Annotated in this window: 103 protein-coding genes and 1 tRNA gene (2 of these 104 only partly in view); 46 read left to right on the forward strand and 58 right to left on the reverse strand. The window is 68.3% G+C overall.

The features are described from left to right. Positions 1-22 carry the end of a pirin family protein gene (locus tag KEC55_RS13520; RefSeq protein WP_282505844.1) on the forward strand. It extends 860 nt beyond the left edge of the window, so 22 of the gene's 882 nt are visible here — the last part of the coding sequence; its start codon lies beyond the left edge, outside the window; the stop codon is at positions 20-22. 52 nt (positions 23-74) lie between these two features. Further along, entirely contained in the window at positions 75-923 is an 849-nt protein-coding gene (gene trxA, locus KEC55_RS13525) for a thioredoxin (protein WP_176051650.1), read from the forward strand. 103 nt (positions 924-1,026) lie between these two features. Here the strand turns inward: trxA and tcdA are convergent, their stop codons facing one another. After that, the gene (gene tcdA / locus KEC55_RS13530) at positions 1,027-1,884 is read right to left on the reverse strand and encodes a tRNA cyclic N6-threonylcarbamoyladenosine(37) synthase TcdA (protein ID WP_282505845.1); all 858 of its coding nucleotides are present in this window, start codon (positions 1,882-1,884) and stop codon (positions 1,027-1,029) included. A gap of 128 nt (positions 1,885-2,012) precedes the next feature. Here tcdA and pdxH point away from each other — a divergent pair, with 128 nt between their 5' ends. The 3 genes from pdxH (at position 2,013) to KEC55_RS13545 (ending at position 5,324) form a co-directional block, all read left to right on the forward strand. Further along, on the forward strand, positions 2,013-2,657 hold the full coding sequence (gene pdxH / locus KEC55_RS13535) for a pyridoxamine 5'-phosphate oxidase (protein ID WP_176051648.1): 645 nt from the start codon (positions 2,013-2,015) through the stop codon (positions 2,655-2,657). A gap of 121 nt (positions 2,658-2,778) precedes the next feature. Then, positions 2,779-3,999 (forward strand): SAM-dependent methyltransferase, encoded by a 1,221-nt coding sequence (locus KEC55_RS13540; RefSeq protein WP_282505846.1) that lies wholly within the window; start codon positions 2,779-2,781, stop codon positions 3,997-3,999. Positions 4,000-4,022: 23 nt separating this feature from the next. Continuing rightward, positions 4,023-5,324 carry a DUF72 domain-containing protein gene (locus KEC55_RS13545; protein ID WP_282505847.1) on the forward strand — a complete coding sequence of 434 codons (1,302 nt, stop codon included), beginning with the start codon at positions 4,023-4,025 and terminating at the stop codon, positions 5,322-5,324. Positions 5,325-5,358: 34 nt separating this feature from the next. Here the strand turns inward: KEC55_RS13545 and msrA are convergent, their stop codons facing one another. Beyond that, on the reverse strand, positions 5,359-5,919 hold the full coding sequence (gene msrA, locus KEC55_RS13550) for a peptide-methionine (S)-S-oxide reductase MsrA (protein ID WP_282505848.1): 561 nt from the start codon (positions 5,917-5,919) through the stop codon (positions 5,359-5,361). 588 nt (positions 5,920-6,507) lie between these two features. Between msrA and KEC55_RS13555 the strand changes: the two genes are divergently transcribed. From KEC55_RS13555 to KEC55_RS13565, 3 genes are all read left to right on the forward strand, one after another. Continuing rightward, the gene (locus tag KEC55_RS13555; protein ID WP_282505849.1) at positions 6,508-7,914 is read left to right on the forward strand and encodes a selenium-binding protein SBP56-related protein; all 1,407 of its coding nucleotides are present in this window, start codon (positions 6,508-6,510) and stop codon (positions 7,912-7,914) included. After that, the gene (locus KEC55_RS13560) at positions 7,911-8,576 is read left to right on the forward strand and encodes a hypothetical protein (RefSeq protein ID WP_282505850.1); all 666 of its coding nucleotides are present in this window, start codon (positions 7,911-7,913) and stop codon (positions 8,574-8,576) included. The genes KEC55_RS13555 and KEC55_RS13560 overlap by 4 nt, the downstream gene beginning before the upstream one ends. Positions 8,577-8,878: 302 nt before the next feature. Then, positions 8,879-9,388, forward strand: coding sequence for a flavin reductase family protein (locus KEC55_RS13565; protein WP_282505851.1), 510 nt, complete (start codon positions 8,879-8,881; stop codon positions 9,386-9,388). Here KEC55_RS13565 and KEC55_RS13570 read toward each other — a convergent pair. After that, positions 9,375-9,875: an Lrp/AsnC family transcriptional regulator gene (locus tag KEC55_RS13570; protein WP_006477992.1), complete on the reverse strand. Its 501-nt coding sequence runs from the start codon at positions 9,873-9,875 to the stop codon at positions 9,375-9,377. The two genes, KEC55_RS13565 and KEC55_RS13570, sit on opposite strands and share 14 nt — an antisense overlap. Before the next feature lie 130 nt (positions 9,876-10,005). Here KEC55_RS13570 and kynB point away from each other — a divergent pair, with 130 nt between their 5' ends. The 3 genes from kynB (at position 10,006) to kynA (ending at position 12,939) form a co-directional block, all read left to right on the forward strand. Continuing rightward, positions 10,006-10,647 carry an arylformamidase gene (gene kynB / locus KEC55_RS13575; RefSeq protein WP_282505852.1) on the forward strand — a complete coding sequence of 214 codons (642 nt, stop codon included), beginning with the start codon at positions 10,006-10,008 and terminating at the stop codon, positions 10,645-10,647. Between the two features lie 25 nt (positions 10,648-10,672). Next, the gene (gene kynU, locus KEC55_RS13580; protein WP_432625573.1) at positions 10,673-11,926 is read left to right on the forward strand and encodes a kynureninase; all 1,254 of its coding nucleotides are present in this window, start codon (positions 10,673-10,675) and stop codon (positions 11,924-11,926) included. Between the two features lie 89 nt (positions 11,927-12,015). After that, entirely contained in the window at positions 12,016-12,939 is a 924-nt protein-coding gene (gene kynA, locus KEC55_RS13585) for a tryptophan 2,3-dioxygenase (RefSeq protein WP_282507529.1), read from the forward strand. Between the two features lie 20 nt (positions 12,940-12,959). On the opposite strand, the gene KEC55_RS13590 is transcribed toward kynA, so the two are convergent. From KEC55_RS13590 to mdlC, 4 genes are all read right to left on the reverse strand, one after another. Continuing rightward, positions 12,960-14,357: an MFS transporter gene (locus KEC55_RS13590; protein ID WP_282505853.1), complete on the reverse strand. Its 1,398-nt coding sequence runs from the start codon at positions 14,355-14,357 to the stop codon at positions 12,960-12,962. Positions 14,358-14,615: 258 nt separating this feature from the next. After that, positions 14,616-15,560 (reverse strand): ketopantoate reductase family protein, encoded by a 945-nt coding sequence (locus KEC55_RS13595; RefSeq protein ID WP_282505854.1) that lies wholly within the window; start codon positions 15,558-15,560, stop codon positions 14,616-14,618. A gap of 14 nt (positions 15,561-15,574) precedes the next feature. Continuing rightward, on the reverse strand, positions 15,575-17,026 hold the full coding sequence (locus tag KEC55_RS13600; protein WP_282505855.1) for an aldehyde dehydrogenase: 1,452 nt from the start codon (positions 17,024-17,026) through the stop codon (positions 15,575-15,577). A 29-nt stretch (positions 17,027-17,055) separates the two neighbouring features. Beyond that, positions 17,056-18,663, reverse strand: coding sequence for a benzoylformate decarboxylase (mdlC, locus tag KEC55_RS13605; RefSeq protein WP_282505856.1), 1,608 nt, complete (start codon positions 18,661-18,663; stop codon positions 17,056-17,058). Positions 18,664-18,762: 99 nt separating this feature from the next. Here mdlC and KEC55_RS13610 point away from each other — a divergent pair, with 99 nt between their 5' ends. The 4 genes from KEC55_RS13610 to KEC55_RS13625 all read left to right on the forward strand — a co-directional run bounded on the left by KEC55_RS13610 (position 18,763) and on the right by KEC55_RS13625 (position 23,920). Beyond that, a complete protein-coding gene (locus KEC55_RS13610; RefSeq protein ID WP_282505857.1) occupies positions 18,763-19,674 on the forward strand; it encodes a LysR family transcriptional regulator in 912 nt (303 codons plus the stop codon). A 223-nt stretch (positions 19,675-19,897) separates the two neighbouring features. Further along, positions 19,898-21,292, forward strand: coding sequence for a D-arabinitol 4-dehydrogenase (dalD, locus tag KEC55_RS13615; RefSeq protein WP_282505858.1), 1,395 nt, complete (start codon positions 19,898-19,900; stop codon positions 21,290-21,292). 83 nt (positions 21,293-21,375) lie between these two features. Further along, a complete protein-coding gene (gene xylB, locus KEC55_RS13620) occupies positions 21,376-22,857 on the forward strand; it encodes a xylulokinase (protein ID WP_282505859.1) in 1,482 nt (493 codons plus the stop codon). 49 nt (positions 22,858-22,906) lie between these two features. Next, complete coding sequence (locus tag KEC55_RS13625; protein WP_282507530.1) at positions 22,907-23,920, forward strand: sugar-binding transcriptional regulator; 1,014 nt, start codon at positions 22,907-22,909, stop codon at positions 23,918-23,920. A 22-nt stretch (positions 23,921-23,942) separates the two neighbouring features. Here KEC55_RS13625 and KEC55_RS13630 read toward each other — a convergent pair whose 3' ends face one another. Continuing rightward, on the reverse strand, positions 23,943-25,154 hold the full coding sequence (locus tag KEC55_RS13630) for an MFS transporter (protein ID WP_282505860.1): 1,212 nt from the start codon (positions 25,152-25,154) through the stop codon (positions 23,943-23,945). 163 nt (positions 25,155-25,317) lie between these two features. On the opposite strand from KEC55_RS13630, the gene KEC55_RS13635 reads away from it, so the two are divergent. Then, a complete protein-coding gene (locus tag KEC55_RS13635) occupies positions 25,318-26,202 on the forward strand; it encodes a LysR family transcriptional regulator (protein WP_282505861.1) in 885 nt (294 codons plus the stop codon). Between the two features lie 19 nt (positions 26,203-26,221). Here the strand turns inward: KEC55_RS13635 and KEC55_RS13640 are convergent, their stop codons facing one another. From KEC55_RS13640 to KEC55_RS13675, 8 genes are all read right to left on the reverse strand, one after another. Then, complete coding sequence (locus KEC55_RS13640; RefSeq protein ID WP_282505862.1) at positions 26,222-27,331, reverse strand: ABC transporter ATP-binding protein; 1,110 nt, start codon at positions 27,329-27,331, stop codon at positions 26,222-26,224. Between the two features lie 54 nt (positions 27,332-27,385). Then, the gene (locus tag KEC55_RS13645) at positions 27,386-28,069 is read right to left on the reverse strand and encodes an HAD family hydrolase (protein WP_176051632.1); all 684 of its coding nucleotides are present in this window, start codon (positions 28,067-28,069) and stop codon (positions 27,386-27,388) included. Beyond that, positions 28,066-28,917 carry a carbohydrate ABC transporter permease gene (locus KEC55_RS13650; protein ID WP_048245223.1) on the reverse strand — a complete coding sequence of 284 codons (852 nt, stop codon included), beginning with the start codon at positions 28,915-28,917 and terminating at the stop codon, positions 28,066-28,068. The genes KEC55_RS13645 and KEC55_RS13650 overlap by 4 nt, the downstream gene beginning before the upstream one ends. Then, positions 28,914-29,861 carry a carbohydrate ABC transporter permease gene (locus KEC55_RS13655; protein WP_282505863.1) on the reverse strand — a complete coding sequence of 316 codons (948 nt, stop codon included), beginning with the start codon at positions 29,859-29,861 and terminating at the stop codon, positions 28,914-28,916. Before KEC55_RS13655 ends, KEC55_RS13650 begins: the two co-directional genes overlap by 4 nt. A 114-nt stretch (positions 29,862-29,975) precedes the next feature. Then, a complete protein-coding gene (locus tag KEC55_RS13660) occupies positions 29,976-31,301 on the reverse strand; it encodes an ABC transporter substrate-binding protein (RefSeq protein ID WP_282505864.1) in 1,326 nt (441 codons plus the stop codon). Positions 31,302-31,362: 61 nt separating this feature from the next. After that, a complete protein-coding gene (locus KEC55_RS13665; protein WP_282505865.1) occupies positions 31,363-32,724 on the reverse strand; it encodes a D-tagatose-bisphosphate aldolase, class II, non-catalytic subunit in 1,362 nt (453 codons plus the stop codon). Beyond that, positions 32,712-33,668, reverse strand: a complete 957-nt coding sequence (locus KEC55_RS13670; protein ID WP_282505866.1) for a sugar kinase — start codon at positions 33,666-33,668, stop codon at positions 32,712-32,714. The genes KEC55_RS13665 and KEC55_RS13670 overlap by 13 nt, the downstream gene beginning before the upstream one ends. Positions 33,669-33,746: 78 nt before the next feature. Continuing rightward, entirely contained in the window at positions 33,747-34,523 is a 777-nt protein-coding gene (locus KEC55_RS13675) for an L-iditol 2-dehydrogenase (RefSeq protein ID WP_176051627.1), read from the reverse strand. A 329-nt stretch (positions 34,524-34,852) separates the two neighbouring features. Between KEC55_RS13675 and KEC55_RS13680 the strand changes: the two genes are divergently transcribed. Genes KEC55_RS13680 through KEC55_RS13695 form a run of 4 tightly spaced genes read left to right on the forward strand, consistent with a single transcriptional unit; the run spans position 34,853 to position 37,955 of the window. Further along, complete coding sequence (locus KEC55_RS13680) at positions 34,853-35,314, forward strand: Fur family transcriptional regulator (RefSeq protein WP_011546084.1); 462 nt, start codon at positions 34,853-34,855, stop codon at positions 35,312-35,314. Between the two features lie 46 nt (positions 35,315-35,360). Beyond that, positions 35,361-36,272 carry a metal ABC transporter solute-binding protein gene (locus KEC55_RS13685; protein ID WP_282505867.1) on the forward strand — a complete coding sequence of 304 codons (912 nt, stop codon included), beginning with the start codon at positions 35,361-35,363 and terminating at the stop codon, positions 36,270-36,272. Positions 36,273-36,289: 17 nt separating this feature from the next. After that, positions 36,290-37,180, forward strand: coding sequence for an ABC transporter ATP-binding protein (locus KEC55_RS13690; RefSeq protein ID WP_176051625.1), 891 nt, complete (start codon positions 36,290-36,292; stop codon positions 37,178-37,180). Continuing rightward, positions 37,173-37,955, forward strand: coding sequence for a metal ABC transporter permease (locus KEC55_RS13695; RefSeq protein WP_176051624.1), 783 nt, complete (start codon positions 37,173-37,175; stop codon positions 37,953-37,955). Before KEC55_RS13690 ends, KEC55_RS13695 begins: the two co-directional genes overlap by 8 nt. A gap of 113 nt (positions 37,956-38,068) precedes the next feature. Here the strand turns inward: KEC55_RS13695 and fghA are convergent, their stop codons facing one another. The 3 genes from fghA to KEC55_RS13710 all read right to left on the reverse strand — a co-directional run bounded on the left by fghA (position 38,069) and on the right by KEC55_RS13710 (position 41,760). Then, entirely contained in the window at positions 38,069-38,917 is an 849-nt protein-coding gene (gene fghA, locus KEC55_RS13700) for an S-formylglutathione hydrolase (RefSeq protein ID WP_282505868.1), read from the reverse strand. Between the two features lie 16 nt (positions 38,918-38,933). Then, the gene (locus KEC55_RS13705) at positions 38,934-40,040 is read right to left on the reverse strand and encodes an S-(hydroxymethyl)glutathione dehydrogenase/class III alcohol dehydrogenase (RefSeq protein ID WP_011353045.1); all 1,107 of its coding nucleotides are present in this window, start codon (positions 40,038-40,040) and stop codon (positions 38,934-38,936) included. A 223-nt stretch (positions 40,041-40,263) separates the two neighbouring features. Further along, positions 40,264-41,760, reverse strand: coding sequence for a xylulokinase (locus KEC55_RS13710; protein ID WP_282505869.1), 1,497 nt, complete (start codon positions 41,758-41,760; stop codon positions 40,264-40,266). A 449-nt stretch (positions 41,761-42,209) separates the two neighbouring features. Here KEC55_RS13710 and KEC55_RS13715 point away from each other — a divergent pair, with 449 nt between their 5' ends. Beyond that, the gene (locus KEC55_RS13715) at positions 42,210-43,586 is read left to right on the forward strand and encodes a nucleobase:cation symporter-2 family protein (protein WP_282505870.1); all 1,377 of its coding nucleotides are present in this window, start codon (positions 42,210-42,212) and stop codon (positions 43,584-43,586) included. Between the two features lie 359 nt (positions 43,587-43,945). On the opposite strand, the gene KEC55_RS13720 is transcribed toward KEC55_RS13715, so the two are convergent. From KEC55_RS13720 to KEC55_RS13730, 3 genes are read right to left on the reverse strand one after another with little or no spacing between them, the layout of a single operon-like run. Further along, positions 43,946-45,469: an efflux transporter outer membrane subunit gene (locus KEC55_RS13720; protein ID WP_282505871.1), complete on the reverse strand. Its 1,524-nt coding sequence runs from the start codon at positions 45,467-45,469 to the stop codon at positions 43,946-43,948. Beyond that, positions 45,469-48,669: an efflux RND transporter permease BpeB gene (gene bpeB, locus KEC55_RS13725; protein WP_282505872.1), complete on the reverse strand. Its 3,201-nt coding sequence runs from the start codon at positions 48,667-48,669 to the stop codon at positions 45,469-45,471. Before bpeB ends, KEC55_RS13720 begins: the two co-directional genes overlap by 1 nt. A gap of 15 nt (positions 48,670-48,684) precedes the next feature. Beyond that, positions 48,685-49,959 carry an efflux RND transporter periplasmic adaptor subunit gene (locus tag KEC55_RS13730; RefSeq protein WP_282505873.1) on the reverse strand — a complete coding sequence of 425 codons (1,275 nt, stop codon included), beginning with the start codon at positions 49,957-49,959 and terminating at the stop codon, positions 48,685-48,687. A 398-nt stretch (positions 49,960-50,357) separates the two neighbouring features. Between KEC55_RS13730 and KEC55_RS13735 the strand changes: the two genes are divergently transcribed. After that, positions 50,358-50,999 carry a TetR family transcriptional regulator gene (locus KEC55_RS13735; protein WP_176050222.1) on the forward strand — a complete coding sequence of 214 codons (642 nt, stop codon included), beginning with the start codon at positions 50,358-50,360 and terminating at the stop codon, positions 50,997-50,999. 43 nt (positions 51,000-51,042) lie between these two features. Here the strand turns inward: KEC55_RS13735 and KEC55_RS13740 are convergent, their stop codons facing one another. After that, entirely contained in the window at positions 51,043-51,714 is a 672-nt protein-coding gene (locus KEC55_RS13740; protein ID WP_282505874.1) for a cysteine hydrolase family protein, read from the reverse strand. Positions 51,715-51,866: 152 nt separating this feature from the next. Between KEC55_RS13740 and KEC55_RS13745 the strand changes: the two genes are divergently transcribed. Then, a complete protein-coding gene (locus KEC55_RS13745) occupies positions 51,867-52,871 on the forward strand; it encodes a helix-turn-helix domain-containing protein (RefSeq protein WP_282505875.1) in 1,005 nt (334 codons plus the stop codon). A 10-nt stretch (positions 52,872-52,881) separates the two neighbouring features. Here the strand turns inward: KEC55_RS13745 and KEC55_RS13750 are convergent, their stop codons facing one another. From KEC55_RS13750 to KEC55_RS13775, 6 genes are all read right to left on the reverse strand, one after another. Further along, positions 52,882-53,586: a CoxG family protein gene (locus tag KEC55_RS13750; RefSeq protein WP_282505876.1), complete on the reverse strand. Its 705-nt coding sequence runs from the start codon at positions 53,584-53,586 to the stop codon at positions 52,882-52,884. Between the two features lie 28 nt (positions 53,587-53,614). Then, complete coding sequence (locus tag KEC55_RS13755; protein WP_282505877.1) at positions 53,615-53,974, reverse strand: DUF427 domain-containing protein; 360 nt, start codon at positions 53,972-53,974, stop codon at positions 53,615-53,617. Positions 53,975-54,109: 135 nt separating this feature from the next. Beyond that, entirely contained in the window at positions 54,110-54,547 is a 438-nt protein-coding gene (locus KEC55_RS13760; RefSeq protein ID WP_282505878.1) for a carboxypeptidase-like regulatory domain-containing protein, read from the reverse strand. Positions 54,548-54,650: 103 nt separating this feature from the next. Next, complete coding sequence (locus KEC55_RS13765; protein ID WP_282505879.1) at positions 54,651-56,135, reverse strand: DegQ family serine endoprotease; 1,485 nt, start codon at positions 56,133-56,135, stop codon at positions 54,651-54,653. A 95-nt stretch (positions 56,136-56,230) separates the two neighbouring features. After that, the gene (locus KEC55_RS13770) at positions 56,231-57,577 is read right to left on the reverse strand and encodes an ATP-binding protein (protein WP_282505880.1); all 1,347 of its coding nucleotides are present in this window, start codon (positions 57,575-57,577) and stop codon (positions 56,231-56,233) included. Between the two features lie 3 nt (positions 57,578-57,580). Beyond that, on the reverse strand, positions 57,581-58,243 hold the full coding sequence (locus tag KEC55_RS13775; protein ID WP_282505881.1) for a response regulator: 663 nt from the start codon (positions 58,241-58,243) through the stop codon (positions 57,581-57,583). A gap of 186 nt (positions 58,244-58,429) precedes the next feature. Between KEC55_RS13775 and dacB the strand changes: the two genes are divergently transcribed. From dacB to KEC55_RS13790, 3 genes are all read left to right on the forward strand, one after another. After that, positions 58,430-59,962: a D-alanyl-D-alanine carboxypeptidase/D-alanyl-D-alanine endopeptidase gene (gene dacB / locus KEC55_RS13780; RefSeq protein WP_282505882.1), complete on the forward strand. Its 1,533-nt coding sequence runs from the start codon at positions 58,430-58,432 to the stop codon at positions 59,960-59,962. Between the two features lie 329 nt (positions 59,963-60,291). Further along, positions 60,292-61,206 carry a sterol desaturase family protein gene (locus tag KEC55_RS13785; protein ID WP_282505883.1) on the forward strand — a complete coding sequence of 305 codons (915 nt, stop codon included), beginning with the start codon at positions 60,292-60,294 and terminating at the stop codon, positions 61,204-61,206. A 95-nt stretch (positions 61,207-61,301) separates the two neighbouring features. Continuing rightward, a complete protein-coding gene (locus KEC55_RS13790; protein ID WP_282505884.1) occupies positions 61,302-62,441 on the forward strand; it encodes an SGNH/GDSL hydrolase family protein in 1,140 nt (379 codons plus the stop codon). A gap of 81 nt (positions 62,442-62,522) precedes the next feature. On the opposite strand, the gene KEC55_RS13795 is transcribed toward KEC55_RS13790, so the two are convergent. The 6 genes from KEC55_RS13795 to pyk all read right to left on the reverse strand — a co-directional run bounded on the left by KEC55_RS13795 (position 62,523) and on the right by pyk (position 69,315). Continuing rightward, complete coding sequence (locus KEC55_RS13795) at positions 62,523-63,551, reverse strand: L-threonylcarbamoyladenylate synthase (protein ID WP_282505885.1); 1,029 nt, start codon at positions 63,549-63,551, stop codon at positions 62,523-62,525. A gap of 11 nt (positions 63,552-63,562) precedes the next feature. Further along, positions 63,563-64,759, reverse strand: a complete 1,197-nt coding sequence (locus KEC55_RS13800) for a 5-(carboxyamino)imidazole ribonucleotide synthase (RefSeq protein WP_282505886.1) — start codon at positions 64,757-64,759, stop codon at positions 63,563-63,565. An 87-nt stretch (positions 64,760-64,846) separates the two neighbouring features. After that, positions 64,847-65,368 carry a 5-(carboxyamino)imidazole ribonucleotide mutase gene (gene purE, locus KEC55_RS13805; RefSeq protein ID WP_006477946.1) on the reverse strand — a complete coding sequence of 174 codons (522 nt, stop codon included), beginning with the start codon at positions 65,366-65,368 and terminating at the stop codon, positions 64,847-64,849. A 15-nt stretch (positions 65,369-65,383) separates the two neighbouring features. Then, entirely contained in the window at positions 65,384-66,274 is an 891-nt protein-coding gene (locus KEC55_RS13810; protein ID WP_282505887.1) for a phosphoribosylaminoimidazolesuccinocarboxamide synthase, read from the reverse strand. A gap of 224 nt (positions 66,275-66,498) precedes the next feature. Beyond that, complete coding sequence (gene fba / locus KEC55_RS13815) at positions 66,499-67,563, reverse strand: class II fructose-bisphosphate aldolase (RefSeq protein ID WP_176050235.1); 1,065 nt, start codon at positions 67,561-67,563, stop codon at positions 66,499-66,501. 315 nt (positions 67,564-67,878) lie between these two features. Then, on the reverse strand, positions 67,879-69,315 hold the full coding sequence (pyk, locus tag KEC55_RS13820) for a pyruvate kinase (RefSeq protein WP_034189082.1): 1,437 nt from the start codon (positions 69,313-69,315) through the stop codon (positions 67,879-67,881). Here pyk and KEC55_RS13825 point away from each other — a divergent pair. Next, positions 69,314-69,442: a hypothetical protein gene (locus KEC55_RS13825; protein WP_256093618.1), complete on the forward strand. Its 129-nt coding sequence runs from the start codon at positions 69,314-69,316 to the stop codon at positions 69,440-69,442. The genes pyk and KEC55_RS13825 overlap by 2 nt on opposite strands. A 157-nt stretch (positions 69,443-69,599) precedes the next feature. Here the strand turns inward: KEC55_RS13825 and KEC55_RS13830 are convergent, their stop codons facing one another. The 3 genes from KEC55_RS13830 to KEC55_RS13840 all read right to left on the reverse strand — a co-directional run bounded on the left by KEC55_RS13830 (position 69,600) and on the right by KEC55_RS13840 (position 72,151). After that, a complete protein-coding gene (locus KEC55_RS13830) occupies positions 69,600-70,796 on the reverse strand; it encodes a phosphoglycerate kinase (RefSeq protein WP_282505888.1) in 1,197 nt (398 codons plus the stop codon). Positions 70,797-71,075: 279 nt separating this feature from the next. Further along, positions 71,076-71,399: an AzlD domain-containing protein gene (locus tag KEC55_RS13835; RefSeq protein ID WP_282505889.1), complete on the reverse strand. Its 324-nt coding sequence runs from the start codon at positions 71,397-71,399 to the stop codon at positions 71,076-71,078. After that, positions 71,396-72,151 carry an AzlC family ABC transporter permease gene (locus KEC55_RS13840; protein ID WP_282505890.1) on the reverse strand — a complete coding sequence of 252 codons (756 nt, stop codon included), beginning with the start codon at positions 72,149-72,151 and terminating at the stop codon, positions 71,396-71,398. Before KEC55_RS13840 ends, KEC55_RS13835 begins: the two co-directional genes overlap by 4 nt. A 194-nt stretch (positions 72,152-72,345) precedes the next feature. Between KEC55_RS13840 and KEC55_RS13845 the strand changes: the two genes are divergently transcribed. The 6 genes from KEC55_RS13845 to KEC55_RS13870 all read left to right on the forward strand — a co-directional run bounded on the left by KEC55_RS13845 (position 72,346) and on the right by KEC55_RS13870 (position 76,902). Further along, on the forward strand, positions 72,346-73,269 hold the full coding sequence (locus KEC55_RS13845; RefSeq protein ID WP_176050238.1) for a branched-chain amino acid transaminase: 924 nt from the start codon (positions 72,346-72,348) through the stop codon (positions 73,267-73,269). Positions 73,270-73,319: 50 nt separating this feature from the next. Then, positions 73,320-73,514, forward strand: a complete 195-nt coding sequence (locus KEC55_RS13850) for a zinc-finger domain-containing protein (RefSeq protein WP_006749970.1) — start codon at positions 73,320-73,322, stop codon at positions 73,512-73,514. Positions 73,515-73,654: 140 nt separating this feature from the next. Continuing rightward, positions 73,655-74,692 (forward strand): lipopolysaccharide heptosyltransferase II, encoded by a 1,038-nt coding sequence (waaF, locus tag KEC55_RS13855; protein ID WP_282505891.1) that lies wholly within the window; start codon positions 73,655-73,657, stop codon positions 74,690-74,692. A 115-nt stretch (positions 74,693-74,807) separates the two neighbouring features. After that, the gene (locus KEC55_RS13860) at positions 74,808-75,254 is read left to right on the forward strand and encodes a nuclear transport factor 2 family protein (protein WP_034178922.1); all 447 of its coding nucleotides are present in this window, start codon (positions 74,808-74,810) and stop codon (positions 75,252-75,254) included. A 33-nt stretch (positions 75,255-75,287) separates the two neighbouring features. Next, complete coding sequence (locus tag KEC55_RS13865; protein ID WP_176050239.1) at positions 75,288-76,325, forward strand: hydrolase; 1,038 nt, start codon at positions 75,288-75,290, stop codon at positions 76,323-76,325. Beyond that, entirely contained in the window at positions 76,318-76,902 is a 585-nt protein-coding gene (locus tag KEC55_RS13870; protein WP_282505892.1) for a DUF2946 family protein, read from the forward strand. Before KEC55_RS13865 ends, KEC55_RS13870 begins: the two co-directional genes overlap by 8 nt. Before the next feature lie 21 nt (positions 76,903-76,923). On the opposite strand, the gene KEC55_RS13875 is transcribed toward KEC55_RS13870, so the two are convergent. Next, positions 76,924-78,618 (reverse strand): M48 family metalloprotease, encoded by a 1,695-nt coding sequence (locus KEC55_RS13875; protein WP_282505893.1) that lies wholly within the window; start codon positions 78,616-78,618, stop codon positions 76,924-76,926. A 269-nt stretch (positions 78,619-78,887) separates the two neighbouring features. Between KEC55_RS13875 and moaC the strand changes: the two genes are divergently transcribed. Further along, on the forward strand, positions 78,888-79,376 hold the full coding sequence (moaC, locus tag KEC55_RS13880; RefSeq protein ID WP_006482362.1) for a cyclic pyranopterin monophosphate synthase MoaC: 489 nt from the start codon (positions 78,888-78,890) through the stop codon (positions 79,374-79,376). Positions 79,377-79,473: 97 nt separating this feature from the next. Further along, on the forward strand, positions 79,474-80,682 hold the full coding sequence (locus tag KEC55_RS13885) for a hypothetical protein (protein WP_282505894.1): 1,209 nt from the start codon (positions 79,474-79,476) through the stop codon (positions 80,680-80,682). A gap of 83 nt (positions 80,683-80,765) precedes the next feature. Here the strand turns inward: KEC55_RS13885 and KEC55_RS13890 are convergent, their stop codons facing one another. The 9 genes from KEC55_RS13890 to recA all read right to left on the reverse strand — a co-directional run bounded on the left by KEC55_RS13890 (position 80,766) and on the right by recA (position 89,937). Then, on the reverse strand, positions 80,766-81,116 hold the full coding sequence (locus KEC55_RS13890; RefSeq protein ID WP_282505895.1) for a TonB family protein: 351 nt from the start codon (positions 81,114-81,116) through the stop codon (positions 80,766-80,768). A gap of 452 nt (positions 81,117-81,568) precedes the next feature. Then, positions 81,569-83,347 (reverse strand): PglL family O-oligosaccharyltransferase, encoded by a 1,779-nt coding sequence (locus KEC55_RS13895; RefSeq protein ID WP_282505896.1) that lies wholly within the window; start codon positions 83,345-83,347, stop codon positions 81,569-81,571. A gap of 153 nt (positions 83,348-83,500) precedes the next feature. Next, positions 83,501-84,097 (reverse strand): pilin, encoded by a 597-nt coding sequence (locus tag KEC55_RS13900; RefSeq protein ID WP_282505897.1) that lies wholly within the window; start codon positions 84,095-84,097, stop codon positions 83,501-83,503. Between the two features lie 95 nt (positions 84,098-84,192). Next, complete coding sequence (locus KEC55_RS13905) at positions 84,193-84,897, reverse strand: TerC family protein (protein WP_282505898.1); 705 nt, start codon at positions 84,895-84,897, stop codon at positions 84,193-84,195. A gap of 159 nt (positions 84,898-85,056) precedes the next feature. Further along, positions 85,057-85,938 (reverse strand): succinate--CoA ligase subunit alpha, encoded by an 882-nt coding sequence (gene sucD, locus KEC55_RS13910; protein WP_006477916.1) that lies wholly within the window; start codon positions 85,936-85,938, stop codon positions 85,057-85,059. A 69-nt stretch (positions 85,939-86,007) separates the two neighbouring features. Continuing rightward, positions 86,008-87,174: an ADP-forming succinate--CoA ligase subunit beta gene (gene sucC / locus KEC55_RS13915; RefSeq protein ID WP_014896152.1), complete on the reverse strand. Its 1,167-nt coding sequence runs from the start codon at positions 87,172-87,174 to the stop codon at positions 86,008-86,010. Between the two features lie 68 nt (positions 87,175-87,242). Then, complete coding sequence (locus KEC55_RS13920) at positions 87,243-87,851, reverse strand: DUF2889 domain-containing protein (RefSeq protein ID WP_176050248.1); 609 nt, start codon at positions 87,849-87,851, stop codon at positions 87,243-87,245. 146 nt (positions 87,852-87,997) lie between these two features. Next, positions 87,998-88,867, reverse strand: coding sequence for a recombination regulator RecX (recX, locus tag KEC55_RS13925; RefSeq protein ID WP_282505899.1), 870 nt, complete (start codon positions 88,865-88,867; stop codon positions 87,998-88,000). After that, positions 88,867-89,937: a recombinase RecA gene (gene recA / locus KEC55_RS13930; RefSeq protein ID WP_282505900.1), complete on the reverse strand. Its 1,071-nt coding sequence runs from the start codon at positions 89,935-89,937 to the stop codon at positions 88,867-88,869. The genes recX and recA overlap by 1 nt, the downstream gene beginning before the upstream one ends. A gap of 185 nt (positions 89,938-90,122) precedes the next feature. Between recA and KEC55_RS13935 the strand changes: the two genes are divergently transcribed. From KEC55_RS13935 to KEC55_RS13950, 4 genes are all read left to right on the forward strand, one after another. Further along, a complete protein-coding gene (locus KEC55_RS13935) occupies positions 90,123-90,851 on the forward strand; it encodes a response regulator transcription factor (protein WP_176050250.1) in 729 nt (242 codons plus the stop codon). 17 nt (positions 90,852-90,868) lie between these two features. After that, entirely contained in the window at positions 90,869-92,416 is a 1,548-nt protein-coding gene (locus KEC55_RS13940; RefSeq protein ID WP_282505901.1) for a sensor histidine kinase, read from the forward strand. 226 nt (positions 92,417-92,642) lie between these two features. Then, positions 92,643-94,301: an MFS transporter gene (locus KEC55_RS13945; RefSeq protein WP_282505902.1), complete on the forward strand. Its 1,659-nt coding sequence runs from the start codon at positions 92,643-92,645 to the stop codon at positions 94,299-94,301. Positions 94,302-94,459: 158 nt separating this feature from the next. Next, positions 94,460-94,536: transfer RNA gene (locus KEC55_RS13950), tRNA-Met, on the forward strand. 98 nt (positions 94,537-94,634) lie between these two features. Here KEC55_RS13950 and KEC55_RS13955 read toward each other — a convergent pair. Together KEC55_RS13955 and KEC55_RS13960 are read right to left on the reverse strand one after the other, a co-directional pair. Further along, positions 94,635-95,609, reverse strand: a complete 975-nt coding sequence (locus KEC55_RS13955) for a LysR family transcriptional regulator (protein ID WP_282505903.1) — start codon at positions 95,607-95,609, stop codon at positions 94,635-94,637. Positions 95,610-95,785: 176 nt separating this feature from the next. Next, positions 95,786-96,757: a GlxA family transcriptional regulator gene (locus KEC55_RS13960; RefSeq protein ID WP_282505904.1), complete on the reverse strand. Its 972-nt coding sequence runs from the start codon at positions 96,755-96,757 to the stop codon at positions 95,786-95,788. 117 nt (positions 96,758-96,874) lie between these two features. On the opposite strand from KEC55_RS13960, the gene KEC55_RS13965 reads away from it, so the two are divergent. Then, on the forward strand, positions 96,875-97,558 hold the full coding sequence (locus KEC55_RS13965; protein ID WP_282505905.1) for a DJ-1/PfpI family protein: 684 nt from the start codon (positions 96,875-96,877) through the stop codon (positions 97,556-97,558). Between the two features lie 59 nt (positions 97,559-97,617). Beyond that, on the forward strand, positions 97,618-97,929 hold the full coding sequence (locus tag KEC55_RS13970) for a cupin (protein WP_282505906.1): 312 nt from the start codon (positions 97,618-97,620) through the stop codon (positions 97,927-97,929). A 47-nt stretch (positions 97,930-97,976) separates the two neighbouring features. On the opposite strand, the gene KEC55_RS13975 is transcribed toward KEC55_RS13970, so the two are convergent. The 4 genes from KEC55_RS13975 to KEC55_RS13990 all read right to left on the reverse strand — a co-directional run bounded on the left by KEC55_RS13975 (position 97,977) and on the right by KEC55_RS13990 (position 102,558). Beyond that, positions 97,977-98,261, reverse strand: coding sequence for a PAAR domain-containing protein (locus tag KEC55_RS13975; RefSeq protein ID WP_282505907.1), 285 nt, complete (start codon positions 98,259-98,261; stop codon positions 97,977-97,979). A gap of 149 nt (positions 98,262-98,410) precedes the next feature. Beyond that, positions 98,411-99,613: a porin gene (locus KEC55_RS13980; protein WP_282505908.1), complete on the reverse strand. Its 1,203-nt coding sequence runs from the start codon at positions 99,611-99,613 to the stop codon at positions 98,411-98,413. Between the two features lie 116 nt (positions 99,614-99,729). Beyond that, the gene (locus KEC55_RS13985; RefSeq protein WP_282505909.1) at positions 99,730-101,202 is read right to left on the reverse strand and encodes an amidase; all 1,473 of its coding nucleotides are present in this window, start codon (positions 101,200-101,202) and stop codon (positions 99,730-99,732) included. Positions 101,203-101,241: 39 nt separating this feature from the next. Then, positions 101,242-102,558, reverse strand: a complete 1,317-nt coding sequence (locus tag KEC55_RS13990; RefSeq protein WP_282505910.1) for an MFS transporter — start codon at positions 102,556-102,558, stop codon at positions 101,242-101,244. Positions 102,559-102,757: 199 nt separating this feature from the next. Between KEC55_RS13990 and KEC55_RS13995 the strand changes: the two genes are divergently transcribed. Then, entirely contained in the window at positions 102,758-103,675 is a 918-nt protein-coding gene (locus KEC55_RS13995) for a LysR substrate-binding domain-containing protein (protein WP_282505911.1), read from the forward strand. Between the two features lie 9 nt (positions 103,676-103,684). Here KEC55_RS13995 and KEC55_RS14000 read toward each other — a convergent pair whose 3' ends face one another. Beyond that, complete coding sequence (locus KEC55_RS14000) at positions 103,685-104,077, reverse strand: MAPEG family protein (RefSeq protein ID WP_176050264.1); 393 nt, start codon at positions 104,075-104,077, stop codon at positions 103,685-103,687. Positions 104,078-104,497: 420 nt separating this feature from the next. On the opposite strand from KEC55_RS14000, the gene KEC55_RS14005 reads away from it, so the two are divergent. Beyond that, the gene (locus KEC55_RS14005) at positions 104,498-107,605 is read left to right on the forward strand and encodes a transglycosylase domain-containing protein (RefSeq protein ID WP_282505912.1); all 3,108 of its coding nucleotides are present in this window, start codon (positions 104,498-104,500) and stop codon (positions 107,603-107,605) included. Between the two features lie 34 nt (positions 107,606-107,639). On the opposite strand, the gene KEC55_RS14010 is transcribed toward KEC55_RS14005, so the two are convergent. Continuing rightward, entirely contained in the window at positions 107,640-107,987 is a 348-nt protein-coding gene (locus tag KEC55_RS14010) for a GFA family protein (RefSeq protein WP_176050266.1), read from the reverse strand. Positions 107,988-108,139: 152 nt separating this feature from the next. Between KEC55_RS14010 and KEC55_RS14015 the strand changes: the two genes are divergently transcribed. Further along, on the forward strand, positions 108,140-108,385 hold the full coding sequence (locus KEC55_RS14015; protein ID WP_044844539.1) for a DUF1272 domain-containing protein: 246 nt from the start codon (positions 108,140-108,142) through the stop codon (positions 108,383-108,385). A gap of 27 nt (positions 108,386-108,412) precedes the next feature. Here the strand turns inward: KEC55_RS14015 and KEC55_RS14020 are convergent, their stop codons facing one another. Continuing rightward, positions 108,413-109,117 (reverse strand): FadR/GntR family transcriptional regulator, encoded by a 705-nt coding sequence (locus KEC55_RS14020; RefSeq protein WP_282507531.1) that lies wholly within the window; start codon positions 109,115-109,117, stop codon positions 108,413-108,415. 134 nt (positions 109,118-109,251) lie between these two features. Between KEC55_RS14020 and dgoD the strand changes: the two genes are divergently transcribed. Beyond that, entirely contained in the window at positions 109,252-110,400 is a 1,149-nt protein-coding gene (gene dgoD / locus KEC55_RS14025; protein ID WP_282505913.1) for a galactonate dehydratase, read from the forward strand. Between the two features lie 147 nt (positions 110,401-110,547). Here the strand turns inward: dgoD and KEC55_RS14030 are convergent, their stop codons facing one another. Beyond that, positions 110,548-111,480, reverse strand: coding sequence for a CopD family protein (locus tag KEC55_RS14030; RefSeq protein ID WP_282505914.1), 933 nt, complete (start codon positions 111,478-111,480; stop codon positions 110,548-110,550). Positions 111,481-111,858: 378 nt separating this feature from the next. On the opposite strand from KEC55_RS14030, the gene KEC55_RS14035 reads away from it, so the two are divergent. Next, positions 111,859-112,539: the 5' portion of a c-type cytochrome gene (locus tag KEC55_RS14035; RefSeq protein WP_282505915.1), read on the forward strand. 84 nt of this gene lie beyond the right edge of the window; only the first 681 of its 765 coding nucleotides appear in the window; it begins with the start codon at positions 111,859-111,861; its stop codon lies off the right edge, out of view.

The raw sequence follows: 112,539 nt of genomic DNA on the forward strand, positions 1-112,539 counted from the left end.
GCCCGAGTCGAAGCCGCGTTGAAAAAAGGGGGCGCCGCCCTCATCCTGACGATATTCGAACCGAAGAGAACGACATGGACACCACGCTTGCCACTTTCGAGAACGACGTCATCGAGGCGTCGCTGGACACGCCCGTGCTGGTCGACTTCTGGGCGCCGTGGTGCGGCCCCTGCAAGACGCTCGGCCCGTTGCTGGAAAAGCTCGAAGCCGACTACGAAGGCCGCTGGAAGCTCGTGAAAGTCAACGTCGACGAGAACCAGGAGCTGGCCGCGCACTTCCAGACGCGCAGCATCCCGCACGTGATCGCGTTCGCCGACGGCCGCCCGGTCGACCAGTTCGTCGGCGTGCTGCCCGAAGGCCAGTTGCGCGCGTTCCTCGACCGGCTGCTGCCGGCCCCCGAGGAAGCCGAGCGCCGCGCCGCGCAATACGCGATGGCCGAGCAGCGCTACGACGATGCGCTCACGCACCTGGAAGCAGCGCTCGCGCTGAACCCGGGCTTCGACGACGCGCGCCTCGACCTGATCGAACTGCTGCTCGCGAGCAACCAGGTCGACGCCGCGCGCGCCGAGACCGAACGCCTGTCGCCGCAGACCGTGCAGAACGGCGACCCGCGCTACCAGGCGATCAAGACGCGTTTCGACGCACTCGAAGCCACGGCCGACCTGCCGCCGACCGACGCGCTCGAAGCACGCATCGCGGCAAACCCGGCCGATCTCGACGCGCGCTTCGACCTCGCGCAGAGCCTGATCGCGCGGCGTGCGTACGAAGGCGCGGTGGAGCAATTGCTGGAAATCGTCACGCGCGACCGCGCGTACGGCGATGATCTCGGCCGCCGCACGTTGATCTCGGTGTTCGAGCTGGCGGGCGATCGCCCGGACCTCGTCGCCGGGTGGCGACGCAAGCTGAGCATGGCGCTCAACTGACGCCCGGCATGCCGGGCCGCAACGGCCCGGCCGGATCGCCGTCTCGCTCGCGGCGCACTACCCGCGCCGCAGCATCATCCCTTTGCGCCCGCGCGTCGCGGGCTCAGCCGGCAGCCTGCGCCGCGATCGCGCGCAGCGCATGCGCGGCGGCCGCGAACCCGAAGCTCGCGGTCACACACACGCTCGAACCGAATCCCGCACAGTTGAGCCCCGCGACATGCGCGGCCGCGGACGGCTCCGCACCGTCCTCGAGGTCGCACGCGGCGGCTTCCGGATAGATCAGCGGCTCGTCCGAATACACGGCGCTGACCTTGAAACGCGCCTTCGGCCCGCGCGGAAAGCCGTGCTGCTTGCGCAACTGCGCGCGCACCTTCGACAGCAGCGGATCCTGGATCGTCAGCGCGAGATCGTCGATGCGGATGCGCGTCGGATCGAGCTGCCCGCCCGCGCCGCCGACGACAATCAGCGGCTGCCGCTTCGCGACGCACCACGCGATCAGCGCGACCTTCGTGCGCACGCTGTCGATCGCGTCGATCACGTAGTCGAAGCCGCCGCCGAGCAGCGCGTCGAAGTTGTCGGGCTCGACGAAATCCTCGATCCGGTTCACGCGGCACGCGGGATCGATCTGCGCGATCCGCTCGGCCATCGCGTCGACCTTCGGCTTGCCGAAATTGCCGTCGAGCGCATGGATCTGCCGGTTCGTATTGCTTTCCGCGACGTTGTCGAGATCGATCAGCGTGAGCGTGCCGACCGCGTTGCGCGCAAGCGCCTCGGCCACCCACGACCCGACGCCGCCGATCCCGATCACCGCGACGTGCGCACGCTCGAACGCGGCGGCGGCCGGCGCGCCGTACAGGCGCGCGACGCCGCCGAAACGCCGCGCTCGATCCACGTCAAGCTGGATTTCCGGGGTCGGGGTAAGATCAGAGGAACTGGGCGGGGCGGTGTCGGCGGCAGACATGGCAGCAAGGAAATCGTAAGTCGTGCAGCCCTCTATTTTGCCTGAACTCCCCGCTCGCACGCGCCACTGTGCACACACGTTTCTCACGCGTTGGCTACAATGGTTCCAGATTGAAGCGTTTGCATAACATGACGACTCTCGCCGATCTCCGCATCAACTATTCACGTGCTTCGCTCGACGAAGCCGATGTCGCTCACGACCCCCTCGCCCAGTTCGATCGCTGGTTCAAGGAGGCGCTCGCCGCCAAACTGCCCGAGCCGAACACGATGACGCTCGCGACCGTCGGCGACGACGGCCGGCCGTCGGCACGCATCGTGCTCATCAAGGGCGTCGACGAACGCGGGTTCGTCTTCTTCACCAATTACGAAAGCCGCAAGGGGCACGATCTCGCCGTGCATCCGCAAGCCGCGCTGCTGTTCTACTGGATCGAGCTCGAGCGCCAGGTGCGCATCGAAGGCCGGATCGAGAAAACCAGCGCCGAGGAAAGCGACCGCTATTTCGCGTCGCGCCCGCTCGGTTCGCGCATCGGCGCATGGGCGTCGGACCAGAGCGCCGTGATCGACAGCCGCGCGACGCTCGAAGCGCGCGAAAAGGCCATCAGCGAACGCTACGGCGACAACCCGCCGCGCCCGCCGCACTGGGGCGGCTACCGCCTCGTGCCCGACTCGATCGAGTTCTGGCAAGGGCGCCCGTCGCGACTGCACGACCGCCTGCTCTACACGCGCGACGCCACAGCGTCGCCGGGCTGGACGATCTCGCGCCTGTCGCCGTAAGCGCGGCGCCGGCGCACGCCGGTCGTGTCTCGTGTTGCATCCGGGCGCCCGCCTCGCAAGCGGCGGGCGCCGGTCAAGATACTTGGCTGTATTCGATTCAACGAACAAACGGAGAATCCAAATGTTCTGGGAAAAGAAGCTGGCACAGTGGGCGGACGAAGTACGGGCGAAAGCGAACATACCGGCGCGCCTCGTTCTGTGGAACGGCGATCAACTCGATTTCGGCACCTTCAGCGCACCGCAGGTCACGCTGAAGGTGAACAGCGCGTCGGCGCTGCCGCTCTTGCTCGAACCGAGCCTCGACAATCTTGGCGAGGCGTACGTGAAGGGCAAGATCGACATCGAGGGCAAGCTGTCGGACATCATCAACATCGGCTACTCGCTCGCCCGCAGCACCGTGACGAGCGCGAGCAAGCTCGCGCGCGTGAAGCGCTACTTCAATCACTCGAAGAGCACCGACAAGAAGGCGATCCAGTATCACTACGACGTCTCGAACGAGTTCTACCGGCTGTGGCTCGACGAGAACATGGTGTACTCGTGTGCGTACTTCGAGAACGGCGACGAGGATCTCGCCACCGCGCAGATCAAGAAGATCGATCACATCCTGACGAAGATCCAGCTCGAGCCCGGCCAGCGCCTGCTCGACATCGGCTGCGGCTGGGGTGCGCTCGTGCTGCGCGCCGCGCAGAAGTTCGGCGCGACGTGTCTCGGCGTGACGCTGTCGCAGAACCAGTTCGACCTTGCGACCGCGCGCGTGAAGGCCGCGGGGCTCGAGGACAGGATCGAGATCCGCCTGCAGGACTACCGCGAGATCGATGGCCAGTTCGACCGTATCACGAGCGTCGGGATGTTCGAGCACGTCGGCCGCAAGAACCTGCCGCTCTACTTCTCGCGCGTGCGTGACCTGCTCGCCGACGACGGCATCGCGATGAACCACGGAATCACGTCGACCGACGCCGAAAGCGGCGAGACGGCGCTCGGCGGCGGCGAATTCATCGACCGCTACGTGTTCCCGGACGGCGAGCTGCCGCACATCAGCCTCGCGCTCGAAGCGGCGCAGCGCGGCGGACTCGAGGCGGTTGACGTCGAAAGCCTGCGGCGGCACTATGCGCGCACGCTCGAGATCTGGACGGAAAACTTCGAGGCCAAGGCCGACCAGGCCAAAGCTCTCGTCGACGACGAAAAATTCCGCATCTGGCGCGTGTATCTTGCCGGCTGCGCGTATGCATTCGAGCACGACGACGTGTCGATCTTCCAGATCGTGTGCCGCAAGGCCGGACGCAGCGCGAAAACGCTGCCGTGGTCGCGGCGCTATATGTACGAACACGCGCTGCCGCGCTAGGCGGCGCATCACGCTGGGCATGCATGGGTGACGGCAGGACGCGGCGCAAGGCGCCGCCGGAACGACAGCAGCGCGACGACGCGGACCCGTCGCACGCCGACGGGCAATTCGACCTGTTCGGCGTGCCGGCGGAAGCTGCACGCGCGTCGCCTGCTCCGGCGGACGACGGCCGCCCCGCCAGCACCGATGAACACGTGACGCCGCACGCGCCGGATGGCGCGCCGCCGGCACCGCCCGCCCCTATCCCCACCCGCGCTGCCGACGACGATCCGGCGCCTTCCTCGGGCCTGCTGTGGGACGAACCGTCGCCGCCTGCCACGCCGCCGAAAAAAGGCCGGCGCAAGCGCGGCGTGCTGCCTGCACCGATTGCAGCCGACGTCGCCGACGCCGCGGCCGGCCTGCCGCCGAACGTCCGGCTCGGCACGTCGTCGTGGTATTTCCCCGGCTGGAACGGCATCGTCTACGACGGCGATTTCGCGCAGACGAAGCTGTCGCGCGAAGGGCTCGAGGCGTACGGCGCGCATCCGCTCCTGAAGAGCGTGAGCCTCGACCGGTCGTTCTACGGCCCGCTGTCGGTTGCCGACTACCTGCGCTACGCGCAGCAGGTGCCCGACGATTTCCGTTTCGTCGTGAAGGCGCCGGCATCGGTGACCGATGCGGTGATCCGCGGCCGGCGCGGCGAGCCGTCGGGGCCGAACCCGACCTTCCTCGACGCGCAGCTCGCGACCCGCGAATTCGTGCAGCCGTGCCTCGAAGGGCTCGGCCGGAAAGCCGGCGTGCTCGTGTTCCAGTTCTCGCCGCTGCCCGACCCGTTGCTTGCCGAGCCGGCCGCGCTGATCGACCGGCTGACCGCGTTCTTCGCGGCACTGCCGCCGCTCGCGCCCGACGCCGACGGCACGCGCTACGCGATCGAGATCCGCGACGCGAGCCTGCTCACGCCGCGCTTCATCCGCGCGCTCGCGGCGCTCGGCGTGCGCTACTGCGTCGGCCTGCATGCGCGAATGCCCGACCCGCTGCGCCAGGCCGCCGCGCTCGCGCTGCTCGACGGCGACGCACCGGGCCCGCTGATCGTGCGCTGGAGCCTGCACGGCGGCTTCAAGTACGAACAGGCGAAAGCGAAATACGAGCCGTTCGACAAGCTCGTCGACGAGGATCCTGCCACGCGCTCGGCGCTCGCCGAACTGGCCGCGCGCTATGCGCTGGCCGGACAGCCGGTGATCATCACGATCAACAACAAGGCGGAAGGCTCCGCGCCGCTGTCGTGCATCGCGCTCGCGCGCGAGATCGCCGCCGCGTGCGCGCAATGGCGCAACGAGGCGGCCTGACGCCTGTTTCCGCCGGCTTGCGCCGGGCGCGCGCTTACGCGCCGCGCAGCGATTTCAGCCGGTGCGAGAACTTCTGCCGGAATTTCGCGAGCTTCGGCCCGATCACGACCGAGCAGTAGCCCTGCCCGGGGTTCCGCGCGTAATAGTTCTGGTGATAGTCCTCGGCCGGCCAGTAGTTGCCGTCGAGCGGCACGACCTGCGTGACGATCGGCTGCCCGAACACCTGCTCGCGCTCAAGCTCGCGGATCACGTCGAGCGCCGTGTCGCGCTGCGCATCCGAATGCGTGAACACGACCGACCGGTACTGCGTGCCGACGTCGTTGCCCTGCCGGTTCAGCTGGGTCGGATCGTGCGTCGCGAAGAAGATCTCGAGGATCTCGCGATAGCCGATGCGCGCCGGATCGAACGTCACGTTGACGACTTCCGCGTGGCCCGTGTCGCCCTCGCAGATGTCGCGGTAGCCGGGATTGCGCGTATGGCCGCCCGCATAGCCCGACTGGGCAGCCGTCACGCCGTCGACGTCGAGAAACACGGCCTCCGTGCACCAGAAACACCCGCCTCCCAAAGTCGCGGTTTCAAGCATCTCGTTCCCCATGAATTCTGACCCTCGTTGATGACGGCAGCGGCACGCCGGTGCCGCCTGCCATCGTTCCATCCCGCCGCTGCGCGCCCGTGGTACGGGACGCAGCGGCACTCCGGCAAGTATCTCACTCGCGCGCGAACCTGGCAGATTGCACAGGTGCCGCGTGCGGCTCGCCGCGCGTTTCTCGTCTACACTTAGGCACGCGCAAGCGGCGGCAAACCCGTCGCCGTGCGCACCGCGTCCGAAGCATGCCCGACCCTGATGCAAACATCATCCGCCGGAACATCGCTATGCATGCCTTAACAGAATTCGCCCGCGTCACCTGCCCGGCCGCTGCCGCCTCGCGGCTCGCCGCTTCAGCTGCTTCATCACGTTGCCGCGCATCCGTCCCGCCCCCGGCGCGGCGATCCGGCCCATCGCCTTTACCCGCTTCCCCCGTTTTCACGATCTGATGCACGACGCCGCGCGTGGCACCGACACGTGCGTCCGCCTGCCGATCGCACCCGCCGGCACGATGCGCGCCGCGCGGCCATCCCGACCCGCACGCCCGCAACGAACGGCCGTGCGTTCACGATCCGAATCCATCGAGAGGGCATCACCATGAGCATGCGGCCTGACCCGACGTTTCACGCTTCACCCGAGCTTGCGATGCAGGCGCCAGCGGAAGAATTTGCCTATACGTTGTTGCTGAGCCCCGATTTTTCCAGACCCGACGCGCTCGCCGTGATCGACGTGAAGCCCGGTTCGCCGACCTACGGAAAAATCGTGCATACGGTGACGATGCCGAACACCGGCGACGAGTTTCACCACTTCGGCTGGAATGCGTGTTCGTCGTCGCTGTCGCCGCTGACCGGCCATGCGTTCCTCGAACGCCGCTTCCTGATCATCCCCGGCCTGCGCTCGTCGCGCATCTACGTGATCGACACGAAGCCGCACCCGACGCAGGCGCGCATCCACAAGATCATCGAACCCGACGAGATCTTCGCGAAGACCGGCTATTCGCGCCCGCACACCGTGCACTGCGGCCCCGAGGGCATCTACGTGAGCACGCTTGGAGGCGCGGGCAAGGACGGCACCGACGGCGCGCCCGGCATCTTCATCATGGATTGCGAGACGTTCGACGTGCTCGGCCGCTGGGAGATCGACCGCGGCTCGCAGGACAAGCACTACGACTTCTGGTGGAACCTGCCGCGCGACTACATGGTGTCGAGCGAATGGGCGCTGCCGCCGCAATTCGAGAACGGCATCGTCCCCGAAGACCTGCTCGCGAACAAGTACGGGCACCGGCTGCATTTCTGGGACCTGCGCGCGCGGCGCAACGTGCAGACGGTCGATCTCGGCGCGCAACACCAGATGGCGCTCGAGGTGCGGCCCGCGCATGACCCGGCGCGCGAATACGGGTTCGTCGGCGTCGTGGTCGACACGACGAATCTCGAAGGCTCGATCTGGACCTGGTGGCGCGAAGACGGCAAGTTCCATGTGAAGAAGACCGCGACGATCCCGCCCGAACCGGCCGCGGCCGACGAGCTGCCGCCGCTGCTGAAAGGGTTCGGCGCGGTGCCGCCGCTCGTGACCGACATCGACCTGTCGCTCGACGACCGCTTCCTCTACGTGTCGTGCTGGGGCACCGGCGAGATGCGCCAGTACGACGTGTCGGATCCGATGAATCCGGTGCTCGCGGGGTCGGTCCGCATCGGCGGCATCGTGCGGCGTGCGCCGCACTCGAACGGCCGCGCATTCGCGGGCGGCCCGCAGATGGTCGAGATCAGCCGCGACGGCCGGCGCGTGTACTGGACCAACTCGCTGTATTCGACGTGGGACGACCAGTTCTATCCCGACGGCGTGCCGGGCGCGCAGGTGCTCGCGCATGCGGGGCCGGAAGGCGGGCTGACGCTCGCAGACGATTACTGGGTCGAGTTCCCGGACGGCTATCGCGCGCACCAGATCCGGCTCGAAGGCGGCGACTGCTCGACCGACTCGTTCTGCTATCCGTCGGTCAGGCGTTGAGCACCGGCCTGCACGCGCAGGCCGCCCTGTGGGTGGCCGTGCTCGCGAGCGGCGTCTATCACGGGCTCAATCCCGCGATGGGCTGGCCGCTCGCGGTGTCGAACGCGCTGATGACGCGCCGCGGCACGGCGCTCGTCGCGGCGCTCGGCTATCTCGCGCTCGGCCATGCGCTCGCGGTGTTCGCCGTGATGCTGCCGTTCGGGCTGCTCGCCGCGCTGCTCGCGTGGCAGTCGGCGATCCGGATCGGCGCGAGCGCACTCGTGATCGGCTTCGGCGCCGTGCTGCTGATCCGGCGCCGGCATCCGCGTGCGCTCGCGCGGATCCCGCCGGCGCGGCTCGGCCTGTGGTCGTTCGCGGTCGCGATCGCGCACGGCGCGGGGCTGATGCTGGTGCCGGTCTACCTCGGGCTATGCGGGCTCGACCGCGACGCCGGCCACCGCGCGGCGGCCATGCTCGTCGATGCGCATCTCGGGATGGCGCTCGTCGTCGCGGCCGTGCACGCGGCCGCGATGATCGCCGCCGGCGGCGGGCTCGCGTGGCTCGTGTACCGCTATCTCGGGTTGAAGTTCGTGTCGCGGAGCTGGTTCAATCTCGATGCGGTGTGGGCATCGAGCCTGATCGTGACGGGCGCGTTGTCGCTCGGACTGGCGGCGGCGCGATAGCGCGGGGATCGACAGCAGATGGGGCGTGGCGGCGCAGGGATGAGCGGCGGCGCCGCACTAAAAACGCGACAGAACGGCCGGGGCGGCCACGCCAAGTGGCACATCCGGCAGCGCGCAGCAGTGTTCGCTACGCCACCCTGCCCCCGCAATGCGCCGTCCGGCCGGGCTCGACCGCCCCGATTCCGCTAAAATCGGGCCATGCGCACCCCTTCCCAATCGACCGCCTTGTCGCCTTTCGTCCGCCGTGCCCGCCCCACCCGCGTCGCGCCGCGCCTGCCCGTCTCGTTCCGGATGGTGGCCCGATGAGCCGCGCCAACCCGCCGGATTTCGACGCGGCCGCCTTCCGGCAAGCACTCGGCCAGTTCGCGACGGGCGTGACGGTGATCACGACGCGCGCGCCGTCCGGGCAGCTGATCGGCATTACCGCCAGCTCGTTCAACTCGGTTTCGCTCGACCCGCCGCTCGTGCTGTGGAGCCTCGCGCACAAATCGGCTTCGACGCCCGTGTTCCGCGGCAACAGCCACTACGTGGTGAACGTGCTCGCGGCCTCGCAGCTCGACCTGTGCAAGCGCTTCTCGACCTTCAAGGGCGACCGCTTCGAAGGAATCGCGCATGCGGCCGGCAACTCGGGGATGCCCGTGCTCGACGGCGCGCTCGCGTGGTTCGAATGCCACAACCGCAGCCGCTACGATGAAGGCGACCACGTGATCTTCGTCGGCGAAGTCGAACGCTGCGGCGTACGCGCGGTATCGGACACGGCCCCGCCGCTCGTCTTCCACGGCGGCGGCTTCCACGGCCTTACACCGCTTTGATCGCCCCCGTGCGCGCCAGCCCGACCGGCGCGCCGGCTTCATCCTTCAGCGTCTGCAGCACGATGTTCGAACGGATGTCCATCACGCCCGGCGCCTTGTAGAGCCGGTTCAGCACGAAATCCGAATAGTGCTTGAGGTTGTGCGCGAGCACGCGCAGCAGATAGTGGCTCTCGCCCGTCACGACGAACGCGCCGACCACCTCCGGCCATTCGCGCAGCGCTTCCGCGAAGCGCTCGTGCCATTGATTCTCTTCGTTGCGCATCGACACCTGCACGAATGCCTCGAGCTCGAAGCCGAGCTTCTCGCGGCTCAGGCACGCGCGATAGTGCTCGATCACGCCCTGCTCCTCGAGCAGGCGCATGCGGCGCAGGCAGGCGGATGGCGAAAGCGAAATCCGTTCCGCCAGGTCGAGATTGCTGATTCTGCCCTCCTCCTGCAGTACCGCCAGAATCCGGCAGTCGGTGGCATCGAGCGTGATCGCGTGCATTTATGGTCCCCGTTTTCCCTCTGAGTCGAATTATCTGCCAATCCGGTGGATTGTCCATGTTTATTTCGCAAGCACTTTCTGCGAGCGTCCACCTATCATTCGAAGGATCGACTCACCGATTCGTCATGCCATGGACACACTCTGGGACATCTCGCCGCCTGTCAGCCCCGCCACCCCCGTGTGGCCGGGCGATACGCCGGTTTCCGTCGAACGCGTGTGGCGGATGGAGGCCGGCTCGCCGGTCAACGTCGCGCGCCTGACGCTGTCGCCACACACCGGCGCGCACTGCGACGCGCCACTGCATTACGACGCCGACGGTGCACCGATCGGCGCCGTGCCGCTCGATACCTATCTCGGCCCGTGCCGCGTGATCCATTGCATCGGCGCATCGCCCGTGGTGCAGCCGGCCGACATCGCGGCCTCGCTCGACGGCGTGCCGCCGCGTGTGCTGCTGCGCACCTATGCGCGCGCCAGCGTCGAGCAGTGGGACAGCCATTTCTGCGCGGTCGCGCCCGACACCGTCGACCTGCTCGCCGCCCGCGGCGTAAAGCTGATCGGCATCGATACGCCGTCGCTCGATCCGCAGGAATCGAAGACGATGGATGCACATCACCGCGTGCGCGCGCACCGGATGGCGATCCTCGAAGGCATCGTGCTCGACGACGTGCCACCCGGCGACTACGAACTGATCGCACTGCCGCTGAAGTTCGCGACGCTCGACGCGAGCCCCGTGCGCGCGGTGCTGCGCGCGCTGCCCGCGCGTGCTTCCTGATTACCCCGACCAACGACCCCACATCATGATCAAGACCCGTGAAGACGCGCTCGCACTCGACCGCGACGACCCGCTTGCCCCGCTGCGCGACCAGTTCTCGCTGCCCGACGGCGTGATCTACCTCGACGGCAACTCGCTCGGCGCGCAGCCGAGCGCATCGGCCGCGCGCGCGCAGCAGGTGATTAGCGCCGAATGGGGCGAAGGCCTGATCCGCAGCTGGAACACGGCCGGCTGGTTCGCACTGCCGCGCCGCCTCGGCGACAAGCTCGCGACGCTGATCGGCGGTGCGCCCGGCGAAACGGTCGTCACCGATACCATCTCGATCAACCTGTTCAAGCTGCTGTCGGCCATGCTGCGCCACCAGGCCGAGCGCGCACCGGAGCGCCGCGTGATCGTGTCGGAACGCTCGAATTTCCCGACCGACCTGTATATCGCGCAAGGGCTGATCGAACAGCTCGGCGGCGACTACGAGCTGCGCCTGATCGACGATCCGGCCGACCTGCCGGCCGCGCTCGGCGCGGACACGGCCGTCGCGATGATCACGCACGTGAACTACCGCACCGGCTACATGCACGACATGCCGGCCGTCACGCAGCTCGTGCACGACTCGGGCGCGCTGATGCTGTGGGATCTCGCGCACTCGGCCGGCGCGGTGCCGGTCGACCTGAACGGCGCGCGCGCCGACGGCGCGGTCGGCTGCACGTACAAGTACCTGAACGGCGGCCCCGGCTCGCCCGCGTTCGTGTGGGTGCCGCAGCGCCATCTCGCACATTTCTCGCAGCCGCTGTCGGGCTGGTGGGGCCACCGCGCGCCGTTCGCGATGCAGCCGGCCTTCGCGCCCGATCCGGGCATCGCACGCTTCCTGTGCGGCACGCAGCCGATCGTGTCGATGTCGATGGTCGAATGCGGGCTCGACGTGTTCCTGCAGACCGACATGCACGCAATCCGCCGCAAGTCGCTCGCGCTGACCGATGCGTTCATCGCGCTCGTCGAAGCGCGCTGCGCAGGCTTGTCGCTGAAGCTCGTCACGCCGCGCGCGCATCACCAGCGCGGCTCGCAGGCGAGCTTCGAGCATCCGCACGGCTACGAAGTGATGCAGGCGCTGATCGCGCGCGGCGTGATCGGCGACTACCGCGAGCCGTACGTGCTGCGCTTCGGCTTCACGCCGCTTTATACGCGCTTCGCCGACGTGTGGGATGCCGTCGAGACGCTGCGCGACATCCTCGCCACCGACGCGTGGAAGGCGCCCGAGTTCGCCGAACGCGGCGCGGTGACCTGACCGGCCTTGCCCGGCGCGCGCCGCGGTCACGCGGATCGCGCGCCGCGCCCCGTCATTCAAATCTGGAGATAGTCGTGAATTCTGGTCATATGCAGCCACCCGGCGGCGACGCGCCGGCGGGCTGCCCGTTCTCGGGCGCACGCGCCGCACAACCGGCGCAGGCCGCGCACGAAGCGCCGCACGTGCCCGGCGATGCCGGCTGGCACAACGCGCAACTCGATTTCTCGAAGTCGATGAGCTACGGCGACTACCTGTCGCTGAATTCGATCCTCGATGCGCAGCATCCGCTGTCGCCCGATCACAACGAGATGCTGTTCATCATCCAGCATCAGACGAGCGAGCTGTGGATGAAGCTCGCGCTGTTCGAACTGCGCGGCGCACTCGACGCGGTGCGCACCGACGCGCTGCCGCCCGCATTCAAGATGCTCGCGCGCGTGTCGCGCATCCTCGAGCAGCTGGTGCAGGCGTGGAGCGTGCTGTCGACGATGACGCCGTCCGAATACTCGGCGATGCGCCCGTATCTCGGCCAGTCGTCGGGCTTCCAGTCGTACCAGTATCGTCAGCTCGAATTCCTGCTCGGCAACAAGAACGTTCAGATGCTGCAGCCGCACGCGCACCGGCCCGACATCCTCGAACAGGTGCGCGCGACGCTCGAGGCGCCGTCGTTCTACGACGAAGTCGTGCGGCTGCTCGCGCGGCGCGGGTTCCCGATCGCGCCGGAACGGCTCGATCGCGACTGGACGCAGCCGACGCGACACGACGAGACGGTCGAAGCCGCATGGCTCGAGGTGTATCGCCACCCGCAGCAGCACTGGGAGCTGTACGAGATGGCCGAGGAACTCGTCGACCTCGAAGACGCGTTCCGCCAGTGGCGCTTCCGTCACGTGACGACCGTCGAGCGCATCATCGGCTTCAAGCAGGGCACCGGCGGCACGAGCGGCGCGCCGTACCTGCGCAAGATGCTCGACGTCGTGCTGTTCCCCGAGCTCTGGCACGTGCGCACCACGCTGTAACGCACGTCATGCGCCCGCCGTCACGACGACGTGCGGGCCAGCTCTTCCCCTTCGCGCGGCTGCGCTGCCGCACGTGAAAGCCGCGGGATATGCCGTCGCACGACGAGCAGCGCGACGCAGACAACGCCCATCGCGATCGCCAGCATCGTCAGATAGGCCGTGGCGCCGCCCGTCGTGATCACGATCGCGCCCGCGAACGCGCTGAGGATCGCGCCGAGCCGGCCGAACGCGAGCGCGCTCGCGGTGCCCGTCGCGCGCACGGCGGTCGGATAGATGTACGCGCAGAGCGCATACATCGTCGACTGCACCGCGTTGACGAACAGCCCGTGCAGGCCGAGCCCGACGATCAGCCAGCCCGTGTGGCGGCTCGCATCGACGCCCATCAGCCACACCGCACTCACCGCACCGCCGATGCTGCATAGCGCGAGCGGCCAGCGCGACCCGGCATGCGCGATCGCCCATGCGCACAGCAGCGCGCCGATCACGCCGCCGAGGTTGTACGCGGTAAGCCCCGCCCCCGCGACCGACACGCTCAACCCGCTCGCCGCGAGCATCGTCGGCAGCCAGCTGAACGCCGCATACACGGCCAGCAGGCACATGAAGAACGCGCACCACAGCGCGATCGTGTCGCGCGCCTGACCGCGCTCGAACAGCGCGCCGAAGCCGCCGCGGCCACCTGCCGCGCGTGCATCCTTCATGTCGGTAAATGCCGTGCCCGGCGCGACGGGCCGCTCCATCCGCGCGAGCAGCGCGCCGAGTTCCGGCCAGCGCGCGGGACGCCGCGCGAGATAGCGCGGCGATTCCGGCAGCGCGCGCACGAGCAAGAAGCCGAGCACGAGCGGCAGCGCGCCGCCCGCGAAGAAGAGCCCGCGCCAGCCGTAACGCGGCAGCACCTCGTGCGCGAACAGGCCGGCCAGCATCCCGCCGAGCGGCACGCAGACGATCGTCGCCGTCACCATCATCGTGCGGCGCCGGGCCGGCGTGTATTCGGCCGTCATCGTCGTGGCCGTCGGCAGCGCGCCGCCGATCCCGAGCCCCGCGAAAAAGCGCAGTATCGCGATTGCCGCGACGTCGGGCGCGAAGCCGATCCCGCAGGTCGCGATACCGAACAGGAACACGCTGCCGATCACGGCCTGGCGGCGGCCGAAGCGGTCCGCGACGATTCCCGCGCACGCGCTGCCGATGCCCATGCCGATCAGACCGGCCGCGACGGCCGGCGCGAACGCGCCGCGCGTGATGCCCCATTCGCGGATCAGCACCGGAATCGCGAAACCGATCAACTGGCCGTCGAAGCCGTCGAGCACGATCGCGAGCGCGGCGAGCAGCACCACATAGCGCTGCATCGTCGTGAACGGCCCGTCGTCGAGCGTCGTGCCGATGTCGACCGACGGCGGCGGCACTCCGTCACGCGTGCTCATGCGGCCTCCCGTGCGCCGCGCGGCGGCGGCAACGTGCGCGAACCGCGCGCGGCAAGACAACGGCATTCGATGGCTTTCATGGCGTCTCCAGTTGTCCGGGCTGGTGCGCAAGCGCGTGCCCGGATCGCTTGATGCGCGGCCGCCGGCGTCGATGCGCCGGTGCCCGCACGGTGTCCCATCCGTGACAATCCGGCGCCATCGCCCGTCCGTCGTGCGCGCGTCTCGTCATGCGGCGCCAGCCGGCCGCCGGCCTGATGCTCAGTCCTTCCGCGCGTCGATCAGCCGGACGAGCGCGAGCATCGTCTCGGTATGCGGCACCGCGACGCCCGTTTCGCGCGCGGCTGCGACGACCTTGCCGCTGATCGCGTCGATTTCCGTGCGGCGACCCGCGAGCACGTCCTGCAGCATCGACGGACGATGGCCGCGATGTTCGCGGATCGCATGTTCGACGTTGCGCGCAATGCGTTCTTCATCGACCGCGATGCCCTTCGCACGGGCGACGGCAGCCGTCTCGGCAGCAATCGCGAGCGCGAGCCGCGGCCCGTCGTGATGATTGCCGAGCTGGTCGACCGCGCAGCCCGTCACCGCGCACAGCGTGTTGAGCGCCGCGTTGAACGCGACCTTTTCCCATATCGCGGCCCACACGTCGGCATCGAGCGTGCACGCGAGCCCCGCGTGCGACAGCGCGTCGGCCACGGCCGTCGCGAACGGGCGCGCCGCGCCGTCGGCCGTCATCATGCGGATCGTGCCCGCACCGTGCGAGCGCACGTGCGCAGGCCCGGCCGCATCGGCCGGCCACGTCGTCACGCCGACCAGGATGCGCTCGAGCGGCACGAACGCATTCAGCGCCTCGACATTGCCGAGCCCGTTCTGCAGCGTCAGCACGCAGGTGTTCGGTGACAGCAGCGCACGCACGCCGTCGAGCGCGTTACGCGTATGCAGCGACTTCGTGAAAACGATCAGCAGGTCGAACGGTGTGTCGGGCAAGGCAAGCGCATCTGAATTCGCCACTTCCGGCCGCACGGCCTGCAATGTGCGGATGCGCCGTTCGCCGCGGTCGTCGTCGATGCGCAGCCCGTCGCGGCGGATCGCGTCGAGATGCGCGTCGTTCACGTCGATCAGCGTGACGGCTTCGCCGCTTTCGGCCAGTAGCCCGCCGAACAGCGAGCCCATCGCGCCCGCTCCCAGAATCGCGATCCTCATCGTCGATGGCCTCGTCAGAACGGGTAGTGGCGCGGTGCGGTCTGCACGGTGATCCAGCGCAAGTCCGTGAACGCAGCGATGCCGGCCTTTCCGCCGAAGTGGCCGAAGCCGCTGTCCTTCACGCCGCCGAACGGCATCTGCGCCTCGTCGTGCACGGTGGGGCCATTCACGTGGCAGATGCCCGATTCGACGCGCGACGCGACGCGCAGCGCACGCGCGACGTCACGGCTGAACACGGCCGACGACAGCCCGAACGCGTTGTCGTTCGCGCAGCGGATCGCGGCTTCTTCGCCGTCGACGCGTACGATGCCCTTCACCGGGCCGAACGATTCTTCCGCGTAAATGCGCATCGCAGGCGTCACATGGTCGAGCAGCGTCGCCGGAAACAGCGTGCTGTCGGCCTTGCCGCCGCACAGCAGCGTTGCGCCGTGCGCGAGTGCATCGTCGATCAACGCGTTGCAGCGATCGACGGCTTTCATGTCGATCAGCGAACCGAGCACGACGGGCCCGTTGCGCGGGTCGCCGAGCGGCAGCGACGCGGCCTTGTCGGCGAGCTTCGCGGCGAATGCATCGGCAATCGATGCGTCGACAATGATGCGCTCGGTCGACATGCAGATCTGCCCGGAATTCGCGAATGCGCCGAACGCGGCGGCCGCGACGGCCGCGTCGAGATCGGCATCGTCGAGCACGACGAACGGCGCCTTGCCGCCGAGCTCCAGCACCGACGGTTTCAGGTGGCGCGCGCAGGCCTCCGCGACGATCCGGCCGACCCGCGTCGAGCCCGTGAAATTCGCGCGGCGCACGGCCGGATGCGCGATCAGCGCATCGACGACGGCGCCCGCATCCTCCGGCGCATTCGTCACGAAGTTGACGACGCCCGGCGGCAGCCCGGCCTCCTGCAGCGCCTCGACGATCAGCCCGTGCGTGACCGGGCACAGCTCCGAGCCCTTCAGCACGACCGTGTTGCCGCACGCGAGCGGCAGCGCGAGCGCGCGTGTCGCGAGGATCACCGGCGCATTCCACGGCGCGATGCCGAGCACGACGCCGGCCGGCTGCCGCACGCCCATCGCGAGCGAGCCCGGCACGTCCGACGGAATCAGTTCGCCGCCGACCTGCGTGGTCAGCGACGCGGCCTCGACGAGCCCGCTCGCGGCGAGGTGCACGTTGAAGCCTGCCCATAGCGCCGACGCGCCCGTCTCGGCCGCCATCGCCGCGACGAACTGCTCGTGTTTCGCTTCGACCGCGGCGGCCGCCTTCAGCAGCAGCGCGCGGCGCGCGCCGGGACCGAGCGCGGCCCATTCGGGGAACGCACGGGCGGCCGCATCGGCTGCGGCGCGCGCATCGTCGACGGTACACGCGGGCGCTTCGGACGCAATTTCGCCGTCGAGCGGGTTACGGCGCACGAAGGTCGCGCCGCTGGACGAATGGCGGCGTTCGCCGCCGATCAGCATCGATACGGTTTGCATGGATTCTCCGGAAAGACGCGCACCGCGCGTCAGGCAATCTCGACTTCGACGACGACCGGCGTCGCGGCATGCAGCGCGTCGGTCAGTGTGTCGCGCAGGCGCGCCGCATCGGCAACGCGTACACCGTGGCAGCCCATCCCCTGCGCCAGCGCGACGAAATCGAGGTCGGGCAGATCGGTGCCCTGCACGGGGTCGTCGGGGCCGAAGCCGAACACGGGCGCGAAATCCTGCAGCGCCGCGTAGCGCCGGTTGTTCAGGATCACGAAAGTAAGCGGCAGCTTCAGCTGCGCCGCGCTCCACAGTGCCTGGATCGAATACAGGCTCGAGCCGTCGCCGATCAGCGCGATCACGCGCCGCTCAGGGTGCGCAAGCGCGACGCCGACGGCGGCCGGCATTCCGTAGCCGAGCCCGCCGCTGTCCATCGTGTAGAACGTGCCGCTGCGCGTGAACGGCAGGTGTTCCTGCATCACCGGCCGCGCGCTCGGCGCCTCCTCGACGACGATGTCGTGCGCATCGCGCACGTCGGCAAGCGTCTGCAGCGCAAATGCGACCGACATGCGCTCACCGGCGGCCGGCGCGTCGACGCGTGCACGCGGTGCGCGCGGCGCGGGCATCGGCCGCTCGGGCGGCGCCGGGCGCGCCAGCAGGTCGCGCGCGGCAAGCCTCAGGTTACCGACGACCGCGTCGCCGGACGGTGTCCACGCGGCGATGCCCGGATCGTCGACGAGCTGCACCAGCGTCGCGCCCGGCGGCACGTGCGGGCCGAAGCCTTCGATGTGATAGGTGAACGCGGGCGCACCGTACGCGAACACGAGGTCGTGCCCGTCGAGCCGCGCGACGATCTTCTCGCGGATAGCGGGCAGGAATCCCGCGAACAGCGGATGATCCTCGGGGAAACTGCAGCGCCCCGACATCGGCGCGACGTACACGCGCGCACGGTGCCGCTCGGCGAGCCGCACGACGTCGTCCCACGCGCCCGCGCGATCGACGGCCGCGCCGACCACGAACGCGGGACGCCGGGCGGCGTCGAGCGCGTCGCCAAGCCGCGTGAGCGCATCGGGATCGGGCCGCACGACGCTGCTGACCTCGCGGCGCGGCAACAGTTCGGCCGGCTGATCCCAATCGTCGACCGGTATCGACACGAACACGGGGCCGCGCGGCTCCTGCATCGCGATGTAATACGCCCGCGCGATCGCGGCCGGCACGTCCTGCGCGCGCGCCGGTTCGATGCTCCATTTCACGTACGGCTTCGGCAGCTCGGCAGCCTGCGTCGCGCCGAGGAACGGATCGAACGGCAAAATCGCCCGCGCCTGCTGGCCCGCGGTGACGATCAGCGGCGTGCGGTTCTTGAATGCGGTGAAGAGATTGCCCATCGCATTGCCGACACCCGCCGCCGAATGCAGATTGACGACCGCCGCGTTGCCGGTGGCCTGCGCATGGCCGTCGGCCATCCCGACCACGACGGCCTCCTGCAGGCCGAGCACGTAACGAAAATCGTCCGGGAAATCGCGGAACATCGGCAGCTCGGTCGAGCCGGGATTGCCGAATACGCGGTCGATGCCGAACTGGCGGAACAGGTCGATCACGGCGTCACGAACGGTGACCGGTGCGGCGGATGGGGGCGGGTGGCCGGACATGCTCGGGTGTCTCCTCGATGGCTTGGCGATTTCCACAGTATCGAAGCGCAAGCCATTCTCTGATACTGTATTTTTTGCGATAAGCCATTACATTCCGGCATGACTTTCGATCTCCGACAATTGCGCGCCTTCACGACGATCGTCGCGTGCGGCAGCCTCGGCCGCGCCGCCGACGCGCTGCATGTGACGCAGCCAGCGCTGAGCCGGATCCTGAAGCGGCTCGAGGATCAGGTCGGCGCGCCCTTGTTCGAGCGCCACTCGAAAGGCGTGCAGCTCACCGCGTTCGGCGAGGCGCTGCTGCCGCACGCGACGCTGCTGCAGCACGAGGCCGAGCACGCGCGCGAGGAACTCGACGCGATGCGCGGGTTCGCGAAGGGCACGATCAAGGTCGGCACGGTGGGCAGCATCGCGAGCCTCGTGCTGCCGGTCGCGGTCGGCCGCGTGCTCGACCGCTGGCCGAACCTGCGCGTCGAGATCATCGAAGGCGTGTGGGACCGGCTCGCGGAAGGGCTGAACAAGCACGAGATCGATCTCGCGTTGTCCGCGCACGGACCCGACACCGACGAGATCGTCGCGATTCCCGAGTGCCGCTGGGAAGATCGCAGTCATATCGTTGCGGCGCCGCAGCATCCGCTGCGCGCGCTCGGCCGCGCGCCGACGCTCGCCGATACGCTGCACGCGCGCTGGGCGATTCCGCCGCGCGGCACCGCGCCGTTCGACCACATGCGCGCGACCTTCGACGCGCACGGGCTCGCGCTGCCCGACATCGCGGTCGAGACGCGTTCGGTCACGACGCTGAAGAGCCTCGTCGCGCATGCCGGCTTCCTGAGCTGGATGGCCGAGCCGATGTATGGCGCCGAGCAGCGCGCCGGCACGATCGACACGTTGCCCGTGCGCGAGGTCGTCGCGGTGCGCACGCTCACCGCGTTCCGGCGCCGCCACGGGATCCTGCCCGGGCCGGCCGGCAAGCTGCTCGAGGAACTCGTCGCGTTGACGCGCGAGGGGCGCTGACGGCGCTACCCGGCCGGCGCCTCATCCATCCCTTCCCGCCCTTCCCGCCCTTCCCGCCCATCTAGCCCATCTAGCCCTTCCGGCCTTCCCGTCCGCCGCAGCGCACCATCGAAATGCCGTTTCCCCGCCTTGACTTTCGCTCGCCCGAATACGATCATTCGCTCACACAAAGAGCAAATGATCGTATTCGACTGGAAAGACTGGCACGAACAGGAGACACCGGATGAGCGCATCGCCCTCCGCCCGCGCGCCCGTGCTGCTGCACATCGGCGCGGGCTCGTTTCACCGCGCGCACCAGGCGTGGTATCTGCATCGCGTGAACGCGGCCGTGCCGGCCGACGAACGCTGGTCGCTGACCGTCGGCAACATCCGCGACGACATGCGCGCGACGATGGATGCGCTCACTGCGCAGCACGGCGCCTACACGCTCGAAACCGTCACGCCGCAAGGCGAGCGCGCGTACGAGACGATCCGCGCGATCACGCGCGTGCTGCCGTGGTCGATCGACCTCGCCGCGCTGATCGACGCAGGCGCCGATCCGGCGTGCCGGATCGTGTCGTTCACCGTCACCGAAGGCGGCTACTACCTCGACGAACACAACCGGCTCGACATCGCGAACGCCGATCTCGCCGCCGACCTGCAGGGCGCGCGCACGACGCTGTACGGCGCGCTCGCGGCGCTGCTCGCCGAACGCATGACGCGCGGCGCGGGCCCGCTCACGCTGCAGAGCTGCGACAACCTGCGCAACAACGGCGCGCGCTTTCGCGCCGGGATGCGCGAATTCCTCGAACGGCGCGGTGAAACCGCCCTCCTCGCGTGGTTCGACGCGAACGTCGCGACGCCGAGCGCGATGGTCGACCGCATCACGCCGCGCCCGACCGCCGACGTGCGCGAGCGCGTACTCGCGGCCACCGGTATCGACGACGCGTGCCCGGTGATGGGCGAATCGTTCATCCAGTGGGTGATCGAGGACCGCTTCGCGGCCGGCCGGCCGCGCTGGGAGCTGGCCGGCGCCGAACTCGTCGACGACGTGCATCCGTACGAGGAAGCGAAGATCCGCATTCTCAACGCGACGCACAGCTGCATCGCGTGGGCCGGCACGCTCGCGGGCCATACCTACATCCACGAAGGCACGCACGACGCGGCGATCCGGCGCTTCGCGCACGATTACGTGACGCAGGACGTGATCCCGTGCCTGACGCCGAGCCCGCTCGATCTCGCGCGCTATCGCGACGTCGTGCTCGAACGCTTCGGCAACCCGTACGTGCTCGACACGAACCAGCGCGTGGCGGCCGACGGCTTCTCGAAGATCCCCGGCTTCATCGCACCGACGCTCGTCGAATCGTTCGCGCGCGGCGCGGCGCCGGTCGCCACCGCCGTGCTGCCCGCGTTGTTCCTGCGCTTTCTCGAACGCTGGGCGCGTGGCCTGCTGCCGTATGCGTACCAGGACGGCGTGATGGACGACAGCGCCGCGCGGGCGATCGTCGACGCCGACGATCCGGTCGTCGCGCTGTGCGCGAGCCGCGCGCTGTGGGGCTCGCTCGCCGGCAACGCGGCGCTGTTCGAGGCGCTGCGCGGCGCGCTCGCGCGGGTCGACGCATGGCTGGCACAACGCTGACGCGCATCCGGGCGAACCTGCCTTGGCATGTGCGCTGCCGCGCGGCTAAAGTAGCGACTCCCCACTGACGGAACGAATCGCTCATGTATCTCGGCATCGACCTCGGCACCTCGGAAGTGAAGGTATTGCTGCTGGCCCCCGACGGCACGGTCGTCGGCACGGCCGGCACGCCGTTCACCGTGTCGCGGCCGCATCCGCGCTGGGCAGAACAGCATCCGGACGACTGGTGGCGAGGCACGCTCGCCGCGCTCGCAACGTTGCGCGAGCGGCATCCGCACGCGTTCGCGCAGGTGCGCGGCATCGGCCTGTCGGGACAGATGCACGGCGCCGTGCTGCTCGGTCGCGACGACCGCGTGCTGCGCCCCGCGATCCTGTGGAACGACATGCGCAGCGCCGACGAATGCGCGCTGCTCACCGAACGCGCGCCCGATCTCCATGCGCTGGCCGGCAATCTCGCGATGCCGGGCTTTACCGCGCCGAAACTGCTGTGGGTCGCGAAGCATGAACCCGACGTGTTCGCCGCCACCGCCTGCGTGCTGATGCCGAAGGACTACCTGCGGTTCCGGCTGACCGGTGCGAAAGTCTCGGACCCGTCGGACGCAGCCGGCACGCTGTGGCTCGACGTCGCGCGCCGCGACTGGTCCGACGCGCTGCTCGCCGCGTGCGACATGACCCGCGACCAGATGCCCCGCATCGTCGAGGGCAACGCGCCGTCCGGCACGCTGCGCGCTGACGTCGCGCGCGAGCTCGGGCTGTCGGAGGCCGTCGTGGTCGCGGGCGGCGGCGGCGACAACGCGACAAGTGCGCTCGGCATCGGCGCGATCCACGCGGGCGACGGCTTCGTGTCGCTCGGCACGTCGGGCGTGCTGAGCGTGGTCGGCGACCGCTTCATGCCAAACCCCGCATCGGCCGTGCATGCGTTCTGCCACGCCATCCCCGATCGCTGGCAACTGATGAGCGTCGTGCTGTCGGCCGCGAGCTGCCTGCGCTGGGTCTGCAAGCTGACGGGCACCGACGAGCCCGCACTGCTCGCCGAAGTCGAAACGCTCGACGCCGACGCGCTCGCGACGGCGCCGCTGTTCCTGCCCTACCTGTCCGGCGAGCGCACGCCGCACAACGATCCGTACGCACAAGGCGTGTTCTTCGGGATGACGCATGCGACCGAGCGCGCGCATCTCGGCTACGCGGTACTCGAAGGCGTGACGCTCGGCCTCGCCGACGGCCTCGACGCGCTCCATGCGGCCGGCGTCGAAACCGACCAGCTGTCGCTGATCGGCGGCGGCGCGCGCAGCGCGTTCTGGGCGCAACTGATCGCCGACGCGCTGAACGTGCGCACGCGCCAGATCGGCGGCGGCGAGACGGGCGCGGCGCTCGGCGCGGCACGGCTCGGCTGGCTGGCCGTCGGCGGCGACCCGCACGCGGTGCTGACCAAGCCGCCGGTGCGCGCCGAATACGCGCCGGACGCCGCCCGCCATGCGCGGCTGCGCGAACGCCTCGACGCGTTCCGCTCGCTGTACCGTCACGTCCAGCCGCTGTACGAACCGTCGCGCACGCGGCTCGCGTAGACGTGACTGCGGGGCAGCGCGCACGACATGCGTTACAGTGGACGCCGTCGTGCGGCCTGCCGGCTGGCCCGCGGGGCGGCCCCCTGATCCGAACCGAATCGCTATCGTGTCCAAGTCCTCAGAAAAACTCGATCTCGCCACGCGTGCCGCGTGGCTCTACTACGTCGCGGGCGACACGCAGAACGAAATCGCCGAGAAGCTGCAGGTCTCGCGCCCGGTCGCGCAGCGCCTCGTTGCGTTCGCGGTCGAGAAGAACCTGATCCGCGTGCGCGTCGATCACCAGCTCGCCGACTGCCTCGATCTCGGCGCGCAGCTGTCGAAACGCTATGGCCTCGCGATGTGCGAAGTCGTGCCCGTCGATGCCGATGCACCCGATGCGATCGACCGCAAGCTCGCGGTCGCCGGCGCGCAGGTGATGGAGCGCTATCTGAACGAAACGCGCCCGATGGTGATCGCGGTCAGTAGCGGCCGGACGCTGAAGGCCGCGGTCGCGCAGATCGCGCAGATCGAGCGCCCGCAGCACCGGCTCGTGTCGATGGTCGGCGCGATCGCGGCCGACGGGTCGTCGAACCGCTACGACGTCGCGCAGTACATCTCCGAGAAAACCGGCAGCAAGCACTTCCTGCTACCCGCGCCGCTGTTCGCCGACAGCAACGCCGAGCGCGCGCAGTGGTGCAATCACCGGCTGTACCGGATCGTCGAGGCACTGTCGGGCCAGGCCGACGTCGCGTTCGTCGGGATCGGCAACATCGGCCCGCACTGCCCGCTCTACGAAGACGGCTTCATCACCGAACGGGAGCGCGACGAGATGACCGCGCTCGGCGCGGTGGCCGAACTGCTCGGCGTGCCGATCGACGCGCAAGGCAAGCTGATCGACGTGTCGACCAGCGCACGCGTGACGAGCGTGGCGCTCGCGTCGCCGCCGAAGCTGCCGACGATCGCGTTCGCCGGCGGCCCGAAGAAACACGACGCGGTGATCGCCGCGCTGCGCGGCGGCTGGCTGTCGGGGCTCGTCACCGACGAAACCTGCGCACGCGCCGCGCTCGCCGCGAAGGCGGCCTGACACCGCCGACGGGCACGCCCGCTCAGGCCGCGCGCGGCGCCGGGAACGCATGCCGGCGCGCGCGCCACGCGCCGAGCCACGCGGCCGCCAGCAGCACGACCAGCACCCACGGAATCGCGCCGGCGCCCGTCGCATCGAGCAGCATCCCGCCCGCGATGCCGCCACCGGCGATCGCCAGATTCCACACCGTCACGAGCATCGACTGCGCGACGTCGGCCGACTCGCCCGCCGCGTTCGCGGCAGCCGTCTGGAACAGCGTCGGCGCGCCGCCAAACGCGAGCCCCCACAGCGCGACGCCCGCGTAGACGATCGCCATCCCGGAACCGGCGCCGAGCATCAGCGCCGCGAGCGCGAACAGCGCGATGCTGGCGAGCGTCAGCCGCCGTTGCGCGGCGCCGATCCATGCGCCCGTCAGCGCGATGCCGGCCAGCGACGCGATACCGAACACGAACAGCACCACATCGACCTGCGTGCCCATCCGCACGCCTGCCAGGAACGGCGCGACATACGTGTACAGCATGTTGTGCGCGAGCACGTACGCGAACATCACGGTCAGCACCGGCCGCACGCCGGGCAGCGTCATCACGCCGAGCACCGGCTCGCGCGCGCCGGCGGACTGCCCCGCGTAATCGGGCACGCGCAGGCGAATCCAGCCGATCAGCGCGAGCGCCGCCAGCGTGATCAGCGCGAACGCGACGCGCCAGCCAAGCGCCGCACCGAGCGCGGTGCCGGCCGGAATGCCGATCGACATCGCGACCGGCGCGCCGAGCATCGCCACCGCGATCGCCCGACCGCGCAGCGAAGCGTCGACCATCCGGCTCGCATAGCCGGCCAGCAACGCCCACAGCAGCCCGGCCGCCATGCCGGCGACGAAGCGCGCGACGAGCGTGAGCGCGTAGTACGGCGACACGGCCGTCAGCGCGTTCGACACGACGAAGCCGGCGAGCGCCGCGAGCAGCAGGCGCCGCCGGCGCATCGCCCGCGTCGCGGCGACGAGCGGAATCGCCGCGACGATCGAGCCGAGCGCATAGACGGTCACGAGCTGGCCGATCAGCGCCTCGGGCACGCGCAGGTCGGCGCTCATCAACGGCAGCAGGCCGGCCGGCAACGCTTCGGTGAGGATGGTGATGAAGGCGGCCGTCGCGAGCGCCAGCAGGTTCGCGACCGGCAGGCGTTCGGCCGCCTGCGCCGGCTGGCCGGCAACGCGGCCGTCCATCGACGGGCAATCGCTCATGATGCGCTCCCGGCTTCGACGCGACGGGCGATGACAGGCAGGAATGACATGGCGTGACCTCGAACAGTGAAGGAACGCCCATCGTAGGGAGCCGGCGCGAGAAGAAAAACCGGGGTAGAGTTCCGGACACTCCGGACGCCGGTGTCCGCAATCGGGATCTCGCATGGAAAATCTGGGCGGTTTCGTCGTGTTCGTTCAGGTCGCCGAAACGCGCAGCTTCGTCGCGGCCGGCCGCGCGCTCGGGCTGTCGGCTTCGGCGATCGGCAAGCGCATCGCGCGGCTCGAGGCGCGCCTGAACGTGCGGTTGTTTCACCGCAGCACGCGCAGCATCACGCTGACGGCCGAAGGCACGCGCTTTCTCGAACGATGCCGGCGCGTGATCGCCGAGATCGAAGCGGCCGAACGGGAATTGACGCACAGCACCGAAGCGCCGCGCGGCCGGCTGCGCGTGAGCCTGCCGACGATCGGCACGCTGCTGCTGCCGGTGCTCGCCGATTTCATGGCCGCGTATCCGGAGATCGAGCTCGACATCGATTTCAGCGACCGGCTCGTCGACGTCGTCGACGAAGGGTTCGACGCGGTGCTGCGCACCGGCCAGCCTTCAGATTCACGGCTGTCGTCGCGGCTGCTCGGCCATTTCCGCCAGCACCTCGTCGCGTCGCCCGCGTATCTCGACCGGCACGGCACGCCGCGCACGCCGGCCGATCTCGCACAGCATCGCTGCCTGCACTATCGCTTCCCGACCAGCGGCAAGCTCGAAACCTGGCCGCTGCGCGTGCCGCGCACCGGTACGCCACCGGAGGTGCCGGTCGCGATGGTCAGCAACAGCGCGGAAGCACGCCTGTGCTTCGCGCTGCGCGGGCTCGGCATCGCGTGCCTGCCCATTTTCTTCGTGCGCGACGCGCTCGAGGACGGCACGCTGCGCGCGGTGCTCGACGAACACGTCGCGAGCTGCGCGCCGATCCACGTCCTGTGGCCGTCAGGCCGGCACCCGACGCCGAAGCTGCGCGCGTTCGTCGACTACATGGCCGAACACCTGCGCATCTGAGCGGCGCAGGCGCCGGTCGTCACGCAGCCTTCGCATGCGCACTCAGCCGGCGGAACGCCTGGCCGTGCTCGTCGAACAGATGGCAGTGCTCGGCCTGCGCATGCACGCGCAATGCCTCGCCGGTGCGGTACGTGTCGAGCGGCGGAATCCGCGCGATCAACCCGTCGGACGCCGCGGCCGACTCCGCATACAGATAAGCCGAATCGCCGAGCGACTCGACGGCCATCGTCCGTGCGGCAACCCCCGTCGCGCCCGCGTCGACCAGCAGGTGTTCGGGCCGCACGCCGACGGTCACCGCGGCGCCGCGTTGCAGCCCGGACGCGTCCACCGCGACACGCTGCGTCTCGCCACTGTCGAAACGCACGAGCACACCGAGCGCATCGACCGACTCGACCGTACCCTTCAGGAAGTTCATCTTCGGCGAGCCGATGAAGCCCGCGACGAACTGGTTCGCCGGCGCGTGATACAACTCGTTCGGCGTGCCGACCTGCTGCACCGCGCCGCCCGACAGCACGACGATCTTGTCAGCGAGCGTCATCGCCTCGACCTGGTCGTGCGTCACGTAGATCATCGTCGTCTTCAGCTCGTCGTGCAGCCGTGCGAATTCCAGCCGCATCTTCACGCGCAGCGCGGCGTCGAGGTTCGACAACGGTTCGTCGAACAGGAACACCTTCGGCTTGCGCGTGATCGCGCGGCCGATCGCGACGCGCTGCCGCTGGCCACCCGACAGCTGCTTCGGCTTGCGGTCGAGCAGGTGATCGATGTGCAGGATCTTCGCGGCCTGCTTCACGGCCTGGTCGATCTCCGGCTTCTTCGCGCCCGCGAGCTTCAGGCCGAACGCCATGTTGTCGTACAGCGTCATGTGCGGGTACAGCGCATACGACTGGAACACCATCGCGATGCCGCGCTTCGCGCTCGGCACCTCGTTGACCTTCGCGCCGTCGATCAGCAGGTCGCCGTTCGAAATATCCTCGAGGCCCGCGATCATCCGCATCAGCGTGGATTTGCCGCAGCCGCTCGGCCCGACGAACACGACGAATTCGCCATCGGCGATATCGAGGTTCACGTTGCGCAGCACTTCGGTGTCGTCGTAGCGCTTCGCGATATTGCGCAGGAGCACGCTTGCCATGATCTGTCTCCGTTCGTTCGTGATGCGCCGCCTTCGGGCGGCGCGCAATCGTTGCTAGTTCGGCAGCACCGCGCCCGTCGCCTGCCAGCGCGCGACGTAACCGGGCAGCTCGTGCATGTCGTCGAATACGTGACGCGCGCCGATCCCGCGCAGCGCGTCGATTTGAGCGGCCGACGCATGCCCGCCGCCGACGAAGCCGAGCACGGTCATGCCGGCCGCCGCCGCCGCGGTGATGCCGGTCACGCTGTCCTCGACGACGAGGCAGTGGGCAGGCGCCGCGCCGAGCGTGCGCGCGGCCGCGAGATACACGTCGGGCGCCGGCTTCGGCCGCGCAACGGCATCCGCGCAGAACAGCCGGTCGCCGAAGAAGCGCGCGAGACCGGTGCGCGCGAGCGCCGCCTCGACGTACGCACGGTAGCTGTTGCTCGCGCAGGCCGTCGTCAGTTGAATCGCGGCCAGCGCCGTATCGATACCGTCGACCATCGGCGCATTGACGGCCGCTGCTTCGACCGCGCGGCGAATCGCCTCGACGTCGGCGGCCGACAGCGTGCGGCCGACGGCCTCGCCGGCACCGGCCAGCACGCGCTCGATGCGCAACCCGAGCAGCGGCATCACGGCCGGCCGCGCATCGACGCCCGGCCAGCGCGCATCGAGTTCGCGCACGATCACGTCGGCGGCCACGGCCTCGCTGTCGATCAGCACGCCGTCGCAATCGCAGATCAGGACGTTCGCTGTCATTTGACGGCCCCGAACGTGAGCCCGCGCACGAGCTGCTTCTGCGACAGCCAGCCGACGATCAGGATCGGCGCGACGGCCAGCAGGGAGGCGGCGGACAGCTTCGCCCAGAACAACCCTTCGGGGCTCGAGTACGACGCGATGAACACGGTCAGCGGCGCGGCGTTCGAACTCGACAGGTTGATGCTCCAGAACGCCTCGTTCCACGACAGGATGACGAGCAGCAGCGCGGTGGATGCAAGCCCCGGCAGCGCCATCGGCATCAGCAGGTAGACGATCTCCTGCCACGTCGACGCGCCGTCGATGCGCCCGGCCTCGAGGATGTCCTTCGGAATTTCGTTGAAGTACGTGAAGGTCATCCATACCGCGATCGGCAGGTTGATCAGCGTGTAGACGATCACGAGCCCCGACACCGTGTCGAGCAGCCCCGCGTTCTTCCACAGCAGATAGATCGGCACGAGCACACCGACCGACGGCATCATCTTCGTCGACAGCATCCACAGCAGCACCTTCTGCGTGCGATGGTTCGGGAAGAACGCCATCGCGTACGCGGCCGGCACCGCGAACAGCAACGAGATCACCGTGACGCCGGCCGAGATCAGCACCGAATTCCACGCGAACGCGAAGTAGTTGCTGCGTGCGAACACCTCGCGGAAGCTGTCGAGCGTCGGCATGAAGAACAGCGTCGACGCATACGCTTGCTGCTCGGTCTTGAACGCGGTGATCGCCATCCAGAAGATCGGGAAGAACAGCAGCAGCGCGATCAGCCACGCGAGCGTGCCGGGCAGCGCGCGCCGCACGAGGTCGAACACGGCCGGCACGCGCCGGCCTTCGAAGGTCAGGTCGCTCATTTCTCGTACTCTCCCTTCAGGTTGCGCGCGAGCATCCGCACGAGGAAGAACGACACGACGTTCGCGACCACCACGGCGATGATGCCGCCCGCGGACGCGAGGCCGACGTCGAACTGCTGCAGCCCGAGCGCGTAGATCAGGTAGGACAGGTTAGTCGTCGCGTCGCCGGGGCCGCCGCCGGTCGTCGTGTAGATCTCCGCGAAGATCGACAGCAGGAAGATGGTCTCCATCATCACGACCACGGCGATCGCGCGCTTCAGGTGCGGCAGCGTGATGTAGAAGAACATCGCGATCGGGCCCGCGCCGTCGATGCGCGCGGCTTCCTTCTGCTCCTGGTCGAGCGACTGGATCGCGGTGAACAGGATCAGGAACGCGAACGGCAGCCACTGCCACGCGACGATGATGATCACCGCGGTGAGCGGGTAATCGGCGAACCAGTCGATCGGCGTCATGCCAAGCGCGCGCATCGCGTTCGCGACCAGGCCGTATACCGGGTGCAGGATCATGTTCTTCCAGATCAGCGCGGACACCGTCGGCATCACGAAGAACGGCGCGATCGCGAGCAGGCGCGCGACGCCCTGCCCGTAGAACTTGCGGTCGAACAGCACGGCCATCAGCACGCCGCCGACCACCGTGATCGCGAGCACCGCGCCGATCAGCACGAGCGTGTGCCAGATCGCGGGCAGGAACGACGGATCGGTCGCGAGGAAGCGGTAGTTGTCGAATCCGGCAAAACCCTTCACGTCCGGGTTCAGCAGGTTGTAACGCGAGAACGAATACCAGATCGTCATCGCGAGCGGAATCGACATCCACAGCAGCAGCACCGCGACGGACGGCGACACGAGCCAGCTCGCGCCGCCGCGCGCACGGCGCGGCGCGCCCGGCGGCGACGACGCGTCGCCGACCGGCGACGCATGGCTCAGGGGAAGACGTAAATGACGCATGATCGGAGTCCCTCCGGTTGATGCGCGGGCGAAACCGGCCTGCCCGCCTTTCAGCTTCGCCGGCCCGCACCGTGCGCGACGGCGCGCGGTGCGGGCTGCACGGCGTCCTGCGCGTTACTTCTTGTAGCCGGCCTGCCGCACCGCGCGGTCGGCGGCGGCCTGCCCGGCGGCGAGCGCCTGGTCGACCGTCATCTGGCCCGCGACCGCACCGGCGATCGATTGGCCGACCACCGTGCCGAACGACTGGAATTCAGGAATCCCGACGTACTGCACGCCCGTGTACGGCACCTTCTTCAGCGACGGATCGTTCGGGTCGGCCGTCTCGATCGCCTTCAGCACGAAGTCCGAGAACGGCGCGGCGGCCTTGTACTCGGGGCGCTGATACGTCGACGTGCGGGTGCCCGGCGGCACCGACGCCCAGCCCTCGTCCTTGCCGGCCATCTCGATGTACTGCTTCGACGTCGCCCACGCGATGAACTTGCGCGCGGCGTCCTGCTGCTTCGACGTCTTCGGCACGGCCAGCGCCCACGCCCACAGCCAGTGCGAACCCTTCGGCGTGGCGGCGACGGGCGCGGCCGCGAAGCCGATCTTGTCGGCCACCTGCGACTGCTGCTTGTTGTAGAGCATGCCGGCCGCGACCGTCGCGTCGATCCACATCGCGCACTTGCCCGATGCGGTGAGCGTCAAGTTCTCGTTGAAGCCGTTCGAGCTCGCTCCCGGCGGGCCGTCTTTCTTCAGCAGGTTCACGTAGAACGTGATCGCCTTCTTCCATTCAGGCGACGTGAGCTGCGCGTTCCAGTTCTCGTCGAACCAGCGCCCGCCGAACGTGTTCACGACCGTCGACACGAACGCCATGTTCTCGCCCCAGCCGGCCTTGCCGCGCAGGCAGATCCCGTAGGTGCCCTTCGACTTGTCGGTGAGCTTGTCCGCGAATTCGGCGATCTGGTCGTAGGTCGGCTGGTCGGGCATCTTCAGCCCCTTCGCCGCGAACAGGTCCTTGCGGTAGAACGTCATCGAGCTTTCGACGTAGAACGGCAGCGCGTAGAGCTGGCCGTTGTACGACAGGCTGTCGCGCGCTGTCTTCACGATGTCGTTCAGGTCGTAGTCGGCTGGCAGGCCCGTCATCGGCGCGAGCCAGCCGCGCTTGCCCCACTGCGGCGTCTCGTAGGTGCCGATCGCCATCACGTCGAACTGGCCGCTGCCGGTCGTGATGTCGGTCGTCGCACGCTGGCGCAGCACGTTTTCCTCGAGGATCACCCAGTTCAGCTTGATGTCGGGGTTCGCCTTCTCGAACGCCGGCGACAGCTTCTTCAGCTCGATCATGTCGGGGTTGTTCAGCGTCGCGATCGTCAGCGTGCCGGCGGACACGGCGCAGGCCGCCGTCGCGAGCGCGGCTCCGGCGAAGCAGCGTGCGGCGGCGTCGAGCATCTTTCGTTGCATGGCATGTCTCCTGTGTTTGTTCGAAGTGTCGTCGGTCTTGCGTCGTTTCCTTCGCGGCCTGTCACGCCGGCCGCTGCATTCCGCACGCGCGCGCATAGTGCGCGATCACGTCGCGTATCCGGTGGCGCACCCACGCGCGCGGCTCCCTCGCGAGCCCACCCGCGCGGCACGCCGCGTAGACATCCGGCAGCCACTGCGCGACGAGCGTCTCCGGCACCGGCTGCCGCGCGAGGTTGTCGAACAGCTGCTCGACCGCGGCCGCAACGGACGGCTGCAGCCAGTAGTAGCGGATCCGGTCGCTGTAGCTGAACTGGCGCGCGAGCCGCTGCTCGGTCTCGTCGCCGCGGTAGTACGGCGCCCAGTGTTCGGGCTGCGCGCGCATCGCGGCATCGACCACATCGCGCAGGCGCGAACGCTGCGCGACGTCACCGATCAGCGCATCCTCGATGAACGTCAGCGCGAACAGCGCCTCGCGCAGCGCGAACGTCAGCGCGGGGCCGACCTTCAGCACCGCGAAATGGTCGCGCACGAGCGCGGCGAGCGCGCCTTCGGTCTGGTAATCGGTCGAGTGCGCCTCGAACACGAGGTGCGGTGTCTGCAGGATACTCGCGCCGAGCGACGCCGCCTTCGCACTGTCGTAGTCGAGTACGTGACGATCGTCGAAGTCGACGCCCGGCTGCGCGACGATCGCCACGACACGCGCCCAGGCGTCGTCGAGCCCGGCATCCGCAAACGCACGACGGTGTGCATCGAGCGTCGCCGCGATGCTGTCGCTGCGCGTGACCGCGATCTGCGCGATCGCCGCATCGTCCCCTTCGTTCGCGCCGCCGCTCACTTCGCCGCCCGGCGTCGGCACTTCGGTGCCGATCACGTAGACGGGCGCGATACCGGCGCGCCGGGCCGCGTCTTCCGCCGCGCGGCACAGCTCGGCCGCGCGTGCGGCGATCGTGCGGTCGTCGAGCCGCACCGGATCGTCCGCGCACGCCATGCTCGCATCGAGGTGGATCTTCTCGAAGCCGGCCTCGACGTACGCGGCGACCATCGCGACGGCCTCGCGCATCGCGTCGGCCGCGCGGCGGTGCCGCCACGGGTTCGGGCCGAGATGGTCGCCGCCGAGCACGAGCGCCGACGGCGCGAGCCCGCAACGCGCCGCGATCGCATCGACGTCACGGCGGAAATCGGCGGGCGTCATGCCCGTATAGCCGCCGAGATGGTTCACCTGGTTGCAGGTCGCCTCGATCAGGAGCGGCGAGCCGTCCGCGCGCGCGGCTTCGCACGCGGCTTCCAGAACGAGCCGGTGCGCACTGCAGATCGAATAGATGCCGCGCTGCGCGTCGGCGCGGTTCGCGTCGAAGATCATCCGCAGCACCGCGTCCGCATGGGCGGTGCGCGGGCGTTCGGCGAAGGTCGTCAGGCCGGACATGCGATACCTCGTTCGGTCAGGAAGCGGTCGATCTCGGCCGCGCTGCTGTTGCCTTCCATCGGGCCGCGCCGCGTGACCGCGATCGCACCGGCCGCATTCGCGCGGCGCAAGGCGGCATCGATCGGCACGCCCGCGACGAGGCTCGCAACGAGCGTGCCGCCGAAGCAGTCGCCGGCGCCGGTCGGGTCGACTTCGTCGACCGGAAAGGCGGATGCGTCGACGCGGTTCGCGCGGTCGAACGCGACGCTGCCTTGCGCGCCGCGCTTCAGCACGACACGCTCCAGCAACGGATGCGTCGCGAGCAGGCCCGCGATCGCGCGCTCGGCCGGCTGCGGCCCGCAGAAGAACGGCAGGTCGGCCTCGCTCGGCATGAACAGGTGGCACGCGGCGAGCATCTCGTCGAGCGCCGCGCGCATCGGGCGAAAGCTCAGCATCTCGGGGCGCACGTTCGGATCGAACGACACCTTTGCGCCGGCGCGCGCGGCCTCGATCACGCCGCGCTGCACGGCCGCGATCGCCGATTCGCTCGTCAGCGACGAGCCCATCACGTGGAAATAGCGGCAGCCGTCGAACATCGCGGGATCGACGTCCGATGCATCGACGCACGCGGCCGCGCTGGTGGACAGCGTGAAGACGAAGCTGCGCGAACCGTCGTCGCGATACGCGACGAATGCGGTGCCGGTCGGACGTGAGACGCGGCGGATGCGCGCCACCTCGACACCGTCGCGTTCGAGCCGCGCGACGATCGCGTCGCCGAACGCGTCGCGGCCGACGCAGCCCGCATACGCGACGCGTGCACCGAGCCGTGCGGCCTGGTCGGCGAAGATCGCCGGCGCGCCGCTCGGGAACGGCCCCGCGAACAGGCCTGGCGTCTCGAAACCCTGGCCGCGCTCGGCGGCGACGAATTCGGCGAGCAGTTCGCCGGCGACGACGATCTCGGCCATCAGGCGTGCCCTCCCCGTTCGACGGCGGCCGAGTCGTCGCGGACCGGCCGGCAGGTTGCGCGTGCGAGCAGCCCCACGTCAGCTCATCCAGTTGCCGCCGTCGACATTCAGCGTCTGGGCGGTGATGTAATCGGCGTCGGCCGACGAGAGGAACAGAGCGGCGCCCGTCAGGTCGCCCGGTACGCCCATGCGGCCGAGCGGCACGGCTTCGCCGACGAGCCGCTTCTTCTCGCCGAGCGGCCGGTTCTCGTAGCGCGCGAAGAGGGCATCGACCTGCTCCCACATCGGCGTGTCGACGACGCCCGGCGCAATCCCGTTCACGTTGATCCGGTGCGGCGCGAGCGCGAGCGCGGCCGACTGCGTATAGCTGATCACCGCGGCCTTGGTCGCGCAGTAGTGCGAAACGAGCGCCTCGCCACGACGGCCGGCCTGCGACGACATGTTGACGATCTTGCCGCCGCGCCCCTGCTCAACCATCCGCTGTGCGACGGCCTGCATCAGGAAGAACAGCCCCTTCACGTTGACCGCGAACAGCCGGTCGAACACGTCCCACGATTCGTCGAGGATCGGGCGCATGTCGAACAGCGCCGCGTTGTTGAACAGGATGTCGACGCCGCCGAAGCGCTCGACCGCCGTGGCGACGATCCGCTCGATGTCGTCGCGGCGCGTGACGTCCGCGGTGACGGCCACCGCGCGGCCGGGGTTCGCCTCGATCAGCCGCGCGAGCGAGCCGCTGGCGGGCTTCAGGTCGACGAGCACGCAACGTGCGCCCTCGTCCAGATAGCGTTGCGCGACCGCCTCGCCGATGCCGCTTGCGGCGCCCGTCAGGATCGCGACCTTGTCTTCCAGTCTCACTGGCTGTCTCCGGTTCGTTCTGCTGTACGACGGTCACGAGGTGAGCGAACGCTCGCCGACCGATCAATTGCTCTGTTAGTGATCGAATGATCGGATACGCGATTCGCGCTGTCAAGGCGACACGACGGCTTTCTATGACGCGCTGCGGCACAACGGCGCATGACGACGGCCCGTCGCGCACGCCCGGCAAGGCGCGCGGCGCGCGGTGCGGCGCAGTGGGACCGACGGTGAAGGGGACGGAGCGAGGCGGGAAAGGGGAATTCGCGCTGCACGGCGCGACGATACGTTATATCATCGCCATACTTTGTTTCATCGCCCTGCTTCACGCCATGGCTACCTCATCGTCCATTGACGCCCGGCTGTCCCGGGCCGACGCATTCGCCGCCGAGCACGGGCTCGCGTGGACGCCGCTGCGCCGTCAGGTCTACGAACGCGTGCTGGCCGCGCAGCGCCCGATCGGCGCGTACGACCTGCTCGCCGAACTCGAACCGCAGCGCGGCCGCGTGCCGCCGACGACCGTCTATCGCGCGCTGGATTTCCTCGTCGAGCACGGCTTCATCCACCGGATCGAATCGAAGAACGCGTTCTTCGCGTGCTGCGAGATCGGCGTGCCGCACGAAGGCCAGTTCCTGATCTGCGATTCGTGCGGCGACACCGTCGAGATTCCCGGCGGCGACCTCGCGAAGCAGTTGTCCGCGAGCGAGCCCGCGCACGGCTTCGAAGTCCACCACCAGGTCGTCGAGCTGAGCGGCCTGTGCGGGCACTGCAAGCGCAAGCCCGCGCAACGCTGACGCTGAATCGCGCGGCCACGCGCCGCCCCTTCCAATGAGGAGTTTCATGTCCATTGCCCTGAAGCGCGCGCCGCGGCGTGCCCTGTCGCCTGTTCGCTGGCTCGCCGCCGCCGTTGCCGCGCTGTCGCTCGCGGCGCCCGCGTTCGCGCAGGCCGCGACCGTCAACGTCGTCGCCGCCGAGAATTTCTACGGCGACGTCGCGACGCAGATCGGCGGCAGCCACGTTGCGGTCACGAGCATCCTCAGCAATCCCGACCAGGATCCGCACCTGTTCGAAGCGAGCCCGAAGACGGCCCGTGCGCTCCAGCACGCGCAGGTCGTGATCTACAACGGCGCCGACTACGATCCTTGGATGGGCAAGCTGCTCGGCGCGTCGAAGCAGGCGAAGCGCGCGACGATCGTCGTCGCCGATCTGGTCGGCAAGAAGGCCGGCGACAACCCGCACCTGTGGTACGACCCGGCGACGATGCCGGCCGCCGCGCGCGCGATCGCGGCAGAACTCGGCCGCGCCGACCCGGCGAACAAGGCCGAGTACGATGCGAACCTGCAGAAGTTCGTCGCATCGCTGAAGCCCGTCGACGACAAGGTCGCCGCGCTGCGCGCGAAGTACAAGGGCGTGCCGGTGACGGCCACCGAGCCCGTATTCGGCTACATGTCGGACGCGATCGGCCTCGACATGCGCAACCAGCGCTTCCAGCTCGCGACGATGAACGACACCGAAGCCAGCGCGCAGGACGTCGCCGCATTCGAGAACGACCTGCGCAAGAAGCAGGTGCGCGTGCTGATCTACAACAGCCAGGCCGAAGAACCGATGACCAAGCGCATGCTGAAGATCGCGCGCGACGGCGGCGTGCCGACCGTTAGCGTCACCGAGACGCAGCCGGCCGGCAAGACCTTCCAGCAATGGATGGCCGGCCAGCTCGACGCGCTCGGCAATGCGCTTTCAGCCGGCAAGTAATTGACACCCGTAACGACATGACCGCCACTCCCCACGCACTCGCCGTCGATCGCGTCACGCTCGAACTGGGCGGACGCACGATCCTGCGCGATGTCAGCTTCTCGATCGAACCCGGCGAATTCGTCGGCGTGCTCGGGCCGAACGGCGCGGGCAAGACGACACTGATGCGCGCGGTGCTCGGCCTCGTGCCCGTGTCGGCCGGCTCGCTGTCCGTCGGCGGCGTGCCGGTCGTGCGCGGCAACCCGTCGATCGGCTACATGCCGCAGATTCGCAGCGGCCTCGCGAACCGCCGGATGCGCGGCTACGATTTCGTCGCGATGGCCGCCGACGGCCACCGCTGGGGGCTGCCGCACACGAACGCGGCCACGCGCCGCGACGTCGACCGCGTGCTCGATCTCGTCGGCGGACCGACCCTCGCGCGCCGGCCGCTATCCGAACTGTCGGGCGGCGAACGCCAGCGCCTGCTGCTCGCGCAATGCCTGCTCGGCAATCCGAAGCTGCTGCTGCTCGACGAGCCGCTGATCAGCCTCGACCCGAACCACCAGCGCGGCGTCGTCGAACTCGTGCGCAACGTGCAGCGCGAGCTCGGCATCACCGTGCTGTTCTCCGCGCACGAACTGAATCCGCTGCTGAACGCGCTCGACCGCGTGCTGTATCTCGGCAACGGCGTCGCGGCGCTCGGCACCGTCGACGAGGTGATCACGAAGCCCGTGCTGTCGCGGCTCTACGGATCGCCGATCGACGTGATGCGCGTGAACGGCAAGATCTTCGTGATGTCGGGCGACGTCGAGATCGAGAAGCACGACCACGAACACGAGGACGACGACGGCCACTCGCACGGCGGTGGCGGCGGCCACGGCCATCATCACCACGGACACGCTCATCCCGGGCATTCGCACGATGTTTGAATACGACTTCATGATCAACGCCTTCGCGGCGTCGGGGATCGTCGCGGTGCTCGCAGGCATCGTCGGCTACTTCCTGGTGCTGCGCGGGCAGACCTTCGCCGGCCACGCGCTGTCGCACGTCGGCTTCACCGGCGCGACGGGCGCGGTGCTGCTCGGCATCTCGCCGATCTGGGGCATGGTCGGCTTCACGCTCGCGGCCGGGATCGGGATGGGCGCGCTCGGCGAAAAGCTCGCGGGCCGCGACGTCGCGATCGGCGTGATCCTGTCGGGCGCGCTCGGCTTCGGCCTGCTGTTCCTGCATTTCTATACGTCGTTCGCGACGCAGGTCACCGCGCTGCTGTTCGGCAACGTGCTCGCGGTGAGTCACGACACGCTCGCGGTGCTCGCGGGCATCGGCGCGGTGAGCCTCGCCGCGCTCGCGCTGATCGCGCGGCCGCTGCTGTTCGCGTCGCTGCAGCCCGAGCTGGCCGAAGCGAAAGGTGTGTCGCTGCGCGCGGTGTCGATGCTGTTCCTCGCGGTGTGCGCGCTCGCGGTGGCCGCGGCGACGCAGATCGTCGGCGTGCTGCTCGTGTTCACGCTGTTGGTCGGGCCGGCTGCGGCCGCGCAGAACGTGACGACGCGGCTGTCGACCGGCGTGCTGCTCGCCGCGCTGTTCGCGCTGTTCGAGGCGTGGGCCGGCATCGTGCTCGCGTATCACACCGACTGGCCGACGAGCTTCTGGATCACCGCGCTGTCGGCGCTCGTGTACGGCGCAAGCCTGTTGCGGCGCAACTGAGCGCCGCCCGATGAAAATAAAAAACGCCGGCGTGCCCGAGGGCAGCGCCGGCGTTTTTTTATGCGCCCACGATCGTGCGGCGCGCCGTTTGCGTTACGTGCTTCCCTTCCCGCTCATCGTGCGAGCACGCGCGCGTGATGCGCGAGGTGATCGGCGATGAACGTCGAGATGAAGTAGTACCCGTGGTCGTAGCCCGGATGACGGCGCAGCGTCAGTGGCTGGCCGGCCTTCGCGCATGCGGCCTCGAACACGTCGGGGTTCAGCTGGTTCGCAAGGAATTGATCGGCGAGACCCTGATCGACGAGGATGCCGTCCGCGAACTTCGGCGCATCGGCGCGCGCGACGAGCTCGCTCGCGTCGTGTGCCTTCCATGCGTCGCGATCGTCGCCGAGGTAGCCCGAGAATGCCTTCTCGCCCCACGGGCAGCGCGTGGGCGCGGCGATCGGCGCAAACGCCGACACCGACCGGTACAGGCCCGGATGGCGCAGCGCGAGCGTCAGCGCGCCATGCCCGCCCATCGAGTGACCGAAGATCCCGAGCCGCGCCCCGTCGATCGGCAGCTCGGCCGCGACGAGCTCGCACAGCTCGCCCGTCACGTACGACTCCATCCGGTAATGCGTGGACCACGGCGCCTCGGTCGCATCGACATAAAAGCCCGCACCGACGCCGAAATCCCACGCATCGGTCTCGCCCGCCACGCCCGCGCCGCGCGGGCTCGTGTCGGGCATCACGAGCGCGATGCCGTGCTGCGCCGCGTATTGCTGCGCGCCGCCCTTGATCGCGAACGTCTCGTCGGTGCACGTGAGCCCGGCAAGATAGAACAGCGCCGGCACGCGGCCGTGCGCAGCCTGCGGCGGCAGGTACACCGAGAACTTCATCGGCAGGCCGATGGCCGCCGAATCGTGACGGTAGAAGCGCTGCTCGCCGCCGTGGCACGCATGCGAGGAAACGAGTTCGAGCATGACGGTGCGCTCCCGGTCAGTACAGCACGACCGAACGGATCGACTCGCCGGCCTTCATCAGGTCGAAGCCTTCGTTGATCCGCTCGAGCGGCAGCGTGTGCGTGATCAGGTCGTCGATGTTGATCTTGCCTTCCATGTACCAGTCGACGATCTTCGGCACGTCGGTACGGCCGCGTGCGCCGCCGAACGCCGAGCCCTTCCACTCGCGGCCCGTCACCAGCTGGAACGGACGCGTGCTGATTTCCTCGCCCGCTGCCGCCACGCCGATGATGAACGACTGGCCCCAGCCCTTGTGCGTGCACTCGAGCGCCTGGCGCATCAGCTTCACGTTGCCCACGCATTCGAACGAGTAGTCGGCGCCGCCGTCGGTCAGCTGCACGATGTGGTCGACGACGTTCTCGACTTCGTTCGGGTTGATGAAGTGCGTCATCCCGAACTTCTTCGCGAGCTCGACGCGCTTCGGGTTGATGTCGACGCCGATGATCTTGTCCGCGCCGACCATCTTCGCGCCCTGGATCACGTTCAGGCCGATGCCGCCGAGGCCGAACACGACGACGTTCGCGCCCGCCTCGACCTTCGCCGAGTACACGACCGCACCGACGCCCGTCGTCACGCCGCAGCCGATGTAGCAGATCTTGTCGAACGGCGCGTCCTCGCGCACTTTCGCCACCGCGATTTCCGGCACGACGATGTAGTTCGAGAACGTCGACGTACCCATGTAGTGGAACAGCGGCTTGCCGTCGAGCGAGAAGCGCGACGTCGCGTCAGGCATCAGGCCCTTGCCCTGCGTCGCGCGGATCTTCTGGCACAGGTTGGTCTTGCGCGACAGGCAGAACTTGCACTCGCGGCATTCGGGCGTGTAGAGCGGAATGACGTGATCGCCCTTGCGCAAGGTGCCGACGCCGGGGCCGACGTCGACCACCACGCCCGCGCCTTCGTGGCCGAGGATCGCCGGGAAGATCCCTTCCGGATCGGCGCCCGACAGCGTGTAGTAGTCGGTGTGGCAGATGCCCGTCGCCTTCACTTCGATCAGCACTTCGCCTGCGCGCGGCCCTTCGAGATCGACTTCCTCGATCGTCAGCGGCGCACCGGCCTTCCATGCAATCGCGGCTTTCGTTTTCATCGTGTCACTCCTGTGTGTCTGTGAGGTCAACCGGCGCGCGCTTCAGCGCCTGCCGGGTTCCATGCAAAGCTGTCGAAGCCGTGCCGCGCGGCATCGCGCGCGACACGCAGAAAGCATCCTGTGCTCGCCATGATGGCCGGTCCCGCCACGCACCGCGTGCGGGAAACGGTCGCAGGCTTGCCACGATGCGTCATCGCTGACGCAAAAGAACAAGTGTTCGAGTTTAAACACCCGTCGTGAACCACGCATCCGTGCGTGCGTACAGATCGATGAAGCGCGCATGGCGCGCGGCCAGCAGGCGGTCGTCGCGCGGCGCGACGACCGGCGACGCGGCCGGCGCCAGCGCGCGCAATGCGTCTTCCCGCCAGTGCCCGATCGCGACGCCCGCGAGCAGCGCGGCGCCGCGCGTCGCGGCATTCGGACAGTCGATCGCGTGCAGCGACGCGCCGAGCGCGTCGGCGAGCAACTGGCGCCAGCGTGGATCGACCGAGCCGCCGCCGGCGAGACGCAACGTTGTCACCGGGTCGCGACGATCGGCATCGCGGATCGCATCGAGCCCCGCGCGCAGCGCGAACGCGACGCCTTCGAACGCCGCGCGCATCATCGCGCCGCGCGTATCGCCGAGCCCGAGGCCGAGCCAGCCGCCGCGCGCATCGGGGTTCATCCACGGCGAACGCTCGCCCGTCAGATACGGCAGGAAGCACAGCCGGTCGGACGCCGGCTGCGCGAACGCATCGTCATACGCATCGGCCCATCCCGCATAGCCCAGCCAGCCGCGCACGGCTTCGAGCGCGAGCCCGACGTTCTGCATCGCGGCCATCGTGTAGTAGCCGCCGCCAGCCGCCGTGCGATAGCGATGCAGCCCGCGCCGCGCGGGCGGCAGCGCATCCGCGAGCACGACGATCTGGCCGCCGCTGCCGGTCGTCAGCAGTGCGTCGCCCGCGGCAACCAGCCCGCTGCCGAGCGCCGCGCAGGCGGTGTCGGCCGCGCCCGTCGCGAGCGGCACGCCGGCAGGCAGCCCGAGCGCGGCGGCCGCCTGCGCGCCGAGCGTGCCGCAGCGCGCGGTCGACGCAAGCACTGGCGCGAAGCAGTCGGCCGGCAAGCCAAGCGCGTCGATCAACGCGAAATCCCACGCGCCGTCGGGCGTCGCCAGCGCGGTCGCGCACGCGTCGCTCGGATCGGCCGCGACGTCGCCGCCGAGCGCGATGCGCAGCCAGTCCTTCGGCTGCACGGCCCAACGCGCGGTGCGCAGCGCATCGGGTTCGTGCGCGGCCAGCCAGCGCAGCAGCGGGCCAGCCATGCCCGGCGCGACGGGGTTCGGGGCAACGGGCAATCCGGCGACGGGTAATCCGGCGACGGGCAATCCGACGACGGGCAAACCAGCGGCGGTCCAAGCGGCCGCGTCCGCTTCGCGCCCGGCGCGCGTGTCGGGCCACAGCAGCGCGGGCCGCACCGGCTGCCCGGCCGCGTCGATCAGCACGACGCCGTGCATCTGGCCCGAGAAACCGATCGCTGCGACCCGCGCGCGTTCGCCGGCCGGCAACCGTGCGGCCGCACGCACGAGCGCCTGCCACCACGTCTCGGGCGCGATCTCGGCCCAGCCGGGATGCGGCGACGACAGCGCATAAGGTTCGCTCGCGACTGCCCGCTCGACGCCATCGGCATCGAGCGTGACGAGTTTGACGGAGCCGGTGCCGAGGTCGATTCCGAGCAGGCGCATGACGGGGCGATGAATTCGTATGAACGGATGCCGATGATAACGGGATAGCGATGTATGCCCCGGCTTTTGCGGTCAGGACGATGCAAAACGAAGCAGCGAAGCCGCGATCGGCGACCCGGTTTCACCCGGCTGCACCTTGCGTGCAAAAGAGACCATTCGCGGGTTAACCCGGCACGAATTTTCACCGGTCCTTTTTGCCACTATGCGCATCACCCGATACACACCATAAAGCGGCCTATATTTGACATGGGGGCCCGCGCTATTTTGAAGGGCTATAAAACCGGGGAACCTCACTCCTGCGGCCGTTTCCCGATGATCGACACCCTGTTCCATGCCGAATTGGCATATCGAACCAGCAAAGAACGGAATAGTACCCAGCGCTCTTGTTGCGTGGATTCATTCCGCATAACTTCGTATCACCCCGAAAACAAGATCATGGAGTGAGACAGATGCAACCGAACACGGTCCATCCGTGCGATGAGGTGCTGCCGACCGGCAAGCTGGTAACGCTTGGCCTGCAACACGTCCTCGTCATGTACGCCGGCGCTGTCGCCGTGCCGCTTATCGTTGGCGCCGCACTCAAGCTGCCGAAAGACCAGATCGCGTTCCTGATCAGCGCCGATCTGTTTTCGTGCGGCATCGCCACGCTGATTCAGACGCTGGGCCTGTGGATCTTCGGGATCCGCCTGCCCGTCATCATGGGCTGCACGTTCGCGGCAGTCGGCCCGATGATCGCGATCGGCACGAACCCCGGCCTCGGCATTCTCGACATCTTCGGCTCGACGATCGCGGCCGGCATCATCGGCATCGTGCTCGCGCCGATGATCGGCAAGCTGCTGCGATTCTTCCCGCCAGTGGTCGTCGGCACCGTGATCGCGGTGATCGGGCTGTCGCTGATGGAAGTCGGCATCAACTGGGCGGCCGGCGGCGTCGGCAACCCCGAGTACGGCAGCCCCGTCTATCTCGGCCTGTCGCTGCTCGTGCTGACGCTGATCCTGCTGATCAACAAGTTCGGCCGCGGCTTCATCGCGAACATCTCGGTGCTGCTCGGCATCGTCGCCGGCTTCGCGATCGCGTTTGCGATCGGCCGCGTGAATACCGACGGCGTCGCGCACGCACCGTGGGTCGGCATCGTGATGCCGTTCCACTTCGGCCTGCCGCACTTCGACCCGCTGTCGATCGTGACGATGGTCACGGTGATGTTCGTCACGTTCATCGAATCGACCGGCATGTTTCTCGCGGTCGGCGACATGGTCGATCGTCCGGTCAACCAGGAGCGCCTGGTGCGCGGCCTGCGCGTCGACGGCCTCGGCACGCTGATCGGCGGCATCTTCAACTCGTTCCCGCATACGTCGTTCTCGCAGAACGTCGGCCTGATCGGCGTGACGGGCGTGAAGAGCCGGTTCGTGTGTGCGACGGGCGGCGTGATCCTCGTGCTGCTCGGCCTGTTCCCGAAGATGGCGCAGGTGGTCGCATCGGTGCCGCCGTTCGTGCTCGGCGGTGCAGGCATCGTGATGTTCGGGATGGTGGCCGCGAACGGCATCAAGGTGCTGTCGAAGGTCGACTTCGTGAACAACTCGCACAACCTGTTCATCGTCGCCGTGAGCGTCGGCATGGGCCTCGTGCCGGTCGTGTCGCCGCACTTCTTCTCGAAGCTGCCGCCCGCGCTCGCCCCGATCCTGCACAGCGGCATCCTGCTGGCATCGGCCACGGCCGTGATCCTGAACATCGTGTTCAACGGCGTGAAAGGCGAAAAGGATGCGCGCTGCGACATCCGCCGCGCCGGACACGACTTCGACGGGCGTCCCGCCGACGTGCACCACTGATCGCCCCGCGCCGGACGACGGCGCGCAGCGGTAAAGCAAAACGCCACGGCATGCCGTGGCGTTTTGCGTTGGGGGTGCCGGAGCAGATCGAGCGTTCAGGGCGAACACGCGTCGCGCCTCGAGGCGGGCCGGCGCAGGCGCTGCGCGGCGCGGCACGGGCGACCCAGGGTGGCAACACGGCCCGCGTGATCGACGTCACCTGAGCCCGATGCAGCCGTCGTCACGCCAACCGTCTTCGCACCACGCGATTCGACTGCGCAAAAGAAAACGCCACGGACTTTCGTCCGTGGCGTTTCCGTTTCCGCGACCAGCCGGTTGGAAGGACAAGCGCGCTAAACCGCCCCCGCCCTTCGTTGCGCTTACCCGTTCGTCGCAGCCGCCGACGCAGCCGCCGGAGCGGCCGCCTTGTCGTAGTCGGCCGGCGCATCCGGCGCGCGCGGCGTTTCGCCTGCGCGCTGGATCCAGCCGCCACCCAAGGCGCGGTACAGCGTGACGAGGTTCGTCCAGCGCGCCAGACGCGCGTTGATCAGCGTCTGCTGTGCGGAGTACAGGTCCGTCTGCGCGGTCAGCACCGACAGGTAGCTGTCCACACCGTTCTTGTAGCGCAGGTCCGACAGGTCGAAACGTCGCTGCTGCGCGTGCTCGTTGCGCTCCAGCGCCGCGATCTGCTGGTCGTACGTGCCGCGTGCGGCCAGGCCGTCCGACACTTCGCGGAATGCCGACTGGATCGCCTTCTCGTAGTTGGCGATCTCGATGCGCTTCTGCACGTTCGCGAGGTTCAGGTTCGCGATGTTCTGGCCGCCTTCGAAGATCGGCATCGTGATCTGCGGCGCGAACGACCACGCCGCCGTGCCGGCCTTGAACAGCCCGCCGAGCGTCGGGCTGCCGGTGCCGAACGCACCCGTCAGCGAGATGCGCGGGAAGAACGCGGCGCGCGCCGCGCCGATGTTCGCGTTCGCGGCCAGCAGCGTCTGCTCGGCCTGCATCACGTCGGGGCGACGCGTCAGCAGATCCGACGGCAACCCGGCCGGCACGTCCGTCAGCAGGTTTTGCGAGTCGAGCGGCATGCCCGCCGGCAGATCGTCCGGCAGCGGTTCGCCGATCAGCAGCACCAGATAGTTCAGCGCCTGCGCACGCGCCCGCGCCTGTTGCTGCTGATTCGCGAGCGCCGTCTCGACCACCGTCTGCGCCTGGCGCAGCTCGAGCTCGGAGCCCGTGCCGTTGTCGAACTGCAGCTTCGTCAGGTCGTACTGCGCCTGGGCGGACTTCAGCGTGTTCTCCGTGACCTGCAACAGGTCATCGGTCGACAACAGCGTCAGGTACTGGTCAGCCACCTGCGACACCAGCGAGATTTCCGACGCCTGCCGTGCGTACGACGTCGACAGGTACTGCGCGAGCGCCTGATCCTTCAGGCTCTGCACGCGGCCGAACAGGTCGAGCTCCCACGACGCCGACAGCCCGACGTTGTAGCTGCGCGAGATGTACGGCGCACCGGTCGTCGACAGGCCCTGCGGCACGCGCTGGATGTTGCCCGAGCCCGTGCCGTCGAGCGTCGGGAACAGGCCCGCGCGCGTGATCTGGTACTGCGCGCGCGCCGCCTCGATGTTCAGCACCGACACGCGCAGGTCGCGGTTGTTCTTCAGCGCGATCTCGATGAGCCGCTGCAGGCGCGGATCGACGAAGAATTCGCGCCAGCCGATGGCGGTCGCCGCCTGGCCGTTCGCGCTGCGCGCGCCGGCAGCACCCGGCTGCGTCGCGTAGACGCCGCCGGCCGGGTACGCCTGCGCGACGGGTGCGTCGGGCCGCTTGTAATGCGGCGCCATCGTGCAGCCCGTGGCAAAGAGCGCGACCGCGATTGCAGTCAAAGCGTGTTTTTGCATCATCACTGTCCCTTGTTGCCTTCGTCGCCGTTGCCCGGCTTCTCTTCGTGGTGCGAGTGCTCCTGAGCCAGGCGCAGCGCCTCGTCGACGTCTTCCTTCTCGCCGCTGAAGATCGCACGGATCTTCACGAAGAACATCGGGATCATGAAGATCGCGAGGAACGTCGCCGTGATCATCCCGCCGATCACGCCCGTACCGATCGCGTGCTGGCTGGCCGAACCCGCGCCGTTGCTGATCGCGAGCGGCATCACGCCGAGAATGAACGCGAGCGACGTCATCAGAATAGGACGCAGCCGCAGGCGCGCCGCTTCCAGCGCGGCCTCGATCGGCCCCATCTTCTCCGTCACCTGCAGTTCGCGCGCGAACTCGACGATCAGAATCGCGTTCTTCGCGGACAAGCCCACGGTAGTCAGCAGGCCGACCTGGAAGAACACGTCGTTTTCCAGACCGCGCATCGTCGCCGCAAGCAGTGCGCCGATCACGCCGAGCGGCACCACCATGATCACCGAGAACGGGATCGACCAGCTTTCATACAGTGCCGCGAGACACAGGAACACGACGAGGATCGAGATCGCGTACAGGATCGGCGCCTGCGAACCGGACTGGATTTCCTGGAACGACAGGCCCGTCCACGAATAGCCGATACCGACCGGCAGCTTCTTCGCGAGCGTTTCCATCGCGGCCATCGCCTGACCGGTCGACTTGCCCGGTGCGGCCTGACCCTGGATTTCCATCGCCGACACACCGTTGTAGCGCTCGAGCTTCGGCGAACCGTACGTCCAGTGACCGGTCGCGAACGAACTGAACGGCACCATCCCGCCCGACCCGTTGCGCACGTACCAGATGTTCATGTCTTCCGGCGTCATCCGGAACGGCGCGTCTGCCTGCACGTACACCTTCTTGATCCGGCCGTCGGTGTCGAGGAAGTTGTTCACGTACTTCGACGCCCACGCGATCGAGAACGTCTGGTCGATCGCATCCGCCGTCACGCCCAGCGCATTCGCCTTCTCGCGGTCGATGTCGACCTTGTACTGCGGCGTGTCGTTCAGGCCGTTCGGACGCACGCCCTGCAGCGTCGGATCCTTCGAAGCCATCCCGAGCAGCTGGTTACGCGCGGCCATCAGCGCATCGTGACCCAGACCGGCGTTGTCCGTCAGCTCGAAGTCGAAGCCGGCGGCCGTACCGAGTTCAGGAATCGACGGCGGGTTGAACGGGATCACGATCGCGTCCTTGTAGCCCGCGTAACGCCCGAACATCCGGCCGATCAGCGCCTGGACCTTCTGGTTCGCGTGCTGACGCTGCGAGTAATCCTTCAGGCGCACGAACACGAGACCGGAGTTCTGGCCGCGGCCCGCGAAGCTGAAGCCGTTGACCGTGAACGCGGACTCGACGATTTCCTTCTCGTCCTTCAACAGGTAGTCGGAAATGTTCGCAAGCGTCTTCGCGGTCGTTTCCTGCGTCGAACCCGACGGCGTCTGCACGATCACGAACATCAGGCCCTGGTCTTCATCGGGCAGGAACGACTTCGGCAGGCGCACGAACAGCAGCCCGACCGCGACGATCACGACCAGATAGATGATGAGCCAGCGGCCCGAGCGCTTGATCACGTGGTGCACGCCGACGTGATACTTGTCGCGGCTGTTGTTGAACGTGCGGTTGAACCAGCCGAAGAAGCCCTTCTTCTCTTCGTGATGCCCTTGCGGGATCGGCTTCAGGATCGTCGCGCACAGCGCCGGCGTCAGAATCAACGCGACGAGCACCGACAGCACCATCGCCGACACGATCGTCAGCGAGAACTGACGATAAATTGCGCCGACCGAGCCGCCCGAGAACGCCACCGGCACGAACACCGCCGACAGCACGAGCGCCACGCCGACGAGTGCGCCGGTGATCTGGCCCATCGCCTTGCGGGTCGCCTCCTTCGGAGACAGCCCCTCTTCCGCCATCACGCGCTCGACGTTCTCCACCACCACGATCGCATCGTCGACCAGCAGGCCGATTGCGAGCACGAGGCCGAACATCGACAGCGTGTTGATCGAGAAGCCCACCATCGACATGACCGCGAACGTACCGAGCAGCACCACCGGCACCGCGATCGTCGGGATGATCGTCGCCCGCAGGTTCTGCAGGAACAGATACATCACGAGGAACACGAGCACGATACCTTCGAGCAGCGTCTTGACCACTTCCTCGATCGACAGCTTCACGAACGGCGTCGTGTCGTACGGATACTTCACGACGAGGCCGTGCGGGAAGAACGGTGCCAGTTCGTCGATCTTCGCGCGGACGGCCTTCGCGGTGGCGAGGGCGTTCGCGTTGGTCGCGAGCTGGATACCGAGTGCCGCGGTCGGCTGACCGTTGTACTTCGTGTCGAAGTTGTAGTTTTCGCCGCCGAGGCCGATCTGCGCGACGTCCTTCAGGCGAACCTGCGAGCCGTCCTGATTGACCTTCAGCAGGATGTTGCCGAACTGCTCGGGCGTCTGCAGCAGCGTCGATTCGGTGATCGTCGCCTGCAGCATCGTGCCCGGCGTGGCCGGCGTGCCGCCGATCTGGCCGCCCGCGATCTGCACGTTCTGCGCGGTGATCGCCGAGCTGACGTCGACCGGCGTGAGGCCGTAGTTGGTCAGGCGGTTCGGGTCGAGCCAGATCCGCATCGCGTACTGCGAGCCGAACAGCGTGACGGTACCGACGCCGTTCAACCGGCTGATCGGATCCTTCACGTGCGACGCCACGAAGTTCGCGAGGTCGTACTTGTTCATGCTGCCGTCTTCGGAGTTGAAGGCGAGCACCAGCAGGAAGCTGCTGCTCGACTTCGTCACCGACAGACCGAGCTGCTGCACGACCTGCGGCAGAACCGGCGTCGCGAGCGACAGCTTGTTCTGCACCTGAACCTGCGCGATGTCGGCGTTCGTGCCCGGCGCGAAGGTCAGCGTGATCGTCGCGTTGCCCGAGTCGTCACTCGTCGACGACATGTACAGGAAGTTGTCGAGACCGCTCATCTGCTGCTCGATCACCTGCGTCACCGTGTCTTCCACCGTCTTCGCGGAAGCGCCCGGGTAGTTCGCGGTGATCTGGATCGATGGCGGCGCGATCGTCGGATACTGCGAGATCGGCAGCGTGAAGATCGCCGCAACCCCGGCCAGCATCAGGATGATGGCGATCACCCACGCGAAGATCGGGCGATCGATAAAAAACTTTGCCATGAAACAGGCTCCCTGTTATTGCGCGCTCGAGGCAGCGGCAGCACTCGCCGGCGCGGCGCCCGATGCGGCGGCACCGGTTGCAGCAGCGGCGCCGGAACCGGCGGCAGCCGGCGCGGCGGAGGCAGCAGCGCCCGACGCGGCATCGGCCGCCGGTGCGAGCTGGGCGGGGACCGTCTTCACGGTCGCACCCGGACGCACCTTGTCGACGCCCTGAACGATCACGTGATCGCCCGCTTGCAGACCGCCTTCGACGACCCAGTTCGGGCCCTGCATGCCGGACGTCTTCAGCGGACGCGGCTCGACCTTGTTGCTGGCGTTCACGACCATCGCGACCGCCTGGCCCTTCTGGTCATGCGTGACGCCGATCTGCGGCACCAGGAACGCGTTCTCGTTCACGCCTTCCTCGATCCGTGCGCGCACGAACATCCCCGGCAGCAGCACGCGGCCCGGGTTCGGGAAGACCGCACGGATCGTCACCGAGCCGGTGGTCTGGTCGACCGTCACGTCCGAGAACTGCAGCTTGCCCGCTTCCGAATACGTCTTGCCGTCTTCGAGGATCAGCGACACCTTCGCCGCGCCCGGGCCGCTCGTCTTCAGACGGCCGCTCTGCACGTCCTGGCGCAGCTTCAGCCCTTCGAGGCTCGACTGCGTGAGGTCGACGTACACCGGATCGAGCTGCTGCACGGTCGACATCAGCGTCGCCTGGCTCGCCTGCACGTAGGCGCCCGGCGTCACTTGCGAGATGCCGACGCGGCCCGTGATCGGCGACACGACATCCGTATAGCCGAGGTTGATCTGCGCGGTGTCGACCGCTGCCTTGCCGGCCGCGACGTCCGCGGCGGCCTGCCCTTGCGTGGCCACTGCGTTGTCGTAGTCCTGCTTGCTGACCGCGTTCGCGGCGACCAGCACCTTGTAGCGCGCGACCAGTGCGTTCTGCGTGACGAGGTTCGCCTGCGCCTTCGCGAGCGTCGCCTTCGCGCTGTTCAGCGCGGCGACGTACGGTGCGGGGTCGATCTTGTACAGACGCTGGCCAGCCTTGACGTCGGTGCCTTCGGTGAATTCACGACGCAGCACGATGCCGTCGACCCGCGCGCGGACCTGCGCGACGAGGAATGCGCTGGTGCGGCCCGGCAGGTCGGTGAAGACCGGTACGGCTTGCGGTTGGACGGTGACGACGCCGACTTCCGGCGTTTGCGGCGGCGGTGCCGATTCTTTTTTCCCGCACGCGGCCAGGAAAACGGCGGCCGTCGCGACAGTGATTAAGCGGTATGGAACCCGTTCGACGCGCATGGAGCGACCTCTGTGTATAACCAATGGAATAAGTGCCGCACCCGACCGGAGCGCAACACGGATGCGCCTCACGGCGCAGATCGAACACCTGAAATACTGGACTGCTAGATACAGCAAGCGGCACGAAACCTCCGTGCCGACAGGTTGCCCCGCAACTGCGGACTGGTACTTTGGCGGGAATCAGCAGAGTGGGATATTAACTGATTGCCACTTGGGTCATTCGATCGTAGGGTGGTATTGTATATACATTCATGAATGTATGTAAAAAGCCGGTTTGTGCCCAGCCGGCTGTCCAGTCTTACGAATTGTTACCAGTCGCAAGCATAGCCCGTCTGAATGACGGCTGCGAGGGTTGCAGACCCTATATTCACCTACGATCGATCCAATCAGGCCTGCACATGGTCAGACGTACCAAGGAGGAGGCGCTCGAGACGCGCAACAGCATTCTCGACGCCGCCGAGCACGTGTTCTTCGAGAAAGGCGTGTCGCACACGTCGCTCGCGGACATCGCGCAGCACGCCGGCGTGACGCGCGGCGCGATCTACTGGCACTTCGCGAATAAAAGCGAGCTGTTCGACGCGATGTTCGACCGCGTGTTTCTGCCGATCGACGAGCTGAAGCGGATGCCGCTCGACGCGCCGGGCGGCAATCCGCTCGAGAAGATCCGGCAGATCCTGATCTGGTGCCTGCTCGGCGTGCAGCGCGACGCGCAGTTGCGCCGCGTGTTCAGCATCCTGTTCATGAAGTGCGAATACGTCGCGGACCTGGAACCGCTGCTGCAGCGCAACCGCGCGGGAATGAGCGAGGCGCTCCACGCGATCGACGCCGATCTCGCGGGCGCCGTGCGGCTCAAGCTGCTGCCCGAGCGGCTCGATACGTGGCGCGCGACGCTGATGCTGCACACACTCGTCAGCGGCTTCGTGCGTGACATGCTGATGCTGCCCGACGAGATCGACGCCGAGCAGCATGCGGAAAAGCTCGTCGACGGCTGTTTCGACATGCTGCGCTACAGCCCGGCGATGCTGAAGGACGGCGACTGACGACGCAGCGGTCGCGGCGCTCGCCCCGCCCCCTGCCGCCGCTTCAGGCCGCCTTCGCGCGCTGCGCGCGGGCCCGCCGGTTCGACGCGGCCACCGAATCGCGCGCCGGCACCGGTGCGCCGGCCAGACCCGCGATCCACGCATCGGTCGACATCACGGCCGCGAAATTCGACTGGAACACCACCGTGTACGCACGGTGAATCTCTTCGGCGCTCGCCGCGCCCGCTTCGTTCTCGTACGGCAGCGCGCCCGTCGCGTCGTCCAGGTATTCGACCTTCAGCCCCGCATGCGCCGCGTGATAGACCGTCGCCGCATTGCAGTTGTGCGTCATGTAGCCGGCCACCGCGAGCGTGTCGATTCCGTGCGCATCGAGCCACGCGGCGAGATCGGTGCCGGCGAACGAACTCGCCTGCGTCTTCTCGATCAGGTGCGCGTACGGCCGGCTCGCGACCACCGCGTGCAGCGCGACGCCGTCGGAGCCAGGCGCGAAGATCGGCGCGCCGGCCGGTGCGAGGTGCTGGACCACGATCACGGGCACGCCGGCCGCATGCGCGGCGTCGATCGCGCGGCCGATGTTCGCGAGCGACACGTCGAGCGGCGGATACTCGATCGGCAGGTTGCCCGTCACGTATTCGTTCTGGACGTCGATCACGATCAGCGCACGGCGGGCAGCAGGATGGGAAACGGAAGACGGGACGGCGTTCGAATTCGACATGACGGGCTCCTGGTCCGGGGGCGCGGCCCCGCCCCGGTACGGGGCGGCCAGCGGCGCGATGCGATGCATTGTCGGGCCGCGTCGTTCACGCGGACAGTGGCCCGATAGCCATTCTTCGATAAAATCGGGCCATCACCATCCCGGAGCCCGTCATGGCCGCTGCCGCGTTGCCCGCCCCGCCCGTTCCGACCGTCGTCGCCGTGATCGCATACGACGGCATCAGCCCGTTCCACCTGTCGGTACCGTCCGTCGTGTTCGGCAAGGAACGCGACGCGGCCACGTCGCCCGCGTTCGAGTTTCGCGTCTGCTCGGCGGAGCGCGGCCCGCTCGCGACGACGGGCGGCTTCACGATCACTGCGCCATACGGGCTCGATGCGCTCGACGATGCGGACATCGTGATCGTGCCGGCGTGGCGCGACCCGGACGAGGCGCCGCCCGACGAACTGCTCGACGCGGTCCGCGCGGTCGCCGCGCGCGGTGCGCAGCTCGTCGGCCTGTGCCTCGGCGCGTACGTGCTCGCCGCGGCTGGCCTGCTCGATGGTCGCCCGGCCACCACGCACTGGGCGTGGGCCGACGATTTCGCGCAACGCTTTCCGCGCGTGAAGGTCGATCCCGACGTGCTGTACGTCGACGACGGCAACCTGATGACGTCGGCCGGCACGGCCGCGGGGCTCGACTGCTGCCTGCACGTGGTGCGGCGGCGCTTCGGCTCGGACGCCGCGAACCAGATCGCGCGCCGCCTCGTGATCCCACCGCACCGTCAGGGCGGCCAGGCCCAGTACGTGCCGCAACCGGTCGCCGCGCACCCGCGCGATGCGCGGCTCGCGGGCCTGCTCGACTGGGTGCGCGCGCACCTCGACGCCGCGCACAACGTGGATTCGCTCGCCGAACGCGTGCTGATGAGCCGGCGCACGTTCACGCGCCACTTCCGGCAGGCGACGGGCACGACCGTCACCGCATGGCTGCAGGCCGAGCGGCTCGCACGCGCGCAACACCTGCTGGAAACCACCGGGCAATCGATCGACGCGATCGCGCAGGCAGCCGGCTACGGGTCGAGCGTGTCGCTGCGCCAGCATTTCGCGGGCGCGCTCGGCACGTCGCCGTCTGCGTATCGAAGGGAATTTCGCGGCGCCGGAGCCGGCGCCGACGCGGCGTAACGCCGGCCGCTCAGCCGCCGTTGATCCAGCGTGCCGCGTAAAGCAGCAGCGCGACGAATACGATCATCGCCGCCCATGCCCAGACCGGCACCGTGCCCGAACCGCGATGCGGGAGCGCGCTGGCGGCGCGCCCGGTCAGCGCGTCGCCCAGATGCGGCGGCAGCGCACGCTTCGTGGCCATCAGCGATGCAGGGCGCAGGAACACATGCTGGCGGCGCTGTGCGGCCGAGCGCGCGCGATTCGGCGCAAGGCCATGCTTCGCCTGCACGACCGCGCAGAACTCGCGGAAGAAATCGTCGGTCCAGTCGCGCAGCGCGTTGTCGATCTGCCGTCCCGGCAGCTCGGCGAGCGGCCCGCTCGCCGTCGCCCAGACCACGTAATCGATGCGCGTGGCGTTCGCGTCGTCATCCGGCATCAGCACGAGTTCGACCTGGCCGCGCAGCGCGCCGAGGCCGTCGGCGCGTGCCTTGAAGTTGAGCACGCGGCGCGGCTGCCCTTCCGCGTCGCCCTGCTCGGCCGCCGCATGTACGCGCACGTCGTAGCGCGCACGCAGCGGGCCGAGCGGTACCGTGATCGTCAGCGCGAACTCGCCGTGTGCGAGCTTCACGAACGATTCGCAATGGTCGAAGCTCGCCCGCAGCAACGCGAGATCCTCGAACGCCTCCCGCACGACAGGCGGCGCGAGCGCAACGCGTAACGTGTCGTTCAGTTCCATGACGCCTCCCCGGTGAACACGCGCCGCATCAGGACGTCTCGACGAGACTGTCGACCCGTGCGACATCGAAGGCGACATAGTGCGCAAGCACGGACGCCGCCTCCTTCGGTTCCTCGTAACTCCATGCGGCGTTCTCGATCACGCCGTCTTCCGTCTGCAAGTCGAAATGCACTGCCTGCCCCCTGAACGGGCACGCGCTCGTGAAATCCGACTTCACGAGCCGGCGCATGTTGACGTCACCGCGCGGCAGGTAATGGATGTCCGGCAGTCCCGTTTCGCGCACGGTCAATGCCCGGTGCGAATCGGCGTACGTGATGCCGCGATGGATCACGCGCACGCGATGACGGTTCGGCACGATTTCGAGTCGAGGGTCGGCTGCATCGGACATCGTTTCTCCTTCGGGCGGCCCGGCAGGCAAACCGGGCGCAGGAAACGAAAAAGCCACGGCACGGGTGCCGTGGCTTTCATTATGGGCGAAACTTCGTCCGATTGCGCGACCCGGGCCCGGGCCGCGCGCGGCGGGCTACTGCGCGCTCCACTGGAACGCGGTCTTCGCGCCGCCCTTCGCGCCGACCGTGACGGCGCGCGATTCATCGTTGCCCTGGTACATCGCATGCACCGTATAGCGCCCCGGCGGCACCTGCACGAGCATGTACGGCCCGCGTGCGTCGGTTTTCAGCACTTCGGCGCCCTTGCCGTCGACGATCCGCACATGGACGTCGGCCAGGAACTCGCCGCCCTTGCCGGTGAAGCGCAGCGCCAGCGGCCATTTCGACTCGTTGCGCTGGAACGCCGTCGATTCGTCCTGCCCGACGCCGCCGGACACGAAGGTGACGTCGCCCTGCTGGCGTGCGGCGGGCAAGCCGTCCGACTGCGCGTACGCGCCGGTCGCACCGGCTGCGAGGCCGGCGGCCAACGCCGCGGCGACGGCAAATCGGGACACGTTGCGTAGATATTGCATGGCTCTCTCCTTGGGGTCGGAACACATACGGGGCGCCGCGTCACGCGATCGAGCGGCGGCGGCGCCCGCCGCGGCCGGCCTGGCCGGCCGTCGGCCATACCGGTCAGCTCAGGTCGACCGGTACGAAGATCTGCGCATTATCGCGCTGGATCAGAAGAGCAAGACTGTTGCCTGCGCCCTTGACCGCGTCGCGCAGCTGCTCGGGGCTCGTGACCGGGCGGCCGTTGACCGCGAGGATCACGTCGCCGGGCTGGATGCCCGCATTGGCGGCCGGCCCGCCGGCCTGCTGCACGATCAACCCGTGCGACAGGTTGTCGGCGCTACGCTCCTGCGGCGACAGCGGACGCACCGCAACACCCAGGCGCCCCTGCTCGACCGGCCCGCCGTCGTTCGACGCGAGCTTCGCATCGGCCATCGCGCCGAGCGTCACGCTGAGCGACTTCTTCGCCTTGTCGCGCCAGATCTGCAGGTCGGCCTTCGAACCGGGCTTCAGGTTCGCGATCTGCGCGGGCAGCGACGTCGAATCGGCGACCGGCGAACCGTTGACCGACAGGATCACGTCGCCCGGCTGCAGGCCGGCCTTCGCGGCCGGACCGTTCGGATCGACCGAGCTGACGAGCGCGCCGTCCGGCTTCTGCAGCCCGAACGAACTCGCGAGCGTCTGGTTCAGCCCCTGCACGGCAACGCCGAGGCGGCCGCGGCTCACGTGGCCCGTCTTCACGAGCTCGTCCTTGACCTTGATCGCCTCGTTGATCGGGATCGCGAACGACAGGCCCTGGAAGCCGCCCGTCTGCGAGTAGATCATCGAGTTGATGCCGATCACCTCGCCCTGCAGGTTGAACAACGGGCCGCCAGAGTTGCCGGGGTTCACCGGCACGTCGGTCTGGATGAACGGCGTGTAGTTCTCGTCCGGCAGCGCGCGCGACTTCGCGCTGATGATGCCCGACGTGACCGTGTTGTCGAAGCCGTACGGCGAGCCGATCGCGACGACCCACTGGCCGACCTTGCTCTGCGCCGGATCGCCGATCTTCACGGTCGGCAGGCCGCTCGCGTCGATCTTCAGCACCGCGACGTCGGACTGCTTGTCGGCGCCGACGACCTTCGCCTTGTATTCGCGCTTGTCGGTCAGCTTGACCGTGACGACGTTCGCGCCGTCGATCACGTGCGCATTGGTGAGGATGTACCCGTCGGAGCTGATGACGAACCCGGAACCGAGGCTCGCGCTCGGCTGGTCGTCCGGCTGCGCGTCGCCGCCCATGCCCGGCACCTGGCCGTAGAAATGCTTGAAGAACTGGTAGAACGGGTCGCTCGGATCGATCGGCAGTTGCGGCTGCTGCACGCGCCGCGACACCTGCTTCACGACGTGCTTCGCGCTGATGTTCACGACCGCCGGGCCGTAGGTCTCGACGAGCCCGGAGAAATCGGGGATGCCGGTCTTCGCGGCCGCTTCGGCCGGCATCAGAGCGGCAGCCTGCGCGGGCGAGATGATCTGCGGATCGGCGCGGCGGGTGCCGGCGAAATAGCCGGCTGACAGGGCGGCCGCCACGGCGACCGCGACGGCGCCGCGCGCAAGGAATCGGGTATTCATCGTAGGACCTCCTCTTTGTTAGGACGCAGCGTAACGACCCTGACTTAAAGGAGGCTTAATCAGCCTTAAGCGGGGCTTAAGCGGCTGCCGGCGCTTCACACTGATTCGGACGATTGCGGCGCCTCGGCCGGCATCTCGGCGTCGCGGAACACGACGCTGACGAGCAGGCCGCCCGCGGCCGCGTCGCCGAGCGACACCGTCGCGCCCTGCTGCGCCGCCACGCGCTTGACGATCGCCAGCCCGAGCCCGCTGCCCGCCACGTCGGTACGCGCCCGAGCGGAGCTGTCGCGGTAGAACCGGTCGAACACGCGCTCGCGCTCGTCGGCCGGGATGCCGGGCCCGCTGTCGCCGATCTGGACGCATGCGCGGCCGGCCGCGTCGCGGGTCAGCGACACGTCGATGCGGCCGCCGTCCGGCGTGTACTTCACCGCGTTGTCGAGCAGGTTGCCGAACATCACGCGCAGCGCGCCGACGTCCGCGACGACGCTCGCCGCGCGCGTCTCCTCGAAGCCGAGATCGATGTCGCGCCGCTGCGCGAGCGGCGCATGCGCGGCCACGCATTCGGCGAGCAGCGTCTGCAGGTCGACCGGTTCGCGCATCGTCGCGCCATCCGGTTCGGCTCGCGCGAGCGCGAGCAACTGCTCCGTGAGGCGCGTCGCGCGCGACACGCCGTCCTGGAGATCCGCGACCGCCTCGCGGCGCGACGCGTCGTCCTTCGCGCGAGCGACGAGCTGCGCCTGGATCTGCACGGCCGCGAGCGGCGTGCGCAGTTCGTGCGCGGCGTCGGCGACGAACGCCTTCTGCGTGTCGAGCGCGGCCGACAGCCGCGCGAGCAGCCCGTTCAGCGCGCGCACGAGCGGCTGCACCTCGAGCGGCAGGCGCGCGTCGGGCAGCGGATCGAGCGCTTCCGGCCGGCGCGCCTCGACCGCGCGCGTCACGCGGCCGAGCGGCGCGAGGCCGCGACCGACGATCACCCAGACGGCAGCGCCAAGGAACGGCAGCAGCACGATCAGCGGCCACAGCGTGCGCAGCGCGACGTTCGCCGCGAGCCGGTTGCGCACCGACAGCGGTTGCGCGAGCTGCACGACGTTGTCGCCGACGATCGCGCCGTACACGCGCCATTCGCCGCGATCGGTACGCTCGGTCGAGAAGCCGAGTTCCGCGCGCGGCGCGATCGGCGCACGCGGATGCGAGAAGTACATCAGCACGCCGTTGCGGTTCCAGATCTGGATCACGATGCCTTCGTCGCCGTTGGTGCGCGAGCCGAACACCTGCGAGAACGGCTCCGACGGCAGCGCCGCGGCAATTTCCTGCAACTGGTAATCGAACAGTTCGTTCGCTTCCGCGAGCGCCTGGCGGTAGATGAGCCAGCCCGCGAGGCCCACGCCCGCGACGACGATCGCGAGCAGCCAGATCAGCAATTGATGACGAATCGACCTCACGCGTCAGCTTTCCTTGACGACCATGTAGCCGAGCCCGCGTACGTTGCGGATCAGGTCAGAGCCTAGCTTCTTGCGCAGCGCATGGATGTAGACCTCGACCGTGTTGCTGCCGATCTCCTCGCCCCAGCCGTACATCTTCTCCTCGAGCTGGCTCTTCGACAGCACCGCGCCCGGCCGCGCGAGCAGCGCCTCGAGCAGCGCGAACTCGCGCGCGGACAGCGCGACGGGCACGCCGTCGAGCGTCACCTGGTGCGAAGCGGGGTCGAGCGTCAGCGCGCCGTGGCGGATCAGCGACTCGCTGCGCCCGGCCTGGCGGCGGATCAGCGCACGCATCCGTGCGCCGAGTTCATCGAGGTCGAACGGCTTGACGAGGTAGTCGTCGGCGCCCGCGTCGAGCCCCTTCACGCGATCGGCAATGGCGTCGCGCGCGGTGACGATCAGCACGGGCAGCGACAGCCCGCGCGCGCGCAGCGCGCGCAGCACGTCGACGCCGTCGCGCTTCGGCAGGCCGAGGTCGAGCAGCAGCAGGTCGTACGTCTCGCCGCCGAGCGCCGTGAGCGCCGCGTCGCCGTCCTGCACCCAGTCGACCGCGAAACCGTCCGAGCGCAGCGCCTTGCGCACGCCTTCGGCAATCATTCGATCATCTTCGACAAGCAGTATCCGCATCGGGACAGGCATCCATGGGGCGAGTCAAACACGCCGACCATTGTAGCGCCGCGAATCGCGCGCGCGGCACCCTGCAATGCAACAGTAAGGCGGATTGCAAGCGGGCTGCGCGGACTTGTCTCTACAATGTGCGCTTTGGCGCCGCCGCGCGCCCTGCCCGAGCCCCTGCTTCTCCCGTATTCGCCCATGCCGATTTCCGATCTTTCCGCCCGGTTCGCCCCCCGCGCCCGCTTGTGCCTGCGCGCAGCCGCCGTCATCGCCACCTGCACGGCCCTCGCGTTCGCACCGTCCGCGCAGGCCCGCAAGAAATCCCACAAGGAAGCGCGCAAGACCACCGTCGTGTCGCCCGCCGCGCGGGCGGCCGGCCTGCCGGCGTCCGTGCTCGTCGCGCTGCAGCGCGCGAAGGTACCGGCCTCGGCGATGAGCGTCGTCGTCGAGCGCGTCGGCGATCCCGAGCCGCTGATTGCGTGGAATGCGAGCCGGCCGATGATGCCGGCATCGACGATGAAGCTCGTGACGACCTTCTCGGGCCTGTCGATCCTCGGCCCCGACTACCGCTGGCGCACGACCGCGTACACGGACGGCACGGTCGACCCCGACGGCACGCTGCAAGGCAACCTGTACATCAAGGGCACCGGCGACCCGAAGCTCGTGCCCGAGGAACTGATCGACCTCGTCGACAAGCTCCGCAAGGCCGGCGTCAAGCGCGTGGCCGGCGGCCTCGTGCTCGACAAGAGCTACTTCGCGACGTCGACGCGCGACCTGCCGTCGTTCGACGACGACGCCAGCGCGCCGTACAACGTCGGCCCCGATCCGCTGCTGTACGCGTTCAAGGCCGTATCGTTCACGGTCACGCCGGGCGACGACGGCAAGGTGGCCGTCGACGTGTTGCCGCCGCTCGCGAACCTGTCGATCGACAACCAGCTCGTCGAAGGCTCGGGCTCGTGCAGCGCGGCGGCCGCGGCCGCGCGCCCGACGCTGTCGGCCGGCAGCGGGATCATGACGGCCTCGTTCGCCGGCGACTATCCGCTGCGCTGCGGCGCGCACACGACCAACCTCGCGATCCTCGATCACACGACCTTCTTCGCACGCGGCTTCCTCGCGCTGTGGCAGCAGGACGGCGGCACGATCGCGGGGCCCGTGAGCGAAGGCAAGGTGCCGACCACCGCGCGTCCGCTCGCCGTGCATCACAGCCCGGTGCTCGGCAGCGTCGTCTACGACATCAACAAGTTCAGCAACAACGTGATGGCGCGCAACCTGTTCCTGACGATCGGCGCGGTCAGCGGCAAGCCGCCCGCGACGCCCGAACAGTCGAGCCGCGTGATCCAGGCGTTCCTGCAGAAGAGCGGCATCGCGATGCCCGACCTCGTACTCGAGAACGGCTCGGGCCTGTCGCGCGAAGAGCACGTGAGCGCGCTGTCGCTCGCCGCGCTGCTGCAGGCCGCGAATGCGAGCCCCGTCGCGCAGACCTTCATCGATTCGCTGCCGATCGCCGGCATCGACGGCACGATGAAGAACCGCCTCACCAACGCCGGCGTGCTCGGCAACGCGCACATCAAGACCGGCACGCTGCGCGACGTGCGCGCGATCGCAGGCTATGTCGGCGGCGTCGACGGCCAGAGCTACATCGTCGTCAGCTTCATCAACAACGATCACGCGGAAGCCGCGCGCGCCGCACATGACACGCTGCTCGAGTGGATCTACGCGGGCGCGCACTGACGCGCCGCGCACCACGCATCGGGTCGCCCCCACGGGCGGCCCGTGCCGTTTTCGGCGCCCCTGCACACGGAATTTCGCGCCGCCCGGTTTGAAACGCCCCCGCCGCCGGCGCGCAACGCGCCGCGCGCCAACCGCGCCCGGAAAACAGGGCCGCACCGCCCGGCCCCGCGCCGTGCGGCTTCCGTAGAAACCCTGTCCTCAGAGGGAACCCTCTACGCTGCCCCCTCGCCTATCGTGTGGCGATTGCGTAGGCTGTTGGCCTGACCGATATCTACAACGGGCCACACGCCCGGCCTCAAGGCTTGCAGGGGAAAGAAGGAGACACGCCCATGCGATTCGACGTCGAATTGCTTCTGCTCGCGCTGGCGCCCGTCTTCCTGCTCTGCATTGCGTGGGAGGCCTGGCACCTCGCCCGCACACGTGCGCAGGACCATGTCTACGCATGGCGCGACACGCTGTGCAACGCGGCGCTCGCCCTGATGCACCAGGGCGCCGACAAGATCGCGTGGCTGTTCGTGATCCCCGTCTACGCGTACTGCTACCAGCACTACCGCCTGTTCACGTGGCACGACAGCTGGCTGTCGTTCGCGGTGCTGTTCGTCGCGCAGGACTTCCTCTACTACGTGTTCCATCGCGCGAGCCATCGCGTGCGCTGGCTGTGGGCCGCGCATGTCGTGCACCACTCGTCCGAGCGGATGAATTTCTCGACCGCGTTCCGTCAGAGCCTGATGTACCCCATCGCGGGCATGTGGGTGTTCTGGCTGCCGCTCGCGTTCGCCGGCTTTCCGCCGCAACAGGTCGTCGGCATCGTGCTGATCAACCTCGCGTTCCAGTTCTTCGTGCACACGCAGGCGATCGGCAAGCTCGGCTGGCTCGAATACGTGCTGAACACGCCGTCGATCCACCGCGCACACCATGCACGCAACGCGCGCTACATCGACCGCAATTACGCAGGCGTCCTTGTGATCTGGGATCGCCTGTTCGGCAGCTATGTCGACGAAACGCCCGACGATCCGCCGCAGTACGGGATCGTCGAGCGGCTCGGCTCGAACAACCCGCTCGTCGCGACGTTCCACGAGTGGGTGTCGATGGTGTCGGACGCGTTGCGCGTCGACGGATGGCGCAACAAGCTGCGCGCGATTTTCGGCCCGCCCGAATGGGCGAGCGCTTATCATGCGCAGATTGCCGAGGCCGCGAACCAGGATCCGCGCACCGTGCCGCTGGCGGCTGTGCGTGACCAATAAACCGTTTTAGCCAACGGCCGCCGCGCAGCCCGGAACCGAGCAGGCACGCGGCAGATGAGAAATACATCAGGCCATATCTACGAGGAGATCGAACGATGCAGACACAACAACACGCACCTTCCCGCACCCGCCGACGCATGCTGCGCACCACGCAAGTCGCAATCGCCGGGGCCGCGCTCGCGCTGCTCGCCGCGTGCGGCGGCGGTGACGACAACAACAGCAGCAGCGCGTCGAACACGCCGCCGTCGGGCGTGAAGATGCAGATCGTGTCGTTCGGCGACAGCCTGTCCGACGCGGGCACCTACTCGCAGATCAAGCTCGGCTTCGGCGGCGGCCGCTTCACGACCAACCCGGGCCAGGTGTGGACGCAGAACGTCGCGCAGTACTACGGCGATACGCTGCAGCCCGCGAACCAGGGCGGCTTCGGCATTCCGCTGCAAGCCACCGGCGGCTTCGGCTACGCACAGGGCGGCTCGCGCGTGACGCTGCAGCCGGGCATCGGCCACGCGGACGCGAGCGTGCCGAACGCCGACTACGCGCAGGCAACCACGACGCCGGTCGCCGACCAGGTCAAGCAGTACCTGTCGCAGCACGGCAGCTTCAACGCCGGCCAGATCGTGCTGGTCAACGGCGGCGCGAACGACATCTTCTATCAGGCGCAGGTCGCGCAGGCGCAAGGCAACACGCCGGCCGCGCAGCTCGCGGCCGCGCAGGCGATCGGCCTGGCCGCGCAGCAGCTCGGCGGCATCGTCCAGCAGATCGTCGCGGCAGGCGCGACGCACGTGTACGTGTCGAACGTGCCGGACATCGGCGGCACGCCGCTCGCGCTGCAGGGCGGCACGCAGGCCGCGTTCACGCAACTGTCGGGGCTGTTCAACCAGACGCTCGCCGGCACGCTGGCCGCGCTGAAGGTCGACACGACGAAGGTCGCGCTGCTCGACACGTTCACGTGGCAGGACGGCATCGCGGCCAACTACCAGGCGAACGGCTTCACGGTGTCGAACACCGACACCGCCTGTAACCTGAAGGCGATGGTCCAGGCCGCCACGCAATACGGCGTCGCGAACGCAACCGCATTCGGCTCGTCGCTGTTCTGCTCGCCGCAGACCTACACGGTCGCGAACGCGGACCAGACCTACATGTTCGCCGACACGGTCCACCCGACGACGCGCCTGCACTTGCTGTTCGCGCAGTTCGCCGAACAGCAGATCGCGAAGTCGGGCGTCGGCAAGTAAGCAGCCGGCCACGCGCCCAAACGAAAACGCCCGACCGGTTCGCCGGTCGGGCGTTTTTTCATGTGTAAAGCGCGATGGTTGTCAGTCGCGTGCTTCGAACGCGGCCGCCGCGCGGCCCAGGCGATCGTTGACCGCGATCCATTCGACGGTCTCGGGCAGCTTCTCGACGAGGATGCGCGCGACTTGCGCGCGATCGAGCGCACGCAGCATCCCGTACAGGTCGCGTGCGTAGGCCTGCGGATCTTCCGGTGCCGCGACGAAATGCACGCCGTCGGCTTGCGCCCAGCGCCCCGCGCGCGATGCGCGTGCGACGAGCGCGACACGTTCGCCGTCCGTTTGCGCAGCCGCGAGCAGCGGCTCGAGCGCGTCGAACGGCAGCAGCGCGAGCGGCGTGCGCGGCGCGTAATGCGCTTTCAGCGTGCCCGACGCGCGCGGCGCCGTTGCGTCGCTGCCATCCGGCAGCCGCGGCGCGCGGCCGAGCACGCCGGCGATCTGTTGCGGCGTCACGTGGCCCGGGCGCAGCAGCGCCGGGAAACCGCGCGACAGGTCGAGGATCGTCGATTCGATACCGACTTCGGACGCGCCGCCGTCGAGCACGTGCACGGTGTCGCCGAATTCCTCGCGCACGTGCTGCGCGGTCGTCGGGCTCACGTGGCCGAACCGGTTCGCGGACGGCGCCGCGACACCGCCGTGGCCGCCGCGCCGCGCGCTGAACGCGGCCAGCAGCGCTTGCGCGACCGGATGCGACGGGCAGCGCAGCCCGACTGAATCCTGCCCGCCGCTCACGGCGTCCGGAATGCGCGCATGGCGCTTCAGGATCAGCGTCAGCGGGCCCGGCCAGAATGCGTCGATCAGCGCCTGCGCGTCGGCCGGCAGGTCGTCGGCCCAGTAGCCGGGATCGCCGCCCGGCGGCAGATGCACGATCACCGGATGGTTCGCGGGCCGCCCTTTCGCCGCGTAGATGCGCGCGACGGCCTCGGGATTCGCCGCGTCGCCGCCGAGCCCGTAGACGGTCTCGGTCGGGAACGCGACGAGTTGCCCCGCGTCGAGCAGCGCGGCGGCCGCGTCGATCTGGGCGAGCGTCACGGATTTCGGGAGATCGATGGACATCGGCTGACGCCTCAGTCGAGCGGCACGCGCAGCAGCTGCGCGCACGCGGTGGCGGCGGCAACGGCTTCGTCGCGCGTCTCGGCCGTGAAGTTCACGTGGCCCATCTTGCGGCCGACTCGCGCGTCTTCCTTGCCGTACAGGTGCAGGTGCGCAGTCGGCATCGCGGCGACCGTGTCCCACGGCGGCGTGACGGCTTCAGCCGCGGCACCGTTCGGGAACCACACGTCGCCGAGGATGTTCAGCATCGCGGCCGGCGAATGCTGGCGCGGGTTGCCGAGCGGCATGCGCGTCATCGCGCGCACCTGCTGTTCGAACTGGCTCGTTGCGCATGCATCGACCGTGTAGTGGCCGGAGTTGTGCGGGCGCGGCGCCATTTCGTTCGCGACGAACGAGCCGTCTTCCAGCACGAAGAATTCGACGCACAGCACGCCGACGTAGCCGAGCGTATCGGCGATCCGCACGGCTGCCTGCTGCGCCTCCGCGACGCGCGCGGCATCGGCGGCCGGCGCCGGTACGACCGTCAGCGCGAGGATGCCGTTGTGGTGCGCGTTCTGCGCGAGCGGGAATGCGGCTGAGCGGCCGTCCGCGCCGCGCGCGATCAGCGCCGACACTTCGTATTTCAGCGGCAGGCGCTTCTCGAGCACGCACGGCACACCGTTCAGCGCCGCATGCGCGTCGCGCGCTTCCTGCGCGGTGCTCACACGCACCTGGCCCTTGCCGTCGTAGCCGAGGCGCGCCGTCTTCAGGATGCCCGGCAGCACCGCGTCGAGCGCGGCATCGTCGAGTGCGGCGAGCGCCGCCGACGATTCGATCACGACGTGCGGCGCGACGGGCACGCCCGACGCCTCGATGAAGCGCTTCTCCGCAATCCGGTCCTGAGCGACCGCGACGCAGCGGCCGGCCGGCGCGACGAACGTCGTGCGCGCGAGGAAATCGAGGCTCGCGGCCGGCACGTTCTCGAACTCCGTCGACACCGCATCGCACAGCTCGGCCAGTTCGGCGAGCGCGGCTTCGTCGTCGTACGCCGCGCGCAGGTGGCGGTCGGCGACCGCGCCGGCGGGGCTCGTCGGATCGGGATCGAGCACGGCGACGCGATAGCCCATCGACTGGGCGGCAAAGCAGAACATGCGGCCGAGCTGGCCACCGCCGACCATGCCCAGCCACGCGCCGGGCAGGATCGGGGAAACGGAATCAGGAGTTGCGGTCATGTCAGTGGTCGGTCGCGGCGGGCGCTGCCCGCCGCAGTGGGGAGGTCAGGCAGCCGCCGGATTGGCAGTGCGGCCGCCGGTGCGCCGTCATTCCAGCGGCGGGAGCACCATCGCGTGCGCGGCTTCGTTCTGGCGCACGCGGAACGCGGCGAGCCGGTTCGCATAGTCGACCGAGTTGCCGGACAGGATCGACACCGCGAACAGCGCGGCATTCGCGGCGCCGGCCTCGCCGATCGCGAACGTCGCGACGGGCACGCCCTTCGGCATCTGCACGATCGAGTGCAGCGAATCGACACCCTTCAGGTACTTGCTCGCGACCGGCACGCCGAGCACCGGCACCGTGGTTTTCGCGGCCAGCATGCCGGGCAGGTGCGCGGCGCCGCCGGCGCCCGCGATGATCGCGCGCAGCCCACGCTCGCGCGCCTTCTCCGCATAGTCGAACATCTCGTCGGGCATCCGGTGCGCGGACACGACCTTCGCTTCGTACGGTACGCCGAATTCCTGCAGGATCGCGACCGCGTGCTTCATCACGTCCCAGTCGGAACTCGAACCCATCAGCACACCGATGAGCGGCGCGCTGTGCGTGTGGGCAGTCTGGATTTCACTCATTTCATCCATCCTTGCTCAGGCGAGCGACTGGCCCGTGATGCGTTCGAGCGCTTCCTGGTACTTCGCGGCCGTCTTCTCGACGACGTCGGCCGGCAGCGCCGGCGCCGGCGCCGTCTTGCCCCACGGCTGCGCCTCGAGCCAGTCGCGCACGAACTGCTTGTCGAACGACGGCGGGTTCGTGCCGACCTCATACTGGTCGGCCGGCCAGAAACGCGACGAATCGGCCGTCAGCGCTTCGTCCATCAGGTACAGCTGGCCGTGGTTGTCGAGGCCGAATTCGAACTTCGTGTCGGCGATGATGATGCCGCGCGTCGCCGCGTAGTCGGCCGCTTCCTTGTACAACTTGATCGAGATGTCGCGGATCGTTGCAGCCAGCTCGGTGCCGATGCGGCGCTCGGTTTCCTCGAACGTGATGTTCTCGTCGTGCTCGCCCATCTCGGCCTTCGCGGCCGGCGTGAAGATCGGCTCGGGCAGCTTCTGCGCGTTCTGCAGGCCTTCCGGCAACTGCACGCCGCACACGGCGCCCGATGCCTGGTATTCCTTCCAGCCGCTGCCGGCCAGGTAGCCGCGCACGACCGCTTCGATCATGATCGGCTCGAGGCGCTTGACGACCACGCCGCGGCCCTTCACCTGCTCGACCTCGTCGGCCGCGACGACCGCTTCCGGCGCGTCGCCCGTCAGGTGGTTCGGCACGATGTGCGCGAGCTTGTCGAACCAGAAGTTCGCCATCTGGTTCAGCACGCGGCCCTTGTTCGGAATCGGCTCGCCCATCACCACGTCGAATGCCGACAGACGGTCGGTCGTGACGATCAGGAGCTTGTCGTTGCCGACCGCGTAGTTATCGCGGACCTTGCCGCGACCGAGGAGCGGCAGCGAGCGGAGCGTGGATTCGTAAAGGGTAGACATCGTCTTTTCGCAGATAAGGAGCCAAACAAAAAGGGAAACGCCGTTCCCCGCGGCAGGCGGGAACGGCGGTCTTGCAATACGTCGGCGAACCGGCAGGGCGACAGCGCCCGGACGGTTGCCGGCCGGCCCTCGTTCGGCCGGACGGAACGGCTGCCGGGGCCGGATCAGATCCGGCAACCGGGCGGCCCGCCCCGGCCTTGCGGCGGGGCAATCGTACTACAGTCTCAGCGCACGACCTGCGCGAGCGCGCCGGACTTGTACTGTTCGGCGATCTTGTCGAGCGACACCGGCTTGATCTTGCCGGCCTGGCCTTCGCAGCCGAACGCGAGGTAACGGTCGACGCAAACCTGCTTCGCCGCTTCGCGCGCGGGCTTCAGGTAGTCGCGCGGATCGAACTTGCCCGGGTTCTCGAACAGGTAGCGGCGGATCGCACCGGTGATCGCGAGACGCAGGTCGGTGTCGATGTTGATCTTGCGCACGCCGTGCTTGATGCCTTCCTGGATTTCCTCGACCGGCACGCCGTAGGTTTCCTTCATGTCGCCGCCGAATTCGCGGATCTCGGCCAGCAGTTCCTGCGGCACCGACGACGAACCGTGCATCACGAGGTGGGTGTTCGGAATGCGCGCGTGGATTTCCTTGATGCGCTCGATCGACAGGATGTCACCCGTCGGCTTCTTCGAGAACTTGTACGCGCCGTGCGACGTGCCGATCGCGATCGCGAGCGCATCGCACTGCGTGAGCTTCACGAAGTCGGCGGCCTGCTCCGGATCGGTCAGCAGTTGCTCGCGGGTCATCGTGCCTTCCGCGCCGTGGCCGTCTTCCTTGTCGCCCTTCATCGTCTCGAGCGAGCCAAGCACGCCGAGTTCGGCTTCGACCGTCACGCCGATCGAGTGCGCCATCTCGACGACCTTGCGCGACACGTCGACGTTGTACTCGTACGACGCGACCGTCTTGCCGTCGGCTTCGAGCGAACCGTCCATCATCACGCTGGTGAAGCCGCTGCGGATCGCGCCCATGCAGACTGCCGGCGACTGGCCGTGATCCTGGTGCATCACGACCGGGATGTGCGGGTACGACTCGACTGCTGCTTCGATCAGGTGGCGCAGGAACGGCTCGCCCGCGTACTTACGCGCGCCGGCCGATGCCTGCATGATCACGGGCGCGCCGACCTGGTCCGCCGCCGCCATGATCGCCTGGACCTGCTCCAGGTTGTTCACGTTGAAGGCCGGCAGGCCGTAACCGTGCTCTGCCGCGTGGTCCAGCAATTGACGCATTGATACGAGAGGCATTGTGGAACTCCTTGGAATGAAAACCGGTGCGCCCTGACGCCGGCGCGGCGCTCGCTCCCGTTCAAACCGGGGTGGCGCGGCGCGGCTGAGCGTCGAATAGCCGCATTTTATCGCGAAGCGCCTCCGATTCCGACCGCCCGGTGGCGCCGACTCGCAATTTGTTACGTTCGCACGGCACAATGCGGGCAAAAAAGAGAAAAAAAGCCGCGCGGGGCTTCGGACCCCACGCGGCTTTCGCGTGAAAAATGGTGCCGGATCGAATTTTCAGCCGATCCGGGCTGCCGGCGCCAGGCCGGCTCGATGCTCAGTCGGCGCTCAATAGTGCTCGCCGACCCGCACGATCTTCAGCGTGTTGGTGCCGCCCGCCTGCCCCATCGGCTCGCCAACCGTCAGCACGACCATGTCGCCGTGCTGAACGTAGCCCTGCTTGACGACGATCTCGAGCGCGGCCTGCAGCGCCGAATCGCGGTCGCTGTTGAAGTCCACGTGCAGCGGCGTCACGTTGCGGTACAGCGCCATCGTGCGCTCGCTGCCGACGCGCGGCGTCAGCGCGAAGATCGGCACGTGCGTGTAGTGACGCGACATCCACAGCGCGGTCGCGCCCGATTCGGTCAGCGCGATGATCGCCTTCGCGCCGAGGTGGTACGCGGTGAACAGCGCGCCCATCGCGATCGACTGGTCGATCCGCGTGAACGTGCGGTCGAGGAAATCCTTGTCGAGCTCGACGTGTTCCGACTTTTCCGCTTCGACGCACACGGCCGCCATCGTCTCGATCGTGACGACCGGGTACTTGCCGGCGGCCGTTTCGGCCGACAGCATCACCGCATCGGTGCCGTCGAGCACCGCGTTCGCGACGTCCGACACTTCCGCGCGGGTCGGCACGGGTGCGTGGATCATCGATTCCATCATCTGCGTCGCGGTGATCACGAGCTTGTTCGACTCGCGCGCCATCCGGATCATCCGCTTCTGCAGCGCCGGCACGGCCGCGTTGCCCACTTCCACCGCGAGGTCGCCGCGCGCGACCATGATGCCGTCGGACGCGTCGAGGATGCTCTGCAGCGCCGGGATCGCTTCCGCGCGCTCGATCTTCGCGATCATCTTCGGCTTGATGCCGTACGGCGCACCCGCGATGTTCGCGAGCTGACGCGCCATTTCCATGTCGGTCGCGTTCTTCGGGAACGACACCGCGACGAGGTCCGCGCCGAGCGACATCGCGGTGCGGATGTCTTCCATGTCCTTCGCGGTCAGCGCCGGCGCCGACAGGCCGCCGCCCTGGCGGTTGATCCCCTTGTTGTTCGACAGCTCGCCGCCCACCTTGACGATCGTGTGGATCTCGTCGCCGAGCACGCGCTCGACGGTCAGCACGATCAGGCCGTCGTTCAGCAGCAGCAGGTCGCCCGGGCGCAGGTCGCGCGGCAGTTCCTTGTAGTCGAGGCCGACGCGCTCGTCGTTGCCGAGCTCGCAGGCGGCGTCAAGGATGAACGGCTGCCCCGGCACGAGCGTGGTCTTGCCGTTCTCGAACTTGCCGACGCGGATCTTCGGGCCCTGGAGGTCGGCCATGATCGCGATCTCGCGGCCAACCTTGCGGGCGGCCTCGCGCACCATCTCGGCGCGCTGGCGGTGATCGTCGGCCGTGCCGTGCGAAAAATTGAGCCGCACGACGTCGAGGCCCGCCTGCATCATCTGCAGCAGAATCTCCGGCGAACTGGAAGCCGGGCCGATCGTGGCGACTATCTTGGTGGCGCGCTGCATGAAACTCCTCATCTGGATCAAGGTGGATGCGCTGGGTGAAACGCTGCGAGAGCCGGAAGCGGCAGGCCCAGCGGCGGCCGCTCCGGGGGGCGTGCCGGTGCTTGCGCCCGGCATCGCTTTGTTCTGAATCTCGTGGTGCTGGTCGGCCGCGTCGCCGGCAGCCGCCGGTGCGCGCGGGGCGGAGTTCGCCCGCGCGGGCGCGCGTTTGCGCTTGCCCGCGCCGGCCGGCTGCTCCGCTTTCGCGGAGCGCACGGCCTTCGTCACCCCTGCGCGCGCCGCCACGCTCAGGCCGCCCGCGTTTCGAGCACTTCCACCGCCGGCAGCTTCTTCCCCTCGAGGAACTCGAGGAAGGCGCCGCCGCCCGTCGAGATGTAGCTGACCTGGTCGTGGATGCCGTACTTCGCGATGGCCGCGAGCGTATCGCCGCCGCCCGCGATCGAGAACGCGGACGATTTGGCGATCGCGTCGGCGAGCGTCTTGGTGCCGTTGCCGAACTGGTCGAACTCGAACACACCGACCGGGCCGTTCCACACGATCGTGCCGGCCTTTTCGAGCTGGCTCGCGAGCGCCTTGGCCGTATCGGGGCCGATGTCGAGGATCATGTCGTCCGCTTCGATGTCGGCGACCTGCTTCACCGTGGCCACGGCCGTCGGCGAGAATTCCTTCGCGGTGACCACGTCGGTCGGGATCGGCACCGACGCGCCGCGCTCACGCGCTTCGTCGATGATCGCCTTCGCCTCGTTGACGAGGTCGGCTTCCGCGAGCGACTTGCCGATCGACAGGCCGGCCGCGAGCATGAACGTGTTGGCGATGCCGCCGCCGACGATCAGCTGGTCGACCTTGCCGGCCAGCGACTTCAGGATGGTCAGCTTGGTCGACACCTTCGAGCCGGCGACGATCGCCACCAGCGGGCGCGCCGGGTTGCCGAGCGCCTTGCCGAGCGCGTCGAGTTCGGCGGCCAGCAGCGGGCCCGCGCACGCGACCGGCGCGTACTTCGCGATCCCGTGGGTGGTCGCTTCCGCGCGGTGTGCGGTGCCGAACGCATCGTTCACGTACACGTCGCAGAGCTTCGCCATCTTCTGGGCGAGCTCGTCCGAATTCTTCTTCTCGCCCTTGTTGACGCGGCAGTTCTCGAGCAACACGACCTGGCCCGGCGCGACGTTCACGCCGTTCTCGACCCAGTTCGACACCAGCGGCACATCACGGCCGAGCAGCTCGGCGAGACGCTTCGCGACCGGGGCGAGCGAGTCTTCCGGCTTGAATTCGCCTTCGGTCGGGCGACCCAGGTGCGACGTGACCATCACGGCCGCGCCGGCGTCGAGCGCGGCCTGGATGGCCGGCACGGACGCGCGCACGCGCGTGTCTTCGGTGATGTTGCCCTGGTCGTCCTGCGGGACGTTCAGGTCGGCGCGGATGAACACCCGCTTGCCGGCGAGCTGGCCGGCGGCGATCAGGTCGGTAAGACGCTTGACTTGGCTCATGTTGGACAAATTGAAGTAGTGGATGGGGAAAGGGGGTTCACGCGGGACGTGCGCGGGCTGCCGCGAAAGGGCGCCGGATGCGGCCGTGGCTAGCGGTTCGCATGACGCGCACGGGTAAAAAATCTCGAACGGGCATTCTAGCCGATCCACCCGGCAGACTGACCCGCGGGCGCCGAATTCCGCCTATTTGGGATCGCGTGCGGCAACGGACACATTGCCGCAACGCAGCAATGCAGGTGCGCGGGCGGCCAGCGCCCGGCGGGCCGTAGCGACAGCCCATCAGAAGATCAGGCGCAGGGCGGTAAATACGAGCATCCCGACGACGATCGTGCCGAGCATGCTGCGCCGCCACAGGAACCAGCCGAGACCGGCGAGTGCCGCGTAGAACGGATGGTTGGACAGCGCGAACGACAACCCGGCCGGCGTTTCGAGCACGTCGGGCAGCACGACGGCGACCAGCGCGGCGGCCGGCGCATAGCGCAGCGCGCGCTGCGCGCGTTCGGGCAGCACGGTGCGCTCGCCGCCGATCAGGAACAGCGCGCGCGTGACGGCCGTGACGACCGTCATCCCGATGATGACGATCCAGATCTCCGTCGCGCTCATTCGATCTCCTTTTCCTGCACGGTTTCGGTGCGGATGCGCCGCCAGTCGGCCCGTTCGACGAAGAAGTCGGCCGTGCAGCCGGCCGCGAGCGCGGCGAGCACCGCGAGCGGCAGCGCGAGCCGGTACGGCAGGTCGAACGCGATCAGCGACACGATGCCGGCGACCGCGACGGCCGCGAGCGTCGAGCGGTTCGCGACCGCGGACACCATGATCGGGATCAGCGCGAGCGTGCCGGCCAGCTCCAGCCCCCAGCTCGCGGGGAAGAAACTCGCGAGCAGGATGCCGGCGAGCGACGATACCTGCCACGACACCCAGCTCGCGAGCGCCATCCCCCAGAAATACGCTTCCTTGCCCGGCACGTGACCGTAGGCAAAGCCCTGTTTCTGGAACAGCAGGTAGATCACGTCGCCGTTGAAATAGCCGATCGCGAGACGCCGCCACAGCGGCAGGTAGGAAAAATGGGGCGCAAGCCCTGCGCTGAAGATCACGAAGCGCATGTTGACCATCGCGGCCGTGAGCAGCACGGTCCAGATCGGCAGCTTCGCCGCGAGGAGCGGCAGCACCGCGAGCTGCGACGAGCCCGCGTAGACGAAGATCGACATCGCGCTCGCCTGCCCGAGCGTCATGACCGACTTGCTCATCGCGATGCCGGTGACGAGCCCCCAGGAGAGGATCGCCATCAATGTCGGGGAATAGTCGCGCGCGCCCTGGATCAGCGCGAAGCGGTCGGTGGCGGACAATCGAGCGAGCATGGGAATGCGGGCCGCAGCGGGCGGTTCGTCGGGGCGCCGGCGCCTCCTGCCGGTACGTCCCATCGTTATTGGAATCGGTACCGGACGATTATAGCGCCGGCCCCGCGCCGACCGACCGGGTCGCCACCAAATGACGCTAAAATAAGCGTCTTTCCGGCTCAACGCTGCATACAACCGCATCCCAGGAGAAATCTATGTCAATGGCCGACCGCGACGGCAAGATCTGGATGGACGGCAAGCTGATCGACTGGCGCGACGCCAAGATCCACGTCCTGACCCACACGCTGCACTACGGCATGGGCGTCTTCGAGGGCGTGCGCGCGTACAAGGCGGCCGACGGCAGCACCTCGATCTTCCGCCTGCCCGAGCACACGAAACGTCTGCTGAATTCGGCGAAGATCTTCCAGATGGACGTGCCGTTCGATCGCGAGACGCTCGAGGCCGCGCAGCTCGAAGTCGTGCGCGAGAACAAGCTCGAGTCGGGCTATCTGCGCCCGATCATCTGGGTCGGCTCGGAAAAGCTCGGCGTGTCGGCGAAGGGCAACACGATCCACGTCGCGATCGCCGCCTGGCCGTGGGGCGCGTACCTCGGAGAAGACGGCCTCGCGAAGGGCATCCGCGTGAAGACGTCGTCGTTCACGCGCCACCACGTGAACGTGTCGATGGTGCGCGCGAAGGCGTCGGGCTGGTACGTGAACTCGATCCTGGCGAACCAGGAAGCGACGGCCGACGGCTACGACGAGGCGCTGCTGCTCGACGTCGACGGCTACGTGTCGGAAGGCTCGGGCGAGAACTTCTTCCTCGTGAACAACGGCAAGCTGTACACGCCCGACCTGTCGTCGTGCCTCGACGGCATCACGCGCGACACGATCATCACGCTCGCGAAGGACGCCGGCATCGAAGTGATCGAGAAGCGCATCACGCGCGACGAGGTCTACACGGCCGACGAGGCGTTCTTCACCGGCACGGCCGCTGAAGTCACGCCGATCCGCGAGCTCGACAACCGCACGATCGGCAGCGGCGCGCGCGGCCCCGTCACGGAAAAGCTCCAGTCGGCGTTTTTCGATATCGTGTCGGGCAAGAACGCGAAGTACGCGCACTGGCTGACGAAGGTCTGAGCGCGCCGCGCCACCGACCGCCCCACAAAAGAGTGATAAGAGAAAGTCTCATGAGTGAAATCAAGGAAATGCCGCTGGTCGAGCTGACGGCCAAGGATCTTCCCGCCTACTGCCCGAACCCGGCCATGGCGCGCTGGAGCGCCCATCCGCGCGTCTTCATCGACGTGTCGCACGGCGAGGCACGCTGCCCGTACTGCGGCACGCGCTACAAGCTGCGCGACGGCGAGGTCGTCAAGGGCCACTGAGCCCGGGCGGCCGGGCCCGCGGGCCCGCCGACTCGCAAGGCGGCGCAGCCGGAAATCCGGCGCGCCGCCGTTCTCCATTCTGGCAACCCGAACGCGGCGCCCGTGCGCCGTGATTCATTACGACATCGGAAGTCGACCTGATGCGTCGAGCGCTGGTTATCGCACCGAACTGGATCGGTGACGCATTGATGGCGCAGCCACTTTTTGCGCTGCTGAAAAAGCTCCATCCCCGCATCGCGATCGATGCCGTCGCACCCTCGTGGGTCGCGCCCGTGCTCGAGCGGATGCCCGAGATCCACGATGTCTACGCGACCGATCTCGCGCATGGCAAGCTGCAGCTGCTGCGCCGCTGGCAGCTCGCGAGCGACCTGCGCGACGTCGGCTACGACGCGGCGTACGTGCTGCCGAATTCGCTGAAGTCCGCGGTGATCCCGTGGCTCGCGAACATCCCGCTGCGGATCGGCTACACGGGCGAGCACCGCTACGGGCTGCTGAACGTGCGGCACGCGAACCCGACCAAGTCGGGCGAGCGGCCGCCGATGACGACCCACTACGCGGCGCTCGCCTACGCGCCGGGCGCGAAGCTGCCCGAGTCGATGAAGACGCTGCCCGCGCCGCGCCTCGACGCGGACCTGAACGAGACGGCGCGCGTGTCCGCGCGTTTCAATCTCGATACGCGCAAGCCGCTCGTCGTGTTCTGCCCGGGCGCCGAATTCGGCCCGGCCAAGCGCTGGCCGCCCGAGCACTTCGCGACGCTCGCGACGATCGTTCACCAGTCGTTCCCGTATACGCAGATCGTCGCACTCGGCTCGCAGAAGGACGCGGCAGCCGCGCAGGCGATCGCCGACCACGCGCCGAACGTGCGCAACCTGTGCGGGCAGACGTCGCTGTCCGAGGCATGCGCGCTGATCGCGCGCGCGAACGCGGTCGTCACCAACGATTCCGGGCTGATGCACGTCGCGGCCGCGCTGCGCCGGCCGCTCGTCGCGCTGTACGGATCGACCGATCCGCGCCACACCCCTCCGCTGTCGGACCTGGCGAAGGTACAATGGCTGCATCTCGAATGCAGTCCCTGCTTCGAACGCGAGTGCCCGCTCGGCCACCTGAAGTGCCTGCGCGAACTCGGTCCCGAGCAGGTATTCGGCGATTTGCGCGGCATGCTCGTCGGGCAGCGCTGACCCTGACCGGCAGCGTCGCACGGCGCGCCGGGCAATCCGATTCACCGGTGTACGGCGGCTCCATCCGGGCCGCCGTGCTGAATACGGCGCGCGACGCGCGCGAGAGATAACCCCGATGCCACGTTTTGCCCGCCTTTTCGAAGCCGCTGCCGATACGCTGAACGCCTACTACCAGGCCGTCGCCGATGCCAATCTCGACGCGCTGCTGGCGTTGTGGATCGACGAGGATTTCGCCAGCTGCGTATGGGCGGACGGCGAGCATCTGCACGGCCTCGACCAGATCCGCAGCGGGCTCGCGAACCGGCTCGCCACGCGCCCCGTGACGATCGAGCCGCTCGACATCCGCGTGTACGACAGCCTCGGCACGGTCGTCTATACGATCGCCGAAGCACATCAGCAGGCCGACCTGACGGCCGAACCCGACATGGTTTTCGCCACGTACGTGATGATTCACGAGCGCGGCGAGTGGCGCATCGCGCATATTCACGCGAGCCCGATTCCCGAACAGGCGGCCGGACAATTCGCCGCGAAGATCCGTCACGGGCAGGGTCCGCTGCACTGACGAAGAACGAAGCAACGCATTAGCGGGGCGATCATGAGTACGGCTTCTCCGCCCACCTCGCCGCTGACCGGGGCCCCGGCCCCCGACGACGATTCATTGCGCTATCGCGCACCGCGCTGGCTGCCGAACAGCCATGCCCAGACCATCGTGCCCGCGCTGTTCGCACGGCGTCCGGCCGTCGCTTACCGACGAGAGCGATGGGAAACCCCCGACCACGACTTCATCGATCTCGACTGGGTCGCGCATCTCGACAGCGCGGCGCCGCCGCCCGATGCGCCGCTGTTCGTGCTGTTCCACGGCCTCGAAGGCAGCTCCGGCTCGCACTACGCGCTCGAGATGATGGCCGCCGCGCGCGCGAAGGGCTGGCACGCCGTCGTGCCGCACTTTCGCAGCTGCAGCGGTGAGATCAACCGCCAGCCGCGCTTCTACCACCTCGCCGACAGCGCCGAAGTCGACTGGATCCTGCGCCGCCTCGCCGCGCGGCATCGCGGGCCGCTCGTCGCGGCCGGCGTATCGCTCGGCGGCAACGTGCTGCTGCGCTGGCTCGGCGAGCATCGCAGCGACACGTCGATCCTGCGGGCGGCCGCCGCGATCTCGACGCCGATCGACGTGCACGCGGGCGGCCGCGCGCTGTCGCAGGGGTTCGCGATGGTCTACACGCGCAGCTTCCTGAAGACGCTCAAGCGCAAGGCGCTCGCGAAGCTCGACCAGTACCCGGGGCTGTTCGACCGCGAAGCGATGCTGCAGGCCGTGACGATGCGCGACTTCGACGAAGTCGTGACCGCCCCGCTGCACGGCTTCACGGACGCCGACGACTACTGGACCAAGGCGACGACGCGCCCGCTGCTGCCCGCGATCGACGTGCCGACGCTGATCCTCAACGCCCGCAACGACCCGTTCCTGCCCGAATCGGCGCTGCCGGGCCCGGCCGACGTATCGCCGGCCGTCGAGCTCGACCAGCCCGCGGCCGGCGGGCACGCGGGATTCATGACCGGGCCGTTCCCCGGCCGCCTCGACTGGCTGTCGGCGCGGGTGTTCGGCTATTGCTCGAAATTCGTCGACCATGGATGACATCGTCAGGCAGGCGCTCGCAAAATGGCCGAACGTGCCGCACTGCACCGGCTGGCTGCTGCTCGACCGGCGCGGCGAATGGCGGCTGCGCGACGACGCGGCGCAGGCGGCCGGCGAACTCGGCTCGCCGATCCGGCATGCGGCGCTGAACGCATTCATCGGCCGCAACTATGAATGCGATGCGCAGGGCCAGTGGTTCTTCCAGAACGGGCCGCAGCGCGTGTACGTCGAGCTCGCCTATACGCCGTGGGTCGTCCGGCTCGCGGAGCGCGACGGGCAGCTCGCGCTCACCGACCAGACGGGCGCACCGTTCGAACCGGACGAAGCGTGGCTCGACGATGCGGGCGGTGTGCTGTTTCATGATGGCCGCACGCAGCGCATCGCGGCGCTGCACGATCACGACCTCGGGCTGTTCGCCGATCATGCGGATTTCGATGCCGAGCCGCCCGCGCTGCGCTGGTGCGACGGCCGCACGCTGTCGCTCGGCAGCATCGTCTGCGCGGACGTGCCCGCCCGGTTCGGCTATGTCGCGAGCCCGGCGCGCCTCGCCAGCCATGCGGCCGGCGGCGGCAACTGACGCGCAGCCGCGTGACGGCCGCTATCCGCGGCCGTTCTTCTCGTCCTCGCGCTCTTCCTTGTAGCGCGCCTCGAATTCCAGCAGCCGCGCGCCGATGATCGACTGCTCGTAGAACGACACGTCCTTCGCGTCGCGCGCTTCCTTCAATTGCCGGATGGCCGACGGCCACGCGCCGTCGATCGCGAGCTTCTCCGCGAGCGCACGGCGCCGCGCAAGCACATCGCCCTTCCCGTCACTCGCCTTCGCGAGATAGTCCCACCAGTCCGGCTGATCGGGATCGGCCTTCGCCTGGGCACGCGCGAGCGTCTGCGCGTCGGCGAAACGGCGCGCGGCGATCAGCGCCTGCAGATGCGCGACGATCGCCGCGTGCGACGCCGGCCAGCGCCGCTGCGCGAGCGCCGCGAGCCGCACCGCGTCGTCGGTCCGGCCCGCGCGGCGCGCGATCTCGGCAGCCAGCACGTCGAGGCTCGGCGAACTCGCGTCCGGATCGTTTTCGCGCCGCTCGCGCGCATCGAACGCCGCACGCGCCGACGCGAGTGCCTTGCCGGCCACGTCGTATTCGCCGAGCAACAGGTTCGCGAGCGCGATGCCGTACCAGTTCGCCGCGACGTTCGGCGCCGTGCGATCGTCGATCTCGAGCTGCATCCGGCGCGCCTCGGCCGAGATGTCGGTCGGCGCACGGTTCTGCAGGACGCGCAGCCGCGCGCGCACGAACCCGTATTCGGCCGACTGGCGCGGCTGCCGGTACGGCGCGCGGCGCGCGCGATCCTCCATGTCCGCGATCCGCTCGCCGGTCAGCGGGTGCGTGCGCGCATACGCCGGCACGCCCGCGTCGCCCATCGACGCGCGGTCGAGCCGTTCGAAGAAGCCCGGCATCCCGTAGGGGTCGTAGCCCGCCCCCGCCAGCAGCTGGAAGCCGACGCGATCGGCCTCGCGCTCGGCCGAACGCGAGAAGCGCAGCTGGTTGTCGACCGCGTACGCCTGCCCGCCCACCGCGATCGCGCTGCCGAGATCGCCGCTGCGCGCGAGCACGCCGGCCAGCACGCCGAGCAGCATCGCCGCGAGCGCGGTGTAGCCGGTCTTCTCGTTTGCACCGATCATCCGCGCAATGTGCCGCTGCAGCACGTGCCCCATCTCGTGGCCGACCACCGACGCGAGCTCGGACTCCGTCTGCGTCGTGACGACGAGCCCGCTGTTGATCCCGATGAAGCCGCCCGGCATCGAGAACGCGTTGATCTGCGGATCGCGCACCGGGAACAGGTCGAAATCCGGCGTATAGCCGCCGATGAAGCGCGCGGCGGCCGCGGCCGCGAGCCGCGCCGCCATCGCGTTCAGGTAGTCGCGCGCGAGCCAGTCGTCGAGATAGTCGGGATCACGCCGCACTTCGCGCATCACGCGCTCGCCGAGCCGGCGCTCGGCCTGTGGCGTCAGCGAACCGCCGGAACCGTCGCCGAGGTCGGGCAGTTCGAGCGCACGAAGCGGCGCGCGCAGGCTCGCGACCGGCGCCGACGCGCCACCGGCGCCCGAGAACCGGCTCTCCGCGCCGCCGTACGTGCCGAACACGCCGGTTGCGATGCCGGACGGCACGGTGGAAATCGCCGGGGAGCCGCCGGTCGCCGGCTCGAGCGGAGGTGGCGATGCGCTCTGCGCATGGCCACCCGGCGGCAGCGCGAGCGCCGCCGACAGCGACACGGCAAGCAACTGTTTGACACGCATGGCAGGATGAAAACGACGCCGTCCCGCGCGAGCGGCGCGCATCGCGGCGTTTGGTCTGAATATTCGGGTCATTGTACCGGCGCCGCGGCGACTGTCCCGTGCCGCGCGTGCGTCATCTGCGCCCCCGGCAACGCGAACGCCGCTGCTATGATAAGCGCCCGTTGAGACGTTGAATCGGTTCGGGGCGCCGGTACAGGATTCGGCGGCCCGGCCGATCGCGAAGCAGGATCGGGGGGGCGCACGCGCACTCCGATCCACTAGAGGATGACATGTCAGGACTTACCCATTTCGATGCCGCCGGCCATGCGCACATGGTCGATGTCGGCGGCAAGCAGGAAACCCAGCGCATCGCGATCGCGCGCGGCACGATCCGGATGCTGCCGGCCACGTTCGCGCTGATCCGCGACGGCAAGGCCAAGAAGGGTGACGTGCTCGGCGTCGCGCGCATCGCGGCGATCCAGGGCGCCAAGCGCACGGCCGACCTCATCCCGCTGTGCCACCCGCTCGCGCTGACGCGCGTGGCCGTCGACTTCGAACTCGACGACGCACTGCCGGGCGTCCACTGCGTCGTGCAGGTTGAAACGTTCGGCCGGACCGGCGTCGAGATGGAAGCGCTGACCGCCGTGCAGGTCGGGCTGCTGACGGTCTACGACATGTGCAAGGCCGTCGATCGCGGGATGGTGATCACCGACGTGAGCGTGCGCGAGAAGCGCGGCGGGAAGTCGGGGGACTGGAAGGCGGAAGACGTCGCGGGCTGAGCGCCCGTCGCAACGCACTCACGCACCATTCGCGGAGAATCGTCGGCCGTAGCGATTCTCCGTTCGAACGATCAAGAATCAGAAGAACAAAACACCGATGAAGAACAACACGCTGAAGTACGCGGCGCCGCTGCTGTGTGCGCTTTCGATGCTGCCGGCAATCGCATCGGCCGCCGGCACCTGTCCGGCCGCCGACACTGCCGCACGCGTGGCCATCGACGCGCAGCACCGCGTGCAGCAGGTCCGCAATCCGCAAGGTGACGGCGGCGGCAACGTCGATATTTCGCCGCCGCTGCGCGATGCACTGCGTGCGTACAAGGAGGCGCTCGTCGGCGCGATCGACGCGCAGTTGGCGTGCAGCGACGAACACGTCGACCCGGCTGCGTTGAAACGCACGCTCGCGGCCGCGCTCGGCGTGCCGGCGCGATCCGTCCAGCCGAAGAACGGCGAATCGGCGTTCGGCCGCAATCCGGAGGTCGACGTCGAACGCGGCGCCGCCGCCCGCCCGCTACTCTTCGTACGCGCCGGGTTCGACATCGCGTGCGGCGACGACAACCTGCTCACCGCCTACGCGTGGGAGAACGGCGGCTGGCGGCGCGTGCTGCGCTGGCAGGCCGGCGACTACAAGGACATCGGCGGTGCGTACGGTGGCGGCTTCTGGTTCTCGGCACTGCCCGGCGGCCAGGTCGCGGTCGTCCACGGCACGCCGTGGTGCTCGTCGCGCTGGAGCCAGTTCGCCGCCGACGTGCTCGCACCGGCAAACGGTTCGGCCGCGCAACGCACGCTGTTCCATACGGAGCACGGCTACGTGCTCGACGACAATGCACTCCGGTTCAAGGTCCGCCCCGACGGCTTCGAGATGCGTACGACGGTCGGCTCACTCGACAGCGACGTGATGACGCGACCGGGCATCTTCCGCTACCGCGTCGACGGCGACACCGTGCAACGCGTGCAGCCCGTCGCGGTCAACGGCCGCGATTTTGTCGACGAGTGGCTTAATGTGAACGATGCACAGGCGCGCGAATGGAGTGAACCCGTCGCCGCGGCTGCCGCGCTGAAAGGCCGGCAGGCGTTCGACAAGGCCCGCAAGGCGCCCGATACCGGGTTCGCATATGGCCCGGTGCGCGGCTGCTCGGACAGCAAGGACCGCTTTCAGGTCGAACTGGATCTGACAGGCAACAGCGGGGAAACCGTCGCGCGACACTATGCGCTGATTCGCCAGGAGCGCAATGGCTTCACGCTGCTCGGACTGAGCAATGCGGCCGAGCCGGCTTGCCGCGGCGCGAACCTGATGCCGCAACACTGACCGACGGACGCGCATGCCGCAGCGGTTGCGCGCCTCGATTGACGACAGCGATGCAAACGGCGCGGCAAGCCGCGCCGCGCGCCTCACTGGCCGCGTGACGGCTCGAACACGAACGGTTGGGTCAGCAGGAACGGATTCGCGGTCGCGCCCGTCTGCACGCAGGTCGCGTGCGTCATCGCGTCGACGGCCGCGCGATCGGCCGCCGCGTTGCGGCTGCTCGTCGTCACGGTGACGTTCTGCGCTTCACCGGACGTCGTCATCAACGCACGCACGAGCACGGTCACCGGGCGGGTAAGCGGTTTGGCGGTGTCCGGATAGACGGCGCGCGGAATGTGGCAGGTCAGCTTGCTTTCCTGCGACGACGACAGCATCGCGCAGCCGGAAAACAGCATCGCGACGGCGGGCAGGATCAGGTAGGTCGAGCGAATAGCCATGGTCGAATATCGTTCTTGGTACTGTTCCGGACAAACGCGCCGCGCCCCGGACGTATTCTCCGGCCCGCATCACGTGCGTCTCACTGCGCCGCGGCCATCGGACCGGCGCCCCGTTACGGCCGCACGGCCGATGATGCTCGGCCGCGATCCTGCCTGGCAGACTTCCCGGATGGCCGGGGCGCTGCCTGCCATCACGCCGGCCAGCCCCCGCGCCGGCGGGCACGCGAGCGCTTTCGCGCATTGTGCACGCGGCGCTCGGTCAGCGGCAGCGATTTGACAATGGTTGACGCGAATCGCCGCGCATTCGGCCGGAATCCGCACGATCCACGACGTAATCGAAACGCGGCCGGCTTCTCACGGTTCGCGCCGGCCCGCCCTGCCCGACGCCCGCCTCCGCTTCATTGCAATGCGACAAACGCCGGAATACCCCGTTCCGGCGGGTGCCGCGCACATCAATCGGAATCGTCGTCGTCCTCGTCGTCGGCCGCATCGGCCGGTACTTCCCCGTACTTCGCAACGACGGCCGCCCTGAACGTCTTCAGCGCCGGCTGCTGGTCACACAGCTTGTACAGCAGCGCCAGTTGCTGCGGCCAGTCCTTCAACTCCTTCGCGAACACATGCAGGCGCGCGACGGTGTCGAGCGCATCGGCTTCGCGGCCTGCCAGTGCCTGCAGCGCCGCATAGCGGCGCAGCACCGTCTCGCCGGGCAGCAGCGCGATTGCGCGCTCATGCGCCGCGAGCTTGGCCGGCAAATCGTCCGCCGAAATCGGCAGCAGCGTGGCCGCACCGTATTCGCCCCATGCGCCGAACAGCAGCGACGGCGCCTCGCGGTACTGCGCAGCCGGATCGCTGCCGTAATAGAGCACTTCCGCGCGCTGGTAGTCGCGCAGTACGGGCACCGCCGCCAGCACGCCACCGAACGACAGCACCGCGAACAACCCGAATGCGGCGCGGCCCGGCAGGATGCGCAACGGCTTCACTTCGAGCAGCCCGATCACGAACATCGCCGGCAGCAGGAAGAACATGTACTGCTGCGGATACTCGACCAGCGCATGCATCAGCAGGATGCCGATCAGCGCGAAGCCGAACACGCGCATGCTCGACTGCGGCGCGCGCACCGCACGCACGAACCACGTCACCAGCGTGACGACGAGTAGGCCGAGGCCGACGAGGCCGGACTTCGCGAGCAGGTCGATGAAGATGTCGTGCGAGTTGTTCGCGATCTCGACGCCGCCGAGCGTGCGCACGAGCGCAAACTGGTGCGACGGGAATTCGCCCCAGCCGACGCCGAGCAGCGGATGTTCGCGGAACATCGCGAGCCCGTACTTCCACAGCGCGAGGCGCGGCGCGATCTGCCCCGCGTCGCGCATCCGGTCGGCCGCCGATTCCGCGAGATTCAGGTGATAGTGCACGTTGGCCCAGCGCACCGCGACGTTCACCGCGATGAACGCGACCGCGAGCACGACCGGTATCAGCCACGCACGCGCATTGCCCGGCGCGCGACGCGATTCAAGCCACGCCATCCAGAAGCCCGCGACGACCATCACCGCGACCTGCAGCCACGGCCCGCGCGACACCGTCAGCGCGAGACCGACCGACAGCACGAGCGACAGCGCGAACCACGCCCACACCGCGAGCCGGCGCGTCTGCACGAGATACAGCGCACCCGCGAGCGCGAACGCGATGTAGCTGGCCAGATGGTTCGCCTGCGCCATGTTGCCGTACGGACGGCGGTCGACCGCGACGTTGTACATCACGACGAACGGCGAAACGGCCGACTCGAGGTGGAACAACTGCACGATCTGGGTGCCGACCGCGAACACGCCGCCGACGATCAACGCGCCGGCCATCATCCGCGACACCGCTTCGGCCAACCCGTCGCGCGCCAGCGCGTAGCCGGCCTGCATCGCGACCAGTGCGGCGGCGAGATAGCCGACCGCCAGCCAGTTCATCGACGGCACCTTGAGCGGAATCAGCGCGGTTTGCGCGATCAGCAGCACGGCAAACCCGAACGGCACGACGAACGCGGCCGGCGCGGCAAACGGCTCGGCCGGGCGGTCGGTGCGCGTGAGCAGCACGACGGACAGCCCCACCAGCAGATACAGCACCAGCGCGGAAAACTCGGAATAGAAGGTCGGGATCGGATACGTGTGATTCGTGATCGCGTACGGCACGATCAGGGCGACAGCCAGCGCAACGAGCGACAACGAACGGGAAAAAGTAGAAGGCATGAGCGAACCGGATGTCAGCAACCGGCGCACTATACAAAACTTTCCCCGCTCTGTGCGGGGCCGTCGCGCCGCGACCGGGCGCGAAACAACGACCCCGGCCGGCCGAAGCGGCGGCCCGCACGCCGCACGCGCCGCCGCCCGCCTCCCCCGGCGCTATGCGCGGCACTCCGCGGGCGCAAATCTCGCGGGCAGCGTCGCGGCATCGCCCGGCAACGGCCCAGCCCCCGGCGCGGGCAGCGACGACGCGTCCTTGCCGGCCGCGAAGCACTCCCACGCAATCGCACCGGCCTGCATCGCACCCTTTTTAAGGGCCACGCGCGCGGTGGGCGCATCGGCCTTGTCGGGCGCGGACGGCACGAGCACCAGCGTATTCGTGCCGGCCGCGGCCACGCGGGTGGTGAATGCGACGGTGATCTGGCCGGTGTCGCCGTCGATCGCCACCGATTCGACGTTGCGGGTCCCGGCCGGCGGGCTGTAGCCGCCGTCGAGGCTCGCACCGCTCGCCGCGTTGTCGGCGACCGCAAGCCGCGCGGACGACGCAAGCGCGAGCCCCTCGCCGACGCGCGAACGCGCGAGGTAATCCTGGTACGCGGGAATCGCATAGGCTGCGACGACGCCGACGATCGCCAGCACGATCATCAATTCGATCAGCGTGAAGCCGGCCGGCCGCCAGCGCGGCGCGGGCCGATTCGCGCGCCGCAGATCGGCGGCAACGCGACGGAACAGGGAAACGGAAAAGGCTTCGAACATGGCAGGCTCCGGAAACGAAAAACGCCTGCCGATCAAGGCAGGCGTTTCGATCGTAGCCAGCGGGCCGCGAAACCGGCAGTCGGCCGGACGGCCAGTCAGTGCGCGTGCGGCGCGCCGTGGCGTTTCCTGAGCGCGTAGCCGATCGCCACGACGAACAGCGCGCCAGCGATGCTCGCACCGTAGAGCACCGGTGGCGTATCGAGCACCGCCCAGCGGTCGCCGACCGGGTCGTTGACGATCAACCCGCCCGCGATCCAGCCGAGCAGCCCGGCGCCGAGCGCGACGACGATCGGGAAACGGTCGAGCAGCTTCAGCACCAGCGTGCTGCCCCACACGATGATCGGCACGCTGACGACGAGCCCGAAGATCACGAGCGCGATCCGGTGCGACGGATCGGCCTGCTCGGCCGCCCCGGCGATCGCGATCACGTTGTCGAGGCTCATCACCGCATCGGCGATTACGATCGTCTTCACGGCGTCCCACAGCCGGCTGGCCGGCTTGATGTCGTCGTGCGCGTCGGCGGCCGGCGCCATCAGCTTGATGCCGATCCACAGCAGCAGCAGCCCGCCGCCGAGCTTCAGGAACGGCACGTCGAGCAGTGCAACCGCGAACGTGATCAGCGCCACACGCAGCAGGATCGCCCCCGCGGTGCCCCAGACGACGCCGCGCAGCCGCTGGTTCGCCGGCAGGTTGCGGCAGGCGAGCGCGATCACGACCGCGTTGTCGCCGCCGAGCAGGATGTCGATGATGATGATCTGGAGAATGGCGCCCCAGTGCAGCGACGTCAGGAATTCGAGCATGGGGTATATGCAGGACAGTGGCGGCCTGGCAGGGGCCTGATTCATCGCCGGCACATGCACGACGCATGTCCGGTGGGTGCTTACGAATTCATTGCGCGAGCATAACAAAAAACGCCGGCAAAGCCGGCGTTTTCTGCAGGACGAACCCAGAGGGAAATATTACAGCGCCTTCTTCAGCAGACGGCCCATTTCCGACGGGTTGCGCGTGACGGTGATGCCGCACGCTTCCATGATTTCCAGCTTCGCTTCGGCCGTATCCGCACCGCCCGAGATCAGCGCGCCGGCGTGGCCCATGCGCTTGCCCGGAGGCGCCGTGACGCCAGCGATGAAGCCGACGACCGGCTTCTTCATGTTGTCCTTGATCCACTCTGCCGCGTTGGCTTCGTCCGGACCACCGATTTCGCCGATCATCACGACTGCGTCCGTATCCGGATCGTCGTTGAACATCTTCATCACGTCGATGTGCTTCAGACCGTTGATCGGGTCGCCGCCGATACCGACTGCCGACGACTGGCCGAGGCCGAGTGCCGTCAGCTGCGCAACGGCTTCATACGTCAGCGTGCCCGAACGCGACACGACGCCGATGCGGCCCTTGCGGTGGATGTGACCCGGCATGATGCCGATCTTCAGTTCATCCGGCGTGATCGTGCCCGGGCAGTTCGGCCCGAGCAGCAGCGTCTTGCGGCCTTCGCGGCGCATGCGGTCCTTCACTTCGATCATGTCACGGACGGGGATGCCTTCCGTGATGCAGATCGCGAGATCCAGATCGGCTTCGACCGCTTCCCAGATCGCAGCAGCTGCGCCTGCCGGCGGAACGTAGATGACCGACACGGTTGCGCCGGTTTCTGCCTTCGCTTCCTTGACGCTTGCGTAGATCGGAATGCCTTCGAAGTCTTCGCCGGCCTTCTTCGGGTTCACGCCCGCGACGAATGCTTCGCGGCCGTTTGCGTACTCACGGCAGGCGCGCGTATGGAACTGACCGGTTTTGCCGGTAATGCCCTGCGTGATGACCTTCGTGTCCTTGTTGATCAGAATCGACATGTATTTTGACCTCTGTTCGATTGGCGTCGCGTGCAAACCGCGCCGCCATGCGTGTTCATTAGCGCGCGCTTACTTGCCTGCGGCAGCCGCGACGACCTTCTGCGCAGCTTCTTCCATGCTGTCCGCCGAGATGATCGGCAGGCCCGAATCGGCCAGCATCTTCTTGCCGAGGTCCTCGTTCGTGCCCTTCATGCGCACGACGAGCGGCACGTTCAGGTTCACGGCCTTCGAACCGGCGATCACGCCTTCCGCGATCACGTCGCAGCGCATGATGCCGCCGAAGATGTTCACGAGGATCGCCTTCAGATCCGGGTTCTTCAGCATCAGCTTGAACGCTTCCGTGACCTTCTCGGTCGTCGCGCCACCGCCGACGTCCAGGAAGTTCGCCGGTTCGCCGCCGAACAGCTTGATGGTGTCCATCGTTGCCATCGCGAGGCCTGCGCCGTTCACGAGACAGCCGATGTTGCCGTCGAGCGAGATGTACGCGAGGTCGAACTTCGACGCTTCGATTTCAGCCGGATCTTCTTCGTCCAGATCGCGGTACGCGACGATTTCCGGGTGACGGAACAGCGCGTTCGAGTCGAAGTTGAACTTCGCGTCGAGTGCGATGACCTTGCCGTCGCCGGCGACGTTCAGCGGGTTGATTTCAGCCAGCGATGCGTCGGTTTCCCAGAATGCCTTGTACAGGCCTTGCAGGATCGCGCGCGCTTGCGGGATCGAAGCTGCCGGCACGCCGATCTTCGCGGCGAGGTCGTCAGCTTGCGCGTCGAGCAGGCCCGTCGACGGCTCGACGATGACCTTGTGGATCAGTTCCGGGTGCTTTTCCGCAACTTCCTCGATGTCCATGCCGCCTTCGCTCGAACCCATCAGAACGATCTTTTGCGTCACGCGATCGACGACGAGGCTGACATACAGTTCCTGCTTGATGTCGGCGCCTTCTTCGACCATCAGACGGTTGACCTTCTGGCCTTCCGGGCCGGTCTGGTGCGTGACGAGCTGCATGCCGAGGATCTGGTTCGCGTATTCGCGGACCTGCTCGATCGACTTCGCCACCTTCACGCCGCCGCCCTTGCCACGGCCACCCGCGTGGATCTGAGCCTTCACGACCCATACCGGGCCGCCCAGCTCTTCCGCTACCTTGACGGCTTCGTCAACCGAGAACGCCGGCTTGCCGCGCGGTACCGCGACTCCGAATTTCCGCAGGATTTCCTTACCCTGGTACTCGTGAATCTTCATGCGTGATTCCCTTCAGTCTGAGAGTTGGATGAAAAGTCGCTTAAGACGCTTCTTCGAATGATTTCCGTTCATTCCTTCGTGCTGCCATCACCGGGCAGATCCGGCCGAAGCGGGCCATACCACCGCGGGTAGTACTGCCGCACGACCTCGCCGTCGAACCGCAGCGCACGGCAGCGGCCGAGCTGGAAAGGCGGTTCGGCGTGCGCGCCGTCGTGATCCGGCCCTTCGCCGCCCTCCTCGCGCACGTTCCACACGTCACCGGCGAACGCCTGGATCGCTGCCGTCGGCAGCACGGCGCACAGTTCGGTGAGATGGGAGCAGCCTGCGACGCCGGCGAGCAGCCGGTTCGCGTTGCGGCGGAAATTGCGGAAGAGATTGAGCCCGATGAGGGCCCGGTAGGCAGGAGGGGCGGATTGACAGTGACCGGGATAGGGCACCCATTCCGAAGACGCTTCGGCGTCGACGACATTGAGTTCACGATCGATAGTCACGCGCAGCCAGAGTTCGTGGATCGGCAGGCCTTGGGGCCGGATGCCCGACGCAAGCGCGACATCGCGCGGCTTGTGGTCGGTCAGGCAGGCTTCGATGTCCCACAAGCCGTCGCCGCGCTCGTAAGCTTCCGCTCGGATTGCGCGTCGATGTCGCAACTGACGGGGCACGGGCTCGGATAGCGGCATGCTGGAGGTTGAGGCCGAAGAGGAAAACCCATGGATTTTAGCATATTGGGTATTTGAGACAGTTTGACGCGACGGCGGGTATTCCCGCCTGTCCGGAGGTGGTTGCATTGCAGCAAAATCGCGCGCCACGCGCGCGACCGGACCGGTCAGTCGTCGATCAGGAAATCGTCGCCGACCTTCAGCAACTTCACGATGGTCGCGCTCGAGAAGCCGCGTGCGGCTAGAAAGCGCGCCTGCTTCGCACGCTCGGCCGGCGTTTGCGGCAGTGCACCGAATTTCTTGCGCCAGACGGCCTGCGCACGGGCCCATTCGGTCTCGCGCAGCTGCGCGTTCACTTCCTCGACGAGCGTGTCGCCCACTGCATGACGCTTCAGCTCGCTGACGATGCGCGCGACGCCGACACGCGATGCGCGGCGATGCACGAGGCTCTCGGCGAAGCGCGCGTCGGACAGCCAGCCCTCCTTCTCCAGCGCATCGAGCACCGGCTCGACGGATTCGTCTTCGCCGACGTAAGGCGCGAGCTTGCGCGCGAGTTCCGCGCGACTGTATTCACGCCTGGACAGATAACCGAGCGCGCGGCCCTTCAATGAACGTGGCGGTTTCGACGACTTGCGTTCGGCGGCGCCCGGCGTGTCGCTGGATGAAGTACCGGAAGATGCGCTGGACGCACGGCGCGTGCGGCGCGGATGCTGGCTGCTGCGTGTATAGACGTCTTCCCTTGCCGGCGCTGAGGAGTCGGCTGCGCGGTCACCGGGGAAGCTGACACCGGACACGCGACGGCGTGACCGGTCGTGTGCGTCGAACGATTCGTCGTTGTCGAACGGATCGTCCGGCGCGGTAATCTCAAACGAAACGAGGGCATCGTCGGATGCCCTCGTCGCGGTGCGGTTCGCGGCATGACTGCCTGCGACCCGCCGGTCGGCGCCCGAGGATCCTGCTCGCCGGCCGGAACGACCCGCCGCTTCGGGCGCGTCGCTCTCCTCCGGCTTGCCAGCCTGACCTCGGCGCACAACCATCACTCTTCTTCGTCCATCGCCTCGGCTTCGTTGGCTACGCCATCGGGCATGCTGACGACACCGAGCGATTCGCGGATGCGGTTCTCGATCTCGCGCGCGATTTCCGGATTCTCGCGCAGGAATTCACGCGCGTTGTCCTTGCCCTGGCCGATCTTCTCGCCGTTGTAGCTGTACCAGGCGCCCGCCTTGTCGACGATCTTCGCCTGCACGCCGAGATCGATGATCTCGCCCTGGCGCGAAATGCCTTCGCCATACAGGATGTCGAAGATCGCTTCGCGGAACGGCGGCGACACCTTGTTCTTGACGACCTTCACGCGGGTTTCGTTGCCGATCACCTCGTCGTTCTTCTTGATCGAGCCGATCCGGCGGATATCGAGACGCACCGACGAATAGAACTTCAGCGCGTTGCCGCCCGTCGTGGTTTCCGGGTTGCCGAACATCACGCCGATCTTCATCCGGATCTGGTTGATGAAGATCACGAGGCAGTTGGTACGCTTGATCGTGCCGGTCAGCTTGCGCAGCGCCTGCGACATCAGGCGGGCCTGCAGACCCGGCAGCGAATCGCCCATCTCGCCTTCGATTTCGGCCTTCGGCACGAGCGCCGCGACCGAGTCGATGACGATCATGTCGATCGAGCCCGAGCGCACGAGCGCGTCGGTGATTTCGAGTGCCTGCTCGCCGGTGTCCGGCTGCGAGATCAGCAGCTCCGGCACGTTCACGCCGAGCTTCGCTGCATATTGGACGTCGAGCGCGTGCTCGGCGTCGATGAACGCTGCGGTGCCGCCCAGCTTCTGCAGCTCGGCGATGACCTGCAGCGTGAGCGTGGTTTTACCCGACGATTCCGGACCGTAAATCTCGACGACCCGGCCACGCGGCAGGCCGCCGACGCCCAGTGCGATATCAAGACCCAGCGAGCCCGTGGAGACGACCTGGATATTCTCGGCCGCATCGCCGTCGCCCATGCGCATGATCGACCCTTTGCCGAACTGCTTCTCGATCTGCGCGAGTGCGGCCGCCAGCGCCTTGCTCTTCTCGGCGGTCATCCCGGAGCCCTTCTTGCTATCTTCCATGAATCGTCCTTTGCTATGATGAGCAGCGTCTGTGAAAGGCGCGCCCGCTTTCAAGCGCCGCCGAATGCAGACACTGTATAAAAAAACAGTAGTTTATGCAAGCCCGCAATGCAGGGCGTTGTACACGAATAACTCCGGAGACAGCCGCGTCGGCGCGAACGCCCCGCCGGCAATCGGTCAGCAACATGCGAATCCTCATCGCCGAAGATGACAGCATACTCGCGGACGGCCTCACCCGGTCACTCCGCCAATCGGGCTATGCGGTCGATCACGTGAAGAGCGGCGTCGATGCCGACACCGCGCTGTCGATGCAGACTTTCGACCTGCTGATCCTCGATCTCGGGCTGCCGAAAATGTCCGGGCTCGAGGTGCTCAAGCGCCTGCGCGCGCGCAATTCCAACCTCCCCGTGCTGATCCTGACCGCCGCCGACAGCGTCGACGAACGCGTGAAGGGGCTCGACCTCGGCGCCGACGACTACATGGCCAAGCCGTTCGCGCTCAACGAGCTCGAGGCGCGCGTGCGCGCGCTGACCCGGCGCGGTGCGGGCGGCGGCCCGACCGTCGTGCGCCATGGCTCGCTCGCGTTCGATCAGGTCGGCCGCATCGCGTATGCGAACGATCATGTGCTCGATCTCTCCGCACGCGAGCTCGGCCTGCTCGAAGTGCTGCTGCAGCGGATCGGCCGGCTCGTGTCGAAGGAACAGCTCGTCGATCACCTGTGCGAATGGGGCGAGGAAGTCAGCAACAACGCGATCGAGGTCTACGTGCACCGGCTGCGCAAGAAAATCGAACCGAGCGGCGTGCGGATCTCGACCGTGCGCGGCCTCGGCTATTGCCTCGAGAAGGTCGCGCCCGCCGCGCCGGCCGACACGACAGCGCCCCAGCCCGCGGTGGCCGGCACGCCGCTGCGCTGACACAGGGCGTCGCCGCGATGGCCACGCCGGCCCATTCCCGCCACCCGACCGGCGCGCCGTCGTCAGCCGCCGACGATGCGCGCGACGCGCGCTACGAGAACCCGTTCGCGCCGCCCGACGAAACCGAGTCGCCCGAGACACCGCGCCCGCGCTCGCTGTTCGGCGAAATCCTCGACTGGATGCTCGCGCCGCTGCTGCTGCTGTGGCCGATGAGCATCGCCGTCACCTACCTCGTCGCGAAGACGATCGCGAACAGCCCGTTCGACCGTGCGCTCGAAACCAACGCGTACGTGCTCGCCCGGCAGATTCATCCGGTAAACGGCGTGGCCGAGCTGACCTTGCCGGAACAGACGCGCGACTTCCTGCGCGCGGACAACGTCGACAGTGTTTACTTCCAGGTACTCGGCACGCGCGGCGAACTGGTCGCCGGGGAAGCCGACATGCCGCTGCCGCGCGACGAGGACCGCCCGCCGCCGGGCGTCGTCGTGTTTCGCGACGACCTGCTGCGCGGCAACGACGTGCGCGTCGCGTATACGACGGTCGCGCTGCCGCAATCGAGCGGCACGCAGCCCGTGCTCGTGCAGGTCGGCGAGACGCTCGACAAGCGCAACGCGCTCGCGAACGACATCATCAAGGGCGTGATCCTGCCGCAGTTCGTGATCCTGCCGCTCGCGATCCTGCTCGTCTGGTTCGGGCTGTCACGCGGGCTCGCGCCGCTCAACGCGCTGCAGGCGCACATCCGCGCGCGGCGGCCTGACGACCTGTCGCCCGTCGAGGCGCAGCGCGCGCCGCCCGAGATCGAACCGCTCGTCACGTCATTCAACGACCTGCTCGCGCGTCTCGAACAGAACATGGCGCTGCAGAAGCGCTTCATCGCCGACGCCGCGCACCAGATGAAGACGCCGCTCGCGGGCCTGCGCACGCAGGCCGAGTTCGCGCTGCGCCACCCGGTCCCGCCCGACGTGCAGCGCTCGCTCGAACAGATCGCGACGAGTTCCGAGCAGGCCGCACGGCTCGTCACGCAATTGCTGGCGCTCGCGCGCGCCGAAAACCGCGCGAGCGGACTCATGTTCGAGCCGGTCGAGATCGCCGCGCTCGCGCGGCGCGCGGTGCGCGACTGGGTGCAGGCCGCGCTCGCGAAGCGGATGGATCTCGGCTACGAAGGGCCGCCGGACGACGCCCCGCTCGACGTCGACGGCAATCCGGTGATGCTGCGCGAGATGCTCGGCAACCTGATCGACAACGCGATCCGCTACACGCCCGAAGGCGGCCGCATCACCGTGCGCGTGCATGCCGACCCGGCGGCGCGGTTCGTGCATCTCGAAGTCGAGGATACGGGCCCCGGCATCCCGGCCGCCGAACGCGAGCGCGTCGTCGAGCGCTTCTACCGGATCCTCGGCCGCGAAGGCGACGGCAGCGGCCTCGGGCTCGCGATCGTGCGCGAGATCGCGACACAGCACGGCGGTACGCTGACGCTCGACGATCACGTCTACCAGCAGGCGCCGCGTCTCGCCGGCACGCTCGTGCGCGTCAGCCTGCCGCTGACCGGCTCGGCCCCGGATTAACCCTGACGCGCACCGCCGCCGCGCGGCCCGACTGCGCCGAAACCGGCGAATTACCGGACGTTCGCACCACAATCGACATGTGAAGCGGCCGATTCGGCGCGGGTTAACGCGCAGTCGTTTTGCACGCGCGAGTCAGTCCGCCGTAAGTTTCCGTACCAATAATCCTCGACAGGCCCGCCCACCCAAGGCGGCCGCACACCTATATCAAGGGACTTGGAGACGACTCATGGCAACGTTAGGCGGGCAAATTTCCCACTCGCCGATGACGGGCGAAGAGAAGAAGGTGATCTTCGCGTCGTCGCTCGGCACCGTGTTCGAGTGGTACGACTTTTACCTGGCCGGCTCGCTCGCGGCCTACATCAGCAAGAGCTTCTTCTCCGGCGTCAATCCGACCGCCGCCTTCATCTTCACGCTGCTCGGCTTCGCGGCCGGCTTCGCGGTGCGGCCGTTCGGCGCGATCGTGTTCGGCCGCCTCGGCGACATGGTCGGTCGCAAGCACACGTTCCTCGTGACGATCGTGATCATGGGCATCTCGACGTTCGTGGTCGGCTTCCTGCCCGGCTACGCGTCGATCGGCATCGCCGCGCCCGTGATCTTCATCGCGATGCGGCTGTTGCAGGGCCTCGCGCTCGGCGGCGAGTACGGCGGCGCGGCGACCTACGTCGCCGAGCATGCGCCGGCCAACCGTCGCGGCTTCTACACCGCGTGGATCCAGACGACCGCCACGCTCGGACTGTTCCTGTCGCTGCTCGTGATCCTCGGCGTACGCACGTTCATCGGCGAGGAAGCGTTCGGCAGCTGGGGCTGGCGCGTGCCGTTCGTCGCGTCGATCCTGCTGCTCGCGGTGTCGGTGTGGATCCGGATGCAGCTGAACGAATCGCCGGTGTTCCTGCGCATCAAGGCGGAAGGCAAGACGTCGAAGGCGCCGCTGACCGAAGCGTTCGGCCAGTGGAAGAACCTGAAGATCGTGATCCTCGCGCTCGTCGGCCTGACCGCCGGCCAGGCCGTCGTGTGGTACACGGGCCAGTTCTACGCGCTGTTCTTCCTCACGCAGACGCTGAAGGTCGACGGCGCCAGCGCGAACATCCTGATCGCGATCGCGCTGCTGATCGGCACGCCGTTCTTCCTGTTCTTCGGTTCGCTCTCGGACAAGATCGGCCGCAAGCCGATCATCCTCGCGGGCTGCCTGATCGCGGCGCTGACGTACTTCCCGCTGTTCAAGGCGCTCACGCACTACGCGAACCCGCAGCTCGAGCTTGCGACGCAGAAGGCGCCGATCACGGTCGTCGCCGACCCGGCCACCTGCTCGTTCCAGTTCAACCCGGTAGGCACGTCGAAGTTCACCAGCTCGTGCGACATCGCGAAGAGTGCGCTCTCGAAGGCCGGCCTGAACTACGAGAACGTCGCGGCACCGGCCGGCACGCAGGCCGAGATCAAGGTCGGCGACACGGTGATCCAGACTTACGACGGCAAGGCGACCGACGCGAAGGCGCAGGGCGCGGCGTTCGACAAGACGCTCGCGTCGACGCTGAAGGGGGCCGGCTACCCGGCGAAGGCTGACCCGGCGCAGCTCAACTGGCCGATGACGATCGTGGTTCTGACGATCCTCGTGATCTACGTGACGATGGTCTACGGCCCGATCGCCGCGATGCTGGTCGAGATGTTCCCGACGCGGATCCGCTACACGTCGATGTCGCTGCCCTATCACATCGGCAACGGCTGGTTCGGCGGCTTCCTGCCGGCGACGGCGTTCGCGATCGTCGCGGCGAGGGGCGACATCTATTCAGGGCTCTGGTATCCGATCGTGATCGCGCTGGCCACGTTCGTGATCGGCCTGCTGTTCGTCAAGGAGACGAAGGACTCGAACATCTACGCGCAGGATTGATGTCATGCGGGCGGGTGCAGGTTGCCGGACGGGTGTTCCGGCGGCCGGCAACCCGCCCCCGCGCCCCGGCCGTCATGGGCCGCCGGCAACTTTTTTCACGGAAGATGGAAAAAGCTGTTGACAGCCCGGCTGCCGGCCGACATAATTCAATTCTTCACGGCGAATTAGCTCAGTCGGTTAGAGCGACGGAATCATAATCCGCAGGTCCGGGGTTCGAATCCCTGATTCGCCACCAAATGCGAAAAGCCGCTGTTTCGAAAGAAACAGCGGCTTTTTTCATTGCAGCTCGCGGTTAAACCGTGTCGCGCGCCGACTACCGCAAGCCGCGCCGCTCTACGCCGCCACCGAACTACGCGGCTCCCGCGTCGCCTGCACCCCAACCTTCCCGCGCCAGTTCTCCCCACCCTCCAGCGACGGCGTCGACTCGAACACCTCCGCAATCCAGTCGGCGAACACACGCACCTTCTGCGACAAATGACGGTTGTGCGGATAAACGATCGAAATCGGCTTCGGTTTCGGATTGCAGTCCGGCAGCACCTCGACCAGCGAGCCGTCGAGCAGGTTCGGCAGCACCATGAACAGCGTCGGCTGGATCATTCCGAACCCTTCGAGCCCGCATGTCACGTACGCATCCGAATCGTTGACCGTGACGCTGCCGTTCATCCGCACCTCGAACGGCTTGCCATCGATCATGAACACCCACGGAATCGCCCGCGCGCCGTGGCTCGAGCGGAAATTCACCGCATGGTGATCGGCGAGATCGGCAATCTCGTGCGGCTCGCCGTGACGCGCGAGGTAGTCGGGCGACGCGCAGGTCACGCGCTTGAGCATCCCGATGCGCCGCGCGACCATCGACGAATCCTCGAGCGGCCCGACGCGAATCATGCAGTCGATGCCCTCCTCGACCGGATCCACGTGGCGATCGGACAGCCCCAGCTCGAGCGTGATGTCCGGATAGCGCTGCCGGAAAATCGATAGCGACGGCAGCACGATGCGCCGTCCGAGCGAGCTCGGCATGTGGACGCGCAGCACGCCGCTCGGCTTGCGGTTGCCGGTCTGGAAACTCGCGTCGGCCTCCGCGATCTCCGTGATGATCTTCGTGCAATGCTCGTAGTACGCGGCGCCTTCCGGCGTCAGCGACAGCCGGCGTGTCGTCCGGTGCATCAGGCGCACGCCGAGCAGCGCCTCGAGATTCTGGATGATGGTCGTCACCGACGCGCGCGGCATCGCGAGCGTGTCGGCCGCGCGTGTGAAGCTGTTCGCGTCGACCACTCGGGTAAAAACTTCCATTGCCTGGATTCGGTCCATGCTGCTTCCCCCTTCGAATCGCCCAACGGAACAGAATAGAGCGCGCGACGGCCGGGGCACAAGCCCCCACCTATTGTTATCCGATCCTGAATAATTTCAGCGCTTCGGACTGGGAATCGTCTGTTTCCCGATCAGTTCCGGACGCCAACCGCACCGGCCCGATCCGGCCCCGCGCATCACCGCACGAACCGCTCGCGATAACCCTGCGGCGACACGCCGAGCACGCGCACGAAACTGCGCCGCAGCGTCTCCTCCGAACCGAAGCCGCAGCGCGCGGCGATCCGCTTGACGGGCCACGCCGTTTCGCCGAGCAGGCGCTGCGCGGCCTCGACGCGAATCTGCTCGACCGCGCGCGCGGGCGTGCGGCCCGTTCCCGCTCGATAGTGGCGCACGAAGCTGCGCTCGCTCATGCGCACGCGCTCGGCCAGCGCGGGCACCGACAGGTCGGCCGTCAGGTGCTCGGCCATCCACGCATGCAATTCGCCGAACCGGTCGTCGATGCGCTGCATCGACAGCATCGCGCTGAACTGCGCCTGTCCTCCCGGACGCTTCAGGAACACGACGAGTTCGCGCGCAACATCGAGCGCAATCGCACGCCCGAGGTCCTCTTCGACCAGCGCGAGCGCGAGATCGATGCCGGCCGTGACGCCGGCCGACGTCCACAACGCGCCTTCGCGGATGAAGATCGGGTCGGACTCGACGCGCACGTTCGGGTAGCGCGCCGCGAATTCGTCGCAGCGCGCCCAGTGTGTGACCGCGCGCCGCCCGTCGAGCAAGCCGGCCTCGGCGAGCAGGAACGCGCCGGTGCAGACCGACGCCACGCGCCGCGCGCGCCCGGCCTGCTGCTGCACCCAGCGCACCAGCCGCGCATCTTTCGACGCCGCGTGCACGCCCTTGCCACCGGCGACGATCAGCGTATCGGGATGACGCGCGGCCGAGCGCAGCGACTCGGCCATCACGACGAGGCCCGACGACGTCTCGACGGGCCCTGCTTCGACTGCAACGACACGCGGTGCATACGGCGCCGGCTGCCCGCGCTCCAGCGCGAGTTCGTTGACGGATGCGAACACCTGCAGCGGCCCCGACACGTCGAGCAGTTGCGCACGCGGGAACGCGAGGACCAGGATCGAACGCGGGGCGGCAGGCATGGCGATTGGCTGAAAACGTGGGTGATATGGCAATTTCGCCAAACACTACGCGCCTAGAATCGATCTGTCCATCCCGTGCCGGCAACGGCGCGCTCCCCTTCCACTCGGAGTCCTCGCATGACCCTGCATATCGGCCTTCTCGTGTTTCCGGGCGTCCAGCAACTCGATCTCACCGGCCCGCACGACGTGCTCGCGTCGCTGCCCGACGCAGCCGTCCATCTGGTCTGGAAGTCGCGCGACGCGGTCGCGTCGAGCAGCGGCCTGGCACTCACGCCGACCTGCACGTTCGACGATTGCCCGCCGCTCGACGTGATCTGCATTCCGGGCGGAATCGGGATCAACGACCTGCTGCTCGACGCCGAGACGATCGCGTTCGTGCAGCAACGCGCGGCCGCCGCACGCTATGTGACGTCGGTCTGCACGGGTGCGCTGGTGCTCGGCGTGGCCGGCCTGCTGCGCGGGCGGCGCGCGACGACGCACTGGGCGTTCCACGCGCTGCTCGAACCGCTGGGTGCGGTGCCCGTGCGCGAGCGCGTCGTGCGCGACGGCAACCTGATCACGGGCGGCGGCGTGACGGCCGGCATCGACTTTGCGCTGACGATCGCCGCTGAACTGGTGGGGGACGAAGAAGCACAGGCGATCCAACTGCAACTCGAATACGCGCCCGCGCCACCGTTCGCTGCCGGCTCGCCCGACACCGCGCCGGCAGCGGTCGTGAAGCGCGTCACCGAACGGTCGGCGGCCAGCTTCGCGAAGCGCAAGGCGATCGTCGAGCAGGCGCTGCGCGCAATGTCGCGCTGAATGCGGATACGAACGAAGTGACGGAAAGACGACGCGCATTCGCGCCGGAGAACCCATCGATGAACATTATCAGGAGTGCAGACTTCACAGCGGACCGCGCGTGGGGCGCACTCGACATCGCGAACCTGCACGGCATCACGGTCCGGTTGCACTGGACCGACACGCCCTATCGATGGCACGTGAACGACGGCGAGGAAGTGTTCGCGGTACTCGACGGCCGTGTCGAGATGCGCTACCGCGAGGCCGGCGTCGAGTACGCGACCGTGCTCGACACGGGCGACGTCTTCCACGCGACGGTGGGTACCGAGCATGTCGCGCATCCGCTCGGCGAAGCGCGCATCCTCGTGATCGAAACGGCAGGCAGCGCCTGACGACAGGCAGCGGCCGTGAGCCGACGCCGCGAGACGCAGGCCGGGCGTCAGCCCGTGATCGTCCCCGTTGCCTGCGACGGAATCAGTTTCGGCTGTGGCGTGCAGACGCACTGGCACAGGTCGTGTTCGAGCGCGACGACCTTGCCCATCACGGTCATCGTCCGCTCGCCGCCGTCCGACACGATCACGCCCGTCGTCTTGCACGTGGCGCAGAACACCGGTGCGCCGAGATAGGCGAGTTCGCGTCCGTCGAACGACGAGTTGGCGATCCCGTCGAGCACCACGCCGCCGTGGTCGGTCGTGTCGCCCTTCAGAATGAATTTGCGGCTCATGTGTCGGTTCTTCCCTCGGAAACGCCGCGCGGCGGCAACACAGCCGCGCACGGGCAGTCGGAATCCGCCCGTCGGTCGCGGGCGTTCCGCGAGCATATCACCGCTCGTGGCCGCCGCCTGCCGATTGCCGATCGCCGCCGCCGCGTCCGTCAGAACTTGTGCCGGATGCCGATCCGCGCCTCGAACTGGCGGTCGTTCGCGGACGCGCCGGGGCCGTTGATCGCGGCAACCGCCGCGTGCCCTGTCGAATCGGTGCCCGACGCACGCTGAAAGACGGCGGTCGCATACACGTCGGTGCGCTTCGACAGGAAATAGTCGAGCCCGGCCGCAACCTGGTGGTAGGTCGCGCCGTCGCGGCCGTTCACGCCGCCGCCGCGCGTGTAGTCGTACGCAACGCCGCCGAACAGGTAGGGCGTGAACTGGTAGCGCACGCTGGCTTCGACGTTGTTGAACACCGCGTTGCCGGACACGCGGCCGGGGTTCGGGCCGGACGACAGGTCGCCGAGCCCGCGGAACGACGTGTTCGTATACATCGCGCCGAGCGTCACCGCGCCGATCGCGTAGGTGCCACCCGCCGCCGCGACCTGCAGCGAGCGCGCCGACGCATAGCCGGAATACACGGGCGACAGCATGTTGTTGCCCGGCACGCCGGCGACCACTGGCGCGGGGCTGCCGGTCGTGCCGAAGAACGACACGTTCGGGTTGCGCGCATTCAGGTAGCCGGCCGCGACCGCGAGCGGCCCGCGCGTGTAGCCGGCCGTCATCGACCACACCTGGTTGCGCGTCACCGCACCCGCGATGCCGCCCACGCCGTACATCGCCGCGAAGCGGAATCCGCGGTAGTCGTTGCTGGTGAACTTGATCGCGTTGTTGGTCGAGTTCGCGTTGTTCACGTTGTCGAGATCGCCGGGGTGCGCAACCATGTAGCCGCCGAACAGCGCGGCGGCCTCGAGCGGCCCGAGGAAGTCGACGTTGGTGTCGTACTGGCGCCCGAGCGTGACGGTGCCGAACGGCCCCGACAGCCCGACGAACGCCTTCTTGCCGAACATCAGCCCGCCCTGCCCGAGCTTGCCGGTGCTCGGGTCGAAGCCGTTCTCGAGCGTGAAGACGGCCGCCAGCCCGCCGCCGAGATCCTCAACGCCGCGCAGCCCCCAGCGGCTCGCCTGCTGCACGCCGCCGAGCATTCGCCATGCCGGCTTGCCGCTCACGGTGCCGTTCGGGCCGGCGACCGCGAGGTTGCTCGTGTAGGTCAGCCCTTCATCGATAATGCCGTACAGCGTCACGCTGCTCTGTGCGTGCGCCGCACTCGCGATCAGCGCGACGCCCGCGCCTGCCAACAGCCGTTTTTTCATCGGAAGGTCTCCATTGCGCGGGTCGAATGGCAAAACGCAGGCGTGCGCGTCCCCCGCAGGCGCGCAGCCTGCTCCGGAGCGAACCGGAACGGTCAGGGGTAAATCGGGGAAGACGGCTAGCGCATCGCGTCGGCGACGACCGTCGGCGGAGCCCAGCGGCGGCCGGCCGCGACTTCGTACGCATGGCCGAACTGCAGCACGCCCCAGTCGTCGCGGTAGCGGCCGACGATCTGCATGCCGATCGGCAAACCGGTCGCGCCGAAGCCGCACGGCACCGACAGGATCGGCGCCTCGGTCGACGACAGGTACCAGCACACGCGCATCCAGTCGATGTAAGACGTGCTCGCGGCCCCCTGCACATGCGCAGGCGCGCGCAGGTCGACGTCGAACGGCATCACCTGTGTCGTCGGCAGCACGTAGAACGCGTAGCGCTGCATGAACGCGCGCATCCGCTCGAACAGCCGCGTCTTGCGCACGAACATGCGGCCGAGATCGGCGGCCGTCAGCGACCGGTGCAGCCGGTATTCATCGTGAATCTCGGGCTTCAGCGCCGCGCGCTGCGCATCGTCGAACCCGTCGACCAGCGTGCCGATCATCCACGCGCGCTCGATGCGGAACACGTCCTCGGCATCCGACAGGTCGGGATCGTCGAATTCAACTTCGCAGCCGAGCGCCGCGAACACCCGCGCCTGCGCATCGACGGCCCGCGCGATCTCCGGATCGACCGGCACGCCGGGCAGGCCGCGCGACATCGCGATGCGCGTGCCGCGGAAGTTGCGTTCGAGCGGCTGCGCGAAGCGCGCGCCCGGTTCCGCGAGTTCGGTCGCGGTCTCGCCGCTCGGCCCGGCGATCGCCGACAGCAGCAACGCGGTATCGGCCACGTCGCGCGCCATCGGCCCGTCGACGCCGAGCGTCGTCCAGCCGTTCAGGTCGGGCGCGCGCGGCACGCGGCCCGGCGACGGTCGTAATCCGACCACGTTGTTCCACGCGGCCGGATTGCGCAGCGACCCGCCCATGTCGCTGCCGCACGCGAGCGGATTCATCCCGCACGCGAGCGCGGCCGCCGCGCCGCCGCTGCTGCCGCCCGCGGAACGCGTCAGGTCCCACGGGTTGCGCGTCGCGCCGAACACGTCGTTGAACGTATGCGACCCGGCGCCAAATTCGGGCGTGTTCGACTTGCCGATCATCAGCGCGCCGGCGCTCGCGCAGCGGCGCACGACGAGCGCGTCATGCAGCGGCACGTGATCGGCGAACAACGGCGAACCGTAGGTCGTGCGCACGCCGCGCGTCGCGGTGAGATCCTTCTGCGACACCGGTAGCCCGTGCAGCGGCCCCTGCCATTCGCCACGCATCCAGCGGGTATCGATGTCGCGCGCACGGGCGCGCAGCACGTCGGGATCGACGAGGGTCACGAGCGCATTCACGCGCGGGTTGACCGTCGCGATCCGTGCGAGATGCGCATCGAGCAGGTCGCACGCGCTGATCTGCCGTGCCTTCAGCAGGTCGAGCATCGTGCGGGCGGGCAAGTCGCACAGGTCGCCGGTCGTGACGTCGGCGGGCGGGGACGAAAGCGAAACGGTGGCGGTCATACGGTTCGGGGCGAAGTGGAAGAAAGGAGGCGGCAACGCTCACGCATCGTGTTCGCTGCGATCCGATGCGAACGCGAGCGCGACGAGCGACAGCACGCCGCAGACGATCACGTACCACGCGGGCGCCGCCGGATTGCCGGTCGCGCCGATCATCCACGTGACGATGAACTGCGCGAAGCCGCCGAAGATCGACACGCCGCCGGCATACGCGATCGACAGCGCGGTGGCGCGCGTGCTCTTCGGGAACAGCTCGGCGAGGATCACGCCGTTCGCGCCGGCGTTGATCGAGTGCAGCGCGGCGAGCAGCATCACGACCGCGTACATCGTCGCGATCGACGGCACCGCGCGGATCAGCCAGAAGCCCGGCAGGATCAGCACGGTCAGCGCGATGCGCGACCACAGCGCGACGCGCTTGCTGCCGGTGCGATCCGACAGCCGCCCGCCGATCGGCGCGGCGACGAACATCACGGCGCCGGACAGGATCCCGCACCACAGCGCGGCATCCATCGGCAGGTGCAGCACCTTGATCGCGTACGTCGACATGTAATACAGCACGATGAAGTGCGCGGCCGTGCCGCCGACCACCAGGCCGAGCGCGGTCAGCACGGCGCCGCCGTCGCGCCGCAGCACGGTGCCGAGCACCGCCGACGAACGCCGCGCAGCCGCGGCCGGGGCGTGCTGCTCGATCGCGCTGAAGCGTGCGCGCAGGTAGAGGCCGATCGGCGCAATCAGCACGCCCAGCAGGAACGGCACGCGCCAGCCCCACGATTCGAGCGAGGCGGTATCGAGAAAATGCGACAGCAGGAAGCCGACGAACGAACCGGCCAGCGCCGCGGCGCCCTGGCTCGCGAACTGCCAGCTCGTGTAGTAGCCGCGTTCGCCGGCCGGCGCGCGCTCGGCGAGCAGCGACGTCGATACGCCGACCTCACCGCCGGCCGAAAAGCCCTGTAGCAGCCGCGCGACGACGACCAGCACGGGCGCCGCGATGCCGATCTGCGCATAGGTCGGCAGCACGCCGATCATCCCGGTGCCGATCGCCATCGTGACGAGCGTGAGGTTCATCGCGGGCACGCGGCCGAACCGGTCGGCGACGAGCCCGATCACGACACCGCCGATCGGCCGCGCGATGAAGCCGACGCCGAAGGTCGCGACCGACATCAGCAACTGCTGCTGCGCGGAGACCGCGGGAAAGAACAGTTTGCCGAGCAGCACCGCGAAGAAACTGAACACGGTGAGATCGAAGAATTCGAGGCCGTTGCCGATCGTGATCGCGACAATCAGCTGACGATTGGACGGGGATGCGGCAACGTCGCCGACATGCCCGCCGAACATGCTGTCCGCTCGGGGCGCCTTCATGAAGGTGTGTCTCCGTACTGGTTATGCGTGTCGTGTGCGCGGCCCGTTCGACGGCCTGCGCATGCAGTCTAGGCATTCAAAATACGCAGCCCGGAGCGACATTTTTCGATCGTGATAACGCACGGTTATCGCGTGCTTTCCGCGCGGAAACGCGGTGTAGGATACGAACGTCGCCACTGCCGCCACGCCCCGCCTCGCCGTGAAACACCACCAGCTCCGGGCGCTTGCCGCCATCGCCGAACACGGCAGCCTGCGCGCGGCCGCGCGCGCGATCCACCTGTCGCAGCCCGCGCTGACGAAGGCGATCCGCGAACTCGAACTCGATCTCGGCGTGCCGCTCGTCACGCGCAATGCGCGCGGCGCGCAGCTCACGCGTTTCGGGCAGGCCGTCTATGCACGCGCGCGGCTGATCCTTGCGGAGATGCAGCACGCGCGCGACGACGTGATCCAACTGTCGGGCGGCAAGGAAGGCGCGCTCGCGTGCGCGCTGACGCCGCTGATGTCGCTCGGCTTCCTGCCAGCCGCGCTCGACGCGTTCCGCCAGCGCATGCCGACGATCCGCCTCGACGTGCGCGAAGGATTTCTCGACACGGCGCTGCCGCGGCTGCGCGACGGCTCGCTCGACTTCGTGATCGCGATCATCGATGCGACGCGGCTGTCGCCGGAATTCACGTTCCGGCCGCTGCTCGAATCGGAACTGATCCTGATGACGCGCGCGAGCAATCCGCTGCGTCACTGCACGTCGCTCGCGCAACTGCAGGACGCGCAGTGGATCCTCAACACGTCGCCGGAAAGCATCGGCCGGCTGCTGCAGGACGTGTTCGTCGCGCACGGCTATCCGGCGCCGCGGCCGATCGTCGAATGCACGTCGTTCAGCGCGGCGTTTTCGCTGTCGGTGCACACCGACACCGTGTCGTGCGTGCCAAAGAGCTTCATGGAAGTCGACTGGATTCGCGAGCGGATGGTCGCGATCGACGTGGAGGAAACGATTCCGGCCGTGTCGGTCGGCGTGCTCACGCGCCGCGATGCGCTGAACACGATTGCCTGCGACTACCTGATCCACTGCTTCGTCGAAGCCGTGCGCCGGCACGATCGCGCGGCGCTGCTGTGGCGGTAGCGGCGCCGTTCAGACGAACAGCGCGATGCACAGCGCGGCGCCGCACAGATAGGTGCCGAGCGCGCCGATGAAACGCACGGGATTCGGGTTGGCCATCGTCGGCCAGGCGAGCAATCCGATGACCAGCAGGCAGCGGCACACGGTTGCCGCGACGATCAGCGCGAGGATCGCGCGAGACGGATCGTGTGCGCCGAAATAGAGAAACAGCACCGCGAGAAACGGCGCGTATTCGGCCGTGTTGCCGTGCGCGCGCACGACCTTGTGCAGCCCGTTCGTCGGGTCGGGCGCACACCCGGATCCGGTGGTGCACCGAAAGCGCGTGACGGACACGACGAGCCCGAGCCCGAACAGCAGCAGCCCGAGGATGGCCGTGCACACGAGTGCGACGGGATGGATCGTCATGGGACTCCGGGCGGAAACGGAAATGCGCCGCACCTCCGGCGATCGTACCCGTCGCCGGCACGCACGGCTATCGCGGAAACCCGTAGCGCCGCCGTTCGACGACGCCCTTTCATGTACGGGTTCCGGCCCGAATTGCAACGATGCCGCAGCGCACGAAATCGGTGCGTCGTCCGTCGGCCCGGCCACGCGGGCCTGCCCGCCGCCTCCGCCTGCCACGCGGACTTCGCCGCGCAAAACGCGCAAACGTTACGCCGCAGCGGCGCGCACCATCGCAGCGCAGCGCCCATTGCCGCGCATCACAGGCACGCGCGTTGCGTCGGCGCATCTCGGTAGTCGACGCCCTTGGCAGCCCGCTGCGGAGGACTACACTAATCCTTAATGGGGTGCGGCCGGAGCCCGCACTTTCAGGGAGACGCCGCCATGAATCGGCCGCTAAATCGTATCCTGCCGCGCGTGACCGGACTCGCATCGGTCTGGACGTGGATCAAGTGGTCCTTGCTCGCCGCGCTGCTGATCGCGGTGGCGATCGTTGCGCGGCTCGTGCAGACCGAGATCGAGACGTCCCGGCTGCAGGCGCACTATCTGTCCGAGCTCACCCGCGACGTTGGCTACACGATCGAAACGGGTCCGAGCGATCACATCCGCTTCCCCGCGAACGGCCCGTACGACCAGCGCCTCGGCTACGCGATGCTGCCGGCATTCCAGGAGCGGCTGCTCGCGCGCGGCTTCGTCATCGGCAACCAGGCGCGTGATTCGCAGCGGATGCTGTCGCTCGGCGATCGCGGGTTGTTCCTCCCTTACGAAGAGAAGGACCAGGCCGGCCTGATGCTGTTCGATTCGACCGGCGCGCCGCTGTTCGCGACCGTGTTCCCGCAGCGCGTGTACGCCGACTTCGACACGGTGCCGCGCGTGGTCGCCGATTCGCTGCTGTTCATCGAGGATCGCTACCTGCTCGACGCGAACGAGCCGAACCGCAACCCGGCGATCGACTGGGGGCGTTTCAGCCGCGCACTCGCCGACCAGGCGCTGCACGTCGTCAACCGTCACCAGGCGCGCCCGGGCGGCAGCACGCTCGCGACGCAGATCGAGAAGTTCCGCCATTCGCCCGAAGGCCGCACCGCGACGCCGCCCGAGAAGCTGCGGCAGATCGCATCCGCGTCGGTGCGCGCGTACCTGAACGGCCCGCAGACGATGCTCGCGCGCCGCACGATCGTCGTGCGCTACCTGAATTCGGTGCCGCTCGCCGCGCGGCCGCATGTCGGTGAAATCACCGGCATCGGCGACGGTCTCGCCGCGTGGTACGGCCGCGACTTCAACGACGTGAACCGGATCCTGTCCGCGCCGACGACGGGCGACAATGTCGACGAACAGGGCAAGACGTTCCGCGAGGTGCTGTCGCTGATCATCGCGCAGCGCGCACCGTCGTACTTCCTCAACCGCGGTTATCCGGCGCTGGAGAAGCTGACCGACAGCTACCTGCGGCTGCTGTCGACCGGCGGCGTGATCTCGCCCGCGCTGCGCGATGCCGCGCTCGCCGCGCAGATCGAACGCAGCGCGCCGCCGGCCGCCGCACACGTGCAGTCGTTCGTGTCGCGCAAGGCCGTGACGTCCGCGCGCGCGTCGCTGCTGTCGGCGCTCGGCATCGGCGACCTGTACCAGCTCGACCAGCTCGACCTGCAGGCAACCAGTACGCTCGACAACGGCGTGCAGCAGGCCGTTGCCGAACGGCTCGCACGGGCGTCGACACGCGACGGCGCGCAGGCCGCCGGCCTGTACGGTTTCGAGATGCTTGCGCCGAAGGACGACCCGTCGCACCTCACGTACAGCTTCACGCTGTACGAACACCGCAACGGCGCGAACATGCTGCGCGTGCAGACCGACAGCGTGAACGAGCCGTTCGACGTGAACCGCGGCGGCCGCATCAACCTCGGGTCGACCGCGAAACTGCGTACGCTGATCACGTACCTGCAGATCGTGTCCGACCTGCACGCGCGTTACGCGAACCTGTCGAACGCGGAGCTTGCGCGCGTGAAGCCCGACCCGATGGACGGACTGTCGCACTGGGCGCTCGACTACCTGTCGCATACGCGCGACCGCTCGCTGCAGGCGATGCTCGACGCGGCCGTCGAACGCAAGTACTCGGCGAGCCCCGACGTGTTCTACACGGGCGGCGGCGCGCAGGTGTTCTCGAACTTCGAGAAGTCGGACAACGGCCGCATCCTGACGCTGCACGCGGCGTTCGAGCACTCGGTCAACCTCGTGTTCGTGCGGCTGATGCGCGACATCGTCCACTACGAGACGCTGCAGGCGGCCGGCCCGTCGTCGTCGTGGCTTGGAGACCCCGAGCAGCGCCAGCGTTACCTGCAGCAGTTCGTCGACGGCGAAAGCCAGGTCTACGTGAAGCGCTACTACACGCGCTATGCGGGTAAGGCGCCCGACGATGCACTCGCGTTGATGCTGCGCGACGTGCGCAAGTCGCCGCCGAAGATCGCGACGGTGCTGCGCAGCGTCGCGCCGAACGAATCGCTTGCATGGTTCGATGCGCAGATGCGCGCGCAACTGAAGGGGACGCCTGCCGCGACGCTGTCCGACGACGATCTCGCCGCGCTCTACGCGAAATATGCAATCGACCGCTTCAACCTCAATGACCGCGGCTATATCGCGAGCGTGCATCCGCTCGCGCTGTGGACGCTCAACTACCTGCGCGCGCACCCGGCCGCATCGCTCGCCGAGGTCCAGCGCGACAGCCACGATGCGCGCTTCTACACGTACTCGTGGCTGTACAAGACGCGCTACCACGCAACGCAGGACCGGCGCATCCGTCGCATGGTCGAGCTGCGCGCGTACGCGGAGATCACGAAGTCGTGGCGCGCGCTCGGCTACCCGTTCGCGGAAGTCACGCCGTCCTACGCGGCCGCGATCGGCGCATCGGGCGACCAGCCCGACGCGCTCGCGAAACTGATCGGCCTGATCGCGAACGGCGGCCAGAAGGCGCCGACCGAGACGATCACGCGGCTCGACTTCGCGAAGGGCACGCCATACGAAACGCGCTTCGTGCGCGCGGCCGCGCAGCCGCAGCCGATGCTGTCGCCGGAGATCGTCAACGTGGCGCACACGCTGCTGCGCGACGTCGTGCTCAACGGCACCGCGCGCCGCCTCGCGGGCGGCCTCACGCTGCCCGACGGCAAGACGCTCGACGTGTACGGCAAGACGGGGACGGGCGACCAGCGCTTCAACGTCTATGCGCGCGGCGCGCGGCTGATCGAGTCGCGTAAGGTCAACCGCAGCGGCACGTTCGTGTTCGTGATCGGCAACCGGTTCTTCGGGGTCCTGACGGCAACCGCGCACGAACCGTACGCGGCCCGCTACGACTTCACGAGCGCGATGGCCGTACAGCTGCTGAAGTCGATGGCGCCGGCGCTCGCGCCACTGATCGAACGCCCGGCCGACGCCGGCACGCGCACGGCGGGCCCGGCGCCGCAAGCGGAAACGCCTGCGCCGGACACGGCGTCGGCACAACCCTCCTGAGCGCGGCGCGACCGTTCGCGCCGCCGTGCGCCGCTCAGTGCGAGCGGCCGTCGTAATGCGTGACGGGCAGCGCGTCGAGGTCGACATCCTCGAGACAGCGAACGTTGATCGCCGCCATCGCGGTGCCGTCCGGATGCATGCCCTCGCCGAACGCGTGAATCCCGCAGCGCTTGCAGAAGCGATGCTTGATCACGTGCTTGTTGAACAGGTAGGTCGCGAGATGTTCTTCGGGCGTCAGCAGCTTCATGTGGTCGCGCGGCACGAACCACATCAGTGCGCCCTTGCGCTGGCAGATCGAGCAGTTGCAGGCCATCACGCCCTGCAGGTCGCCTTCCGCCTCGAACTTCACGTCTCCGCAGTGACAGCTTCCGCGATAAAGCATGGTCGTCTCCCGGTGCGGCCCGTGCGCGTCGACGGTATCCGGGCAGACACCGTTGGCCGGGCCGATCCAAACGCGTACAGTAGCGCTCGCATGCGCCGCACGCAACGTCCGGCGGCGCCCACCCCGACCCTGCCCAACCAAGGAAAACCGTCATGCTCGAACTGCGCCCCGGCTGCGAATGCTGCGACAAGGACCTGCCGCCCGATTCGGCGGAGGCGCGCATCTGTACGTTCGAATGCACGTTCTGCGCGACCTGCGCCGACGACGTGCTGAAGGGCCGCTGCCCGAACTGCGGCGGCGACCTGGTCGCGCGCCCGCGGCGACCGGCGAGCCTGCTCGCAAAGTACCCGCCATCGACCCAACGCATCGTCAAGCCGGGCGGCTGCGCGAACGCCTGACGGCGCCTCGCCGCCCGCGCCTTTCCGTCACGACATCTCGATCCGCGCACGCGTCACCGCGAGCAGCGTCGCCATCGCGCGGCGCGCGCCATCCTCGTCGCGCACGCGGATCGCATCGCTGACGGCCACGTGCTCGGCGAGCGATGCATTGTAGACGTCGGCCCGGCGCGCGTTCAGATGCAGCTGCGCCTCGAGCGTGCGGTCGATCAGCGCGCCGAGCGGCACCAGCAGCTCGTTGCCGCCGGCCTCGAGCACGCTCAGGTGAAAGCGCAGGTCGGCGCGCACCCATTCGTCGACGTTGCGCGCGGCGGCCATCGCACGCGCCGCGCCGTCGATCGCGGCGAACGCTTCCGGCGTATGCGCGCGCGCGGCCAGCGCGGCCGCGTACGGCTCGATCATCTCGCGCATCTCCTGCAGCTTCAGCGCAAACGCGAGCGGCGGCGCGACGCGCGCATACCAGTCGAGCAGGTCGGCGTCGAGCAGGTTCCACGCGCGGCGCGGCCGCACGCGCGTGCCGACCTTCGGCCGCGATTCGACGAGCCCCTTCGACGTCAGCGTACGCAGCGCCTCGCGCATCACCGTGCGGCTGACGCCGTACATCTCCATCAGGTCAGGCTCCCGCGGCAGCAGCGATTCGGGCGGATAGTCGCCGCGCAGGATCGCCGTCGCCAGCCGGAAGGCCGTCTGTCCATGCAGGTCGCGTTGAATGATCGTTCTCCGTTGATCCGGCAGGCCGGCTGCCCACTATCTGCACAATAATGCTATTAATACTATTTTTTATCGGGCTACGCTAGGATAACCGTGAAAGCACGCGACCGTGCGCCGCGCCCGAGCGGCCGTGCCGGTCAACCATGGAGACTCGCGTCATGAAAATCACCCGCCTCGAAACCTTCGTCGTCCCGCCGCGCTGGCTGTTCCTCAAGATCGAAACCGACGAGGGCATCGTCGGCTGGGGCGAGCCGGTCGTCGAAGGCCGCGCGCACACGGTCGAGGCCGCCGTGCAGGAACTGGCCGACTACCTCGTCGGCCGCGACCCGTTGCTGATCGAAGACCACTGGCAGGTGATGTACCGCGCGGGCTTCTACCGCGGCGGCCCGATCATGATGAGCGCGATCGCCGGCGTCGACCAGGCGCTGTGGGACATCAAGGGCAAGCATCACGGCGTGCCCGTGCACGCGCTGCTGGGCGGCCAGGTGCGCGATCGCATCAAGGTGTATTCGTGGATCGGCGGCGACCGGCCGAGCGACGTCGCGAACAATGCGCGCGCGGTCGTCGAGCGCGGCTTCAAGGCCGTGAAGATGAACGGCTCCGAGGAACTGCAGATCGTCGATACCTACGACAAGGTCGAGCAGGTGATCGCGAACGTCTCGGCCGTGCGCGACGCAGTCGGCCCGCACGTCGGGATCGGCGTCGACTTCCACGGCCGCGTGCACAAGCCGATGGCGAAGGTGCTCGCGAAGGAGCTCGACCCATACAAGCTGATGTTCATCGAGGAGCCGGTGCTGTCGGAGAACGCCGAGGCGCTGCGCGACATCGTCAACCAGACCAACACCCCGATCGCGCTCGGCGAACGGCTGTACTCGCGCTGGGACTTCAAGCACATCCTCGCGGGCGGCTACGTCGACATCATCCAGCCCGACGCGTCGCACGCGGGCGGCATCACCGAGTGCCGCAAGATCGCGACGCTCGCGGAAAGCTACGACGTCGCGCTCGCGCTGCACTGCCCGCTCGGCCCGATCGCGCTCGCCGCGTGCCTGCAGCTCGACGCGGTCAGCTACAACGCGTTCATCCAGGAACAGAGCCTCGGCATCCACTACAACCAGGGCAACGACCTGCTCGACTACCTGCGCAACCCCGAGGTGTTCCGCTACGAGGACGGCTTCGTCGCGATCCCGCAGGGCCCGGGGCTCGGCATCGACGTGAACGAGGAGAAAGTGCGCGAGATGGCGAAGACGGGCCACCGCTGGCGCAACCCGGTGTGGCGCCACGCGGACGGCAGCGTCGCCGAATGGTGATGAAGGGGTGAGATAAGCCGGAATGCGCGACGATCACGCCGCGCACCGGCTTCGACACGGCCGCCCGACAGGCGGCCGTTTTTGCTTCTGCGATCCGCAGGGCGTCGACAGCGCGCATCGCTGCCCCGCCCCGCACCGGACCCTCGGTCAGCCGAGCGCCGCGAACCCCGGCACGCTGAACGACAGCACGGCCGCCGCGACGAACACGCCGATCATCGTCATCCCTTCGAGATGCAGGATGTTGCGGAACGTGTGCGCGTCCTCCGTCGACGCGGTGCGGCGCAGGCGCGGCAGCGCCGAGAAGCGGTTCAGGCCGCCGAGCACGAGCGCGAGCGCGACGAGCAGCAGCTTCAGCAACAGCACGCGTCCCCACGTGCTGCCGTCGAGCGGCGCGAGCGAACCGCCAAGCCCGCGGATCGCGTTGAGCGCGCCCGTGCCGAGCACGAACACGACCGCGATGATCGACGTGCGCGACAGGTGCTGGCCGATGCGGATCAGCGCGCCGCGCGCGACCGACGAACCGAGCGCCGGCAGCACCGCGAGCCCGCCCGCCAGCACGAGGCCGCCCCACACGGCCGTCGCGAGCAGGTGCAGCGTCTGTACGCCAACCGCCGCGGACAGTGCGCCCGTATCGGCCGCGTGGCCGAGCGAGGCCTTGCCGGCCGCGACCACGATCACCGCGAGCCACAGCACCGCGTGCGCGAGCGGGCCATCCGGTTTCGCGAGCGCGACGATCGCGAGCACGAGGGCGCCGGCGAACGCGACGCTCCATGCGAAGCCCGTGTGCGTCTGCATCAGCATGGTCGGAATCGCGGCGAATGCGCCGCCGAGCCCCGCGCCGCTCATCGTCGCGGCCTCGTAGACGAGCCAGCCGAGATCCGCGAGCACGAGCGCCAGCGCCGCCGCGACCAGCGAATGTTGCGCGCGCAGCCACGCCGGATGCGACGGCGCGATGACCGGCCGTGCGCCGTCCTTGCCGAGCCACGCCTTGAGCAATGCCGAGCCGACCGCCATCGCGAACGCGGCGTCCATCAGCGCCGCGAGCGCGACCTGACCGATCCACAAGCTGTCGAACTTCATCGCGCGCACCCTCCCGACAGCGACGGGCCGGCAGGGCGGCGGCAAGGGGACGGACAGCGTGAGGCAGGCAACGGCACGGTAGAAAACGTCATCGATGAATCCGGAAACGGGAGAAATGACTGGACCAGCGGCGGAGGCGGCGCCGCGCGACCCGCGAGTGTACGGTCTTCGATGGTGAAAACGCACGCCGGTTCACACAGCGGTGCCGCAATGCGCGTCAAATTGTCGCAAGTCGCGAACAGACAGGAACCGATGTCCTTTTGCCAAATAGCCGTCATTACCCATCGATGATAGAATGCCGCGTCGCAGCAGCCCGGCTGTCCTGCCGTCCATGCGCCGAGCCGATCGTAGCCCGGACAAGGTCCCCGACGAATAAACATGGAGTCTCGTGTGTCTTCAAGACGCGTCTTCCGTCCGCTGCTCGCCGTTCTGATGATCGGCGGCGCGGGCCTTATGAGCGCTGCCCAAGCGCAGACCAAGCCCACGGAGCAAGCGCACGCCCAGCAGGCGCCGCTCAAGGCACCCGATACCATGGCCGAGCGCGTGCGCGGCTGTACCGCATGCCACGGCGTTCACGGCCAGGGCACGGACAACGATTATTTCCCGCGTCTTGCCGGCAAGCCGGCCGAGTACCTGTACAACCAGCTCGTCAACTTCCGTGACGGCCGGCGCAAGTACCCGCCGATGAACTACCTGCTGACGTACCTGAACGACGACTACCTGCGCGAAATCGCCGAGCATTTCTCGGCCGAACGTCCGCCGTACCCGACGCCGGCGAAGCCGACGTTGCCGGCCGCGACGCTCGCACGCGGCAAGCAGCTCGTCACGCAGGGCGATCCGTCCCGCAAGCTGCCGGCCTGCGTGGCCTGCCACGGCGCGGGGCTGACCGGCATGCAGCCGGCGATCCCGGGCCTCGTCGGCCTGCACGCCGATTACCTGAGCGCGCAGCTCGGCGCATGGCGCTCGGGCAACCGCCACGCGAAGGCACCGGATTGCATGCACGACATCGCATCGAAGCTTTCCGACGAAGACGTGACGGCCGTGACCGCATGGCTCGCC

This window comes from Burkholderia cepacia (assembly GCF_029962485.1).
GTDB lineage: Bacteria > Pseudomonadota > Gammaproteobacteria > Burkholderiales > Burkholderiaceae > Burkholderia.

What these genes read in the sequence shown, in the direction of transcription:
- trxA (WP_176051650.1), top strand. Translation starts at nt 75, where the DNA reads ATGGACACCACGCTTGCCACTTTCGAGAACGACGTCATCGAGGCGTCG.
- tcdA (WP_282505845.1), bottom strand. Translation starts at nt 1,884, where the DNA reads ATGTCTGCCGCCGACACCGCCCCGCCCAGTTCCTCTGATCTTACCCCG.
- pdxH (WP_176051648.1), top strand. Translation starts at nt 2,013, where the DNA reads ATGACGACTCTCGCCGATCTCCGCATCAACTATTCACGTGCTTCGCTC.
- KEC55_RS13540 (WP_282505846.1), top strand. Translation starts at nt 2,779, where the DNA reads ATGTTCTGGGAAAAGAAGCTGGCACAGTGGGCGGACGAAGTACGGGCG.
- KEC55_RS13545 (WP_282505847.1), top strand. Translation starts at nt 4,023, where the DNA reads ATGGGTGACGGCAGGACGCGGCGCAAGGCGCCGCCGGAACGACAGCAG.
- msrA (WP_282505848.1), bottom strand. Translation starts at nt 5,919, where the DNA reads ATGGGGAACGAGATGCTTGAAACCGCGACTTTGGGAGGCGGGTGTTTC.
- KEC55_RS13555 (WP_282505849.1), top strand. Translation starts at nt 6,508, where the DNA reads ATGAGCATGCGGCCTGACCCGACGTTTCACGCTTCACCCGAGCTTGCG.
- KEC55_RS13565 (WP_282505851.1), top strand. Translation starts at nt 8,879, where the DNA reads ATGAGCCGCGCCAACCCGCCGGATTTCGACGCGGCCGCCTTCCGGCAA.
- KEC55_RS13570 (WP_006477992.1), bottom strand. Translation starts at nt 9,875, where the DNA reads ATGCACGCGATCACGCTCGATGCCACCGACTGCCGGATTCTGGCGGTA.
- kynB (WP_282505852.1), top strand. Translation starts at nt 10,006, where the DNA reads ATGGACACACTCTGGGACATCTCGCCGCCTGTCAGCCCCGCCACCCCC.
- kynU (WP_432625573.1), top strand. Translation starts at nt 10,673, where the DNA reads ATGATCAAGACCCGTGAAGACGCGCTCGCACTCGACCGCGACGACCCG.
- kynA (WP_282507529.1), top strand. Translation starts at nt 12,016, where the DNA reads ATGCAGCCACCCGGCGGCGACGCGCCGGCGGGCTGCCCGTTCTCGGGC.
- KEC55_RS13590 (WP_282505853.1), bottom strand. Translation starts at nt 14,357, where the DNA reads ATGAGCACGCGTGACGGAGTGCCGCCGCCGTCGGTCGACATCGGCACG.
- KEC55_RS13595 (WP_282505854.1), bottom strand. Translation starts at nt 15,560, where the DNA reads ATGAGGATCGCGATTCTGGGAGCGGGCGCGATGGGCTCGCTGTTCGGC.
- KEC55_RS13600 (WP_282505855.1), bottom strand. Translation starts at nt 17,026, where the DNA reads ATGCAAACCGTATCGATGCTGATCGGCGGCGAACGCCGCCATTCGTCC.
- mdlC (WP_282505856.1), bottom strand. Translation starts at nt 18,663, where the DNA reads ATGTCCGGCCACCCGCCCCCATCCGCCGCACCGGTCACCGTTCGTGAC.
- KEC55_RS13610 (WP_282505857.1), top strand. Translation starts at nt 18,763, where the DNA reads ATGACTTTCGATCTCCGACAATTGCGCGCCTTCACGACGATCGTCGCG.
- dalD (WP_282505858.1), top strand. Translation starts at nt 19,898, where the DNA reads ATGAGCGCATCGCCCTCCGCCCGCGCGCCCGTGCTGCTGCACATCGGC.
- xylB (WP_282505859.1), top strand. Translation starts at nt 21,376, where the DNA reads ATGTATCTCGGCATCGACCTCGGCACCTCGGAAGTGAAGGTATTGCTG.
- KEC55_RS13630 (WP_282505860.1), bottom strand. Translation starts at nt 25,154, where the DNA reads ATGAGCGATTGCCCGTCGATGGACGGCCGCGTTGCCGGCCAGCCGGCG.
- KEC55_RS13635 (WP_282505861.1), top strand. Translation starts at nt 25,318, where the DNA reads ATGGAAAATCTGGGCGGTTTCGTCGTGTTCGTTCAGGTCGCCGAAACG.
- KEC55_RS13640 (WP_282505862.1), bottom strand. Translation starts at nt 27,331, where the DNA reads ATGGCAAGCGTGCTCCTGCGCAATATCGCGAAGCGCTACGACGACACC.
- KEC55_RS13645 (WP_176051632.1), bottom strand. Translation starts at nt 28,069, where the DNA reads ATGACAGCGAACGTCCTGATCTGCGATTGCGACGGCGTGCTGATCGAC.
- KEC55_RS13650 (WP_048245223.1), bottom strand. Translation starts at nt 28,917, where the DNA reads ATGAGCGACCTGACCTTCGAAGGCCGGCGCGTGCCGGCCGTGTTCGAC.
- KEC55_RS13655 (WP_282505863.1), bottom strand. Translation starts at nt 29,861, where the DNA reads ATGCGTCATTTACGTCTTCCCCTGAGCCATGCGTCGCCGGTCGGCGAC.
- KEC55_RS13660 (WP_282505864.1), bottom strand. Translation starts at nt 31,301, where the DNA reads ATGCAACGAAAGATGCTCGACGCCGCCGCACGCTGCTTCGCCGGAGCC.
- KEC55_RS13665 (WP_282505865.1), bottom strand. Translation starts at nt 32,724, where the DNA reads ATGTCCGGCCTGACGACCTTCGCCGAACGCCCGCGCACCGCCCATGCG.
- KEC55_RS13670 (WP_282505866.1), bottom strand. Translation starts at nt 33,668, where the DNA reads ATGGCCGAGATCGTCGTCGCCGGCGAACTGCTCGCCGAATTCGTCGCC.
- KEC55_RS13680 (WP_011546084.1), top strand. Translation starts at nt 34,853, where the DNA reads ATGGCTACCTCATCGTCCATTGACGCCCGGCTGTCCCGGGCCGACGCA.
- KEC55_RS13685 (WP_282505867.1), top strand. Translation starts at nt 35,361, where the DNA reads ATGTCCATTGCCCTGAAGCGCGCGCCGCGGCGTGCCCTGTCGCCTGTT.
- KEC55_RS13690 (WP_176051625.1), top strand. Translation starts at nt 36,290, where the DNA reads ATGACCGCCACTCCCCACGCACTCGCCGTCGATCGCGTCACGCTCGAA.
- KEC55_RS13695 (WP_176051624.1), top strand. Translation starts at nt 37,173, where the DNA reads ATGTTTGAATACGACTTCATGATCAACGCCTTCGCGGCGTCGGGGATC.
- fghA (WP_282505868.1), bottom strand. Translation starts at nt 38,917, where the DNA reads ATGCTCGAACTCGTTTCCTCGCATGCGTGCCACGGCGGCGAGCAGCGC.
- KEC55_RS13705 (WP_011353045.1), bottom strand. Translation starts at nt 40,040, where the DNA reads ATGAAAACGAAAGCCGCGATTGCATGGAAGGCCGGTGCGCCGCTGACG.
- KEC55_RS13710 (WP_282505869.1), bottom strand. Translation starts at nt 41,760, where the DNA reads ATGCGCCTGCTCGGAATCGACCTCGGCACCGGCTCCGTCAAACTCGTC.
- KEC55_RS13715 (WP_282505870.1), top strand. Translation starts at nt 42,210, where the DNA reads ATGCAACCGAACACGGTCCATCCGTGCGATGAGGTGCTGCCGACCGGC.
- KEC55_RS13720 (WP_282505871.1), bottom strand. Translation starts at nt 45,469, where the DNA reads ATGATGCAAAAACACGCTTTGACTGCAATCGCGGTCGCGCTCTTTGCC.
- bpeB (WP_282505872.1), bottom strand. Translation starts at nt 48,669, where the DNA reads ATGGCAAAGTTTTTTATCGATCGCCCGATCTTCGCGTGGGTGATCGCC.
- KEC55_RS13730 (WP_282505873.1), bottom strand. Translation starts at nt 49,959, where the DNA reads ATGCGCGTCGAACGGGTTCCATACCGCTTAATCACTGTCGCGACGGCC.
- KEC55_RS13735 (WP_176050222.1), top strand. Translation starts at nt 50,358, where the DNA reads ATGGTCAGACGTACCAAGGAGGAGGCGCTCGAGACGCGCAACAGCATT.
- KEC55_RS13740 (WP_282505874.1), bottom strand. Translation starts at nt 51,714, where the DNA reads ATGTCGAATTCGAACGCCGTCCCGTCTTCCGTTTCCCATCCTGCTGCC.
- KEC55_RS13745 (WP_282505875.1), top strand. Translation starts at nt 51,867, where the DNA reads ATGGCCGCTGCCGCGTTGCCCGCCCCGCCCGTTCCGACCGTCGTCGCC.
- KEC55_RS13750 (WP_282505876.1), bottom strand. Translation starts at nt 53,586, where the DNA reads ATGGAACTGAACGACACGTTACGCGTTGCGCTCGCGCCGCCTGTCGTG.
- KEC55_RS13755 (WP_282505877.1), bottom strand. Translation starts at nt 53,974, where the DNA reads ATGTCCGATGCAGCCGACCCTCGACTCGAAATCGTGCCGAACCGTCAT.
- KEC55_RS13760 (WP_282505878.1), bottom strand. Translation starts at nt 54,547, where the DNA reads ATGCAATATCTACGCAACGTGTCCCGATTTGCCGTCGCCGCGGCGTTG.
- KEC55_RS13765 (WP_282505879.1), bottom strand. Translation starts at nt 56,135, where the DNA reads ATGAATACCCGATTCCTTGCGCGCGGCGCCGTCGCGGTCGCCGTGGCG.
- KEC55_RS13775 (WP_282505881.1), bottom strand. Translation starts at nt 58,243, where the DNA reads ATGCGGATACTGCTTGTCGAAGATGATCGAATGATTGCCGAAGGCGTG.
- dacB (WP_282505882.1), top strand. Translation starts at nt 58,430, where the DNA reads ATGCCGATTTCCGATCTTTCCGCCCGGTTCGCCCCCCGCGCCCGCTTG.
- KEC55_RS13785 (WP_282505883.1), top strand. Translation starts at nt 60,292, where the DNA reads ATGCGATTCGACGTCGAATTGCTTCTGCTCGCGCTGGCGCCCGTCTTC.
- KEC55_RS13790 (WP_282505884.1), top strand. Translation starts at nt 61,302, where the DNA reads ATGCAGACACAACAACACGCACCTTCCCGCACCCGCCGACGCATGCTG.
- KEC55_RS13795 (WP_282505885.1), bottom strand. Translation starts at nt 63,551, where the DNA reads ATGTCCATCGATCTCCCGAAATCCGTGACGCTCGCCCAGATCGACGCG.
- KEC55_RS13800 (WP_282505886.1), bottom strand. Translation starts at nt 64,759, where the DNA reads ATGACCGCAACTCCTGATTCCGTTTCCCCGATCCTGCCCGGCGCGTGG.
- purE (WP_006477946.1), bottom strand. Translation starts at nt 65,368, where the DNA reads ATGAGTGAAATCCAGACTGCCCACACGCACAGCGCGCCGCTCATCGGT.
- KEC55_RS13810 (WP_282505887.1), bottom strand. Translation starts at nt 66,274, where the DNA reads ATGTCTACCCTTTACGAATCCACGCTCCGCTCGCTGCCGCTCCTCGGT.
- fba (WP_176050235.1), bottom strand. Translation starts at nt 67,563, where the DNA reads ATGCCTCTCGTATCAATGCGTCAATTGCTGGACCACGCGGCAGAGCAC.
- KEC55_RS13825 (WP_256093618.1), top strand. Translation starts at nt 69,314, where the DNA reads ATGAAACTCCTCATCTGGATCAAGGTGGATGCGCTGGGTGAAACGCTG.
- pyk (WP_034189082.1), bottom strand. Translation starts at nt 69,315, where the DNA reads ATGCAGCGCGCCACCAAGATAGTCGCCACGATCGGCCCGGCTTCCAGT.
- KEC55_RS13830 (WP_282505888.1), bottom strand. Translation starts at nt 70,796, where the DNA reads ATGAGCCAAGTCAAGCGTCTTACCGACCTGATCGCCGCCGGCCAGCTC.
- KEC55_RS13835 (WP_282505889.1), bottom strand. Translation starts at nt 71,399, where the DNA reads ATGAGCGCGACGGAGATCTGGATCGTCATCATCGGGATGACGGTCGTC.
- KEC55_RS13840 (WP_282505890.1), bottom strand. Translation starts at nt 72,151, where the DNA reads ATGCTCGCTCGATTGTCCGCCACCGACCGCTTCGCGCTGATCCAGGGC.
- KEC55_RS13845 (WP_176050238.1), top strand. Translation starts at nt 72,346, where the DNA reads ATGTCAATGGCCGACCGCGACGGCAAGATCTGGATGGACGGCAAGCTG.
- KEC55_RS13850 (WP_006749970.1), top strand. Translation starts at nt 73,320, where the DNA reads ATGAGTGAAATCAAGGAAATGCCGCTGGTCGAGCTGACGGCCAAGGAT.
- waaF (WP_282505891.1), top strand. Translation starts at nt 73,655, where the DNA reads ATGCGTCGAGCGCTGGTTATCGCACCGAACTGGATCGGTGACGCATTG.
- KEC55_RS13860 (WP_034178922.1), top strand. Translation starts at nt 74,808, where the DNA reads ATGCCACGTTTTGCCCGCCTTTTCGAAGCCGCTGCCGATACGCTGAAC.
- KEC55_RS13865 (WP_176050239.1), top strand. Translation starts at nt 75,288, where the DNA reads ATGAGTACGGCTTCTCCGCCCACCTCGCCGCTGACCGGGGCCCCGGCC.
- KEC55_RS13870 (WP_282505892.1), top strand. Translation starts at nt 76,318, where the DNA reads ATGGATGACATCGTCAGGCAGGCGCTCGCAAAATGGCCGAACGTGCCG.
- KEC55_RS13875 (WP_282505893.1), bottom strand. Translation starts at nt 78,618, where the DNA reads ATGCGTGTCAAACAGTTGCTTGCCGTGTCGCTGTCGGCGGCGCTCGCG.
- moaC (WP_006482362.1), top strand. Translation starts at nt 78,888, where the DNA reads ATGTCAGGACTTACCCATTTCGATGCCGCCGGCCATGCGCACATGGTC.
- KEC55_RS13885 (WP_282505894.1), top strand. Translation starts at nt 79,474, where the DNA reads ATGAAGAACAACACGCTGAAGTACGCGGCGCCGCTGCTGTGTGCGCTT.
- KEC55_RS13890 (WP_282505895.1), bottom strand. Translation starts at nt 81,116, where the DNA reads ATGGCTATTCGCTCGACCTACCTGATCCTGCCCGCCGTCGCGATGCTG.
- KEC55_RS13895 (WP_282505896.1), bottom strand. Translation starts at nt 83,347, where the DNA reads ATGCCTTCTACTTTTTCCCGTTCGTTGTCGCTCGTTGCGCTGGCTGTC.
- KEC55_RS13900 (WP_282505897.1), bottom strand. Translation starts at nt 84,097, where the DNA reads ATGTTCGAAGCCTTTTCCGTTTCCCTGTTCCGTCGCGTTGCCGCCGAT.
- KEC55_RS13905 (WP_282505898.1), bottom strand. Translation starts at nt 84,897, where the DNA reads ATGCTCGAATTCCTGACGTCGCTGCACTGGGGCGCCATTCTCCAGATC.
- sucD (WP_006477916.1), bottom strand. Translation starts at nt 85,938, where the DNA reads ATGTCGATTCTGATCAACAAGGACACGAAGGTCATCACGCAGGGCATT.
- sucC (WP_014896152.1), bottom strand. Translation starts at nt 87,174, where the DNA reads ATGAAGATTCACGAGTACCAGGGTAAGGAAATCCTGCGGAAATTCGGA.
- KEC55_RS13920 (WP_176050248.1), bottom strand. Translation starts at nt 87,851, where the DNA reads ATGCCGCTATCCGAGCCCGTGCCCCGTCAGTTGCGACATCGACGCGCA.
- recX (WP_282505899.1), bottom strand. Translation starts at nt 88,867, where the DNA reads ATGGTTGTGCGCCGAGGTCAGGCTGGCAAGCCGGAGGAGAGCGACGCG.
- recA (WP_282505900.1), bottom strand. Translation starts at nt 89,937, where the DNA reads ATGGAAGATAGCAAGAAGGGCTCCGGGATGACCGCCGAGAAGAGCAAG.
- KEC55_RS13935 (WP_176050250.1), top strand. Translation starts at nt 90,123, where the DNA reads ATGCGAATCCTCATCGCCGAAGATGACAGCATACTCGCGGACGGCCTC.
- KEC55_RS13940 (WP_282505901.1), top strand. Translation starts at nt 90,869, where the DNA reads ATGGCCACGCCGGCCCATTCCCGCCACCCGACCGGCGCGCCGTCGTCA.
- KEC55_RS13945 (WP_282505902.1), top strand. Translation starts at nt 92,643, where the DNA reads ATGGCAACGTTAGGCGGGCAAATTTCCCACTCGCCGATGACGGGCGAA.
- KEC55_RS13955 (WP_282505903.1), bottom strand. Translation starts at nt 95,609, where the DNA reads ATGGACCGAATCCAGGCAATGGAAGTTTTTACCCGAGTGGTCGACGCG.
- KEC55_RS13960 (WP_282505904.1), bottom strand. Translation starts at nt 96,757, where the DNA reads ATGCCTGCCGCCCCGCGTTCGATCCTGGTCCTCGCGTTCCCGCGTGCG.
- KEC55_RS13965 (WP_282505905.1), top strand. Translation starts at nt 96,875, where the DNA reads ATGACCCTGCATATCGGCCTTCTCGTGTTTCCGGGCGTCCAGCAACTC.
- KEC55_RS13970 (WP_282505906.1), top strand. Translation starts at nt 97,618, where the DNA reads ATGAACATTATCAGGAGTGCAGACTTCACAGCGGACCGCGCGTGGGGC.
- KEC55_RS13975 (WP_282505907.1), bottom strand. Translation starts at nt 98,261, where the DNA reads ATGAGCCGCAAATTCATTCTGAAGGGCGACACGACCGACCACGGCGGC.
- KEC55_RS13980 (WP_282505908.1), bottom strand. Translation starts at nt 99,613, where the DNA reads ATGAAAAAACGGCTGTTGGCAGGCGCGGGCGTCGCGCTGATCGCGAGT.
- KEC55_RS13985 (WP_282505909.1), bottom strand. Translation starts at nt 101,202, where the DNA reads ATGACCGCCACCGTTTCGCTTTCGTCCCCGCCCGCCGACGTCACGACC.
- KEC55_RS13990 (WP_282505910.1), bottom strand. Translation starts at nt 102,558, where the DNA reads ATGAAGGCGCCCCGAGCGGACAGCATGTTCGGCGGGCATGTCGGCGAC.
- KEC55_RS14000 (WP_176050264.1), bottom strand. Translation starts at nt 104,077, where the DNA reads ATGACGATCCATCCCGTCGCACTCGTGTGCACGGCCATCCTCGGGCTG.
- KEC55_RS14005 (WP_282505912.1), top strand. Translation starts at nt 104,498, where the DNA reads ATGAATCGGCCGCTAAATCGTATCCTGCCGCGCGTGACCGGACTCGCA.
- KEC55_RS14010 (WP_176050266.1), bottom strand. Translation starts at nt 107,987, where the DNA reads ATGCTTTATCGCGGAAGCTGTCACTGCGGAGACGTGAAGTTCGAGGCG.
- KEC55_RS14015 (WP_044844539.1), top strand. Translation starts at nt 108,140, where the DNA reads ATGCTCGAACTGCGCCCCGGCTGCGAATGCTGCGACAAGGACCTGCCG.
- dgoD (WP_282505913.1), top strand. Translation starts at nt 109,252, where the DNA reads ATGAAAATCACCCGCCTCGAAACCTTCGTCGTCCCGCCGCGCTGGCTG.
- KEC55_RS14030 (WP_282505914.1), bottom strand. Translation starts at nt 111,480, where the DNA reads ATGAAGTTCGACAGCTTGTGGATCGGTCAGGTCGCGCTCGCGGCGCTG.